Source organism: Providencia sp. M-27, assembly GCF_011077905.1.
In the GTDB taxonomy this organism is placed as follows: Bacteria; Pseudomonadota; Gammaproteobacteria; order Enterobacterales; family Enterobacteriaceae; genus Providencia; species Providencia huaxiensis.
In genome coordinates, this window is record NZ_JAALBT010000001.1 from 1 (window position 1) to 115343 (window position 115343).

Sequence of the window (115343 nt, forward strand, 5' to 3'; positions counted from 1 at the left end):
TCCCACCTGACCCCATGCCGAACTCAGCAGTGAAACGCCGTAGCGCCGATGGTAGTGTGGGGTCTCCCCATGTGAGAGTAGGGAACTGCCAGACATTAATTAAAGGTTTATTGCTCAATTAGCAGTAAACAGCCGAGAGGCAAAAAGAATAAGTGGAGCGGTAGTTCAGTTGGTTAGAATACCTGCCTGTCACGCAGGGGGTCGCGGGTTCGAGTCCCGTCCGTTCCGCCACTTAATTTAGGGGCGTAGTTCAATTGGTAGAGCACCGGTCTCCAAAACCGGGTGTTGGGAGTTCGAGTCTCTCCGCCCCTGCCAGTTACCAATTAAGTAATAATAAAAGAAGTATCTATTGATAACCCGATTAGCTTAATCGGGTTTTTCTTTATCCGTACAATTGTAAATATAGAGTTATTTTCTTAACCCCCTTCAGTTAATCTTTAATTCACTTTTTTCCCCCACATACTATATTAACTTTCACTAATTTCAAAAAATCACTTTGCTAAAGAAGTAATATATTGTTGTATTATTGTTTTATAAAAATAAATGCCGATGAGTTTTTCGTGATTGATATACTTATTGAGATATAAAAGAAAATATTAGTTAAGACTATTTAATAGCGGCATATAATTTACTTATTCATTTTTTTTATTATATTAAGTTGCGTTAGCGTCATTAAACATGAGGTTATTAAATTCTATTTATAAATCAGACTATTAATTCAATAATAGGACCTTCATGTCAGAGGTTGATGCTTAGGTTAATATTCGTAAGCTAAGTATGAAAAGATGTTTATAGGAATTAAAGAATAAAGCTCAGAGCATACAAAGTGGCTATGTAAATATTATCTCGCCTTTTGCTAAAATTCAGACAAAAATTAGCTTTTAATAATATTCGTTCAATTATAGGTGAGGGTTATGAGACTTTCACAAGTATAAAGATATGCCAAACCACCCGTTATGAGGGTGGCTATGATTATTCACTTAAAGGCGCATTTTTTATTGGCGTCTTAATCAATTGATTGATAAGAGCTTGTTGATCATTTTTTTGGAGCCAGACAGCATACAAGGGTTTGCTTATTGAGGTTTCTGAGAGCGTTTTTAAGCCTGGGTATTGATATGCCCAATGTGCAGGCAAAAATGCCGCTGAAAGCGATACAGGAAGTAATTGACGGGTAATATGGGCTGAGGTAGTGATCATTACGGGTGTATCATCTTGAGTTAGTGCTGGTTCATTTTTTGGATGAAAATCAGCCCCCCATTCAAGCTTTATAAAATTATATTTTGTGAGTGCAATATTTTTTTGGGAAGCCATAAGTTGTAAGTCAATAGTACCGATGATTGTGCTTTCAAACTCATCCATTTTGGGTGGCTCAGTTGCAATTAATAAATCTAATTCTCTAGAATGTAATTGCTTAACGAGGGACTGACGCGTTGAAACTCTAGCTTCGAGTCGTAGTTCATCATGTTGATTATAAAGTTCTTCTGCCCAGTCAGTTAGATAGCCTTCCCAAAGTGAAGCGGTTGCACCAATAGAAAGTTCTGTGTGTTGTGAGGCATGAGATATCTCTTTTTTAGCTTGCAACCAGGTATTCATTAGTGATTCAGCATATGGAACAAGCCTTTCACCGGCAGCGGTTAACCGGATATTATTTCTATGTCTCGTAAATAGGCTTGTACCTAGTTGTGTTTCTAATTGCCTAATACGGAAGCTAACCGCTGATTGCGTTAAATAGAGTGATTCTGCGGCTCTACCAAAGTGCCTAGTTTTACTAACCTCTAAAAAAGTTCTCAATAACTCGCTGTCCACGCGCATCTCCAATTATTTTTGTCGTGATGATTTAAATGTTTTGTTTTACAGATTGTCAATGCTGTCTAATACTCCGCGCCATATAGAGTTTGACTGTAATAAGTTAGGAGTGTGTCAGATGGCAGATAGCTTCATCACGACTAATCGTTTTTTTGATAATAAACATTACCCACGTGGCTTTTCTCGTCATGGTGATTTCACCATCAAAGAAGCTCAGTTGCTAGAACGTCTCGGCCAAGCTTTTAATGAGCTTGATGCAGGTAAACGAGCACCGCAGACAGAAGAAGAAAAACTTTTCGTCGCTGTATGCCGTGGTGAACGTGAACCAGCTACCCCAGAAGAAAAAGTTTGGGTAAAATATTCTAGCCGTATTAACCGCCCTAAACGCTTCCATACTTTATCTGGCGGTAAACCGCAGATAGACCCATCGGAAGACTACACTGATACAGATGATTAATATCGTCATCGTATGATAAGAGGGACTCCGGTCCCTTTATTTTTACGAGATAATAAGTACTTGTCTGTCCACCCTTCTCAGCTTACTTGTTTTTGCAAATGAAGCAATAACTTATCCATCGCTCGATACCCCAGCGCTTCTAATAAATCGGAACGCTCAATAGTTTCTGCGGCATTAAGGTCGGCTATTGTTCTAGCAACCCTTAAAATTCTATGCCAGGCTCGGATGGAAAGACCTAACTTATTTAATGCATGTTCTAAGAATAACGCATCTTTTGTTGTTAGTAGGCAAAATTGTGTGGTTTCTCTTGGCGTTAGTAAACTATTAATTTTTCCAGCTCGCCTAAGTTGTCTATTTCTAGCTTCGATGACTCTTTGTCTAACGTGTTCACTTGTTTCACCTTGATTTGTTTGATTACTCAATGAGCCGAGAGGCAACAATGGAATTTCTATTGAGAGGTCAAATCGATCAATAAAAGGCCCTGATATGCGTGAAAGGTAACGTAGGATACGAGAAGGGACTGAACGGCTCATTTCTCCTTGGTAGTGCCCTGTTGGACTAGGATTTAAGGCTGCGATCAGCTGGAAGCTTGCAGGATAGCAAACTTTTGCTTTTGCTCGAGAAATGCTAATTTTTCTAGATTCTAATGGTTCTCGTAAAGAATCAAGTACTGAACGGCTAAATTCTGGTAATTCATCTAAAAATAACACACCATGATGTGCAAGTGAAATTTCGCCAGGTTTGGGAAGCGAGCCTCCCCCAATTAAAGCCGCAATTGATGCGCTATGATGAGGCGCTCTAAAAGGCCTTATTGGCCAGTTCATATCTTCTTTTGTGTTTTCACTCAAACTATGCAATGAAGCCACTTCTAATGCTTCCTGAGGGGTTAAAGGGGGAAGTAAAGTCATTAGCCGGCTTGCTAACATCGTTTTTCCTGTTCCCGGAGGACCCAGTAAGAGTAAATTATGCCCACCAGCAGCACAAATTTCTAATGCCCGTTTCCCATGTTCTTGGCCGATAATATCGTTAATATCACTCTCTTGCTTGATTGAGATAGGCGGTTGATGAATTTGTTGATTACAAAGTAATGTATGTTTGTTATGTAAAAAATGACAAAGCTCTAATAAGGATGTCGCGAAATAAACGCTATTATTTGGGAGCAAACCTAATTGGTGTTGATTCTCCATGGATAGTATCAAAGAACGCTGTTGTTTTAATGCTGATTGAGCTGCAGGAATAGCGCTATTGACATAACGAACATCGCCAGACAAAGCGAGTTCGCCTAAAAATTCATACTGTCTTAATGGCTCGTGGGGGAGTTGGCCTGATGATGCGAGTATGGCTATCGCAATTGCGAGGTCATACCGACCGCTTTCTTTTGGTAAATCGGCTGGCGCTAAATTAACCGTCATTTTTTTAGCTGGATATTCAAATCCACTGTTTAGTAGAGCGCTTCGAACTCTATCTCTTGCTTCTTTTACTGCTGTTTCTGGTAGCCCAACAAGTGTTAAACCTGGAAGCCCATTACTAATATGTGCTTCAACAGTAACAAGAGGTGCTTCTAACCCAATTGATGCTCTAGTGTAAACAATCGCTAATGTCATAAGCCCTCCAATATCATTTACAGAGTAATATTCTGCTGAAAGTAAGTTTACTTATCTTGGGTAGATAATATGTTTGCGAAGCTGCTCGACAATTTAATTACTTAGTTACTGGACTGTTTCAATTTACTGCGAGCAGCTTCGAAGTCTTGTTATAATTGGGGTTGTGAGGATGTTATAAAGCATGGAGACTATTCTGAGCTTGGAAATCAGTAAGAAAAAATAATTAATTTCTCTGTGTGAGTTTTAATGGCGCTAGATGATTGTTATGGATGATATAGCTGATCATGCTGGGTATTTTGTTGAATATTACTGATGAATGGGTGTTTAAGTAGTTTATAATGCTAATTATCTCATAGGTATGTGATTTTGAAGTGATTTAATGTTTTGAAAATAAATAAATTAAATAAAAGTTGTCAAAACAATTTTAAAATGATAACTCTAAATAATAGATAATTAAGAATATTGAAAAAGTAAAATACATGAACGCATTTATCCAAGCAGTTAGCCTAATTATTATTAGCGTGGTGGTGATTATTATCCCACCGTGCGGGGCTGCACTTGGACGACGAAGGCTAAAATAACAGCCAGATCTTACGAGAACCCCGCACCGAAAGGCGCGGGGTTTTTTTTGACATAAATGTTGATTAATGCAAACACACAAAATAAAACATAACAAATACAAATAGATAAAGTAGATGGACAGGAGATAAAGCATGAACGGAGCACAATGGTTAGTTCAAGCATTGCGAGCACAGGGGGTTGATACCGTATTTGGTTATCCTGGTGGCGCAATAATGCCAGTTTATGATGCATTGTATGATGGTGGAGTTGAGCATTTGTTGTGTCGACATGAGCAAGGTGCTGTAATCGCTGCGATTGGCTATGCACGTTCAACAGGAAAAACAGGGGTATGTATCGCAACATCTGGCCCTGGTGCAACAAATGTTATCACGGGATTAGCTGACGCATTATTAGACTCCGTCCCTGTTGTCGCGATTACCGGGCAAGTCGCCTCTGAGTTTATCGGAACCGATGCCTTTCAGGAAATCGATGTCTTAGGGTTGTCTTTAGCTTGTACTAAACATAGCTTTTTAGTTGAAGATATCGAAGATTTACCTCGCATTCTTGCTGAGGCTTTCGCAATCGCAAATAGTGGGCGTCCTGGCCCTGTACTGATTGATATTCCGAAAGATATTCAGCTACAACAAGCTGAGCTGTCTCCGTTTTTAATGCCAGTAGAGCAGGAAGTTACCTCGCCTTTATCTGAAATTCAACAAGCTAGAATGTTATTAGAACAATCAGAAAAGCCTATGTTGTATGTTGGCGGTGGTGTTGGAATGTCTGGTGCGGTTACAGAATTGCGTGAATTTATTGAGTTTACAGGCATTCCTTCAGTTGCAACATTAAAAGGTCTTGGTGCTGTGAGTCCTTTAGATGAAAACTATTTAGGTATGTTAGGGATGCATGGCACTAAGGCAGCCAATATCTCAGTACAACGTTGTGACCTACTCATCGCTGTTGGTGCTCGTTTTGATGATAGGGTAACAGGTAAGTTAAATACTTTTGCACCGAACGCCAAAGTGATTCATATCGATATAGATCACGTAGAACTGGATAAATTGCGTCAAACTCATGTTGCGCTGCATGGTGATGCAAAGGTATTACTGCCTGAATTAATGCTTAAAAAATCAATTGCGCTTTGGCAGCAGGAAGTTCAGCAACTTAAAAAAGAATTCGGTTGGCGTTATGACCATCCTGGTGAGCCTATTTATGCGCCATTATTACTGAAACAGCTGTCGGATAAAATGAAGCCAAATACGGTTGTTACCACTGATGTAGGGCAACACCAAATGTGGTCAGCGCAACATATCACCGTTGATGCGCCTGAAAACTTCTTAACTTCAAGCGGGCTTGGAACCATGGGGTTTGGTATCCCTGCGGCAATTGGTGCACAGGTTGCTAGGCCTGAAGATACCGTTGTCTGTGTCTCTGGGGATGGCTCATTTATGATGAATGTCCAAGAGCTGGGAACCATCAAACGTAAGCAACTTCCTGTAAAAATCCTTTTGATCGATAACCAACGATTAGGCATGGTCCGTCAGTGGCAAGAACTGTTTTTTGAACAGCGCTATAGCGAAACAATTTTAACAGATAACCCTGATTTTGTGGCATTAGCCAGTGCGTTTGGTATCAAAGGCCAACGGATCACAGACAAGTCGGAAGTTAACGCTGCATTAGATGAATTACTTAATAGTGAAGGTGCCTATTTATTACAGGTATCAATTAATGAATTAGAAAATGTCTGGCCGTTGGTTCCACCTGGGGCTAGTAATGAAAAAATGATGGAGAAACCATTATGATGCAACATCAAATCTCGATATTGGCCCGTTTCCGTCCTGAGGTTTTAGAGCGTATATTAAGGGTCACTCGCCATCGTGGATTTCGTATTAATGCCATGAATATGGGGCAATCGACAGACGGCGACAATGTTAATATTGAACTTACTGTAAGTAGTCAAAGGCCATTAACCCAGCTTTGTGCACAGTTAACCAAGCTTTCAGACATTACAGAAGTTGAAGTACGACAACAAGAATCACGACTATTACGCACACAAAGTGCAATGTAAGGAATATACAAATGACTAAGAAAGCTGACTTTATTTGGTTTAACGGTGAAATGACGCCATGGGCTGATGCAAAGGTTCATGTTATGTCTCATGCTCTGCACTATGGTACATCAGTGTTTGAAGGCGTCCGTTGTTATGACTCACACAAAGGTCCCGTGGTCTTCCGCCATCGTGAGCATATGCAACGTTTGCATGATTCAGCGAAAATTTACCGTATGCCTGTCAGCTATAGTGTGGAAGAGTTAATGGAAGCATGTCGTGCAACTCTGCGTAAAAATAACTTAGTCAGTGCATATATTCGCCCATTGGTATTTATTGGTGATGTTGGTATGGGTGTTAACCCACCAGACGGTTATAACACCGATGTGATTTTAGCTGCGTTCCCATGGGGTGCTTATTTAGGTGAAGAAGCGTTAGACCAAGGCATTGATGCGATGGTGTCTTCTTGGAATCGTGTTGCACCAAACACCATTCCTACAGGGGCAAAAGCAGGTGGTAACTACCTGTCTTCATTACTGGTTGGTAGTGAAGCGCGTCGCCATGGTTACCAAGAAGGGATTGCACTAGATGTTCATGGGTATCTTTCAGAAGGCGCAGGGGAAAATATTTTTGAGGTGAAAGATGGCATCCTGTATACGCCTCCTTTCACATCATCTGCATTACCGGGTATTACACGCGATGCAATTTTAACCTTAGCAAAAGATATGGGTATTGAAGTTCGTGAGCAAACACTATCACGCGAATCTCTCTATCTTGCTGATGAAGTCTTTATGACAGGCACAGCTGCCGAAATTACGCCAGTACATAGCGTTGATGGTATCCAAGTCGGCATTGGTCGTTGTGGCCCAGTAACCAAGCAAATTCAGCAAGCATTCTTTGGCTTATTTGATGGCACAACAGAAGATAAATGGGGCTGGTTAGATCCAGTAAACCCTTAATAATTAAATTGAAATAGATGTTACAGGCGGACGTTCCCCGCCTGTTTTAAACACGGGAGTTAAAGATATGCCTAAGTACCGTTCAGCAACAACAACTCATGGTCGTAATATGGCTGGGGCTCGTGCATTATGGCGTGCAACAGGCATGACCGATGCTGATTTTGGAAAGCCCATTATTGCTGTTGTTAACTCATTCACACAGTTTGTTCCTGGTCACGTACATCTACGTGATTTAGGCAAATTAGTTGCAGAGCAAATTGAAAATGCAGGTGGTGTTGCGAAAGAGTTTAATACAATCGCAGTTGACGATGGGATTGCCATGGGACATGGCGGAATGCTGTATTCCTTACCTTCTCGTGAATTAATTGCAGACTCGGTTGAATATATGGTGAATGCACACTGTGCGGATGCCATGGTATGTATTTCAAACTGCGATAAGATCACCCCAGGCATGTTGATGGCGTCATTGCGCCTCAATATTCCAGTTATTTTTGTTTCGGGTGGCCCGATGGAAGCGGGTAAAACCAAGCTTTCAGACCAAATTATCAAGCTCGATTTGGTTGATGCCATGATCCAAGGAGCGAACCCAAATGTGAGCGATGCAGATAGCGAGCAAATAGAACGTTCAGCATGCCCAACGTGTGGTTCTTGCTCAGGAATGTTTACTGCAAACTCAATGAACTGTTTAACTGAGGCGCTTGGGTTATCTCAGCCAGGAAATGGCTCATTGTTGGCGACTCACGCAGATCGCGAAACGTTATTTATCAATGCAGGTAAGCGCATTGTTGAATTAACCAAACGCTATTACGAACAAGATGATGAAAGTGCGTTACCACGCAATATCGCCAATAAATCTGCATTTGAAAATGCGATGACGTTGGATATTGCCATGGGTGGTTCAACTAACACCGTCCTGCACTTACTGGCAGCCGCTCAGGAAGCAGAGATCGATTTCACCATGGATGATATCGACCGCTTATCACGTAAAGTTCCACACCTCTGTAAGGTTGCACCGAGTACGCAAAAATACCATATGGAAGATGTTCACCGTGCTGGTGGTGTTATCGGTATTTTAGGTGAGCTGAGCCGTGCAGGTTTGCTGCAAGAAAATGTGACTAATATTTTAGGCCTTAGCTTCCAAGAAACACTAGCGCAATATGATGTGATGTTAACAAAGGACGAGTCTGTCAAATCGATGTTTTCCGCAGGCCCTGCCGGGATCCGCACGACAAAAGCTTTTTCACAGAATTGCCGTTGGCCGTCATTGGATACTGACCGTGAAAATGGGTGTATCCGTAGTATTGAGCATGCGTATAGTTTGGATGGGGGCCTTGCTGTCCTGTCTGGAAATATTGCAGAGGATGGCTGTATTGTTAAAACAGCAGGGGTTGATGAAGGTAGCTTAACATTCCGTGGCCCAGCCAAAGTGTTTGAAAGCCAAGATGATGCCGTTGAGTCGATCCTCGGTGGAAAAGTTGTTGAAGGTGATGTGGTTGTTATTCGTTATGAAGGGCCTAAAGGTGGCCCTGGCATGCAAGAAATGCTGTATCCAACCTCATATCTGAAATCAATGGGGTTAGGCAAAAGCTGTGCATTGATAACGGATGGCCGCTTTTCAGGTGGTAGCTCTGGGCTTTCTATCGGCCATATTTCGCCAGAAGCCGCGAGTGGTGGCTTATTAGCATTAGTTCAAGATGGCGATATTATTGATATTGATATTCCAAAAAGAACGATTGTGCTGGATGTTAGTGAAAGCGAATTGAATCAACGTCGTGAAGCTGAATTGGCTCGAGGTGATAAAGCTTATACTCCGCGTAATCGTCAGCGTGAGGTTTCTTTTGCTCTGCGTGCTTACGCTTCTTTGGCGACGAGCGCAGACAAAGGTGCTGTTCGTGACAAGTCGAAATTAGGGGGCTAATTGTGGCGGCAGCAAAACCATTACCGGTTGCCCCAACCGGAGCAGATTACTTAAAAGCGGCGCTGAGTGCGCCGGTTTATGAAGCTGCACAGGTTACACCTCTTCAACAGATGGATAAAATATCTTCACGCTTGGGCAATACCATTTTAGTCAAGCGCGAAGATAGGCAGCCAGTACATAGCTTTAAGCTCCGTGGTGCTTACGCCATGATTGCGAGTTTAACTGAAGAGCAAAAAAGCAAAGGTGTGGTGACCGCTTCTGCAGGGAATCACGCTCAAGGCGTTGCGTTATCGGCAAATCGTGTGGGTGTGAAAGCAAAAATCGTTATGCCAGTTGCGACAGCGGATATCAAAGTGGATGCCGTACGTAGTTTCGGTGGCGAAGCTATTTTACATGGTGCCAATTTTGATGAAGCGAAAGCGAAAGCCATTGCAATGGCAGAAGAGGATGGTTACACCTTCGTTCCACCTTTTGATCACCCTTCAGTCATTGCAGGGCAAGCCACGATAGCACTTGAACTATTGCAACAAGATGTTCATTTAGACCGAATTTTTATCCCAGTAGGTGGCGGTGGGTTAATTGCGGGCGTCGCTGTGATTATCAAGCAATTAATGCCTGAAATTAAAATCATTGGTGTAGAGTCGGAAGATGCTGCTTGTTTAAAAGCGGCATTAGAGGCGGGACACCCTGTTGATTTACCCCGTGTTGGCTTATTTGCAGAAGGTGTAGCAGTAAAACGCATCGGAGACGAAACCTTCAGGTTGTGCCAGCAATATGTTGATGATGTTATTACTGTTGATAGCGATTCCATTTGTGCAGCACTGAAAGATATTTTTGAAGATGTTCGTGCGATAGCTGAACCTTCAGGCGCTTTGGCATTGGCCGGATTGAAAAAATATGTACAGCAGCACAACATCAAAGGCGAACGTTTAGCACATATTTTGTCCGGTGCGAATATGAATTTCCACGGGCTGCGTTATGTTTCTGAGCGCTGTGAAATTGGTGAACAACGAGAAGCTTTGCTGGCAGTGACCATTCCTGAGCAAAAAGGGAGTTTTTTACGCTTTTGCCAGTTATTAGGTCATCGAGCAATTACGGAGTTTAACTATCGATATACGGATGCCGATCCTGACCGTGCTTGTATTTTTGTTGGGGTGCGTTTAAGTGGCCGTGATGGCGAGCGCTCGGAGATTATTCAAGAGCTCAAAAGTAACGGCTATGAAGTCGATGATTTATCTGATGATGAAATGGCCAAACTCCATGTGCGTTACATGATTGGTGGCCGCCCATCAAAGCCATTAGATGAAAGATTGTATAGCTTTGAATTTCCAGAGTCTCCAGGTGCATTACTGAGATTCTTAGAGACTCTTGGGACTCATTGGAATATTACGTTATTTCATTATCGCAGCCATGGTACGGATTATGGACGAGTGCTGGCGGCATTTGAACTGGCCGGGCCAGAAGTACGTTTTGATAGGCATCTTGATGCGCTAGGTTATGAATATCATGATGAAACAGGAAACCCGTCTTTCCGTTTTTTCTTAGCGCCACAAGATAACCAAAGAACCTTAGACTGAGTTGTCCGGGAGTAACTCCCAGAACGCTTTAATTAATGGTTCACTCAGGCGTTTGCTTAATAGGCAAACGCCGAGTTCAAAAGGTTCAACCATTGAAATATTATCGAGCTGTGAAATACGGCTACGTACGGGCTCTGGGCTGTTATCAACGACCACGCTGGGGATCAAGGCAATGCCACATCCCAAAGCCACCATTGACACAATAGCCTCATGGCCCGATACCGTCGCATAAATGACGGGGTTATTGATATTATGGCGACGGAACCAAAGTTCGATACGTTTACGTGATGGGCCATGCTCAGGCAGGATGAAGGGGACGGTAGACCAATCAGGTTCAGCCTCTGTTACCATACTTCGTACTGCACAGGGTAGTGATGGAGCAATCAAAACGAGAGGGATTTCGCCGATTTTTGCAAAACGGACGTTATCAGGTAAGCGCTCGGGTTTGCCTGCGATACCAAGGTCAGCCTCATGAGTTTCCACTTTTTCAACGGCATCAGCTGCGTCCCCTGTCGTGAGCTTAATTTCAACTAATGGGTGCAGCGCACGGAATTTATCTAACACTTCGGGTAAATGACTATAGGCTGCCGTAACAGAACAGAAAAGGTGCAGTTCTCCACTGAGCGATGGGCTTTGCTGGTTGAGAGCATGTTGCAGTTGTTGATATTGCAATAATGTTTGTTGGGCAAATTGCTTAAGATGCTCCCCTGCTTGGGTCAATTTGACTGAGCGGTTATCGCGCACAAATAGTGGGTGACCCAGCTGTTCTTCGAGGCGTTGTATTTGTCTAGACAATGTGGAAGGGCTGACATGCATCGCTTTAGATGTGCGCCCGAAGTGGCAACTTTGTGCTAAATGCAAAAAAAGCTTGAGATCGCGAATGTCCATTTTGCCCTCTAATAACATAATTAATGACGTTGCAGATATTGCAACATTGTATTGTTAATATATCAATTTAAGCAATGCGAAACATCGCATATAGTAAATCCATAAACGCTCAAAAATGAGCGACAGGCAGACTGCCGGACATAACGAACACAACAGAACAATGGAGTATGACAATGGCGAATTATTTTAACACATTGAATTTACGTGAGCAGTTAGCTCAATTAGGTAAGTGCCGTTTTATGCAGCGCGAAGAATTTGCGGATGAAGCGGGCTTTCTGAAAGGTAAAAAAATCGTCATCGTCGGTTGTGGAGCACAAGGTCTGAACCAAGGCCTGAATATGCGTGACTCAGGTTTAGATATTGCTTATGCATTACGTGATGAAGCAATTGCAGAGAAACGTGCTTCATGGCGCAAAGCGACAGAAAATGGTTTCAAAGTTGGGACTTATAAAGAATTGATCCCTACTGCTGATTTGGTTGTTAACTTAACGCCAGACAAACAGCATTCAGCCGTTGTTCGTGCTGTTCAGCCTATGATGAAACAAGGCGCAGCACTGGGTTATTCACATGGCTTCAACATTGTTGAAGTTGGCGAAGAAATCCGTAAAGACATTACTGTTGTGATGGTTGCTCCAAAATGTCCAGGTACTGAAGTACGTGAAGAATACAAGCGTGGTTTTGGTGTTCCAACGCTGATTGCAGTACACCCAGAAAATGACCCGAAAGGTGAGGGTATGGCGATTGCTAAAGCGTGGGCGGCAGCGACTGGCGGTCACCGTGCAGGTGTTCTGGAATCCTCATTTGTTGCAGAAGTTAAGTCTGACCTGATGGGTGAGCAAACGATTCTGTGTGGTATGTTGCAAGCGGGTGCATTACTGAGCTACGACAAAATGGTCGCAGACGGTGTTGAGCCAGGCTACGCAGGTAAATTAATTCAGTTTGGTTGGGAAACTATCACTGAAGCGCTGAAACAAGGCGGTATCACGCTGATGATGGATCGCTTATCTAACCCTGCGAAAGTGCGTGCTTATGCGTTATCTGAGCAACTGAAAACTATCATGGCGCCATTGTTCCACAAACATATGGATGACATCATTTCAGGCGAGTTTTCTGCAACAATGATGGCAGACTGGGCAAATGATGATAAAAACTTGCTGACATGGCGTGAAGAGACAGGCAAAACAGCATTCGAAAATTACCCTGAATATAACGGGAAAATTGCGGAACAAGAGTACTTCGACCACGGTGTTCTGTTAGTTGCAATGGTTAAAGCAGGCGTTGAGTTAGCGTTCGATACGATGTTAGAAGCGGGTATCTTAGAAGAATCGGCTTACTATGAGTCACTGCATGAGTTACCACTGATTGCGAACACTATTGCTCGTAAACGTTTATATGAAATGAACGTGGTTATCTCTGATACTGCAGAATATGGTAACTATCTGTTTTCATTCGCAGTTGTACCAATGCTGAAGGATTTCATGACGAAATTACAAGCAGGGGATTTAGCGAAATCAGTTGCAGATAATGGTACTGATAACGCGCAGTTACGTGATATCAACGAAGCTATCCGTAATCATCCGATTGAGAAGATCGGTAAGACTTTACGGGGTTATATGACGGATATGAAGAAGATTGCGGTCGGCTAATTTTTCGTCACTCTTCGCGTGATAGGTGCGTTGGCTACACTCTGTTACCTTCCTCTAACGCGAATAGTTTAGAAAAATGCATTAATGATATAAAAGAAAAAGAACAAAACCACATTATTCGGATGAATGATGTGGTTTTTTGTTTTTTATAAATAGAGAAGATCGTTGCTCAAGAGTTGGCTCGGTTTCTGCTACAATCTGTAGCGAATTCCTTTTTGAATAACTGAGTGATGTAGAGAAGCCATGCGATTAAACCCAAGCCAACAGCAGGCAGTTGAATTTGTCGATGGCCCGTGCCTTGTATTGGCGGGAGCGGGGTCAGGCAAAACACGTGTTATTACCAATAAAATTGCGCATTTAATTCGCCAATGTGGTTATCAGCCTAGGCAAATTGCAGCGGTGACTTTCACCAATAAAGCAGCGCGGGAAATGAAAGAACGCGTGGCACAAACCTTGGGTAAGAAAGAAGCGCGTGGTTTGATCATATCCACCTTCCATACATTAGGGTTGGAAATTATTAAGCGTGAATATAAAGCGCTGGGTATTAAAGCCAACTTTTCGCTATTTGACGACCAAGACCAGATGGCATTGTTGAAAGAGCTCACTTTTGACTTGCTAGAAGAGGATAAAGACTTACTCAAGGAATTGATCTCAGCGATCTCAAATTGGAAAAATGATCTTATCTCGCCACAACAGGTTATAGGCCAAGCACGGAGTGAAAAAGAGCATCACTTTGCTGAGTGTTATCGTCGCTATGAACTTCATCTGAAAAGTTGCAATGTGCTGGATTTTGATGACTTAATCAGCAAACCTACCATGTTGTTATATCAGAATGAAGAAGTTCGCGAGCGCTGGCAGCAAAAAATTCGTTACTTGCTGGTGGATGAGTACCAAGATACCAATACGAGTCAGTATCAGTTGGTTAAATTGCTTGTGGGGCAGCGGGCAAGGTTTACGGTTGTGGGTGATGACGACCAGTCAATCTATTCATGGCGTGGAGCAAGGCCGCAAAATTTAGTTTTATTGAATCAGGACTTCCCTAAGTTAAATGTTATTAAGCTTGAGCAAAATTACCGTTCATCCGAACGAATTTTAAAGGCTGCGAATATTTTAATTGCCAATAACCCTCATGTATTTGAAAAAAAACTATTTTCAGAGCTGGGATATGGTGCGCCACTTCGGGTTCTTACCGCAAATAATGAAGATCACGAAGCCGAAAGAGTGATTGGGGAACTTATTGCACACCACTTTATTAATAAGACGGAATATAAAGATTACGCCATTTTGTATCGCGGTAACCATCAATCGCGTATTTTTGAAAAAATGTTGATGCAAAACCGCATTCCGTATCGTATTTCGGGGGGGACTTCGTTTTTCTCTCGCCCTGAAATCAAAGACTTATTAGCTTATTTGCGAGTATTGACGAACCCTGAAGATGACAGTGCTTTTTTACGTATCGTAAATACTCCACGTCGAGAGATTGGCCCCAAAACTATCCAAAAATTGGGGGAATGGGCAAACCAGCGGGGCAAAAGCTTGTATCAAGCCAGTTTTGATCTAGGGCTTGAACAAAGCTTAAAAGGCAAAGGATTAGAAGCATTACAGCGTTTCACTCATTGGATGGACAGTATTGTTCGAACGTCGGAACGTGAACCTTTAATTGCGGTGCGTGATTTGCTGCGCGAAATGGATTATGAAAGCTGGTTATATGAAACGTCGACCAGTACTAAAGCGGCTGAAATGCGAATGAAAAACGTCAACCAATTGTTCACATGGATGAGTGAAATGGTGGAAGGTGATGAGCTCAATGACCCAATGACATTGAGCCAAGTGGTTACCCGCTTTACGCTGCGCGATATGATGGAGCGTGGTGAGGATGATGAAGAATCAGACCAAGTTCAACTCATGACGTTGCATGCCTCTAAAGGTCTTGAATTCCCTTATGTTTTTTTGGTTGGTATGGAAGAGGGGCTATTGCCACACCAAAGTAGTATTGATGAAAACAATATTGATGAAGAACGCCGTTTAGCCTATGTGGGAATTACGCGGGCACAAAGAGAGCTGTTTTTTTCTCATTGCCGTGAGCGCCGCCAATATGGTGAATTAATCCGCCCTGAATTAAGCCGTTTTCTTCTTGAATTACCTCAAGATGATTTGCAATGGGAGCAGGAGCGTAAAGTGGTTAGTGCGCAGGAGCGTATGCAGAAAGGGCAATCAGCATTAGCTGATATTAAAGCCCGTTTAGGGTTAAATAAAAAAAGCGAGTAACGGTAACTAATTGAATTTCCACACTAGAGTCGGCCTAGTGTGGAAAATATTATCAATTTGAACTATTACGTTCTTCCAACTCTAAAACCCAATTTACATAGCCCTGCCATTGGACTTCTTGCTGTAAATTTTCAGCTCGTAGAGGGTGAGAAGATAACCAACGATAGGGTAATGTAATGGTTAATATTTGTGCATTCACATTAAGCCTAAGAGCAGGCAAGGTATCATCCCGTCTACGGCTCGCAAAAATAATGGCGAGACGAAGTAAACGACATAAATCATATGCATGCTGCATGGGTAACGCATTTTGTTGGCTTAATGGCGTTAAATCAACAGGGCCTTGCTGGTTTATCAATAATGCAGCAAGTAACCGTTTTTGAGCCGGAGTGAAGCCAGGTAAATCAAGGTGTGTTATGAGGTAGCTAGCGTGCTCGGGGCCTTTACGGAAATCAACACTCAAGCCGATTTCATGTAAGGCGCATGCACTTGATAGTAAATCACGACAGCGAGTATCTAAGCCCCAATCTTTCGCGACTTGCAAGTAAAAATATTCTGCAAGTTGACGAACTCGGCCAGCTTGTTCGATATCGACTTGGAAGCGCCGTTGAATATTGCGAACGGTACGAGCGCGAATATCCTGCTCAATAGGAAGCTGTAGCATACCATAGACAAGACCTTCACGAAGTGCGCCGCCAGCCAGTGTCATGTTATCAATGTTTAATGCTTCAAAGATAGCAATCAAAATAGACAAGCCGCTTGGAAAAACCAGAGCGCGTTCGAAGGTTAAGCCGTCAATTTCAAGCTCTTCAAGTTTTTGGCATTGAATGGCTTTGCGCTTAAGCTGTTGTAATTTAGAAAGAGTGATCAGTTCATCCATGCCTTGGGCAATCATGATTTCCTGAATGGCTTGTACAGTACCGGATGCACCAACACATATCTTCCACCCATGTGTCTTTAGTGCATCAGCAATAGGGGCGATGACATTATGGGCAGCGGCTTGAGCCGCTGCGAAGTTTTCTTCGGTTAAACTTCTATCGCCAAAGTAGCGCTCAAGCCAAGTTACACACCCCATTTCAAGGCTGTAGAGTTGCTCTGCTTTTGCGCCTGTACCCGTAACTAGCTCAGTGCTTCCCCCTCCAATATCAACCACTAAGCGTTGATCTGGCCCGCCAGTTGTATGTGCAACACCTTGATAAATCAAACGAGCTTCTTCTTCCCCTTGAATGACTTTAACAGGGTTTCCTAAAATTTGGCTGGCTTTTTCGATGAAAATATCGGCATTTTTAGCTAGACGCAAAGTCGCTGTTGCGACAACACGAATTTGTGTATTCGGAATATCTTGTAAGTGTTCCGAAAACAGGCGCAAGCATTGCCAGCCTCGCTCCATTGCTTGCTCAGAAAGCAGGTTGTTGTTATCTAACCCTGCTGCAAGACGAACTTTGCGTTTAACCCTAGAGATGACCTGAATGCTGCCAGCAGTCTCACGTACAACGAGCATATGAAAACTGTTTGAGCCTAAATCGATGGCGGCATAAAGAGAAGAAGATTTCAGCATATCGTTTTTACTCAGCCTGGACGTTTATGGTTGTTACGTGGGCCATTGTGGCGACGCTGCGAATTCGAATTACGGCGAGGGCCTCCAGGACGTGGGCGATGACGGCGTTTTGGCGCAGGTAAATCGCTCAATAATGCATCACTGTTATATTTACTCACAGGGATTGAGTGTTGGATATATTCTTCAATAGCTGGCAGGTTAAGTGCATATTCTTCACAGGCTAAGCTAATTGAGTTTCCGCTTTCGCCAGCACGGCCAGTACGGCCAATACGGTGTACATAATCTTCACAGTCATCAGGTAAGTCGTAGTTAAAGACATGAGTTACTGATGGAATATGTAAACCACGTGCAGCAACATCAGTTGCCACTAAAATATCTAAATGGCCTTGTGTGAATTGCTCTAATATACGCAGTCGTTTTTTCTGTGCGACATCGCCAGTTAGCAAGCCTACACGATGACCATCAGCAGCTAAATGTGCCCAAATATCATCACAACGGTGTTTGGTATTGGCGAAAATAATACAACGCTCTGGCCACTCTTCTTCAAGTAGCGTTTGGAGCAAGCGCATTTTCTCTTCATTAGAAGGGTAAAATAACTCTTCTTTAATACGATGACCTGTTTTTTGTAAAGGTTCGACCTCAACATATTCAGGGTTATTCATTTGTTCGAAAGCTAATTCTCTTACTCGGTAAGATAAAGTTGCAGAAAACAGCAAGTTAAGCCTGTCTGCCGCACCTGGCATGCGACGGAAAATCCAGCGGATATCTTTAATGAAACCAAGGTCATACATACGGTCGGCTTCATCGAGGACCACAACTTGAATCGCACTTAAGTCGACATGGCCTTGTTTTGCGTAGTCGATTAAACGGCCAGTTGTACCAATAAGGATATCAACACCGTTTTGTAAAACCTTCAGTTGCTCATCATAGCCGTCACCACCGTATGCTAAGCCCATTTTCAGGCCAGTGTACTCAGCGAGCTCTTTAGCATCTGAATAGATTTGTACAGCGAGTTCGCGTGTCGGCGCCATAATGAGAGCACGAGGCTGATTCGCTTTTTTACCCTCAATCGCAGGGTGAGTTAATAAATAATGGAATGTAGACGTTAAAAAAGCTAACGTTTTCCCTGTACCGGTTTGCGCTTGACCCGCCACGTCTTTGCCTTCGACAGTAAAAGGCAAGGTGGACGCCTGGATAGGCGTGCAAAAATTGAAGCCTTTTTTATTTAGAGCTTCAATGACTTTAGGGTGCAATGCGAAGTCGGAAAACTTCTTTTCTGTCAAGTGTGCTTTACTCATAGTATGTTAGAATATCAGTTAACGGTTGGTTTACGAAAGTGTATCTTTTGAAATAAAGCATACTGCTGCCAATAATGTTACACTAAGTCTGCAAAAGATGACCCCTTGGAGTACAACATGAGCGATAAAATTATACATATAACTGATGCAAGTTTTGCAACTGAAGTTTTGAACGCAAGTTCACCTGTTCTCGTCGATTTTTGGGCAGCATGGTGTGGTCCTTGTAAAATGATCGCGCCTATTCTTGATGAAGTTGCTGAAGAATATACAGGCAAACTGACTATCACAAAACTGAATATTGATGAAAACCCAGGTACTGCTCCAAAATATGGAATTCGTGGTATCCCGACCTTGCTTTTATTCAAAAATGGTGAAGTCGCAGCAACGAAAGTCGGTGCATTATCAAAAACGCAACTGAAAGAATTTTTAGACGAAAATCTGTAAGTTATCGTTATATGTAAGCTAAAACGTTTAGCGGTATATCTATTTTATCTAGAGAGCCGCTAGACGTCTTCACTTAAGCATGATAAGTTATCTTTATTCCTCGTATAGCACCCATATGAATTACCTTGTATTCCATTGCTCTTATCTTACATATCTAGCTTGTTAGTTCAGTATTGTGATGTCTTTTTTGATCAAAAAACTGATGACATAATGATTTTAAATATGAAATTGAAAGTTTAGACGTTGAGTTATAGCCGTATTCAATATCTTCTGTTTCAATGTATCCTTCATATGAATTAAAGATAGTGCATAAACGAACATAGTGAAATTCAATATTTTTATATCTTTTGGATATAAAAATGAAGTGGGAGAAGGTTGGCATTGAGCTGTTATGTGTTTTTTAATGCTAATCTGACATTAAATTTGCGATATTGGGATGGATGTTGTCCTAAATGTACAAAAAACTATTGCTAATATTGTCCGTGTTTCTAATAATATGCCACACATCATCAAGATGGGTTGCAGTCAAATGTTAGAGTAATCTTAGTAATGGCTAGCACAAGATTTTTTTGCATTGCTGTTTGCTTTTGGTAAAAATTAGCGATCAGCAGGGCAGTATAAAGTTAAACTGGCACTTAATAATAAGCTGCCGTCAATTTACGTTCATAGTTCGAGAATTACCCCGAGTTAAAGAACCCACCATTATGAATCTTACCGAATTAAAAAATACGCCAGTATCAGAATTGATTACGTTAGGCGAAAACATGGGGCTAGAGAACTTAGCCCGTATGAGAAAGCAGGATATTATTTTCTCTATTTTGAAGCAGCATGCGAAAAGTGGCGAAGATATTTTCGGCGATGGCGTACTGGAAATATTGCAGGATGGATTTGGTTTCCTCCGTTCAGCAGACAGTTCTTACCTCGCAGGTCCTGATGATATCTACGTTTCTCCTAGCCAAATCCGCCGTTTTAACTTACGTACAGGTGACACAATTTCAGGAAAAATTCGTCCTCCTAAAGAAGGTGAACGTTATTTTGCCCTCCTAAAAGTCAACGAAGTTAACTACGACAAACCTGAAAATGCCCGCAGTAAAATTCTTTTCGAAAACCTAACTCCATTGCATGCAAACCGTCGTCTGCGTATGGAACGTGGTAACGGTTCAACTGAAGATTTAACTGCACGTGTACTGGATCTTGCGGCGCCAATCGGTCGTGGCCAACGTGGTCTGATTGTTGCTCCACCGAAAGCGGGTAAAACAATGTTGCTGCAAAACATTGCAGCAAATATTGCACACAATTATCCTGATTGCGTTCTGATGGTTCTGTTGATCGATGAACGTCCTGAGGAAGTGACAGAAATGCAGCGTTTAGTTAAAGGTGAAGTAATCGCTTCAACTTTCGATGAGCCTGCAGCACGTCACGTTCAAGTCGCTGAGATGGTGATTGAGAAAGCGAAACGTCTAGTTGAACATAAAAAAGACGTTATCATTTTACTCGACTCTATTACGCGTCTGGCCCGTGCATACAACACCGTTGTACCTTCCTCTGGGAAAGTATTAACCGGTGGTGTGGATGCTAACGCATTACACCGTCCAAAACGTTTCTTCGGTGCTGCTCGTAATGTTGAAGAAGGTGGAAGCCTGACAATCATTGCAACTGCACTGGTTGATACCGGTTCTAAGATGGATGAAGTTATTTACGAAGAGTTTAAAGGTACAGGTAACATGGAACTGCACCTGTCTCGTAAGATTGCAGAAAAACGTGTTTTCCCTGCAATAGACTACAACCGTTCTGGTACGCGTAAAGAAGAGTTACTGACATCGCAAGATGAGTTACAAAAAATGTGGATCCTGCGTAAGATCATTCACCCAATGGGCGAAATCGATGCAATGGAGTTCCTCATCAGTAAATTAGCGATGACGAAAACTAACGAAGAGTTCTTTGACTTTATGAAAAGAGCCTAGTCGTTAAGTTCATTTAATTATCGATGCTTTTAAGGCCACTTCTTAATTGAAGTGGCCTTTTTTTATAACCTATACTAAAAAAGGATACTTCAATTTTCTTTTTAGAATGCCTTGTGATACAGATTATAGATGATGAGGATATTTTATTGGCATGAATATTGCTTGGATATTGGTATGTGATAGTAGTAGGGCTCAAGTCTAGAACAGTACGGTAGTTAACGTGTTTTCTGATAGAAGCCATTCATCATCTGTATTGCTTGTTTTTAAGTAACACTCAGAAGCATTGATGTGTAATTTAAATAGAATAATGAGAGAGTGAACCAGTGGATAGAGCACATTTTTTTACTAATCTTCTTTACGTATTTTTATTTACGTTTTGTATGATTTTTATTGCTCGACTAATAACTGCCAAAATTGGCTTAGTAGATAAGCCTAATTATAGAAAAAAACATGAAGGACTAGTACCACTTGTCGGTGGAATATCAATTTATATTGGAATATGTTTTGCTTTTTCTATTACGAATGAATACATCCCGCATAAATGGTTATATTTGCTATGTGCAGGTACTCTGGTATTAGTTGGTGCTCTTGATGACCGATTTGACATTAGTGTAAAGCTAAGGGCGTTTGTACAGGCTTTTGTTGCAGTGTTAATGATGACAGTGGCTGGGCTTAAGTTAAATTCTTTAGGGTATGCGTTTGGGCCATGGGAATTAGTGTTAGGGCCTTTTTCCTATATAGTGACGCTATTTGCAGTATGGACGGCGATCAATTCTTTCAATATGATTGATGGCATTGATGGTTTACTCGGTGGAGTTGCTTGTGTTGCGTTTGGTGCATTAGGACTTTTATTATACTTGAATGGTAATATGGCTTTATCATTTTGGTGCTTTGCTTTTATTGTAGCGATTATTCCTTACTTAATTTTAAATCTTGAGTTACTAGGTCGCCGTTTTAAAGTTTTCATGGGAGATGCGGGAAGTACACTGATTGGGTTCACTATTATTTGGATCCTTGTGGCTTCGACCCAAGAAGAAGTACATCCGATTAACCCAGTTACCGCTTTATGGATTATTGCGATCCCTCTAATGGATATGGTTGCCATTATGTATCGACGTATTCGTAAAGGCATGAGCCCATTTTCACCAGATCGCCAACACATTCACCATTTAATTATGCGTTCTGGCTTTACACCAAAAGGGGCATTTGTGCTGATTACATTATCAGCAGCCGCTTTAGCGTGTGTTGGTATTATTGGTGAACACTTAACATTTGTACCTGAATGGGTAATGTTGGCATTATTTTTGCTTGTATTTATGATGTATGGTTACTGCATCAAACGAGCTTGGAAAGTCGCCCGTTTTATTAAGCGAGTAAGACGTAGAGCACGTAGAGGAGCAGTACGGTAACGACAAAACGAAAATAGAGGTTCTGTGCAGTGAATAACTCAGAAACACAACCGAGTCAGCATCAATCGCCAATAGAGCCGGAATTGGATATCCGTGGTTTATGTCGCTCACTGTGGCAAGGTAAAATTTGGATCGTTGCATTTGCCGTTATTTTTGCTGCAATTGCCTTGGGAGCGTCCTATTTTATGCAGCCAAAGTGGAGTGCGACAGCAATTACGGATTTACCAACCGTCAATAATCTGGGAAGTTACTATTCTCAGCAACAATTTCTGCGCAACCTCGATTCCCGTATTAATAATACGGGGGTAGAAGGGCAATTACCGACAATCGCAAAAGAAGCTTATCAAGAATTCACCAAGCAGCTCGGCTCTTATGATACGCGTCGTCAGTTTTGGCTAAATACAGATTACTATAAGCAGCGTTTAGAGAATGACCCTAAAGCAGATGCCGCATTATTGGATGAGCTCATCAACGATATTGAGTTTACGCCAGCAGATGAAGTCAAAAATTTAACAGATAGCATTAAGTTAGTGGCGGAAACTTCTGCTGATGCGAACCAGTTGCTGCGTCAATATACTCAGTTCGCTAACCAACGTGCGACAACGAATCTCAATGATGAAATTAAAGGCACTTGGGCTACGAAAATGCAATCTATGAAGGCATTGGTTAAACGCGAAGACATGGTGGCAAAGGCTGCTTATGAACGTCGTTTGAATGCTTTAGAACAAGCACTAAAAGTTGCTGAAAAACAAGGTATTGTGCGTAATCAAAGTGCAACGCCTGTGGATGAAATTCCAGATTCTAAAATGTTTATGTTAGGTGCCCCTTTATTAGAAGCACAGATTGAAACATTGAAAGCAACTGGGCCCGATCACGATAGTGATTACGATCAAAATATTGCCATGTTATCAACATTGAGCGTAGGGCCTACCCTCCAAGATAATTTTCAAGCATATCGCTATTTACGAACGCCTGAAGAGCCCGTTAAACGCGATAGTCCTCGTCGAGCCTTTATGATGGTTCTATGGGGAGCCATAGGGATGTTAGTAGGTGCCGGTGTGGTACTTGCTCGCCGCCGCCCATCTTGATTTTGGGATAAGCCACTGGTGAATTTACCAGTGGCATATAAAGTTATTAAGATTACAAAAGCAGCTCACTGCGAAAGATAAATATAAGAGAGTCACTGTGAAAGTATTGACTGTATTCGGCACACGACCTGAAGCCATTAAAATGGCACCACTGGTTCATGCATTAGCTGAAGATGCAGACTTTGAAGCCAAAGTTTGTGTTACAGCACAGCATCGTGAAATGCTAGATCAAGTACTGAAACTGTTTGAGATCATTCCAGATTACGATCTCAATATTATGAAACCAGGGCAAGATTTAACTGATATCACATGTCGTATTCTTGAAGGGTTGAAAAGCGTTTTTGCTGATTTTCAACCGGATGTTGTTCTTGTTCATGGCGACACCGCAACGACGATGGCAACTAGCCTTGCGGCATTTTACCATCGTATACCTGTAGGGCACGTTGAAGCTGGGTTACGTACAGGAGACCTGTATTCCCCATGGCCTGAGGAAGCAAACCGTAAGATTGCTGGGCATTTAGCAATGTATCACTTCGCCCCAACTGAAAATTCACGCCAAAATCTGTTAAAAGAGTCTATTCCTGACAGCCATATTTTTGTCACCGGAAATAGTGTTATTGATGCGCTATTGTGGGTACGTGATAAAGTCATGAGCGACCAGTACATGATGGAAAAACTGGCCGCAAACTATCCGTTTATCGACCCAAATAAAAAAATGATTTTAGTCACAGGCCACCGTCGTGAAAGTTTTGGTGGTGGTTTTGAGCGGATTTGTCATGCGCTGGCAGAAATTGCACAAGCACATCCAGATGTGCAAGTTGTCTACCCAGTTCACTTAAATCCAAATGTGAGTGAGCCTGTTAAACGTATACTGCATGATATTGATAATATTATTTTAATTAGCCCTCAAGACTACCTGCCATTTGTTTATTTAATGAATCATGCTTATTTAATTTTAACAGATTCAGGCGGTATTCAAGAGGAAGCGCCTTCTCTCGGTAAGCCTGTTTTGGTAATGAGAGATACCACAGAACGACCAGAAGCAGTTGATGCAGGAACGGTTCGTCTTGTGGGAACAGACACACAAAAAATTGTGAAAGAAGTTAATCGGTTACTGACAGATGACGCGGAGTATCACGAAATGAGCCGCGCACATAACCCTTATGGGGATGGTCATGCTTGTCAGCGTATTCTTGCAGCATTGAAAAGTAATCAGGTGAAATTATGAGTTTTGAAACTATTTCTGTTATTGGCCTTGGTTATATTGGTTTACCAACAGCAGCAGCCTTTGCATCACGTAAAAAACAAGTGGTTGGTGTCGATGTTAACCAACATGCCGTTGATACTATTAATCAAGGTAAAATCCACATCGTGGAGCCAGAACTGGATATCGTGGTCAAAAAGGCAGTTGAAGAAGGCCACCTGAAAGCCTTTACTAAGCCGCAACCTGCGGATGCTTATCTGATTGCTGTGCCTACGCCATTTAAAGGCGAACACGAACCTGACCTCGCGTATGTACGTGCTGCCGCTGAGTCAGTTGCTCCAGTATTGAAGAAAGGCGATTTAGTCATCCTTGAGTCTACATCGCCAGTAGGAACAACAGAGCAAATGGCAGAGTGGATGGCAGCTGCTCGCCCTGATTTAACTTTCCCCCACCAAGCAGGTGAAGAAGCCGATATCGATGTCGCATACTGCCCTGAGCGCGTGTTACCAGGCCAAGTGATGGTCGAATTAATTAAAAATGACCGCGTTGTTGGTGGAATGACACCAAAATCCTCCCTGCGTGCTAGTGAGTTATACAATATTTTCCTTGAAGGTGAGTGTGTAATTACTAACTCAAGAACCGCGGAAATGTGTAAGTTAACGGAAAATAGCTTCCGCGATGTGAATATTGCTTTTGCGAATGAATTGTCATTAATTTGTGCTGAACAAGACATCAATGTGTGGGAGTTAATCAGCCTCGCGAATCGTCATCCACGCGTTAATATTTTGCAGCCAGGCCCGGGTGTTGGTGGGCACTGCATCGCGGTTGACCCATGGTTTATTGTTGCGCAAAATCCAAAACAATCACGTCTTATTCATACCGCTCGTTTAGTCAATGATGGCAAACCAATTTGGGTTGTTGACCAAGTGAAAGCGGCAGTGGCTGATTGCTTAGTGGAAACGGGTAAAAAAGCCAGTGAAGTGACAATTGCCTGTTTCGGCCTGTCATTTAAACCGAATATTGATGATTTACGTGAAAGCCCAGCAATGCACATCACCAAAATGGTGGCGAACTGGAACCCAGGTAAAACGTATGCGGTTGAGCCACACATCCATGAATTACCGACCTCTTTAAAAGGTATTTCTGAGCTGGTTTCGATTGAACAAGCCGTTAATGAAGCCGATGTGATCTTAATGTTAGTTGACCACAATATGTTCAAAGGCATCCAAGGTTCTGCGATCCCACAAAAATGGGTCGTGGATACAAAAGGAGTATGGCGTTGAAACGCATTTTAATCACTGGAGGCGCCGGGTTTATCGGCTCTGCTGTTGTTCGTCATATTATTGAAAATACTGACGACAGCGCAGTGGTTCTGGATTGTTTAACCTATGCAGGTAACTTAGAGTCTCTTGCAACGGTTGCGAATAACCCGCGCTATGCTTTTGAGCAGGTGAATATTTGTGATAGAGCTGCATTAGATGCTGTTTTTGAAAAATATCAACCCGATGCTGTGATGCATTTAGCGGCAGAAAGCCATGTTGACCGTTCAATTGATGGCCCTGCGGCATTTATCGAAACTAACATTGTGGGGACTTACACACTGTTAGAGGCGGCTCGTCATTACTGGTCTGCACTGAATGATGAGAAAAAAGCGGCTTTCCGTTTTCACCATATCTCAACAGATGAAGTTTATGGTGACCTCGAGGGGCCTGATGGTTTCTTCACAGAAACCACGCCTTATGCACCAAGTAGCCCTTATTCCGCATCGAAAGCATCGAGTGACCATTTAGTTCGTGCATGGCAAAGAACCTATGGCCTGCCAACGATGATCACTAATTGTTCAAATAACTACGGGCCGTATCATTTTCCTGAGAAATTGATCCCTTTAATTATTTTGAACGCCTTAGCAGGCAAACCTCTGCCAGTTTATGGTAAAGGTGAGCAAATTCGTGACTGGCTGTTTGTTGAAGACCATGCACGCGCACTGCATTTAGTTGCGACAACCGCGCAACCTGGCACCACCTATAATATTGGTGGCCATAATGAGCGCCGTAATATTGATGTTGTAGAAACGATTTGTGAGCTGCTTGAAGAGCTGCACCCGCAAAAACCACAAGGTGTGGCGCACTACCGTGACTTAATCACATATGTGAAAGACCGGCCGGGGCACGATATGCGTTATGCCATTGATGCCGCGAAAATTGAGCGTGAATTGGGGTGGACGCCACAAGAAACCTTCGAATCAGGTATCCGCAAAACAGTGCAGTGGTATTTGAACAATGAAACGTGGTGGCGCCGCGTACAAGACGGTTCTTATGCGGGCGAGCGTTTAGGTCTAGGAAATTAGGTGACAGTATGAAAGGTATTATATTAGCGGGAGGGTCGGGGACGCGTTTGCATCCTATCACTCGCGGTATTTCTAAACAGTTATTGCCTATCTACGATAAGCCGATGATTTACTACCCGCTTTCAGTTCTGATGTTAGCGGGAGTCCGTGAGATTTTAATCATCTCTACCCCTGACGACTTGCCGATGTTTAAGCGTTTATTAGGGGATGGCCACGAGTTTGGGATTGAGCTGAGCTATGCGGAGCAGCCATCACCAGACGGCCTTGCGCAAGCGTTTATCATCGGTGAAGAGTTCATCAATGGTGACTCGTGCTGTTTAGTATTGGGCGACAATATCTTTTTCGGCCATTCATTTAGCCCAAAATTGAAATCTGTTGCTGAACGAGTAAAAGGCGCAACGGTTTTTGGTTACCAAGTGATGGATCCTGAGCGTTTTGGCGTCGTGGAATTTGACGATAATTTTAAAGCACTGTCGATTGAAGAAAAACCCGTTAAGCCTAAATCGAATTGGGCGGTGACAGGGCTGTATTTCTATGATTCACAAGTGGTTGAATTTGCTAAACAAGTCAAACCTTCTGAACGTGGCGAGTTAGAAATTACGTCGATTAACCAAATGTACTTAGAACGTGGCGAACTAAACGTTGAATTGCTCGGTCGCGGCTTTGCTTGGTTAGATACAGGCACCCACGATAGCCTCATTGAGGCGGGAACCTTTGTGCAAACCGTTGAAAAACGTCAAGGTTTCAAAGTTGCTTGTTTGGAAGAAATCGCGTGGCGTAACGGCTGGCTGACAGATGAACAAGTCGCTTTTTCAGCACAACAGCTGAAAAAAACAGGTTATGGGCAATATTTAGAGGATTTATTACGTGTCCGTCCGCGCCAGTATTGAGAGCTTGCCATGGGAGAGCGAATTTTTTCATCGCTCAACGGCAAAGTTGAATTTTACGGGGGATAATCTCGAAACCCTCCTTGCTTATCAAATAAATGAATACGATATCGTGCAAGCAAAAGTCGCTGCGTCTGAAACGCAGCTGATTGACGATTTAGCCGGTATGGGTTTTTCATTTGTTGAAGGTGAAATCGATTTCGCGCTGACTATTGGCACAGAAAATGCTTATTTAAAGGCAGGTTTAACAGCGGAAGATCGCATTGTTGTCGCACAAGTGGATGATATTCCTACGTTGCGACAAGCCGCTGAGTCTGTCTTTAGCAAAAGCCGCTTTAGAGCACCTTGGTATCGTGATGGTGATAGCGGTCAGTTTTATGCGTTGTGGATAGAAAAATCAGTACTTGGCACGTTTGACCACACTTGTTTACTGATTAAAGATGCGTCTGGTGCGATATTGGGCTTTGTGAGTTTACGGCATCTGGATGCTGAAACTGCGCGGGTTGGCCTACTAGCGAAAATGCCAGAAGCGAAAGGGCAAGGTGTGGGGCGTAAGTTGATGTCAGCAGCATTTAATTGGTGTGTGGAACACCAAAAAAGACAGTTAAATGTGGCCACGCAAATCAGTAATGTTGCGGCATTAAATCTTTATTCACGTAGCGGTGCAGCAATTGTCAGTACCGCCTATTGGTTATACAGGGGACAACATGATTCCATTTAATAAACCACCCGTTGTAGGTACTGAATTAGAGTATATGAGACAAGCCATGGAAAGTGGCAAACTGTGTGGTGACGGTGGCTTCACGAAACGTTGTGAAGAATGGATGGAAAAACGGTTTAATTGCCCGAAAGTGCAGTTAACGCCATCTTGCACGGCCTCATTAGAAATGGCGGCGATCCTGATTGATACTAAGCCGGGTGATGAAATTATCATGCCAAGCTTTACTTTTGTATCAACCTCTAATGCATTCGTGTTACGTGGCGCGAAAATCGTATTTGTTGATATCCGCCCAGATACCATGAATATCGATGAAACTAAAATTGAAGCTGCAATCACTGAGCGTACACGTGCCATCGTTCCTGTCCACTATGCAGGTGTTGCTTGTGAGATGGACACCATTATGGCCATTGCGAAAAAACACAATTTATTCGTGATTGAAGATGCCGCGCAAGGTGTGATGTCGACCTATAAAGGCAAAGCGCTGGGGACCATCGGCCACATTGGTTGCTATAGCTTCCATGAAACGAAAAACTACTCTTCAGGCGGTGAAGGTGGGGCAACGCTGATTAATGATAAAGACTTGATTAGCCGTGCTGAAGTGATCCGTGAAAAAGGGACGAATCGTAGCCAATTTTTCCGCGGCCAAGTGGATAAATACACATGGCGTGACATCGGCTCAAGCTACTTGTTGTCTGATTTGCAAGCGGCTTACCTATGGGCACAGTTAGAAGAAGCGGACAAAATTAACGACCGCCGTTTACTACTATGGAAACGTTATGATGAAGCGTTGCAGCCATTGGTTGATGCAGGACGCTTAGTCTTAGCAACTGTGCCAGAAGGCTTAAAACACAATGCCCATATGTTCTATATCAAACTTAAAGATATCGACGAGCGTACCGAGTTCAATGATTATATGAAATCCCATGGTATTTTGACGGTATTCCACTATGTTGCATTGCATACTAGCCCTGCGGGTATCGAGTTTGGTCGTTTCCATGGTGAAGATAAATATACAACATCAGAAAGTGACCGCTTAGTGCGTTTACCGATGTTCTACAACATGACTGATGATGAACAGCAGACAGTCATTGAGCGAATCAAAGCGTTCTTTGCCTAATGTCTCTTGCTAAAGCATCGGTTTGGACTGCTGGCTCTACCCTGATTAAAATCGGGGTAGGCTTGTTAATCGTTAAGTTGTTTGCAGTCTCATTTGGGCCCAGCGGTGTAGGGCTAGCGGGTAACTTCCGCCAATTGATTACTGTACTAGGGGTGTTATCTGGTGCAGGGATTTTCAATGGTGTCACAAAATATGTTGCAGAGCACCACCAAGACCCACAAAAATTACGTGCGGTTCTGGGAACGTCATCGACGATTATTCTAGGGTTTTCAGCGCTACTTGCGCTTATCTTTTTACTTTGCAGTGCGCCAATCAGCGTAGCGTTGTTTGATAGTGAAAAATACAGCTCGGTTATTCAAATAGTCGCTTTAATTCAAATGGGTATCGCGTATGCGAACTATTTCCTGGCTATTTTGAAGGGCTACCGAGACGCATCGGCAAACGCATTAGCCATTATTTTGGGTAGCATAATCGGAGTTGTTGCCTATTATTTATGCTATCTGGTTGGTGGGTATGAAGGCGCTCTCGCAGGGTTAGCATTAGTGCCTGCACTCGTGGTACTGCCTGCGGCTGGGATGGTAATTAAACGTAAGCAATTTGCGTTATCGTCATTGAAGCCCGCATGGGACAAAGCGATTGCGACTAATTTAGGCAAATTTACGGTCATGGCGATGTTAACAGCAGTCACGTTGCCAGTCGCTTATATCATGATGCGAAACCTACTCGCCCAAACCTATAGTTGGGATGAAGTGGGGTTATGGACCGGTGTGACCACCATTTCAGACGCCTATTTGCAGTTTATTACCGCGACATTTTCAGTGTATTTGTTGCCGACTTTATCGCGTTTGCAACATAAAAATGAAATTTCAGCCGAAATTGTTAAAGCATTGAAATTTGTTTTACCTGCCGTTGCGGTTGTCAGTTTTACGGTTTGGTTACTACGTGATTTTGCGATTTGGTTGCTGTTCTCAAAAGAATTTACAGGTATGCGAGACCTGTTTGCATGGCAGCTGGTCGGCGATGTATTGAAAGTGGGGGCTTACGTATTTGGCTATTTGGTTATTGCCAAAGCCGCATTGCGTTTTTATGTCCTTACTGAAGTGAGTCAATTTATATTATTAACGGGTTTTGCGCATTGGCTAATCCCTGAACATGGCGCAGTAGGTGCAACTCAGGCTTATATGGCCACTTATATTGTCTATTTTACCTTATGTTGTTGCGTATTTTTGATTTACCGTAGGCGAGCATGACAACCTTAATACATGTACTGGGATCGAACCTCCCACACCACAATCAGACGGTATTGACGTTTTTTAATGACGTCATTTGCCAAGCAGAAATCGCTCCGTCATCAACACCGCATTTTATGGTCGTAAGCGACGATGCGCAGCTTGCTGACGCTTATCCTCAGCTAAAAATAGATGTTTTTGCGAATAAACAGGCTATTGCCAATAGTGTTATACAGCGTGCCAAGGCAAATCGCCGTACTCGCTTTTTCTTTCATGGGCAATTCAATGCGCCTATTTGGCTAGCGCTGTTATTTGGCCAAATTAAATCCCATCAGTTTTGGTGGCATATATGGGGAGCTGACCTCTATGAAGAGTCTAGCTCATTAAAATTTAAGTTATTCTATATCTTACGTCGTCTAGCGCAGAAAAAAGTAGGGCACGTGTGTGCTACGCGCGGGGATTTGTGTTATTTCCACCAGTCGAACCCGAAAGTACCTGCGACAGTGTTGTATTTTCCAACACGAATGGACCCTGCATTAACAATAAGCGAGCCTAAGGTGCGTGAAGGCGCTCAACTGACTATTTTGTTGGGTAACTCAGGTGACCGTTCGAATCGCCATGTAGAGGCACTGAGTGCGATTAAACAGCAATTTGGTGATGAGGTTAAGGTGATTGTCCCAATGGGCTATCCTGCCAATAACCAAGGCTATATTGAACAAGTCGAACAGGCTGCAAATAGTGAGTTTACTTCAGGACAAGTCGAAATCCTGAAAGAGCGCATGGAATTTAGCGAGTACCTGAATTTGCTCAAATCCTGTGATCTTGGCTATTTTATTTTTAATCGCCAACAAGGGGTGGGAACGGTTTGTTTGCTGATCCAATTTGGCATTCCGTTTGTAATCAGCCGTCAAAATACGTTCTGGCAGGATTTAACTGCTCAAAATGTCCCTGTGTTTTTCTATGGTGACAACCTGACGATACCGCTGGTGGACGAAGCTCAGCGCCAAATGAGTTTATTAGATAAACACCATATTGAATTTTTTGCTCCCAACTTTACTGAGGGCTGGAAAGCCGTTCTCAGAGCCGTGGAGGAGCGAGCATGACGCTGACGGAATTAGGCGGCTTAGCACTGGTCTACCTGATATCAATTATTTTTATTGGTACTTTGCTATACAAAGAGTTTTTACGTGCTCGGTTTAACTTCAATATTTTCTTCTCAATGCTGTATTTATTGACGTTTTACTTTGGTTTTCCATTAACCTGTGCGTTAGTGTTTCAATTTGATGTTGCGGTTGTTAAGGCGGATTACTTACTTTACGCCCAACTAGCGGCAACCAGTTTTTATGCGATTTATTATGTCGCTTATAAAACACGGCTTTCTAGGCAACCGGATGCACCACGGCGTGCGTTGTTTAGCATGAACAAAGTGGAAACGAATTTAACCTGTCTGTTATTGATTCTGATTGCTGTCGTGACAGTAGGTATCTTTTTCATGCAGAACGGTTTTTTGCTGTTTAAGTTAAAATCCTATAGCCAAATTTTCTCCAGCCAAGTTTCTGGCGTGGCATTAAAACGCTTTTTCTATTTCTTCATTCCTGCAATGTTGATTGTTTATTTCTTGCGGCCAACACAGAAACGCTGGATTTTCTTTCTTGTTAGTACCGTTGCATTTGGTTTCTTAACCTATGTTATCGTCGGGGGAACAAGAGCGAACATCATTATTGCCTTCGCGCTGTTCTTATTCATTGGGATTGTCAGAGGTTGGATTACGCTGTGGATGCTAGCCGCGGCTGGGGTCGCCAGTATTGTAGGGATGTTCTGGTTAGCCTTAAAACGCTATGGCCTAGATGTCAGTGGTGCTGAAGCGTATTACACTTTCTTGTACTTAACGCGGGACACATTCTCCCCGTGGGAAAACTTAGCATTGCTGCTGAGTCATTACGATGAGATGGATTTTCAAGGCCTAGCGCCGATTATCCGTGACTTTTATGTTTTTATTCCTTCTTGGGTTTGGCCAGAACGTCCAGATACGGTATTGAATTCTGCCAACTATTTTACGTGGGAAGTGCTCAACAACCATTCTGGGCTGGCAATTTCGCCAACACTGATTGGTTCATTAGTGGTGATGGGCGGGGTGATTTTTATACCACTCGGAGCCATCGTTGTGGGGCTTATCATCAAATGGTTTGATTGGATCTATGGCATGAGCCTGAAAGAACCGAATCGCTATAAGGCCGCCATTATGCAGGCATTTTGTTTTGGCGCCATTTTTAACATTATTGTTTTAGCGCGTGAAGGCGTGGATTCTTTCGTCTCACGGGTGGTTTTCTTTTGCTTAATATTCGGACTGTGTCTGGTGTTAGCAAAATTACTGTATTGGTTATTTGAAAGTGCAGGGCTTATTCGCACAAAAACAGCTTCTTTTTTAAGAAGCCAACAGCGTGAAAGCCGCTAAAGGAGTATCATGGAATCGTCATCAACTCAGTCTTCATCAGTTACACAGTCATCTATTCCACAATCATCTATTCCACAATATAGTATTCGTGGTCATAATATTTGGGGCTTTAAAGATATGGCCCACTTTTTAGACTACTTATTTGCTGATGGGGAAACGAAAACGGGAACACTCGTTGCGATTAATGCAGAAAAAGTGATGATCGCTGAACAAGATACGGCTTTAAATACATTACTAGGCCAAGCCGAATATTTGTATGCTGATGGAATTAGTATTGTCCGTGCTATTCGCCGTAAATATCCCCAAGCTGAAGTTTCCCGCGTGGCTGGTGCTGACTTATGGGAAGGCTTAATGGAAAGAGCCGGTAAAGAAGGTACGCCGGTTTTCTTAGTGGGTGGCAAACCAGAAATCCTAGAACAAACCGAAAGCAAGCTGCGCTCGCAGTGGAATGTGAACATTGTTGGCTCGCAAAACGGTTATTTTACTGCTGAAGACCGAAGTGCATTGTTCGAACGTATTCGTGCAAGTGGTGCCAAAATTGTTACTGTTGCGATGGGTTCCCCGAAACAAGAACTGTTTATGCGTGATTGCCGAACAGTCCACCCTGATGCGTTATATATGGGTGTTGGGGGGACTTATGATGTGTTTACAGGGCATGTTAAACGCGCCCCGAAAGTTTGGCAAAACTTAGGTCTGGAATGGTTGTATCGCTTATTATCTCAACCTTCTCGTATTACTCGTCAGTTTAAATTACTGAAATTTTTAGGCTACTATTACGGTGGCAAGCTGTAATTTTTGTAATTATTTGATTTTTATCGTTATTATCGATGTATTTTACTGACCGCAAGTAGGCTTAAACTTTTGCTTGCGGTCTGAATTCTCCGAATTACTGGTCTCTTCCTTCAAATATTTCTATAATCCCTCAAAAATAATCATATTCGCACCAGTTTGTGCTTAATCTTGCGGCTATGGCATTTTTTTAATCGCCTAATTAATGCTTTTCAAATAATTGCAGTGATTATTACTAACTGAGTTTCAATTAAAACTGCATTTTAAATATCTAACTTTGACAGGGGTATGTATGGGAAATCCACAGCAGGGGCTTCAACGTGGGTTAGAAGCACGCCATATCGAGCTGATTGCGCTCGGTGGAACTATTGGCGTTGGGTTATTTATGGGATCCGCCAGTACACTAAAATGGGCGGGACCTTCTGTTTTACTGGCTTATATCATCGCAGGAATTTTTGTTTTCTTCATTATGCGCTCAATGGGGGAAATGCTATTTCTTGAGCCTGTAACGGGTTCTTTTGCTTCGTTTGGTTATAAATATTTAAGTCCATTTTGGGGATGTCTCACCGCATGGGGCTACTGGTTTATGTGGGTGGCTGTCGGTATTTCTGAGATCACGGCCATTGGCGTATATGCCGAATATTGGTTCCCTGATGTGCCGCAATGGATTTTTGCCATTATTGCAGTGGTATTAGTGGCATTAGCTAACTTAGCCGCTGTACGGCTGTATGGAGAGCTTGAGTTCTGGTTTGCCATGATCAAAGTGACCACGATTGTGGTGATGATTTTAATTGGTTTAGGACTGATTTTTTTTGGTCTGGGTAATAACTTTGAGCCGATTGGGCTTGCGAACCTTACCGAACATGGTGGTTTCTTTGCCGGGGGCTGGAAAGGCTTCTTATTTGCTTTGTGTATCGTTGTGGCCTCTTATCAAGGGGTTGAGCTGGTTGGGATCACTGCGGGTGAAGCGAAAAATCCTCAAGTCACGTTAAGAAAGGCGATCAATAATATTTTATGGCGCATATTAATTTTTTATGTGGGCGCTATCTTTATTGTTGTAACGCTGTTTCCGTGGACTGAAGTGGGTTCTCAAGGTAGTCCATTTGTTCTCACCTTTGCGAAAGTCGGTATTGTATCTGCCGCAGCGGTGATTAACTTTGTGGTGTTAACCGCAGCGTTATCTGGCTGTAATAGCGGGATGTATAGTGGTGGACGGATGCTGTATGCCTTAGCGCAAAATAAACAGTTGCCTCGCTCATTATTGAAATTAACAAAGAACGGTGTGCCGGCACGTTGTGTAGGTTTTACTATCCTTTGCTTAGTGGCCGGATCAAGCCTGAATTACATCATACCGAATCCAGAGAAAGTCTTTGTGTATGTCTATAGTGCGAGTGTGTTACCCGGAATGGTGCCTTGGCTAGTGCTATTGACCAGCCAAATCCGTTTTCGACAACAAAACAAAGAAAAACTTATCGGACACCCTTTCAAATCGATTCTTTTTCCATGGGTTAACTATGCAACCTTACTATTTTTAGCCTGCGTTTTGGTTGGAATGGCGATTAACCCAGATACTCGCTTATCTTTAATCGTGGGAGCTATCTTTTTAGGGGGCGTTTCCCTGCTTTATTTCATCATTCGTCTGTTCAATAACCGTAATGCAAAAGTTTAATCGCCGTATTTTGGTTGATTTTTATTAGCGGTACAGTGAAAAGAGGGTAAATATGCTCTCTTTCTCGACGAAATGGATAAAAGGCAAGCAATCGATATTTTTATTTCAAAAAGGACTAGACAGAAGGAGGATAAATCCGTACTATCCTCTCCCGCAACGGCGTTAAGCGCCCGTAGCTCAGCTGGATAGAGCGCTGCCCTCCGGAGGCAGAGGTCTCAGGTTCGAATCCTGTCGGGCGCACCAGTTTTAGCGCTTCGCTACGGTTGGCAAAATGACGTTGTATGTAGTAATATAGCAACGCTTTGAAAAAAGTGAAGTTATGGTGGCTATAGCTCAGTTGGTAGAGCCCTGGATTGTGATTCCAGTTGTCGTGGGTTCGAGTCCCATTAGCCACCCCATTTTTTTGTGATATTGCGAGGGTGGCGGAATTGGTAGACGCGCTAGCTTCAGGTGTTAGTGTCCTATGGACGTGGGGGTTCAAGTCCCCCCTTTCGCACCACGAAGAAATGTAATGAGTACTAAAAAATTCGGCGAGTAGCGCAGCTTGGTAGCGCAACTGGTTTGGGACCAGTGGGTCGGAGGTTCGAATCCTCTCTCGCCGACCAATTTAAAGAAACCCGTCTTAATCGACGGGTTTTTTGCTTTCTATTCTTATACTTTTATACTCTCTTCATACTTCATACTTCATACTTCATACTTCATACTTCATACTTCATACTTCAAACCGTGTGTTGTTGGCTATGTTCAGCTACCCAGGTTACATACATACTTATGTATGTTCATCGGGATATCTTCATTTGCGGTTTAGCCATAACTAGAATTATCTAGAGTATATTCAGGGTGTTTTTCAATTAGTGACTGGATATAGTTAATTGCTTGTTTTTATTTGTAATTTAACAGGCTATCTCGCTAGTGTCGTAGAATAGATACAATCCATTATATTGATGTCGCCAAAAGGCGACATATTACCTGTTGATTTATAAGAAAATATAAATAACTCATTTATGGTGTCTCTAAACTGCGACAAAGTAGTACAGCAAGATATGGGCAACAGATGCGTACATTCTTTAATGTTAGAGAGGTTGACTTCCAAGAAGAAAAATTATGTGTAAAACCGGAGGGATGAGAGAGAAGTTAAAAGAGCGAGCTTAAAAAATATCATTTAAAAAAAGTTGGCATGCATTGTGCATTATTCTATATGTAGATGCTCATCTCACTTCTTATGACAGCGAAGCTTCATAAACCCAGAGATGACGCAAAGCCGATTATCGGTGCCTATTGTCCAACTTAGATGATCAAGAGCTCATCCTCTTACCATCAACGAACGGGCGAAACGTTGAGTGAGGCACCATCCGTCTGTAGACCTGATTGTATTTTACACCTGCCTTGTGCAGGTGTTTTTTTTGTCTATACAAAATACTTAGCCCCTTAGAAAATAACTAAGAGGCTGAAAATAAAACAGGTATTAGCTTCTACCTTTACTAAACCACTTACTGAACCAGCGAGTAATATAGGTATAGCAGAGGATAATGAATGTAATAATGAAAATGTCTTTACTAAGATCTTCGGTGTTAAACCCAATAACCATAATAAAAACAAAAGGTGATAATACTAGCAGCAGAAGATCAAAGAATATTTGTAAACGGTTTGGGGTTGCAATAATCCAGCGCCAAATAGTTTTAATTACATTCATATCGATATCCCTAATTCATTCAAAACAAAGATGTATATAAAGCTTTATACACTATGTGTTTATTTTATAACATAGCCAAGTGTGTTTTGCTGATCCTTAAATAACGATTATTGATTAAACATTGAGTTATTGATCTGAAATGTTGCCAATCATAAACCTCATATTCTCCTTTTATGATGATTTAATGCGATTAAAGCAATGCATTTAAATTGTTTTCTGTGTTTTTATTTGGGAAGGTAAATGTAGTTGCAGTTAAGCTTATGGATAAAAAAACTCCACTAAAATAAGTGGAGTTTTTAGAAGAGGCTAAACAAGAGTATTAGTTTCGTTCTTGTTTTAATGAGTGGTTTAATGCGTCTTGGCGAATTTTTGCCGCATCGCTAGGTTTATGTTGCTTGTCAAACGCATCGGCCAGCCATGATGCATCCTGCACATCAAAACGTTGAGCCAACGCAGCTTTAAAGTAGGTTTCTGCTTTGTCCCATTGGGCGTGTTGTAGCGACAAAACGCCCAATGTACTGTTGAGTAATGGGGTGGCACCGTTTTGTTTTTGCAGATGTAAAAGGGTTTTTTCGATAACTTCAGGGCGTTCACTGTTAAGTTTCGGTACTAACAGAAGCAAGCGTTCATCATATTGCTGTTTTAAGCCATCAATAATTATTTTTTCTGCACTTGCAGTATCACCACATTCAATTAAATGTTCAGCTAAGAAAGCTTGCAATGCGGTTTCATGACGAACTCGGCGAGGCTGTGCTTTCCACCAAGCTTTTAGCCCATCACTACCCCCTTCAGCCATATATTGGTTCATCAGCCCTTTGTAAGCCTTTAATTTCAGTGCATCGAGCTCATCTTCATTGTGTAACTGTACTTTGGCCATGACCGGAAGTAATTCAATCAGCGACTGGTAAGCGCCTGAACGTAAGTAAGCTTGTTCCGCGAGGCGCAGTACTTCGGGGTGCCTTGGAGCTTTGTCGAGAAGTTTATCAATGCCATTACGAGCAGCATGGACTTCCCCTTCCGCTAATTGGATACGGACACGGCTGATATCAACGGGAAGTTGGTCACTTCCCGCGGCTTCTGCGGCTCTATCTAAGTACTGGTGAGTGCGATATTCATCACCACGTTGTTGAGCGGCTTCAGCTGCCATTAGGTAGTTAATCACGGGTTGTTGAGAGAAATCAGCATGTTTGCTCATTAACTTTTCAACCTGTTCGAAATCACCTTCTGCTAATTTCAATAGCGCTTTTTGTGTTTGAGTATGTGCTTTGTGGTATTTACGACCACTTACCCAACCTCTGGTACGTGATGTTGTACTGATAAAGCGACGATAGCACCAACCGAGGAACAACAACACAAATTGGAGCAGGATAAAGCCTAAAACGAGGCTGGTTACACTGGTTGTAATGTCATAATTGTCAGTACGAATAAAAACATAACCTTGGTGACCTGCTAATAATGGGCCTAAGATCACCCCGGCAATAAGTACTATAAATAGGATCAGGACTTTTATCATAATTACCCCCTATTGCCAGCAGGCTCTGCTGATTCAAAAGGGTGAGGATTATCAGCTGATTCTGCTTTTTGTGTATCCGTGGCAGGAACTGCGGCATCGGCCGCCGCCTCTGTTGACACTTCAGGTGCATCCGCTGCGGCATCAACAGCACCATCGTTAACTTTTGTGTTGTCTGACGACTGAGAGAGTAAGCTGCGAACCCGAGTTTGCATGACTTTGTCTAGCTTCTCTTGGCTTTCTAAGGTGTCAGGCATTTCAATGTCAATCGGCTGATTGATTAAGTCATCAATGGTTGATAAGAACGCTTTAGTTTCAGGCGCTTCAGTATCAAAATAGGCTCTTACCCATGTCGAAGCTTGCTCTAATGACTGTTTGTAAGTGGCTTCTTGATAACGGGGTACAGCTTGCGCTGCGATTAATAATTGAGAACGAATGTTTTCACGTAGGTAAATATCTTGGTTTGGGGCTAGAAGCGGGGCTTCTGAGCCATCACGAGCTCGTACTGTGACAAAGTCATTTGCAAAACTTTTCCAGCTACGCGCCAAATTTTGTTTCCAATCTGAGATATCATCGCTAACGTCAGCGTTATCTTCACTTTTCGCGTCGCCACTGTTTAAATCCGCTAATCGTAAATTATCGACTTCATTACTTAGCTGGTTTAAACGTAAAATAATACCGTCATAGTCAACTTGGTTGATCGCAGCTAATTTAGCCATATCACTGTTAATTGACTTACGAATGTCGAGTAGGCTCGGGTCATTCATTTCTGCCAGACTTGAGTCTGCACTTTTTAACAGAACGGCTGCGGTCACTGGGTCGCGGTCATTCCACAGCTTTCTTCCTGCCATTTTGACCATAAAGTCAGCTTGGGCCAGTAGCCAACTCTTCACATCAGCGCTGGACAATGCCGTGACGTGTGCTTGCAACTCTTGCATGCGACGGTTGAGGTTCTCTTCATATTCACGAGAATGGCTTTTTATTTCAGAATTAGCCGCAATTAGTGCGTCTAACCGTTGCCTGTCTGAGTTTTGTTGTTCGACTAAGTCACTTAGCTTTTGCTTTAATTCATTGTTTTCATTAGCTAAATTAATATTGCTTTGTTGGGTGAAATAGTACAACCCACCGCCAATAGCGATGATAATAGCGATAGCAATTACACCGCCTATCAGACCAGAACGTTTTTGTTCCGAAGAAGGTTTAGTTTTTGGGCGCTGTTGTTCTGCGCCAGCTTCTGGGGTAACCGTCTCGGTTGTTTTATCGTGTTCCGTCATAAATTAGCATCCCATATCGATTGAAATTAATGCTTCTAATAAAGCATTATTATCTGCGCTATTAGCTACACAGACCTTTTGCCATCCACTTTTGCGGGCTTGGTCTGCAATCCGTTCACTGACGACAAGTAGGCGGCGGGAAAACCACCAAGTTTGGTATTCTTCAGTGATTAATTCTTCTAACAAGGCTAACATTTGACCACTAGTGATCACAACATCGGTAATACCGGTTTGAAACCATTGGTCATTGAACTGGGTTTTATCATAATGAACAGGGTGCCTTGCATAACATTCACAATAATCGACTTGTGCGCCACGAGACCTTAATGTCGATGCAAGCAGTTCTCTTCCGCCATTTCCACGCAATAACAGGGCTTTTTTCCCTTCAAGAAACTGCAAATCCGAATGGGTTAGGAGTACTTCACTAGTTTCCCCTTGCTCTGCCCAACGTACATTTTTACCGGTTATCCGTTGAAAAAACTGCCCTGTAGAACGACCAATTGCATAGTAAGATAACTTATCTGACCAGCTACGGGCCATTTGTTCAAGCGTTAAATTTGCGTATTCGACTGCATTTTTAGATAAAAGAAAGACTAAATCATTCGCAGTAAGGCTATCAAGTTGAGAAATAAGGGTATTTAATTCAGCGCCGGGGCCAATGTGAATTAAAGGGGAGGAGAAGGCTTCTCCCCCTTTGGCAGTGATTGCCGTGATCAGCTCTGAACCTGCAGGCTCAGGGCGAGTGACAAGCACTTTCATGCAGGCGGGTTTCCTTGATAGACATCCGCCAAAATTTCCCTTGCACCACGCTCAAGTAATTCTTCAGCCAATGATACCCCTGCTTGGTTAGCTTCGCTTGGAGAAACGAGCCGTTCCCCACGAATAATCACGCTGCCGTCTGGGGCTCCCACCAAGGCACGCAGCCATATTTTGTCATCTTGCCAAATAGCATAACTGCCAATGGGGACTTGGCAACCGCCTTCAAGGCGCATATTCATCGCACGCTCAGCAAGGACACAGGTTGAGGTTGCGTTATTATTTAGCTTCGCAAGTAACTCACGGGTTTTACTGTCATTTAAACGGCATTCGATACCGACCGCTCCTTGGCCTACCGCAGGTAAGCACTGTTCTGGAGCGAGGGCGGTTTTAATTCGCGTTTCTAACCCCAAACGTTTTAACCCTGCAACGGCCAAAATAATAGCGTCATATTCACCGTTATCTAATTTTGATAGGCGTGTTCCTACATTGCCGCGTAAGTCGCGAATGACTAAATCAGGGCGGAGTTCCCTTAATTGGCATTGACGGCGTAAACTCGATGTCCCGACGATACTGCCCTCTGGCAATGCATCAAGACTATCGTAGTGGTTTGAAACAAAGGCATCTCGAGGATCTTCACGTTCACAAATCGTGACTAACCCTAAGCCTTCAGGAAATTCAACAGGGACATCTTTCATCGAGTGAACGGCAATGTCAGCGCGCCCTTCCAATAAAGCAAGTTCTAGCTCTTTGACGAACAGCCCTTTTCCGCCAACTTTCGCGAGAGGTGTATCAAGGATGATGTCGCCTTTTGTCACCATAGGAACTAATTCAACCTGTAAGCCCGGGTGAAGCTGCTCTAATTTGTCTTTGACAAAGTGTGCTTGCCATAGGGCTAGAGGACTTTTGCGCGTTGCAATACGCACGATATTTGTTGATGTCATTTTTACTGTTTTCTCTGGCGAAGAATGCCGCAGATTAACCATACAATTGGCATTAGTTTTAACATGTTAAGGATATTTTTTCCAGTTAGGTGAAAAAACCCTCTTTGAATCGTTTATCACCGATTCACTTTTTCTACCATGATGCAAGAAAGAGATTCAAAATGAGATGACCTAGAACTGCTATTAAGTGATTTCTTTAGCTTATCGTGCTATTTTTTGCGTGGAACATTCTGTGTTTTCTGTTAATTCGTGTTGAAGCGTGTAAGCACAGACGCTGTGCGTATTGTACTTAATATCATTCTATTTTGCTTTTTTACTAAACAACTGGGTAAAAAGAAATTATTCCATTGAAAAACAAGGGATATTTTACAGATTAAAAAATAAAAAGCCTTTTTATACAATATGTTGAAAAGCATTTTGTATCAAAAATAAGCGCGTAAAATTATGTGATCTACTTTACCCTTTTGATGCAAGGTGTTAAATTGATCACGTTTCCGACAATCCATTTGAAAATTATTTTAAATCTATCTCTATCTGTTGGGTGCTGGGAAATTCTCCGGTTTGTATTACTTTCATTCAATCAGGCGTAACCTTTGTATCTCTATATTGAAACCTTAAAACAAAGACTGGATGCGATAAACCAATTACGGTTGGAACGTGCAACAGCTTCTATGAGTGAAGCCTTCTCGAAGGTTTATAGCTTGCTGCCTGTTTTGTTTCATTATCATCATCCAATGATACCTGGTTTTATTGAGGGTAATGTGCCTCATGGTGTCTGTTTTTTCTCTCCTGATACAGAGCAAAAAAAATGGTTGGAGCCTTTTGCGCGTTTTCTGCCCACGATTGAAACCGAAACGAATGGTGAATTACCGATTACGGGTATTTACTCGATGGGGAGTACTTCATCTGTTGGGCAAAGTCAGTGTTCAGATATCGACGTTTGGGTTTGTCATCCTTCTTGGTTAGACCACGAAGAAAAACGTTTTTTGCAAAAGAAGTGCACCTTAATTGAACAGTGGGCAGCGTCTTTAGGCATTGATGTCACTGTTTTTCTAATCGATGAAAATCGTTTTCGTCATCATGCCAGTGGGCATATAGGTGGGGAGAACTGTGGTTCAACGCAACACATTCTATTATTAGATGAATTTTATCGAACTGCTGTGCGTATGGCGGGTAAACGTTTGCTGTGGACCATGGTACCGGTTGAAGAAGAGCAGCATTACGATGAATATGTTATGGGGTTATATGCACAAGGCGTGCTAACGCCTAATGAATGGCTTGATTTAGGCGGGTTAAGCGAACTTTCTGCTGCGGAATATTTCGGTGCAAGCCTATGGCAGTTGTACAAAAGTGTCGATTCCCCCTATAAAGCCGTGTTGAAGAGTATTTTGCTGGAGTCCTATTCATGGGACTATCCCAATGGCAAACTATTAGCGATGGAGTTTAAGCGTCATTTACATGCTGGCGAAATCGTGTGTTACGGCTTGGATTCATACTGTTTAATGTTAGAGCGAGTGACACGTTACCTGACTGAAATTAATGATTTAACTCGCCTTGACCTTATCCGTCGCTGTTTCTACTTGAAAGTGTGTGAAAAATTGTCTGAAGAAGACGCTAACACGTGCTCAGGCTGGCGCCGTGATGTGTTGTCTCAGTTGGTTGAATCATGGGGGTGGGGATCAGCGCGTTTGTCGATACTCGATACGCGTAATCAGTGGAAAATTGAGCGTGTCCGTGAGGCGCATAACGAGTTACTTGACACGATGATGCAAAGTTATCGTAATCTTATTCGTTTTGCGCGTAGAAATAATTTAAGTGTTAGTGCAAGCCCACAAGATATTGGGGTATTAACCCGTAAATTATATGCGGCTTTTGAGGCCCTTCCTGGTAAGGTGACATTAGTTAACCCCCAAATTTCACCTGATTTAAGCGAAGCGCATCTCACCTTTATTTATGTACCAGAAGGGCGCGCGAACCGGAGTGGTTGGTATCTGTATAACCAAGCACCAAATATTGATGCTATTATTGGGCATCAACCTCTTGAATATAACCGCTATTTAAATAAATTAGTGGCGTGGGCGTATTTTAATGGTCTGCTGACTGAGACAACCCAAGTTTATATGCATAATGGGAAATCCCAGTGTGATGAACGAAAACTGCTTGAGCTAATGCACGATGTTTCAAGTCATTTTCCTATTAGGTTGCCCGCCCCAACGCCAAAAGCGCTTTATAGCCCGTGTGAAATTCGCCATCTTGCAATCATTGTTAATTTAGAAAAAGACCCAACACAGGTATATTCAGAGCAAGTCGTTCATGTTGATTTTAGAAAACTGGATATTTTCAGTTTTGGCGAATCACAACAATGCCTGATCGGTAGCATTGATTTGTTATATCGCAATTCGTGGAATGAGGTAAGAACGCTACATTTCAGCGGAGAACAGTGCATGTTAGAAGCACTTAAGACCATTTTAGGGAAAATGCATCAAGATGCATCGCCTCCTGAAGCGGTCGAGGTGTTTTGTTATAGTGAGCACTTACGTGGGTTGATTCGTACCCGTGTACAACAGCTAATATCTGAGTGTGTTGAATTACGTTTATCGAGCAACCGAAATGACCCTGGGCGTTTTAAAGCATTACGTATCGCGGGGCAAACGTGGGGTTTATTCTTTGAGCGCCTGAATGTATCCGTACAAAAACTTGAGAATGCGGTTGAGTTCTATGGGGCTATCTCCCATAACAAGCTGCATGGCTGGCCAGTTAAACTTCAGGCGAAGAGTGACAACCATTTGCCTGCCGTTGTTGATGGCTATGCGAGTGAAGGGATTGTACAGTTTTTCTTTGAAAATACCGCAGACAATACCGGTTTTAATATTTATGTTTTAGATGAAGCGAATCGGGTTGAAATTTATTCCCACTGTGAAGGGTCGAAAGAAGATCTTGTCCGTGATGTGAGTAAATTCTATTCTTCTTCCCACGACCGGTTTACCTATGGTGCAAATTTTATCAACTTCAATTTACCGCAATTTTACCAAATCATTAATCAAGATGGTAAAAACCAAGTTGTTGCATTTTCTGGCGGGACATGGCCATTTACGGCAGAAGATGATGACATGGGGTATGAAATGCATTCGAGCCAACCGCAGCACCCACAAGCGCACTATTATTGATGGTAGGCAGTATAACGCTGCCCACCATCTAAACTCGTAACGCTTAGAATGAAAAGGGCTCTTGGCTTTGAAAAGCAATTGCCTCGGCTAGTTTAGTCTTAAATTCATGCCCTGAGCGGTCACAAACCCAATGACCTTGTTTATAATCATAATGGTACCCACCCTGTTTAGTTGCTAACCATATTTGGTGGAATGCCTCTTGTTTGTTGATAATAATTTTACTGCCATCTTCAAAGCTAAGGGTCATCACACCACCATTGATTTCACAATCAATATCGGCATCACCCTCATAGTTATCTAAATGCTCTTCGATGCTGCTTAGTAGCGTTTCGGCTAGCTGATGAAATTCGCTGTCATTCACGATTAATTTCCTGTTTGCTCACAATGGTTTAATTGAAATTATTATTGTTAATTGAAATTATAGGAGGGAACCTACATTGGGGTCAATCTAAGCATACCCACTAAAAATTTCAGACTAAATTTAGCCTAAAGTATATAATATCAGCATGCTGGATAAACAGGCGTGATTTGCGAGGCCACTCCTGTTATTGTGTAAAATATCAGATGTCAAAAGTAAGTATTACGGGCGAAAAAGAATGAAAAAAAGTTTAATTGGGCTTAGTGCACTAGTTGTTTTATTTACCCTTTCTGGCTGTGGCTTAAAAGGCCCGTTGTATTTTCCGCCGGAAGAAACTGCAGCTCCGGCTAAGGCATCTGATGTGCAACCTACCGCACAAGACAGTACTGCCAAAGAGCCGGCTCAAACCACAAATAATCAGTAAGTCGCCTCAATGGAGCGTGAAATGCAATTTTCTAAAATGCATGGCTTAGGCAATGACTTCATGGTTGTCGATGGTGTTACACAAAATGTGTATTTTTCGCCTGAATTGATTTGTCGGTTAGCAGATAGGCACACAGGCGTTGGGTTCGATCAACTACTATTAGTTGAAGCTCCTTATGACCCTGACCTTGATTTTCATTATCGTATTTTTAATGCGGATGGCAGTGAAGTTGCACAATGTGGCAATGGAGCCCGTTGTTTTGCTCGTTTTGTTAGGCTCAAAGGCTTAACGAATAAGCAAAAAATTAAAGTCAGTACTCAGTCCGGCCGTATGACATTAACCATAAATGAGAATGATGATGTCAGCGTTAATATGGGCGAACCTGATTTTGAACCGCAGAGAGTACCATTTCGCGCCGTCAAAGAAGAAAAGACCTATATTATTCGAGCACAAGAACGTACAGTGTTGTGTGGGGTTGTCTCAATGGGTAACCCGCATTGTGTGATTCAAGTTGAAAGTATTCATACGGCAGAAGTCGAAGTTTTAGGTCCCGCTTTAGAAAATCATGAGCGTTTTCCAGAACGTGCCAATATTGGTTTTATGGAAATTATCAGCGCTGACCACATTCGCTTGCGTGTTTATGAACGCGGGGCTGGGGAAACTCAAGCTTGTGGTAGCGGAGCATGCGCGGCTGTCGCAGTTGGAATTACTCAAGGGCTACTGGCGAAGCGGGTCAAAGTCGATTTGCCGGGGGGCTCATTAGATATCGCGTGGGAAGGCCCAGGGTCGCCACTTTATATGACAGGCCCTGCAACGCATGTTTATGACGGAGTCATTCAACTCTAATTTTGAATAGCTGAAGAGGGAAAAATGGATAAAACCAAAAAAGCACAGGAGTTGGTTCATCAGATTGATGAGCTTGATGTCGTGCGCTACTTAACGGAAAACCCCTATTTTTTTCTTCGTAATGCACAACTGTTGGAGCAACTAAAAGTCCCACATGTCGTGCGGGAAGCGATTTCATTGCCTGAGTTAGTGATGAGCCGTCAACGGTTGAAAATCAAAGAGCTCGAACAAGATATTCGTTTTATGGTTGAACAAGCCCATGAAAATGTGGAGCTTTTTGAAGAGTTGTTAGTGTTGGTGATTGAAATGTCATCAGCAGAAAGTTTACAGCAAATGCTGTTAGCACTAAATCGTTGGGCAAAAAGGCTGGGTTTATCTGGTGCTCAGGTACGCTTGTTTAGTGATAGCTGGCATTTGTCCGCACCTATGGATGCACATCAATTAGTTATTTCGCGTCGTGTCTTTGAACCCGTAAGAATTCAACGGTTTGGCAATAACCGTAACTACCTCGGTCGGCTAAATGGCCCTGAAATCCAACTACTTTTACCTGATGCATTAAATGTCGGCTCAGTCGCTATTTCACTGTTTGGTCATCACGGTGAATCAGGTATGGTCATTTTTACTAGCCGGGATCGTGAACACTATCAACATGATATGGGAACAGTCATGTTGGAAAAAGTCGCTCAAATTCTACCGAGGTTATTATGCCAATGGATAGAACGCCTGTAAAAAATCAGCCAGAAGGGCTGATGAGCCAAATTGAAGCTTTTCTGCATTATTTGCGAGTTGAACGCCGGCTAAGCCCTGTCACTATCACTAATTATCGCCGCCAACTCAGCGTTATCGTGGAAATGTTAGCCTCCTTAAATATCCACGAATGGCAAAAAGTGGATGCGACTATTGTGCGCAATGTTGCCGCTAAAAGTCGTAAATCGGGCTTGCAAGCGGCAAGTATGGCGTTGCGGTTATCATCGCTACGTAGTTTTTTTGATTGGATGGTTCATCAAGGGGAACTACCAGCAAACCCGGCAAAAGCAATCCATGCCCCTAAATCTAAAAAGCGTCTCCCTAAAAATATGGATGTGGATGAAGTTTCCCAACTGTTGAATATGGATAGTGGCGACCCCCTTGTTGTACGTGACCGAACAATGCTTGAAGTGATGTACGGTGCGGGGTTACGGTTATCTGAGCTTGTTGGGCTGGACGTTCGTCATCTTGATTTAAATACGGGTGAAGTGTGGGTGATGGGAAAAGGGAGCAAAGAGCGCAGAGTGCCAATGGGTAAAACAGCGGTGAGCTGGCTGCAGCGTTGGCTTGAGATGCGAGAACTCTATGACCCAGAAGATGACGCTGTTTTTATCTCAACCCAAAGTGGCAAACGTATTTCGAATAGGAACGTACAGAAACGTTTTGAGCAATGGGGAATAAAACAAGGGGTTAATAGCCACATTAATCCCCATAAATTACGCCACTCTTTTGCGACACATATCCTTGAATCAAGTGGGAATTTACGTGGAGTGCAAGAACTTCTTGGGCATGCAAATTTATCGACGACACAAATCTATACGCACCTTGATTTTCAGCACTTAGCAAACGTTTATGATGTGGCTCATCCGAGAGCAAAGAGGGAGAAACCTTAATGCATTTTTACCGTCCGTTATCACCCATTTTGGCGATCACGTTTGATTTGGATGACACGCTTTACGATAACCATCCCGTTATTGATAAAACGGAAGAAGAAGTTTTACGTTTTGTTCGTGAATATGATCCGCGCTTTAATCATTTTAATAATGAAGATCTTTATGCTTTTCGGCGTCTTGTTGAAGAACAAGAGCCTGATATTTATCATGATATATCACGCTGGCGTTGGCTTTCTTCCAAAATGATGCTTTGCCATTATGGTTACTCGAAAGACGCCGCACAAAAAGGGGCGGATGATATCATGGCGCACTTCACATATTGGCGAAATAGAATCGATATCCCGCAATCCACCCATGAAACACTGCGTCAGCTCGCAGAGAAAGTTCCGCTGGTGGCGATTACTAATGGAAATGCAGAACCTGAAGCATGTGGGTTAGGCCAATATTTTCAATTTGTATTGAAAGCAGGGCCCGACGGCCGCTCAAAGCCATTTTGTGATATGTACCGTTTAGCTGCGAAGCGGCTTGAGATGGAGCCACAGTTTATTCTTCATGTTGGGGATAACTTGCTGACGGATGTTGAAGGTGCAATTAACAGCGGCATGCAAGCCTGCTGGATCAACACAAATCAAAAAACACTGATGGAAGAGAAAGAGGTGCGTTTATTACCGCATGTGGAAATTTCGCGGTTGGATTCTCTCTTATCATTGGTATAATCATTTACTGTATAAAAAAACAGTGGCAATCGCCATTGTCAATAACCTCACAGTGGTGTTAGCCACTGTTTTGCTTTGATGGTAACTATGGACGTCTCTTATCTGCTTGAAGGTCTTAATGACAAACAGCGCGAAGCGGTTGCCGCACCGCGTACCAATTTACTTGTCCTTGCGGGGGCGGGTAGTGGTAAAACTCGGGTGCTAGTGCATCGAATCGCATGGCTAATGTCTGTGGAAAATGCTTCTCCATTTTCAATTATGGCAGTGACGTTCACGAACAAAGCAGCGGCAGAGATGCGGCACAGAATCAATCAATTGATTGGAACCAGTGAAGGCGGAATGTGGATAGGAACATTCCACGGCTTAGCGCATCGTTTATTGCGCCAACACTATATGGATGCCAATTTACCCCAAGATTTCCAAATTCTCGATAGCGATGACCAATACCGTTTAATTCGTCGTTTACTTAAAGCGATGAATTTAGATGAAAAACAATGGCCACCACGTCAGGGGATGTGGTACATCAATGGTAAAAAAGATGAGGGTCTGCGTCCTCAGCACATTGAAGCTTACGGAAACCCAGTCGAAGCCACATGGCTAAAAGTATACCAAGCTTACCAAGAAGCCTGTGATAGAGCCGGGCTCGTGGATTTTGCTGAGCTATTATTACGTGCCCATGAACTGTGGTTAAACAAGCCTCATGTATTGCAGCATTATCGTGAGCGTTTTACCAATATTCTTGTCGATGAATTCCAAGATACCAATAATATTCAATATGCATGGATCCGTGTACTCGCGGGGGATACAGGCAAAGTCATGATTGTTGGTGATGATGACCAGTCAATCTATGGTTGGCGTGGCGCTCAAGTCGAAAATATCCAGCGCTTTCTTAATGATTTTCCTGGTGCAGAAACTATCCGTCTTGAGCAAAACTATCGCTCAACGAATAATATATTAAAAGCAGCGAATACATTGATCGCGAATAATAGTGACCGCTTAGGAAAAAATTTATGGACGGAAGGTGGAGATGGCGAGCCAATTTCCCTCTATTGTGCTTTTAATGAGTTAGATGAAGCCCGCTATGTGGTTGGGCGTATTAAGCAATGGCATGAAAATGGGGGAGCTTTACAAGATTGCGCGATGCTGTACCGTAGTAATGCCCAGTCTCGTGTATTGGAAGAAGCGCTCATCCAAAGTGCTATGCCATATCGTATCTATGGTGGGCAACGTTTCTTTGAACGCCAAGAAATCAAAGATGCGCTTTCTTATTTAAGGCTGATCGCAAACCGCAATGATGATGCCTCCTTTGAACGGGTGGTCAATACACCAACACGCGGGATCGGAGATAGAACACTAGATACTGTTCGCCAAACTGCACGGGATCAACAACTGACATTATGGGAAAGTTGTGAGTACTTACTTCGCGAGCAGGTTTTGGGAGGGCGGGCAGCCGCTGCAATTGAGCGTTTCTTAGAATTAGTCGATGCATTAGCTAAAGAAACCCAAGACATGCCATTACACGTTCAAGCTGATAGAGTGATTAATGACTCAGGCTTACGAGCGATGTATGAGCAAGAAAAAGGTGAAAAAGCACAGGCACGTATTGAAAACTTGGAAGAGCTAGTCAACGCGACTCGTGACTTTAGTTATCAAGATGAAGACCAAGACTTAATGCCACTGCAGGCTTTTCTTTCTCATGCGGCATTGGAAGCGGGGGACGGGCAAGCGGATGTCAGTCAAGATGCGGTTCAATTGATGACTTTGCATTCAGCTAAAGGTCTAGAGTTTCCAGTTGTATTCATTGTGGGAATGGAAGAAGGTATGTTCCCAAGCCAGATGTCGATGGATGAAAGCGGTCGCCTTGAAGAAGAGCGTCGCCTTGCCTATGTCGGTATTACCCGAGCAATGGAAAAACTCACGATCACCTACGCAGAAAGCCGTCGGTTATATGGTAAAGAAGTTTATCACCGTCCTTCACGTTTTATCGGTGAGCTACCAACCGAGTGTGTTGAGGAAGTTCGTTTGCGAGCGCAGGTTTCAAGACCAGTTAGCCATCAACGCCTTGGAACCCCGATTAGCCAAAATGATTCGGGTTATTCATTAGGGCAACGAGTGATGCACCCAAAATTTGGTGAAGGCACGATTATTAATTTAGAAGGTAGTGGCGAGCACTGTCGTCTACAAATCGCTTTTCAAGGGCAAGGGATTAAATGGCTGGTGGCTTCTTATGCACGGCTAGAAATGCTGTAGATCTCAATTCAATATAGTACCGCGAAGAATTGCGGTACTAATCTACAAATAAATATAATAGAAATTATATAACACTGAATAATGTATCCTTTATTTTATAAATTAATGATATATTTAAACTGTTTGTTTTTTATTTTAACTTGCGATAATCTTTATTCTCATTTTTGATTAAATTAATTAATGGAGATTATTCATATGGAAAATGAAATTTTTGAAAATATAAATAAAAATCTAGATTTACTTAGGTTGAAAATAGAAAGAGTTAATAAGTTATTAATTAGTGTAAATAATAGTGCTGATGAATCAATAGAGAGAATGGATTCTGTTCGTGAGGGTTTGTTAGTATCTAAAAGGCGTGATTCGGATAAAATTAAAAATACCATGAATACGGTTGAAGTTAAAATAATGGAAAATTTATCTGAGCAGTATAATAAAGTAAAACAAATTTCTGATATGTTATTAAAGCAAGAATCCATGCTTACCGATTTGAAAGAAGAAAATTGGCATTATAGTCAATATGAAATTGATATATATATCAAGGAAGTCAATCAAGATTTGCAAAATAATGAGATTTGGAATCAGCCAGAAAATAATTTCAAGAAAATAGATTTTATTAATCATGGCGGATTACGGGGCATGATTTTCACACCTATTTCTAGTTTCAATAGGAAAAGTAATGAGTTAGCTAAAGAGATTTATGAAGTTGAAATGTTAATGAAAGAAATGAATCGAGAGCGTTTAAATATTGAATTACATTTCTTTAAAGATATCAATATACCTACATCATCGCCTACTCAACTCCAACAGCCAGATACACTCGCTGAGCAAATTGTAGGATTCAAACCAGCTTATGAGAGTAATGCTTCATCAAGTATTGATTCACTAATATTGGATCAAAAACCCATCATTCAAATTAAAGGTTGTGTCGGAAGAACGGCAATGTGTGGAATAACACACTAAAGATATCATCTTGCTAATTGGTTGGGGGGCTCACTGGTTACCGCGAGGCCCCTTAATTAATATCCTATCGAGGGGGAAATTCATTTAGTATCAATATAGTAGATTTCACTCGAAAGCCTGCATTTAGAACGCCTACTTTTAGGATTAATTATCGATATAGTTGTTGAATCATCAAGATTCACGTTTTTTATTTTAATTTTTTCCGACAATAAAGTATAAAATCTTACCTAATAACCATTCTTATATTCATCATGTCTATCAATAAACTCATTGATTCACTTTCCTCACAAGGTTGGTATGTGTGGAACGATTTTCTGACCTTGTCAGATATTAAAACGATAAAACAATGCATACCAAACACATTGCAAGATGTACGTATTGGGCATAGAGATTCATTACAAGGTAATAAAGCTGTTCGCGCTGATCAAACTATTTGGTTAGAGCCTGAAATGGGGGCGCCTATCACCCATTATCTCGATAAAATGGAACAGATAAGGCAAGAGTTGAACTGCCAGCTTTATCTAGGGCTACGTGATTTTGAAACGCATTTCTGCCGTTATCCTAATGGTGGATTTTATAAAAAGCATCTTGATAACCCAAGAGGACAAGGGCGTCGTAAGGTGACTACTGTTTTATATATGAATGAAACATGGCAAACAGGAGATGGCGGTGAACTTGTTGTCTACGACAAAGAAAACAATCAACTGTTTGAATTAGAACCTCGGGCTGGCCGAATGATTTTTTTCATGTCTGAAGAATTTCCACATGAAGTGTTACCGACTCAACAAAAACGAGAAAGTATTGCTGGTTGGTTTTTAACAGAAAAAATACTCTAATCCGTTCAGGCTATTACCACCTCTGACTGAGGTGGCTGATAGAAGTATTCTCATTATTTATACATACAACAAATTTTATAACAGCGGTTTCAATATATTAATTTGATTTTTTGTTTTTCTTGATATTAAAGTTATTCGAGTCTTAGTGTTTTAATATTCAATTATTCACTGTATTTTCTATTCTATTAATCAATTATATAAAAGGAGTTTATAAATGAACGATACTGATAAATTTGGTTATGGTTCTAAACAATCCCAACAAGGTGTTAGCGTTATAGAGTATGAGCGCCAATTAGAAAAAGCATTGAAGGAATTAAGTGAGAAAAATATAGGCGATACTGTGATAGTTAATTCTAATAATGATATGTCATCATTAATTCAAAATGTAAATCATTTCCCAGCGCAAAAAGACTATTTATCAGTGATTGAAGTAGGAGGTTATTCATCTAAATTGAATAGTTCGATTTTTTATGATGTTAAATAGGTTTATTTTAGAATTCGAATAATTAAATATTCTCTAATATTGCATTAAATTATGTGCCACCCTAATAAGAGGTGGCACTAATTTTACATCAATCGCTTGAATTCATTTCCTAAAAAAGTAATTACTGCGTTTCCTCTTTCTATTTGATAATGAGAATGATGGCGTTGTTTATCCAGATCATTAATTTGTTGTGACTGGTGCTCATTCAGTTTCCATTGTATTAATTGTTTTGCGAGCTTTTTGTTAGCGTGTTGGCTACGCTCAGATTGCACTTTGACAGTGATCCCCGTGGCTACATGCTTCGCTCTAACCGCAGAGGACGTTTTATTAACATGCTGCCCCCCAGCCCCTTGCGCTTTGGTAAACTCAAATTCAATTTCACTTTCTTCGATAGGTTGAACAGGGGAAAATTGAGTTACGCTTAAGAACCAGTTTTTTCGTTTATGCCGTGGCCGAATAGGGCTTTGGCATTGCCACTGGATCGTACCACACCAATTGCTTGCTAAAGGTTCAGCACCTGCACCCTCTAAGCAAACTAGGGCAGACCTCAGCCCTTTTTTAGATGGAAAAGACTCTAAGACATCATAAGTGACATGATATTTTTTAGCCTCTTGCAGAAAGCAGGCAAGAGCCTTTTCGACAGCAATACAGCACTCTTCCGGCCCTTGAGCTGAGGAGAATTGTAATAAGATCATTAACATTCTCCACTGGTTTTGTATGTGATGATGGGTCTAAGGCGTGCAACCACTTGAATGACACCAATATTCACCATACTTTCAATGACAGTATCAATAGATTTATAAGATTGTGGGGCTTCTTCGTAAATCAATTGTTTGTTTGCACAGATAACACGACTACCTAGTGCCGTTCTTGATAATTGAATCGGTGTATATTTATGAGATAAACGTCCTTTACACTCAGTTCGCATCCATTTACGCCCAGCGCCGTGAGCAAGAGAATTCAGACAAACTTCATTCGGTTGTGGGGAAACCAGATAACTGTAATCACCTCGAGAGCCAGGGATAACGACAAGCCCGCGATCTGATGGTGTGGCGCCTTTTCGGTGTATCCATCCATCAATACCATTAATTTTGCAGGCTTCAACTAAGTTATGATTGAGGTCGAGTATGCGTTTACCCTTTGATTTAACTTGCTGCAGCATACGTAAACCGATCATCTGACGATTTAGCTGGGCAAAATTCAAGGCATTCTGATGTGCTTCCAGATAATCTTTTCCATCTTGAGTACTGTCTATAAGCCCATTATGGCTATGACTTTCTACATGCTGGCGAAGGATTGATTGGCCTAAACCACGAGAGCCACTGTGAACTAATAACAGTAATTGTTGTTTATCTAAGCCACTCATACTGAATAATTCTGTATTTAATATTTCGTCAACAGATTGAAATTCAGCAAAATGATTTCCACCGCCAATAGAACTTAATGATGACATAAAATCATGTGATTGCATGTTATTTGGAACATGCTCTTCAAGCCATGATAAAGGCGCATGATCTGGCATCTCAGAAAGTTGTTTTTCGAGCTTATCGAGGTTAACTTTCGATTTTTTAAGATCAGTTTGGAACAGCGCCATTCCGCAGCCGATGTCATTGCCAACTAACGCGGGATAAAAGCGCTTGGTAGAGAAAAATGCCGCGCCAATCGGGTATCCTCGACCTGGATGAAGATCAGGCATGCCGACAACAGATACCATATCAGGTAAGCTTGCAGTTGTTTGTAATTGTTGGATTGCTTTACTTTCAATCCATGTAGATCCTGTGGCGATATAGCTAACTTGCTGATCCACAGTATGTAAGGTATTGCCCATAAGCTATTAACTCATTTTTAATTGAAAAATAAGGTGAATTAGCAGGCAAAATTAAGAAAATAGATTAACTAACGAGAGTGGCTATTTCTGAGTGTGCCCGCAAAGAGTTTGATTAGTTGTTGTCATGGTAAACCTCCTTGCAGTTAGTAGATGAATAGAAAACGTTGCGGATACTAACGGTAACTTTTTTCTTTTGCAAGCGCAATTTTTAAAATTGCGGATTTTTAGTCTTTTTCTGAAGTTAATATATAAAAACAATATAGAAACAAATAATTTAAATCTATTAATGATATTTTATTTAATAATTTTCAAATAAATAATTAGATGATTAGATTTATATTTTTATTTATTTTAATGGAATTAAGCGTGAGTGAAATATAAAAGTTTGTTATTATTTTTGCGGGTGCTTGAGCCTTTCTGGTTCAAGCATATTAAGTTGGATAAAATATTTGGATTAGAAATGGAAAAGCCCCGTTAGTTATTATTAACCAACGAGGCCCAAACCTAACCCGACAGTTAGGATTGTGCCTCTTAACCATTAAGAGGTCAAGGGAAATGAGCAAGTTCGCAGTGATTGCGTTTGTTTCAGCGTGTATTACCGTGTTTAGTATTTCAGTACTAATGCGAGACAGACTTTGTCTAATTGTCATTAGTCATGGAAATACAGTTGTTCAAACAACGTTTTCTTACGAAGAGTAATGTTGCTTTACGAGGGAATTTATTCCCTCGTAATTTCCCGATTTAATTGTGAGTATTAAGGTTTGGAATTAAGTGCCCAATTAAAAACACCCCAAGATATTATTTAATCTTTGGGGTGTTTATTTAATTAATTATTTGAATAATTAAATTATTAAGCAATATGTACAGTTTTTCCGCCAATAATTGTGCGTAATACTTTTACATTCTCAATATCATCAGCTGGGATCTCAAATACATTACGATCCAGCACGATCATATCTGCAAATTTTCCAGCTTCTAATGAGCCAAGTACATCTTCACGGTGTTGTGCATAAGCGGAGTCTATCGTAGCAGAGCGCAAAACTTCAATTACCGTTAAGTCTCGGTCATTATCCAGCCTCGGTGCTTTTTGGCCATTAATATCACGGCCACGGCGTGTTGCTGCCACTTTTAAGTCATACCACTCGTCGAAATCATCGATTGGCCAGTCACTACCAAATGCAACAACCGCGCCCGCGTCAACAAATTTAGCGATGGGTTCAAGTTGCTCAAAACGTTCATCACCGAGCATTTTTTTCTCAAAAGCGGCGAGTTCTGGCGTTGGAGCGGCCCACTGGAAAGATAAGCAAGCGATGGTTTTCAAACGCGCAAAACGTGCATAGTCATCGGCATGGACTAATTCATTGTGAGCGAGTCCTGGGCGAATATCTTTTTCTGGGTGTGCAGCTCGCATTTTTTCTATCGCATCTAAAACGATGGAAACGGCGCCTTCACCTACAGTATGCAAGTGAGGGTCATAGCCCGCTGCGGCAATTTTTTCCATTAATTCATCAAGAATCTCAGCCGTGAAATACAAATCACCGTAGTTATCGGTTTCTACCCAATTTGGCGCGTCATCCGTGCCCTGATTGATGCGGTATGGCTGCAATAACGACGCTGTCATCGTTGGAAATTGCATGACACCATCAACAAACATTTTAATATTATTTAAGCCAATACCTGGGGTTGGTATCCAATCGGCTTGGTGCCATTTTTTGGCAAATGCAACGGCTTTATCCACAGCTGCTGCTACTGAGGCAACATCAGGTGTTTCATCTGGGGTAATTTCACGAGCTGCTTGGAAGCGGATCGTCAAGTCGCCACGTTGCTGTAATTGAGAAAAGGCTTCAAGCTGTTGTTCTGAAACGCGGGCATCCATCACCATAGTCACACCTTGCTGATTAAGTACTTTCTGTACTAATTCAGCAACTTCAATAGCTTGGTCGTCACGAATTGAAGGAATGCTATCGGCAGCACGCATAGCTGGCGCGTCTTCAAGGATACCGTTCAACTCGCCATTCTCGTATTTACCAATCTTACCATCGGGTGGCTCAGGCGTATCTTTGGTGATACCAAATAATTCGAGTGCACGGCTATTTGCGAGCAATGTATGGCAGTCATTTGAAAATAATACGACAGGGCGTTTTGTATTGAGCTTGTCCATATCTTCACGGTACATATCAACACCCGCAGGGATCATACCTTGACGTAGCCATGCTGTGACTTTGAGCCAATCATTTTCCCCTGTACGAGGGTCTTTATCGAGGTGATCTTGTACACGCGCTAAAATTTGGTCGATAGTTAACGATTCATAATTTAAATGACAACCGAAGAGTTGAATACCGCCCCAAAAAGGGTGCATATGACCATCAATGATGCCAGGCATCATCATTTTGCCTTCGAGATCGATACTCTCTGTTTCAGGGCCAACATATTGATGAAGTTCATCAGAGGTGCCTGTGGCAAGAATGTAACCATCACGAACAGCAACCGCATCGACAACGCGATTTTTATCATCTGCGGTATATATATAACCGTTAAAATAAATAACGTCAGCTAATTGATTATTCATTGTAAACCGTCTGTATCAGTGGTGCTTTGGTGGCACCAGCGCTAAAAAAACAACGGGGAAGGCAAGTGCTCCCCCGTAATCATTTATAAGACTTGAAATGCTTAGTTAATAATCATTTCAGTTTCATCGTCAGAGATTGCAGGTGGACGACGAGTAAAACCATGGGTCAGAAGTGCTAAGTAAATTGCACCTGCGGCTAGCCACCATAAACCCACTTTAAAGGCTTCGCTATCAAGGCTTGTCCATAACCATAATGTTAGGATAACACCAATAGAAGGCATAATCAGGCAAGTGATAATTTTTGTATTATCCAGCGGTGCTTTACGGTCAATATAAAAATGTTTAATGACCGATAAATTCACAAAAGTAAACGCAATTAAGGCACCGAAACTGATCATTGAGGCGACCATACTGAGTGAAAGCACCAATGAAAGTAATGACGCTAGCGCAACAAAAATAATCGAGTAAATCGGTGTGTTGAGTTTTGGATGCAAATAGGCAAACAGCGAACGTGGTAACACGCCTTCACGGCCCATCGCATAGAAAATACGCACAATACTGGCTTGTGAGGTCATTGCTGAGGCAAATACACCAATAACATAAGCGGTGATAAAGCTAGATGCCATCATCGCACCACCCACTTGTTTCATTACCGCAAGGCTAGCAATATCGGTATTAGGAATAAAATCCTGCCACATTGGGTAAACCAGATGCGCACCATAGGAGATGACGACAAACAGGGTACCTGCGATAAACACGGTGTATAAGATAGCTTTGGGTAACGCACTACGCGCATCTTTGGTTTCTTCTGCCATGGTGGAGATCGCATCAAATCCAAGGAAGGCTAAACAGAGTACCGCAGCACCTGCAAATAACCCAGATACTTGTTCTGACATGACCGTAATCGGTGCTAATAAAGCATCAGTATCCAATACAAATGAAGTTTTGAAACTCAAGTATAGGAACACGGCAATAAAGATAAATTGCATTAAAATGATTAGCATATTCATTGAGGAAACTAATTTAATTCCCAAAATATTCATAATGCTAACAATTGTAATTGTGCTGCAAATAATCACATACATTGGGATATCAGGGAACGCTTCGTGAACAAAGATCCCAATCGCAATGTAGTTAATAATAGGTAGAAAGAGGTAATCTAGCAGTTGTGCCCAACCCACTAAAAAACCGAGTGTGCCGCCAAAGGTTTTTTGCACATATGAATAAGCAGATCCTGAAAGCGGAAGTGCGCTTGTCATGCGGCAATAGCTCATGGCAGTGAAAAAGACAGCAGCTAATGTAATTAAATAAGCGATAGGCAGATGGCCTTCACTTAATACAGTCACTTGTCCATAGGTGGTGAAAATTCCGAGTGGCACCATATAAGCCAGCCCGAAAAAAACTAACGCAGGCACGGTCAGTACGCGTTTCATTTGAACGGTATTCTGTTGCATTTTTAAGCCCTTCCCAAAAGCCTTTAACAACGTCAACTCTGTCTGAATGTTCAGGCCGAGTGAACCTAAAATGCAGCCGTACTCGTCATACTTCGAATCACAACGTTGTTGGCTTCACTCGTTCGCACTAGTCACATACTTTTGTATGCTCCTAGCGACTCTCTTGCTTGCCGCCTAGTTGTGTTTTCGAACTATTTAGAGTCGAACTCGTCATACTTCGAATTACAATGTTGTTGACTTCACTCGTTCGCACTAGTCACATACTTTTGTATGCTCCTAGCGACTCTCTTGCTCGCCGCCTAGTTATGTTTTCGAATTATTTAGAGTCTTAACGCTACATGATTGTATAAAATTAAATTTTAGAACCGTCTGCATTCAATTTCAGAAAACCTCGCACCAGGACATTTTTAAAATGAAATGTCATCGTGCGCACTTTAATGAAACGTCAGTGATGAATCGGACCATCACCATCCGCTGGGGTGAATACAAGCGGCGTACAATATAATTACCAAGTTCCTATTAAGCAATCATTAATTGAAAAAAATAAACAACTACTTTTATTTCAAAGGGTTGTTTGATGGATATGTTTATTAATTGAAGTGGATTTAAGATAAGTTAAATGATAGCCATTATGTATAGAAAATCAAGATGAAATTTTGTTGTTTAACTTGTTGATTATTTTGGCTAAATTTATTTTTCTTCAATGACATATATAGATAAGAACAAAGAGATTTAATTTAAGCTTAATTTAGTACAAGGTAGATGAGGAATTGGGTATTTAATTAAATAGCCTGTTTGCATTAATTAATTTAACTATTTAAGTTCCATATAATGAAACACCGACTTCGTTTAAAATATAAAACGAGAGTCGGTATTTAATATTAGCGCTATTTATCGGCTATCTGAATTTCTGAAAACCATTATCCGTTATTTTCTTCTCAGTTTTTGCTGAGTATATAAAGCATCTAATGTAAATAAAATTAATGCAACCCAGATAAACCCAAAAGTGACTAACAATTCAGATGTCATGACTTCACCGTACACAAAGACGGCAAGTAAGAACATAATACTTGGCCCCATATATTGGAAAAAGCCTAGAGTTGAAAGTCTTAAATGGTTAGCGGCTTCTGTAAAGAGTAACAGTGGCACCGTAGTAATTACCCCTGCGGCAATTAGCAGGGCATTCAAATGCCAATCATTCATTGCCATATCGCTAGTTGGACTATCTGCAAAAAATAATAAGAAGATTATACCGACAGGAAGAAGCCAAAGTGTTTCGAATGTCATTCCTGTTTGTGCATCGACACCTAATTTTTTGCGTAATAAGCCGTAGGTGGCAAATGTAACAGCCAAACTTAGCCCTATCACAGGTACTGAGCCAAATTGCCATAGCTGGATCAAGACACCCGTTAATGCAAGACCAACAGCAATCCACTGCATACGACGAAAACGTTCTTGTAAAAATAACATTCCAAACAGTACGTTAACTAGTGGGTTAATAAAGTAGCCTAAGCTAGCTTGTAGCATATAACCATTATTAACTGACCAAATATAAATTAACCAGTTACAAGCAATCGTCGTTGCAGTCACACCAAGAACTAATATTTTCTTTGGTTGCTTCAGTACTTGGCGGACATAGCTCCAATGCCTTGAAACGGTTAATAATAAAATCATAAAGAAAAATGACCAAATAATACGATGAGTCAGAATTTCTTCTGCGGGCACTTCTTGGATGCTTTTAAAATAAATAGGTGCGACACCCCAAATAAAATAGGCGCCTAAGGCACATAACACGCCTTTGGTAGTATTTTGCTGGCTCATTGTTGGCTCTGAAATTGAATTAAAGACTAAAAGAAACTTATACAGAGAGACCGAGCCGACTTAAGCGGCTCGATTTTTGATACCACTAATGTGACATTGCTCAGGTTTTTTTACAAGTTATTAGTTTAGCAGGTGACTAATTATTTATATTCTATTTCTACCCAACTAGATAAGTTGCCGTTGCTGTCGCAATATGTTGATTATTTTCATTATGAAGCTCACAGCGGGTAACGGCTATTTTATTACCGTCTCTTAATAAGCTGGCACTGGCGGTAAAAAGTTGGCCTCGACCGGGGCGTAAATAATCAACTCGTAGGTCAATTGTCCCCATACGGGACATTTTGTCGACAATCTCAGTATGGGTTAATGGGTTAATTCGCTGCAAAATACGGTTAATGCACACCATGCCCCCTGCAACATCTAAAATCGAAGCGATCACACCGCCATGTAGGATGTTTTGAGTGAAATTACCAATTAATTGCTGACGATTCTCAATGCTAAGCTGAACAAAATCATCATTTAGACTCATTAATTTAATACCAAGTAGCTGGTTAAATGGCATTTTATAAATAAAAGCATGGCTCATTAACTCACTGGCTTCTTCTAAAGTATAAGTACGGTCATTCATCGTTTTCATCCTTTAAAAATATGTAAATAATAAGTTAACATTATGTGTAAATGATGTCTCTAACAAACGAATGAATAATCTTTCAACAGTTATTTAGTTTTGTGTGTAAAATAGGACAAACTTTTTTTTGGACGATGTTGAAAATAGGAATGACTAATGCGCGCTTTACCGATTTTGTTAAGTGCAGTGCTCAGCTTTTGGTCTGCTTCACTGTTTGCAGCCGAAAATACAGATATTCAGCCTGTTGACGATGTAAAAAATACCCTACCAATTCGTGGTAGCATCATTTCAGGGTTACTACAGCACCACGATAACCCATTTGTATTGTACCCGTATGAATCGAATTACATCATTTATACCTATACTTCATCGATGAATAAAAATGCGATTTCTAGCTACAATTGGGGTGATGATGCGTTAAAGGATGAAGTTAAATTTCAATTAAGTTTAGCTTTTCCTTTATGGGCGGGTATTGCTGGTGATGACTCTATTTTAGCCGTTTCTTATACTCAACGTTCTTGGTGGCAGTTAAGTAATAAAAAAGAGTCTTCACCATTTAGAGAAACCAACTATGAGCCTCAAGTGTTTGTTGGCTGGCTAACCGATTACCAATTTGCGGGTTGGACGTTACGTGAGTTTGAAACGGGCTTTAACCACGAGTCAAATGGGCGTTCAGAACCAACCTCTCGCAGCTGGAACCGAGTATATGCGAGAGCGATGGCGCAAAATGGTAACTGGCAAGTTGACCTTAAACCTTGGTACCGCATTCATGAAAGTGAAGGGCGAGATGATAATTCCGATATTACCAAATATATGGGCTACTATCGCTTAAAAGTAGGGTATGCATTGGGAGACAGCGTATTTACTACAACTGGGCGTTATAACTGGAATACGGGTTATGGTGGCGCCGAGTTGGGGTGGAGCTATCCAATTAGTAAACATGTGCGTTTTTATACCCAGTTGTTTAGCGGATATGGCGAGTCGATGATAGACTACAATTATCGCCAAACACGTTTTGGTATCGGTGTTATGCTAAACGATATGTTGTAATGGAAGAAAAACTCAGTTCTCTATTCAGTTCTGAGTTGTATACCAAGTCATAAATCAACAAATTCGCTGCTCAATTGGGCAGCGACTTGTTTTATCTATTGAGGAAGTTTGTGTCCACTGCTTGCGTCATTAACCAACTTTCATTGGCTGAAAATGTGCTCAATAGTACATTTGGTTATCAGTCATTTCGCCCTGGGCAAGATGCCGTCATTGGGGCTATCCTGGATAACCGTGATTGCTTAGTGTTAATGCCAACTGGGGGCGGGAAATCCCTTTGCTATCAAGTTCCTGCTTTAGTTAAAGAGGGCGTCACACTGGTCGTTTCGCCATTAATATCATTAATGAAAGACCAAGTTGACCAATTGCGGTTACATGGGGTTAATGCTGCGTGTTTAAATTCATCGCAAACGTCACAAGAGCAGCGCCAAATCATGGAAATGTGCAGCCAAGGGGAAATAAAACTACTGTATGTTGCCCCTGAAAGGTTGTTAACTGACTATTTTCTAAGCCAATTAGCAGGATGGAATATCACCTTGCTAGCGGTGGATGAAGCCCACTGTATTTCCCAATGGGGACATGATTTTCGCCCTGAATATCGCGCACTAGGCCAATTACGGCAATCATTGCCCAATGTACCCGTGATGGCGCTAACCGCGACTGCGGATGAAACCACTCGTGCAGATATTATTCGTTTATTAGAGCTACATGAGCCACTCGTCCATGTGAGTAGCTTTGATAGGCCAAATATTCGTTATACCTTAGTCGAAAAATATAAGCCGTTAGACCAACTTTGGTTTTTTATTAAAGGCCAAAAAGGTAAAGCGGGTATTGTTTATTGTAATAGTCGCAATAAGGTTGAAGAAACGACAGAGCGCTTACAAAAACGCGGCTTAAGTGTCGCAGCTTACCATGCAGGGTTAGACGCTGCACAACGTGAATGGGTACAAGACGCATTTCTAAAAGATAACTTACAAGTTGTTGTGGCGACAGTCGCTTTTGGAATGGGAATTAACAAATCAAACGTTCGCTTTGTCGCTCATTTCGATATTCCGCGTAATATCGAAGCGTATTATCAAGAAACAGGGCGAGCAGGGCGCGACGGTGTTGAAGCCGAAGCCATTTTATTTTATGACCCAGCAGATATGGCATGGTTGCGTCGTTGTCTTGAAGAAAAGCCAGCGGGTATGCAGCAAGATATTGAACGACATAAGCTGAATGCTATCGCGGCTTTTGCAGAAGCGCAAACCTGCCGTCGTTTGGTGCTACTTAATTATTTTGGTGAAAATCGCCAGCAACCTTGTGGTAACTGTGATATTTGCTTAGATCCACCAAAACAGTACGATGGGTTAGTGGATGCGCAAAAAGCGCTGTCTTGCATTTATCGTGTTGGTCAGCGCTTTGGTATCGGCTATATTGTAGAGGTATTGCGTGGTGCGAATAATCAGCGTATCCGCGAATTAGGTCATGATAAATTGCCTGTTTACGGTATTGGCAAAGAGCAAACGAATGAACACTGGGTCAGCGTGATCCGTCAACTGATCCATTTGGGAATGATCACCCAGAATATTACGCATTTTTCAGCGCTTCAATTAACTGAGGCTGCAAGGCCTATATTACGGGGTGAGGCGACACTGAAACTCGCCGTTCCGCGTGTTTTAGTGGTAAAAAGCCGTAATCAACAAAACAAAATCTATCATGGCAATTATGATAAAAAGCTCTTTGCGAAACTGCGTAAACTGCGTAAATCCATTGCAGATGAAGAAAATATTCCGCCATTTGTGGTGTTTAATGATGCAACATTGATTGAAATGGCTGAGCATACTCCGACTTCACCAGCTGAATTATTGTTAATTAATGGTGTTGGCGAACGCAAACTCGAACGTTTTGGGGTGGCATTTATGGCACTTATCCAAGACCATCTTGAAGGTTATGAATGAATAAATAAGGAAGCTGTTGGATGACGCCTGAATACCTAAAAGAGAGTTGGCTGAATCGAGAAACTCAATTTTCTGCTTTTACAAATGGCCCACTTTTAGATTTCTGGCAACACCGTGAAGAATCTCAATTTATAGGTGTTGATGATATTCCCATTCACTATGTCCGTTTTATTCATCCCAAGCATCACAAAGCAATTGTCATTTCACCAGGGCGCAGTGAAAGCTATGTAAAGTACCCGGAAGTGGCTTATGATTTTTATCATTTAGGCTATGATGTTTTTATTATTGATCATCGTGGCCAAGGCCGATCAGGGCGAATGTTAGCGGATCCTCAAAAAGGCCATGTTGAAAAGTTCACTGATTACATTGATGATTTTGAAAAGTTCATTGAGCTTGAAGTTAAATATCGGCATTATCCAAAATGTTACGCGTTAGCTCACTCAATGGGGAGCGCTATCTTAGCAGGGTATTTATTACGAGATAGCGTCACATTTGATGCAGCAACCTTATGTGCACCGATGATTGGAATTAATCTACCGATGCCTCGTTGGATGGCGAGCTTTATTGTTGATAGAGCCGAATCTCGCGAAAGTGTCCGTAATGACTATGCGGCTTCTACGGGGAAATGGCAGCCGTTACCTTATTTAATCAACGTATTAACACACAGCCCGGAGCGTTATCGGCGTTACTTACGCTATTATGCCGATTATCCCGAATTGCGCTTAGGTGGGCCAACTTACCATTGGTTACGTGAAAGTTTTGTGATTGGCGATGAGCTAATTGCGAAAGCGGGAGAAATTGATGTACCACTGATGGTGCTGGAAGCCAGTGAAGAAAAAGTGGTCAGCAATAAAGAGCTACAAGCTTTTTGTCAAAGCAGGCAAAAAGCGCAAATAGGACGAGAAGAAAAATTACCTCTCATTATTGAAGGGGCACACCATGAAATCCTATTTGAAGTGGATGCATTAAGAGCGATGGCGCTCAATGCTATCTGTGATTTTTTTGAGCAGTATTAGTTAGGGTTTGAATATGAAATATCCTGTAGTTGCTTCCGATTTAGATGGGACACTGTTATCTCCCAATCATGACTTAACGTCTTATACAAAAGACACCTTGAAACAGCTAGTGACTTCGCAAGATGTGCATTTTGTGTTTGCAACAGGCCGTCACCATGTGGATGTTGCTCAAATCCGTGATGGTTTAGGCATCGACGCGTATATGATCACATCTAACGGCGCACGGATCCACAATACTCGCGGTGACTTAATTTTTGAGCACAATGTTGATCCTCAAATTGCTCACGAGTTGTGTTTGATGGAATTTGATAACCCTGAACTTATCACTAACTACTACCATGGTGATGATTGGTTTATCAACCGTGAAAGCCCTGAACAAAAAGAATTTTTTAAAGAATCGGTATTTAACTATCAGTTATTTGATCGCCATGATTTTGCCACTTCTGAGGTCTGCAAGGTTTACTATACTAGTGAAGACCATGACTTGCTGGTGGATTTACAGCAGCGCATTCAAGCACGTTGGCAAGATAAAGTGAATGTCACGTTTTCACTGCGTAGCTGCTTAGAAGTTATGGCTGGTGCTGTTTCTAAAGGTGAGGCTCTGAAGCAAGTTGCGGCACTACATGGCTATACCCCGAGTGATAGTATTGCTTTTGGCGATGGCATGAATGACAAAGAAATGCTGACGATGGCTGGAAAAGGCTGCATCATGCAAAATGCTCATCAATTGCTAAAAGATGCGTTACCGCACATGGAAGTCATTGGTTCGAATAGTGATGATGCTGTTGCTCGTTATCTGAGAAATAAATACCTTAATAACGCATAATTTATTTTGTTATTTGAAATAGAGAAACCAGATAGGCAATATGTTTATCTGGTTTTTTATTATCTCAATTAGATGAAAAACGTAAGTTCCCATAGCGAAAATGCAGCGAAACGTGCTTTTTGTGAAATTTAGGCCATTTTTCCTATTTTTTCTGACAAAAAGTAAATTTAAACTAGGGGGATGAGTGTTTAGGTCGATATTAATGGATAGCACTGTTTTCACAGTTTGCATATTGCACTGTTGAGGGTTCCTTAGGATGAAAAGAATTGCGTTAGTATTGTTGTTGGGCTCGATTTGTTATAGTTCCGTTTTAACCGCTAAACCTACCCCTGTGCCAGCACCGGCAACAGCAGCACAAGAACCCTCGATTGAACAAATTACGCAGTTAGCACAAAAAGGTGATCCTAAAGCCCAATTCCAGCTAGGTGAACGTTATTTTAAAGGGTTAGGTGTTTCTCAAGACTCTAAAGCAGCGGCTGAGTGGTTTATCAAGGCAGGAAACCAAGGGAATTCAGATGCGCAATTCCGTCTTGGCACTATGTTTGTAAATGGTTTTGGTGTACGTCGTGATTATGACAAAGCGATGCTATGGTATGAGCAAGCTGCAGAACAAGGTGATACCCGAGCTGAAACCAATATGGCGATGATGTATGCGCAAGGCCTAGGTGTCACTCAAAATTTAGAAAAAGCGGCATTTTGGTTTAGAAAAGCAGCGCAAGGCGGAAATATACTTGCTCAATTCCAAATAGGCCAAATGTACTCGATTGGCAGTGGCGTTGATTTAGATGATGAAAAGGCGGTGTTTTGGTTTAGAAAAGCCGCAAAACAAAAAGATGCGAAGTCTCAAGACCGCTTAGGCGTCATGTACTCTGAAGGACGTGGCGTGAAGAAAAACTTGCAGCAAGCCTACGCATGGCTTGCAACTGCAGTGTTCAGTGGCAACGCAGAAAGTCATCGTCTACAAAATAAGATAGCGGCTCAGTTAAGTCCTGAAGAATTACAGCAAGCACAAAAGTTAGCAGAAGATTATATTAAATCGTACGGTTTTAAAGCCAGCTAATGATTAAGCGGATGTGTGGGATACGATTTTGTATCCCACTAGTATGACAACAGACAGTACAAGATAGCACCAAGAAAGCCGATAAAAACGGTTGTTTCCCCAGCCTCGACGAATAGCTAGCTGTTGCTGTTGCGATGATAGCTTGCCACAAAGTACACGAAACCCAACGATATAAACTGCACAATATACTTGCCAGAGGTACAGTGTATTAAATGCAAAAGCTTTCCCAACAATTAATAAGATAATTAATGGAATTAAAAAGAATAAAATCGACCCAACACGTTCAAGTTGGGTGATCTTTAACATCACTAACTCATCTTTATCATCTGATTTTAATGGCATAATACGGCTTACAGTTCCCCTGATTTACGACTTGGATTACGTCCTGAAAGATTGTTTGTCGCACTTTGTAGCGAATTATCACGGACATCCACCCTTGCTTGGAATGGTGGGAATGGCAAGGTAATCCCTTGTTCAGCAAAGGAAACTAAGATGTTTTGGTGAATTTCATGGCGCGCAGGTAACCGGTGGCCCATCTCAGCAGCATAGACCCGTAATTCGAAAATTTGAATACCTTGTTGTAAATCAACTAGATAAACCTCTGGTGCAGGGTTATCTAAGATCATGGTAGAGCGTTTAGCTGCCCGTAAAATGGTATCTGTTACCAGTTCACTATTGGCGTCAGAAGGGGCAGGAATGGTCATTACAATACGAGTGATCGTGTCAGAAAGTGACCAGTTAATAAACTGTTCAGTAATAAACGCCTTATTTGGCACAATAATTTCTTTTCTGTCCCAGTCTGTCAGCGTCGTGGCACGGGTGTTGATCTTGGTAATACTCCCCGTTAAGTTACGGATAGTTACGGTATCTCCAATTCGGATCGGTTTTTCAAATAAGATCATCAACCCTGAGATAATATTGGCGAAAATTTCTTGTAAACCGAAACCAAGCCCGACCCCCATTGCCGCAACAAGCCATTGTAGTTTTGACCACTCAATCCCTAACATAGAGAAGCCAACAATGGTTCCGATAATAGTAATCGTATATTTTGTTAATGTACTGATGGCGTAGCCGGTACCGGGTGTTAAATCCAAATGTTGGAGTACGGCCAGCTCAAGTAAAGCGGGTAAGTTACGAACTAATTGGGCGGTAACGATAATAGTCAAAATGGCAATGAAAATAGAGCCCATGGTGATAGCTTGTACGGTATCAACGCCATTAACCGTTGATGTTACATCCCATAAGCGAATATTTTCAAGGAAAGAGAATGCGGTATGTAGCTCGGACCACAGCCAAATCAATGAAACCAAGGCAATCATAGTTAAAATCGAACGAACTAACCCAACAGATTGGGTACTGATGGCATCTAAGTCGATAACCTGCTCTTCGATATCAATATTCCCTTCACTACTAGCGTTTGCTTGCTGGTTATCGTCCTCACCTTTAGCACGTTGCGCTAATATCTCAGCACGACGCTGTTTTGCCCGCTCAAAGGCTAATTTACGGCGCTGCATCGACATCCAACGGCGAATTGTATGATAAACGATAAGAATGACAAACCAAATGGCGACAGAGGTTTCTAAGCGCGCTAGTAAGGCTTGTGAGGTTGAAAAATAACCTAAAATGGAGAAAAACCCAGCAACAATAGGTGCGAGTAATATCATCCACCACAATGCTTTATTAACAATATTTTCACCGGACCCATGTCTATCTAAATAGAGAGGGATCTGTGAGCGACGTAAGTTATTGGTAATTAAGCTAAGTGCGACACATAAAAAGATAAAACAGAAACGGCCAATACTGGCTGCAAATTCTCTGTCGCTATAATGTTCAAAAGTAATAATTGCCATGACTAATGGGACGATGACAAAAATAGCCATTCGGTAATAGCGCATCGCACGTTTAACTGAGTCTCTATCCCAACCGAAGTGAGAAATAAACAACCCTGTAGGGCGAGAGAACGTTTCGCTGATCATAAATAGCCACAGCAACGGTGTCGTGGCGCTAACGCCATAGCCGATGGCAGCGGCCATCGGGAACTGCCAGGCACTTTGTAAGCCATAACCGATGGCGGACCACATCATAGGGAGAGGAAGTGCGACAATAATTGACCAGAAAATAGTACGAATAGTTAAGTAAAACCGGTCTTGTGTCACCTTACCAATACGTAAACTGGAACGGTCAAGAAATGCTTGGTAGTGCTTGCGAGTACTGATACTGAAAATGACTAAGGCTATTGAACCGAGAAGATACAAAAAGGTATCTTGGGTCGTTACCATAATACGCAGTGCGCCAGCCAGTTGAGATAAAGTATCCAGCGAGAGTAATTGAGTAATATCAGTTACTAACATGACCGGGTAGCTGATGCTGATTGGTGGAACATCTGCAACCCAGAAAAGATAACGGTTTGAAGCGTCTTTGACCTCTTTCAATGCATCGGTCAATTGCCCTGTAGCGACATTGAGTTTCGTCAGCTCTAACATTTCGGCATCGAGACCCGAAATTAAAGAGGTTAGCAGCTCACGACGAGTTTTAATCAATGACTGATAAACTTGCACTTGAGCCGTATTGAGCTCATTAGCCGTTTCTTGCTCGGTTGTATCTATTTTACTTAGTCTATCGAGGCTATCTTCATAATTTAAGCGTTGAACACGTAAATCAGCCATTTCACGATCAAGTTGCTGGCTTTTTGGAATATCCGGTAAACGAGAAAGCTGTGTTCGGAGTGCTTCCCCTAATGTACTTGAGCTGCTTATCCACTGAGCTTGCTCGCGAATAGTTGTGAGTGCTTGGCGAGCATCACGGATACTCGTTGATATTTCGGCTTGGCTATTGGTAATTGCGCTCATACGCTGTGCTTGAGCGGTTAATTCCTGAGACATTTTGCGATTAATATCAAGCTGCTCAGTTAAAAATGGGGTCAGCTCACCTTGCGCAGCCAACATTTCTGTATGTTCTAACGCTAAAATTGCTTTTTGTTGGCGTTGGGTATTTTGGAAATCACGCAGGTTTTGCAACTCAAGTTCCATACGTTGATAGCGTTTTTTGTATAATTCCAACGTAAGGCGTGAGATTTCTTGGCGGTTATTCGCCGAAAGCTGCGCCATCTCTAGTTCATTAACTGTTGATTTGCGAGCGCTTACTTCGGCTTGAGCCAACGTATATTGGGCATCGGCTAATGGCGTTGATGGTGTACTCAGAGACTGAAAACGCGAGGAAGCATCAGTGAGTAAACGTCTGGCTTCAGAAAGTTGTTGTGGCAGAATACTGAGTGATTCACTGATTTCGCGGCCTTTATCTTGCTCTTGTTGAGTTAAGCGGCTTTGATCAAGTAATTGGCTGCTAAGCTGAATAATGCGTTGTTCAAGTTCACCTAAGCTGATACCAACCGGTATAGGGGCGGGCTCATCACTTTCATTGAGAATTTTTTGTCTTATTTCTTTGATAATTCTAGGAAAGTTATCAATTGCTTCTTGATAAGACTTGGCTTTTGCATCGGAATCGCGTGTCTCACTCATCCAATTTAGCGCACCTTGCAATGCTTGCGCTATCTCTGCATCTTTAGGATTGGTGCTTGACTCGAGTTGTTTGAGCTCCTGCTTAATCTGTGCTTCGTCCTGCGCTGCAGTCGGCGCTGCAACGGAAGAGAAAACGATTAACAGGCTAAGAAAAAAACTGATAATCACACGCACAGTGAGGAGCTCCTTCAAGGGATAATAATTTAATTAAGCGTCAACGGACTCTTCTGCCACTGTACTTGTAACAGTTTCAGCGAGTAATTCACCCATCCGAGTTGCATAACCAGGGATCAGTGATGAATTAAAGGTTACTTTATTCGGTTCAAATAAATTAATCACCGTTGAGCCCAGTTTAAACAGCCCCATTTCCTCACCTTTTTTCAAGAAAACAGCACCTTCAGAATCCAGCTCAGGGTAAACCCAACGCTTGATGACACCTTCACGCGTGGCGTTAACGCAACCGCTCCAAACTGTCTCGATACTACCAACGATGGTTGCACCTACAAGGATTTGTACCATTAGGCCAACAGGGGTGTCAAAGACACAAATCAAACGTTCATTTCGTGCAAACAGGTTGGGAACATTTTGTGCCGTTAATGGATTTACAGAGAATAAATCACCTGGCACATAAATCATCTCTTTGAGTAAGCCATCACATGGCATGTGTACACGGTGATAGTCACTAGGGGAGAGGTAAGTGGTAATAAAGTCACCACCACGAAAACGTTCTGCTAATTGGTATTGGCCAGCAAGTAATGCTTCAACGGTGTAATTATGGCCTTTAGCTTGGAAGATAAGGTCATCATTAATCGGGCCTAATTGGCTCACGGCACCGTCAGCAGGTTGAGCAAGTTGATGCTCTTTTTCGACAATCGGGCGAGCGCCTTCTTTTAGCAGGCGGATAAAGAAATCATTAAAAGTGGCATAAGCCGTAAGCTCGCTTTTTTGTGCTTCGTTCATGTTCACTTTATAGACTTTTGCGAACAGTTTAATTGCCCATTGCGTCATGAAACCCGCATTGCGACTTGCGAACCAGCCTGCAAATTCAGTAAGACATTGTTTTGGAAGCATATATTGCAAGCGAATTTTAATTTTATCTAGCACGTTAACCTCTGATTTTTAAAGGTATGTTAGCAAAAGGGCGGCTATTGTACACAGTTTACTCGTCATATTTCAAACGGCCGCGTAACTGACTAACCGTGATTAAATTATTTAGAGCTGGTTTAACGTTAGTGAGTTATTTTGTAAGTACTCACTAACATTATTTCTCTTTTGCCGTAAAATTGCTGCGAGGTTTGATTTGTTCCATGCTTTCTAAAATGCGATGGTAGTTTTCAAAACGTGATTCAGCAATTTTATTTGCTTCTACGGCTTCACGTAACAGGCAACCTGGGTCATCCAAATGTTTACAGTCACGGAATTTACAGCCACCAAGGTAATCTTTAAATTCGACAAATCCTTTGGTCACTTGTTCCGTGGTTAAATGCCACAAACCAAACTCACGCACACCAGGGGAGTCAATCACATCTCCACCCAATGGGAAATGGTATAAGCGGGCTGTTGTTGTTGTGTGTTGCCCCAGCCCTGAGTTGTCTGAAACGTCATTGACTAAAATGGCTTCTTCATTGTGTGGAAGCAATGCGTTTAATAAACTGGATTTACCCACACCAGACTGCCCAACAAACACTGACACTTTACCTGCTAGCGCGTTAGTAAGTGCTTCCATGCCTTCATTGGTATGGCTTGAAACTTCGAGAACTTGATAACCAATATCACTATAAATCGTCATCAAATCGCTTACCCACTCGCGGTTTTCGTCGTCGAGTAAGTCGACTTTATTAAGAACGATAACAGGCTTAATCCCCGTGGTTTCACAGGCAACCAAATAACGGTCAATAATATTCAGCGAAAGCTCAGGTAAAATAGCGGAAACCACGACAATTTGGTCAATATTAGCGGCAATCGGTTTCAAGCCATCATAATAATCGGGACGAGTCAGAACAGAGTGGCGTTCATGAACCGCTTCAACAATGCCATTTACTTTGATATCGCTTTGTGTGTTCAGGGCAGGCCGCCACACCACGTTATCCCCTGTAACGAGGGAAGAAATGGTTCTGCGTAAGTTACAGCGCTGGATAGTCCCGTCACTTGCTTGAATATCAGCATGTTGCCCAAAACGGCTGATGACTAAGCCTTCTTGTGCTTCACCTAATTGGCTATCATCAATCTCAACTGTTTTTTGTTTTTTGAGCCTTTTTTGATGATTTTCTTGAACTCGGCGCTGTTGGCCTTTCGATAGTTTCTGTTTAGCCACCTGTCCTCTCTTTACTATGGGCGGTATTTTAGGGTTACTCACGCCTGTCACTGATGGCATGAAGAGTGCTATCATACCTTAACTTCATAGAATGCGGTTAGGGTATATCATGCAAAAGAATGAGAATAATTTAATTTGGATCGATTTAGAAATGACGGGGCTCGATCCTGTTCGTGATCGTATTATTGAAATAGCGACCATTGTAACAGATAGTCATCTTAATATTTTAGCAGAAGGCCCTGTAATTGCAGTACATCAAACGGATGAACAACTCGCTTTAATGGATGAGTGGAATGTAAACACTCATACCAACAGCGGCTTAGTTGAGCGTGTACGCAAAAGTACCGTAAGTGAGCGTGAAGCTGAGTTAGCCACTATTGAATTTTTAGAGCAATGGGTTCCACAGGGGGCATCACCCATTTGTGGGAATAGTGTTGGGCAAGATAGGCGTTTTCTATTCAATTATATGCCTGAATTAGAAAACTATTTTCATTATCGCTATCTTGATGTTAGCACACTAAAAGAGCTCGCTCGTCGCTGGAAACCTGAAATTTTAGCGGGTTTTTCGAAGAAAAATACCCACCAAGCTCTTGATGACATTCGTGAATCAGTGGCTGAATTAGCTTATTACCGAGAAACATTTATTAAAGAATAAATGATTCGTTATGAAAGTCGCCATTGGCGACTTTCATTCGCGGTTTTTTCTCAATAAGTTAACAATGTTAACGTATTGAAATCAGCTTATTACAATGGCTGTCGATAAAATCACCATTGTGATTGTTTTGTCGGCAAACGGATAAAAAAATAAAAATTTTGAGCGCAAGGGCTTGCTAGTATCTGAATTTTTCGTATAATGCGCTCCCCGTACCGATGAAGTTTTTGTGATTGAGTCGGCACGTGAAACATCCAGAAATGTGATGCGGGAATAGCTCAGTTGGTAGAGCACGACCTTGCCAAGGTCGGGGTCGCGAGTTCGAGTCTCGTTTCCCGCTCCAAACTTTCTTAGTGTTTTAGTTAAATGCCTTAGTATTCTGACTAGGCAGTAGTACCCACCAAATGCGGGAATAGCTCAGTTGGTAGAGCACGACCTTGCCAAGGTCGGGGTCGCGAGTTCGAGTCTCGTTTCCCGCTCCAATATTTTTAGTTTCTCTTAATCTTCCTTTTTTACTAAATCTCATATAGCAGCTTTTAATTTTATTTTATTAAGTGAATTCACTTAGTGAATATAAATTGTACTTGTTTACTATTTTCATCTTTTTTTACCTTGAATGCTAGGATCAGTGCGGGCTTCGCGATCTTTTTTGGATCATATCCAGATTTGTGCTTGCATTCATTTTCAGGGCACCATAGAATAGCCACCCCTTAGCAATAGGGTGTTTTACTTCCATCTCTAAGATGAAAATACGAAGTTTAAATAATAAACAAAAATATGATTTTTATTTACTTCGATTAGTTTTTCATTTTAACCTTGCATTTTGGTCACTTTTATATTGCGAGTTAATATAAAATCAGTACCTTTCTTGTTAATATGCTATTAGAAAGTTATCCACAGCTGGCTTAATCAGCCTCGGTTTTCATCGCGATTTGAAATAACTTATTACACAGAGTTATCCACAGGGTAATTAACAAATTTCTGTTGTGCTAATTAATTCTAGCGTTTAAGTTGCATTATTGTAACTTGTTGATTTTTTTAGTTTGTGGGTTATTTTGTCAAAATGAGGCTAGCACAGCTTGCAAATTCTTTACCTATTGTCAGCTAAGCATTTTTTATTTTATTCACATTGATTTGACAATTCTTGATTTCAGATATATGGCAGGCTTTTTTCTAGGCGTCTCTCGGTAAACCTTTGTTAATAACTCGTACAAGGCGTTTTTGTTGCGAAGTTTGAATTGTAACTTGGTTTGTATTGCGTTGGTTAAGCTGTTGTTGTATAGACCATTGGAAGTGTTCATCCAACATAGCGTTAATTCCAAGCCGGTTTTGTAATGCGACAACAATGCTATCTTGGTAAGGTGCGTTGCCTAGCGCCACACTGATATTTCGCAACCACTTGATATAGCCAATGCGGCGGATCGCAGAGCCTTCGGTAACTTTCAAAAAGGTTTTTTCGTCCCATGAGAACAAGTCAAGCAGCTCTGGTGTATGCAACTCCTTTCTTGGGCTGAAATCGTCTTCATCAGTGAGCTGGGAAAAACGGTTCCACGGGCAAATGAGCTGGCAGTCATCACAACCGTAAATCCGATTTCCCATTAGCGGGCGAAATTCTTCAGGGATAGCGCTATCCAGCTCGATGGTGAGATAAGAAATACAGCGCCTTGCATCGACAGTGTAAGGTTCGACAATTGCACCTGTTGGGCAAGTTGTCATACAGGCAACACAGCGGCCACAATCTTCTTCGATAGGTTTATCGACAGGAACGGGTAAATTAATCAATAATTCCCCAAGGAAAAACCAAGATCCTGCTTCACGATTTAAGACCAATGAATGTTTTCCTGTCCATCCTAAACCTGCTTTTACCGCAAGAGGACGCTCTAAGATTGGAGCGGAATCGACAAAAGGTCGAAAATTGAGGTCATCGATGGTGGTACCATCGGGCAGTATCATCCCATTAAATTCACGACAATAGTCTAAAATACGATCTGAAAGTTGTTTTAGGCGTTTTTTTAACAGCTTGTGATAGTCTCGTCCTAGCGCATAACGGCTGATATAACCTAATTCAGGGTTATTTAGTGTGCTGGCAAATGCGGCTTTGGCTGGCAAGTAATTCATGCGCACGCTAATGACACGCAACGTGCCCGGGTGCAGTTCGTGTGGTCTGGCTCGCATCATCCCATGGCGACTCATCCATTCCATCTCGCCATGAAATTGTTTATCTAGCCACGCTTGTAATTTCGGCTCTTCCGCGGAAAGGTCAGTATCGCAGATCCCGACTTGCTGGAAACCTGCGTCAACGCCCCATTGTTTAATATTTTGAGCGAGAAGATCGAGATCGAGGTATCTTGCCATCAGATCCTATATTGATAAAGGGTAAAACGGCAGGCACTTTATCATGGCCAGCGTTGTTCATCAAAACGGATGAAAAATGCCTTCAGTATTGAGAGCAATTATAGGATATTTCTGAACTCATCATTCAAGTAATGTTAATTAAGAAAAAAGCCCCATCTTAGGTTAAGATAAACGGCAATATTGATGTTTGTTGATATCTCTTTATGCATTTTGAACAGCGATATAAACTATGCATTTAAAGGATAAACAGGCGACACTGCCTATTAATGACATAATAAAAGAACAATATGAAAGAACGTACAATACAACTTGCCAACGAAGCGCAAACTGTTGCGTTAGGTAATGCTATCGCTAAGGCTTGCCATCAAGGCACAATTATTCACTTATATGGTGATCTCGGAGCAGGGAAAACCACCTTTAGCCGAGGTTTCTTACAAGCGCTGGGCCATCAAGGTCACGTAAAAAGTCCAACTTACACCTTGGTTGAACCCTATGAATTAGCAGATCGTCAAGTTTTTCACTTTGATCTCTATCGGTTAGCCGATCCTGAAGAACTTGAATTTATGGGAATTCGTGACTATTTTTCTGGAAATTCGATCTGTTTGGTCGAATGGCCGCAACAAGGTAAAGGTTTTTTACCTGAAGCGGATCTTGAGCTCCATCTGACCTATCAAGGCGAAGGGCGTCAGGCTCACTTTGTTGCTTTTTCTGCCAATGGGGAGTCGTTGTTAGAAGCATTACCCCTACTCTAAGGAAGCTATTGCTCATGTTGAATGCATCAATGCACAGAATAACAAAAAAGGGTTTTTTTACTGTTTTCGTCTTGTTTATGGTATCAGTCATGTGGCTGTTTGCTGCAAAAGCACAAGCGGCAACATTATCGAATATTCAAGTTAATAATAGCCCATCACAAGCAGAAGTGGTGCTAAGCTTTATTGATGGAAAGCCCGATTACGCCTATTTTCCATTGCATTCACCTGAGCGCCTTGTTGTTGATATCAAACAGCGAGGTGAGATTATGGGGTTACCCCTTAAAGTTCCTGCAGGGGACCTTGTGAAATTAGTACGAACAAGCCAACCTTCTGATAACCAACACAAGCGCTTAGTTTTAGAGCTATCTCGAGCGGCGAAAACGAAAGCGGTGCTTAAACAGGTTTCAGGTGAATATCAGTTGGTGTTAACAATATCGACTGGAAATTCATCCGGTTCTACCTCTTTTAATCGAACTAATAATACGGTTAAACCAGCAGCAAATAGCACTCAAGATAAACCGTTGAAGATGAGTGAGCCTGCGCCTGTTGCTACACCAACACCGACTAAATATAAGAGTATGCCAAAAGGTAGTAAGCAGGTCGTGATTGCCATTGATGCGGGTCACGGTGGTAAAGACCCTGGTGCGATAGGTAAGAATGGCTATAAAGAAAAAGATGTGACTCTCAGTGTCGCACGTAAGTTATACCAACGCCTTGAAGCCGATCCGATGTTTAAGCCCGCGATGACACGTGACGGAGACTACTTTATTTCCGTTAGTGGTCGTTCTGATGTGGCACGTAAGAAAGGGGCTAATATGTTGGTGTCTATTCACGCTGACTCGGCCCCGAATAGCAGCGCACGGGGTGCATCAGTGTGGGTATTGTCTAATCGACGTGCAAATAGTGAGCTGGGTAGTTGGCTTGAACAACGTGAAAAACAATCAGAATTATTAGGCGGGGCGGGTGATGTTCTCAGTGGTGCGGACCCTTATTTGAGCCAAGCCGTTTTAGATTTGCAATTCGGTCACTCTCAACGTGTTGGGTATGATGTTGCGGTTAAAGTGATCGAACAGCTGCGAAAAGTCGGTAATATTCACAAAAAAACACCTGAGCATGCAAGCTTAGGTGTATTGCGTTCCCCTGATATCCCATCGATTTTAGTGGAAACTGGGTTTATTAGTAATACCGCAGAAGAGCAGTTGCTAAAATCGAATGAATTCCAAGATAAAGTCGCAGAAGCAATTCATTTAGGATTACGTCAATATTTCTTGGCAAATCCAATACAAGCAGCGCCACAATAAGGGGGGGATATGGCAATTCATATTCTCTCCCCACAACTAGCCAACCAAATCGCGGCAGGTGAAGTGGTCGAAAGGCCTGCGTCAGTGGTTAAAGAGCTCGTAGAGAACAGTCTTGATGCCGGGGCAACTCGTATTGATATCGACATTGAACGTGGTGGAGAAAAACTGATCCGTATTCGGGATAATGGCTGTGGCATCGGTAAAGATGAACTTGTTCTGGCTTTAGCTCGCCATGCGACCAGTAAAATTGCCACATTGGATGACCTTGAAGCCATCATGAGTATGGGGTTTCGCGGTGAAGCACTCGCGAGTATTAGCTCCGTTTCACGTTTAACGTTGACATCAAAACCAGCAGAGCAAAGCGAAGCGTGGCAGTCATACGCAGAAGGGCGCGAGATGGAGGTGATGGTTAAACCAGCCGCTCATCCTAATGGCACAACGGTTGAAGTATTAGATTTATTCTATAATACGCCAGCTCGCCGTAAATTTATGCGCACAGAAAAAACCGAATTCGGCCACATTGATGAAATTGTTCGTCGAATTGCGCTGTCTCGCCCTGATGTCGCTATCAATCTGACTCATAATGGCAAATTGGTGAAACAATACCGTGCTGCTCATGATGAGGCACAGCAAGAGAGACGACTCGGTACGATTTGTGGGACAGGCTTCATGCAAGGCGCTTTAGCGTTGTCTTGGGAACATAGCGATCTTGCAATCAAAGGGTGGGTCGTTTCTCCATCAATGACTTCGGGCAGCGAAACACAATATTGCTATGTTAATGGCCGCATGATGCGTGACCGCCTGATTAATCATGCGATCCGTCAAGCTTATGAAGGGCATTTAGACGAAAACCAGCAGCCAGCTTATGTCTTGTATCTGACCATTGACCCAAAACAAGTTGATGTTAACGTACACCCCGCAAAACATGAGGTTCGTTTTCACCAAGCACGTCTGGTACATGATTTTATTTATCAAGCGGTACGAACGGTATTATTAGAAGCGGCATCTATCGATGAGCTCCCGGGTATCGAGCCGGTGAATACAGAACTGGAAAATCGGTCTTCTGCGGGGGAAAACTATTTTTCTTCTCCTCCTAGCGTGGCCCCTAAGCAATTTAAGACAGAAAACCATACGCGAATCGAAAATACCGTTCAAGAGTCTAAAACACCTGATAGACAGGCTAGCCACTTAAAGGATAGTTACTTAAAGGATAGTGCGGTAAATCACGCCTTTTCTTCACCGAAATCAACGTCAGGTTTTTCAGAAAATGCGCAAGCAAAAACATTTGGTTCAACTTATGACAAAAAAGCCGGTGAACTGTATCAGAGCCTAATGTCTATTCCTGTTGCGCCTGAAGATAAAAAACCGCTTTTTCCTGAACGTAAACCGATAAACTCACCGCAAATATCGTCACAACCTGTAGCAAAAAATGCGGATAACTACCTTTTTGGCAAAGTATTGACAATTTACGCAAAAAACTTTGCATTAATTGAGTCTTCGTTAGGGCTAATCCTGTTATCCTTAACGGAAGCTAACTATTTATTGAAATTGTCACAATTGTCACCGGATGGTGGAGCATTGAAGCCCCAACCATTATTAATACCTCTAAAAGTGTCACTTAAAAATGAGGAAATAGAGGTTTTACAGCGGTACAAGGAACAATTGACAATATTTGGTATCGAAGCCACGATATTACATGGAAAAGTAACAATTCATACGGTATCGTTACCATTAAGAACACAAAATTTATCACAACTTTTTTCTGAGCTACTCGATTTTTTATCGGGAAAAGAAAGCGTCACTGACGAAGAGATTGCACAATGGCTTGCTAAAGCAGTTTCACAGGTTAAAACAGAAGAAAGTTGGAGTTTAGCACAGGCTATTCAGTTGTTGGCAGATGTTGAGCGGGTATGCCCGCAGTGGGTGAAAAACCCTCCACCAACATTATTACAATTAATTAATTTACAATCCGTGGTAGCTACACTAACAAATGAGTGATTTAGCAACTCAGAAAAAACCTGACGCAATATTCCTAATGGGTCCAACTGCCTCAGGTAAAACCGCTTTGGCGATAGAACTTCGCAAGCATTTGCCTGTGGAAATTATTAGTGTCGATTCGGCATTAATTTACCGAGAGATGAATATCGGCACAGCAAAACCAACAGCAGAAGAACTCAGCCAAGCTCCCCATCGTCTGATTGATATTCTCGATCCGTCTCTACCATACAGTGCTGCCGATTTTCGCCGTGACGCATTAAAAGCCATGGCCGAAATTACCTCACAAGGTAAAATTCCATTATTAGTTGGCGGCACAATGTTGTATTTTAAAGCCTTGTTAGAAGGACTTTCACCACTTCCTTCAGCTGACCCAACAGTGCGTGCTGAAATTGAACACATTGCTAAAGAACAAGGGTGGGGGGAAATTCATCGCCGTCTTACTGAGGTTGACCCAGTTGCTGCGGCAAGGATCCACCCTAATGATCCACAAAGATTATCCCGTGCTTTAGAGGTATATCTCATTTCGGGACAAACTTTGACTGAAATGACACAAACAGCTGGGGAAGAATTGCCTTATAATGTGTTTCAGTTTGCTATTGCGCCACAAGATCGTAAAATTTTACATGAGCGCATAGAACAACGTTTTCATCTGATGATAGAGGCGGGCTTTGAAGAAGAAGTTCGCAAATTGCATCAACGAAATGATTTACATGTCGATCTCCCTTCAATTCGTTGTGTGGGGTATCGGCAAATGTGGTCATATTTAGATGGTGAAATTAGCCATGATGATATGATTTATCGGGGAATTTGTGCAACTCGCCAATTGGCAAAACGTCAAATTACCTGGTTAAGAAGCTGGGAAAATGTTCATTGGTTAGATAGTGAACAACCTCAGCAAGCGCTTAGCACCGTTATGCAGGTTATGCGTGCATAGGACTGATGTTTGTGTACAATTAGAACGTTAAGCGCAATTTTTGAGTAGTTACTTTTTGGAATCTAAAAGATTCTCTTTTAAAAACAACAAAATAAGGAAAACATAGAATGGCTAAGGGGCAATCTTTGCAAGATCCGTTCCTGAACGCATTACGTCGTGAAAGGGTTCCGGTCTCTATTTATCTCGTTAATGGCATCAAATTGCAGGGGCAAATTGAGTCTTTTGACCAATTTGTTATTTTATTAAAAAACACAGTTAGCCAGATGGTTTATAAGCATGCTATCTCGACTGTTGTCCCTGCTCGCCCTGTTTCTCATCATAGCGGTACTACTGGTAGCACAGGTAATGGTAATTACCAGTCAGGTAACCCAGCAGCGCAAGATGGCGAAGTAACTGAGTAAGTTTGTACGCTAAAAGACAAGGAAAGCATGGGTAGGGAGACTGTACCTGTGTTTTTCCTTTGCAATTATTGTTTAGCCTAAGAGGTTACACCTTGTTTGATAGGTATGAAGGCGGTGAACTAGCTGTATTGGTCCATGTCTTTTTTTCTCAAGAGAAAGACGTTGATAATCTAGCGGAATTTGAGTCACTTGTGACATCTGCTGGCGTGAAACCAGTACAAATAGTCACGGGCAGTCGTAAAGCTCCTCATCCAAAGTTTTTTGTTGGGGAAGGTAAAGCAGAAGAAATTGCCCAAGCTGTTGAGGAAAGTGGTGCAGATGTGGTGTTGTTTAATCATACTCTAAGCCCTGCTCAAGAACGTAATCTCGAAAGGATTTGCCAATGTAAGGTGGTTGACCGTACAGGGGTGATTTTAGATATTTTTGCTCAACGCGCACGTACACACGAAGGTAAGCTCCAAGTTGAATTAGCTCAGTTAAGGCATTTATCGACTCGCTTAGTGAGGGGATGGACGCACCTAGAGCGACAAAAAGGCGGGATTGGCTTACGAGGTCCCGGTGAAACTCAACTTGAAACCGACCGCCGGCTATTAAGAGATAAAATTAAACAAATCTTATCTCGTCTTAGTCGGGTGGAAAAACAGCGTGAACAAGGGCGTCAAGCGAGAAGTAAGGCCGATATCCCGACTATTTCGCTTGTCGGTTATACCAATGCTGGTAAGTCAAGCTTGTTTAACCGCATGACGGCCGCTGATGTTTATGCTGCTGACCAGTTATTTGCAACGCTTGACCCAACACTTCGTCGTATTGATGTCGAAGATGTGGGTGTTGTAGTGCTTGCAGATACTGTGGGTTTTATCCGCCATTTACCTCATGATTTGGTTGCCGCTTTTAAAGCAACCCTGCAAGAAACACGCGAAGCAACGTTGTTGCTACACGTTATCGATGCAGCTGATAATCGCTTGGATGAGAATATTCATGCAGTTGAAAGCGTGTTAGAAGAGATCGAAGCGGATGAAATACCAACACTTTTAGTGATGAACAAAGTCGATATGCTGGAGGATTTTGTCCCGCGTATTGACAGAGATGAGGATAACAAGCCGGTTCGTGTCTGGGTTTCAGCGCAAACGGGTGATGGTATCCCATTGTTGCTACAGGCATTGACGGAACGTCTTTCAGGTGAAATCGCACATGTTGAATTGCGTTTACCACCGAATGAAGGCCGTTTACGTAGCCGTTTCTATCAACTTCAGTCAATCGAACGTGAATGGCAGGAAGAAGACGGCTCAATTGGCCTTGAGGTGCGTATGCCAATGGTGGATTGGCGGCGTCTGTGCAAACAAGAGCAGCAATTACCTGACTACGTTATTTAGTTGCTTTGGTCGTTAATAATATAGTTAGGCAATGGAATTGATATTAAGAGCCCTATCGCTCTTAGCCCTGAAAATCAATCATAAAGAATGGAGCTAAAACATGGCGTGGAATCAGCCCGGTAATGACGGACAAGACCGCGATCCGTGGGGAAGCGGCAATAAAGGCGGCAACTCTGGCGGGAACAAAGGTGGTCGAAAACGTGGGGCTTATGATCTCGACGATCTCTTTCGTAAACTAGGCAGCAAGCTTGGTGGAAATAAAGGCGGCGGCGGTGATGGCGATAATAAACAGCCATCACAAATCAGCGGTCGTTTAGGTATGTTAGCTCTTGCTGCTATCGTTGTTGTATGGGCAGGTTCAGGCTTCTACACCATCAAAGAAAGTGACCGTGGCGTAGTATTACGTTTTGGTGAATACAGTGGTGTTGTTGGGCCTGGTTTGAACTGGAAACCAACCTTCATTGATAGGGTTGTTCCTGTCAACGTGGAAACTGTTCGTGAGCAAGCAACAAATGGCATGATGTTAACGTCCGATGAAAACGTGATCCGCGTTGAAATGAACGTTCAGTATCGTGTTACTGACCCTGCACAATATTTATTTAGTGTCACAAACCCAGACAATAGTCTGCGTCAGGCGCTAGATAGCGCTGTGCGTGGTGTAATTGGTCAATCTGCTATGGAGCAAGTATTGACTACGAATCGTGCTTTTATCCGTGATGTTACACAGAAAGAGCTCGAAGCAACAATTGCACCATACAAAATGGGGATCACACTGCTTGACGTCAACTTCCAAGCAGCGCGTCCACCTGAAGATGTTAAAGCAGCGTTTGATGACGTAATCTCAGCAAGGGAAGAAGAACAAAAAACTATTCGTGAAGCGCACGCTTATCGAAATGAAGTTCTTCCACTGGCAAAAGGTAACGCACAACGCTTGATTGAAGAAGCCGAAGCCTATAAAGCGAGTGTGGTCTTCAAAGCAGAGGGTGAGGTCGCAAGCTTTGCGAAAATGTTACCTGAATATCGTGCTGCACCAGAGATCACCCGTGAGCGTCTGTATATCGACACGATGGAACGTGTGTTAAGTAATACACGTAAAGTGATTGCGAATGATAAGAGCAACAGCATGTTAGTGCTGCCGCTTGACCAAATCATGCGCGGTACAAATTCAGATGCAGCTTCAACGTCAAAAGCTAATCCGTCAGCAAGAATGGCGACGCCAAGCAACAATTCGTCATCATCTGCTGCAACACCAGCGCAGCCAAACAACGCTGTTCGTGGTGATGCTGTTAGAGTAGGGAGACAATAATCATGCGTAAATCGCTAATTGTTATCGTTATTGCCATCTTGGCAGTTGCATACGCATCTATCTTTATTGTTCCTCAAACTGACCGCGGTATCGTATTGCGTTTCGGTAAGGTTCTACGTGATTCTGAAAATAAACCGATCATTTATGAGCCAGGCCTGCATTTCAAAGTTCCATTTATTGAAACTGTGAAAATGTTAGATGCACGTATTCAGACTCTTGAAATTCAAGCTGACCGTTATCTGACAAGCGAAAACAAAGACTTAATGGTGGACTCCTACCTGAAATGGCGCGTTACTGATTTCAGTCGCTACTATGTAGCAACTGGCGGTGGTAACCCATTCCAAGCGGAAACCCTGTTAAAACGTAAATTTAGTGACCGTTTACGTTCTGAGTTTGGTCGTTTAAGCGTTAAGGACATCATCACCGACTCACGTGGCCGTTTAACTGTTGATGTGCGTGATGCCTTGAACAAAGGTACTGCAATTGACGACGCAACTAAAGAAGCGGATGCAGCGATTGCGGATGCGGCAAAACGTGTTGAAGAAGAAACGAACCTGAAGCCACTGGTTGTGAATGCAAACAGTATGGCAGCGTTAGGTATCGAGGTTGTCGACGTACGTATTAAACGTATCGAACTGCCAAACGAAGTTTCTGAAGCTATCTATGCGCGTATGCGTGCAGAGCGTGAAGCAGTCGCGCGTCAGCATCGTTCGCAAGGCCAAGAAGAAGCAACTAAGATCCGTGCTGTGGCTGATAAAACAGTAACAGAAACGTTGGCTGAAGCAGAGCGTACCGCACTGACTTACCGAGGTGAAGGTGATGCGATGGCAACGAAACTGTTTGCTGATGCATTCAACCAAGATCCCGAGTTCTATGCGTTTATTCGTAGCTTGCGTGCCTATGAGCAAAGCTTCAAGAGTGGTGAAGACGTGATGGTATTAAGCCCAGACACTGATTTCTTCCGCTTTATGAAGGCACCAACTAAGCTTCGCGCGACAGATTAATAACAAGCTAAGTTGCGTGCAACCTAGCAAAATAACTGTTAATCTATTAAAGAAAAGCCCGCTTCGGTGGGCTTTTTTTCGCCTGTCGTTTTAAGTATAGGATTTTTCAGGGAAAATTTGAACTGCTCAACTGATGGCATTCATTTTGAGTTTACGGCAGAAATAAAAAATACCATTTTACTTGCTTTCCAGAAAAAAATTTTTGTATTGCCAAAATATCACTGGAACAGTTCATTTTTGATGGTAGAATTCATTTTTAAGCAACCGAGTGTATTTCAAAATGGGTAAGAACGTTGTCGTACTGGGCACCCAATGGGGTGACGAAGGGAAGGGCAAGATCGTTGACTTGCTGACAGAGCGTGCTAAATACGTAGTTCGCTATCAGGGCGGCCATAATGCTGGCCATACTCTTGTTGTAAACGGTGAAAAAACCGTTCTCCACTTAATTCCATCCGGTATTCTTCGTGAAAATGTCATCAGTATTATTGCTAATGGCGTCGTTTTATCGCCTGACGCATTAATGAAAGAGATGAAAGAATTGGAAGACCGCGGTGTTCCTGTTCGGGAACGTTTACGTCTTTCTGAAGCATGCCCACTGATCCTGCCTTATCATATCGCATTAGATAATGCGCGTGAAAAAGCACGTGGTTCCAAAGCGATTGGAACAACAGGTCGTGGTATTGGTCCTGCTTATGAAGATAAAGTTGCTCGTCGTGGTTTGCGTGTTGGTGATTTATTCGATAAAGCAACGTTCGCAGAAAAATTAAAAGAAATCGTTGAATACCATAATTTCCAACTTGTTCATTACTATAAAGAACCTGCTGTAGATTACCAAAAAACGTTAGATGATATCATGGCTGTGGCTGATATCCTGACTGGCATGGTAATTGATGTTTCTGATCTGCTCTATAAAGCAAATCAGAAGAATGAATTCGTGATGTTTGAAGGCGCACAAGGGACATTATTAGATATCGACCACGGTACGTATCCTTATGTAACCTCTTCAAATACGACAGCTGGCGGCGTGGCAACTGGTTCTGGCTTAGGTCCTCGCTATGTTAACTACGTATTGGGTATCATTAAAGCTTACTCAACTCGTGTTGGTGCGGGCCCATTCCCTACTGAGCTGTTTGACGAAGTGGGTGAATTCCTGCGTGAAAAAGGCCAAGAATTTGGTGCAACTACGGGTCGTAAACGCCGTACTGGTTGGTTAGACATCGTTGCGATTAATCGCGCAGTGCAAATCAACTCACTGTCGGGCTTCTGTATGACTAAACTGGATGTTTTAGACGGTTTAGAAGAAGTTAAAATTTGCGTAGGCTACCGTCGTCCAGATGGCAAAGTGCTTGAAACAACACCTTTAGCTGCAGATGAGTGGGATGGTTTAGAGCCAGTTTATGAATCAATGCCAGGTTGGAAAGAAACGACTTTTGGTGTGAAACAAAGAGAATTACTGCCACAGGCAGCTCTGGATTACATCAAACGCGTTGAAGAACTAACGGGTATTCCAGTTGATATTATTTCAACGGGCCCAGATCGTTCAGAAACTATGGTTCTACGTGACCCGTTTGACGCATAGTCTAATGGCTGATTAGGTACTGGCTTGCTCATAGCATGTATTAGCAAGTACTTTTAATTAGATGAAAAAAACACCGACTTGTTCGGTGTTTTTTGTTATCTACTACTGATATTTTAAATTAGCGAGATCACTCCCAGCTGGGTGTTGATAAATACGTAGCTTAAAGTAGTTAGCAGATGCATTAACATACTCAAAAATTTCGGATTGAACCTCTTCATAATCAACCCAAGTGGTTGAGCGTGTAAAACAATAGATTTCAACAGGCAAACCATTTGGTGTTGGCGGCATTGTTCGTATGACCAAATACATATCTGTTCTGACATCGCCGCGCAGCTTTATCCAATTTAGAATGTATTTTCTAAATAGCTGTAGGTTAGTGACGCCATTATTTATCATCCATTCATTTACATCCCCAATTTCACCTCGTGCTTCTAACATACTTTCTATGCTTTGGCGCAAGGGAGGGGTGTTTTTTAATTCGTTGAAGAGATCTTCTGTTGCAAAGGAAATTGACGATTGATCAATATAAAAGCTACGTTTGATGCGACGGCCTCCAGAGGAAAACATGGGCTGCCAGTTGGTATATTTTTCAGTTAAAAAATCTTTGGTAGGAATGCGTGAAATGGTGTTATCCCAGTTTCGAACGGTAATAGTATGTAGCGCGATATCGATAACTTCGCCACTGATATTACTGCTTGGTAGCTCAATCCAATCATACAGTTTTAACACCTTTCCGTTTGATACTAATATATTGGCCACAAACGATAATAGTGTGTGCTGAAATACAAACATTAATACCGCAGCGATAGCACCGAAGCTGGAAATAATAATAATCGGGGACTGTTCGGTCATCAACGCAATGATCAAGATAAAGGAAATTATCCAAACAATAATTTTCGCTATTTCGATATAGCCTTTTATCGAATTATTACGATGTAATATTTTTTTTGACTGACGGATAATAAACACATCTAAGCCATCGTTAACTAATGCGGCAACATTAATAATAATCAGCGCCCAGCAGATAGTTTTAAATGTAATGTTTACTTCATCAGAAAGGGAAGGCAGCATCTGGTTAATATAAAGTACAAGCGTTACCGCGACGATCGATGCAATTTTCCGAGCGATACCATCAATTAACTCATCGTCACTTAAATTAGTGAATAATGGTAATAACCTTCTCGCAACCCGTAAAAAAATGACTTTTCCGACAAACCATGTTAATAGCAATATGACGACTAAAAAAGAGGCCATTAAGAAAGTATTTTCTGATATATCATTATATATTTCAATGATTTGTTCCATGTTCTCCTAAGTCACCTCTTTATGATACTGGCTCTTTATTGTATAGCGAATCAAATAAAAAAATTTGATGTTAAAAGTGATAAGTCAGTGGTGATTTCTCTGTAAACCCTTTTAAACAGTATAGATAAAGTGGAGTAAGCTCAAGAAACACGAGTCGCCAAAAAATATGTGCTATTATGTGTTCGATTGTTCTTTGATGTTATTTGTTGTAAATGTATAGCAGAAAGATTGAGCAATAAATACCTTATAAAGGTAACAGGTCATCCAGTTATTCCATGATAAAACTGTTTTTTCTTTGTAGAGTAGATAAGCTAAACGCTAATAAAATGCTATCTTGCGATGTCAAACGGAGGCGAAATTAGTCTCAGTAAATTTCATTATCTTGTACCTAAATATTGGCCTAAGACAAAAAGATAGAAAGTAATTTGTCTATAATTTGAGATTAATAAGACATACATGACGAGATAGCTATTGGCTTAGCCAAAAAATTTTGAGGTGATTGTGCAGCTAACAAGTTTTACAGACTATGGATTACGTGCGTTGATCTATTTGGCATCTCTCCCTGAAGGGAAAATGACCAGTATCACAGAAGTCACTGAAGTTTATGGTGTCTCTCGTAACCATATGGTTAAAATTATTAATCAGCTCAGTCACTTAGGTTATATTAAAGCCACTCGAGGCAAAAATGGCGGGATCACACTTGGCCAACCAGCAGAATCTATTCGTATAGGGGATGTCGTTAGATCACTAGAACCCCTGACCCTTGTTAATTGTAGTGGTGAATTTTGCCACATTACACCTGCGTGTCGTTTAAAAGGTGTGCTACACCAAGCAATACAGCAGTTTTTACAAGAACTTGATCAATACACGCTGGCGGACATGGTGAAAGACAACAGCCCGCTCTATCAACTACTGCTTGATTAGCATTCGCGGTAGTTATGAATTCTGATGACAACGGAGGTAACGATGTCACAAGATCCTTTTCAGGAAAGAGAAGCAGAAAAATACGAGTCCCCAATTCCAAGTCGAGAATATATTCTTGACCTTATCTCGAAGCGTACTGCACCAGCCAATCGCGAAGAAATCGCACAATTATTGAATTTATCGACAGAAGATGAATTAGAGGCGTTGCGTCGTCGGTTAAGAGCCATGGAACGTGATGGTCAATTGGTTTTCACTCGTCGTAAGTGCTATGCATTACCGGAGCGTTTAGACTTATTAAAAGGAAAAGTCATTGGTCACCGTGATGGTTACGGCTTCCTGCGCGTTGATGGTAAAAAAGAAGATTACTATTTATCTCAAGACGAAATGAAACGCGCCCTGCATGGCGACGTTATTCTTGCGCAACCTTACGGACAAGATCGTAAGGGACGCACAGAGGTTCGGGTTGTTCGTGTGTTAGAACCACGTAATAACCAAATTGTTGGCCGTTATTTTATCGAATCGGGTATGGGCTTTGTCGTACCGGATGATAGCCGTTTAAGTTTTGATATTTTGATACCGAAAGATCGTGTTCTTGGCGCTCGCATGGGTAATGTGGTGGTGGTTGAATTAGTCACTCGTCCACAACGTCGCTCGCAAGCGGTGGGGAATATCATTGAAGTATTAGGCGAAACCATGGGAACAGGTATGGCGGTAGAAATCGCTTTACGTACTCATGAAATTCCACACTCATGGCCACCACAAGTTGAAAAACAAGTCGCTGACCTGAGCGAACACGTCCCTGAGTCTGCGAAAAAAGGGCGCGTGGATTTACGCGACTTACCGTTAGTCACCATTGACGGTGAAGATGCTCGCGACTTTGATGATGCAGTATACTGTGCACCGAAAAAAGGTGGGGGTTGGCGCTTATGGGTGGCAATTGCGGATGTAAGCTATTATGTTCGCCAGCAAACGGCTCTGGATACAGAAGCCCGTAGCCGTGGTAACTCGGTATATTTCCCATCTCAAGTCGTTCCTATGCTACCGGAAGTCCTATCGAACGGCCTGTGCTCACTTAACCCAGGTGTTGACCGCCTGTGTATGGTGTGTGAAATGACGGTGTCAGCATCCGGTAAGCTTTCTTCGTACAAGTTCTATGAAGCGGTTATGAGCTCTCATGCAAGGTTAACCTATACAAAAGTATGGAAAATCTTGGAAGGGGATGAAGAACTGCGAGAGCACTATAAAGCGTTAGTGCCGCATATTGAGCACTTGCATCAACTATATAAAGCACTTGATGCAGCACGTATTGAGCGCGGTGCAATTTCCTTCGAATCTGAAGAAGCGAAATTCATTTTTAACGCAGAACGCCGTATTGAAAGTATCGAACCTGTAGAGCGAAATGATGCACATAAATTGATTGAAGAATGCATGATTTTAGCTAACATTGCAGCCGCTCGGTTTGTTGAGAAAAATGAAGAGCCTGCGTTGTACCGTGTGCATGACCGCCCTAAAGAAGAAAGCGTGATGAATTTACGCTCTGTTTTCAGCGAATTAGGGTTGACTCTGCCGGGCGGAATGAAGTCAGAACCAAAAGATTATGCGCAAGTCATGAATGAAGTGGCTGAACGCCCTGATCATGAATTACTGCAAACCATGATTTTACGTTCAATGAAGCAAGCGATTTATGATCCTGAAAACCGCGGTCACTTTGGTTTAGGTTTGAAATCATATGCCCACTTTACATCGCCAATTCGTCGTTACCCTGACCTGACGTTACACCGTGGAATAAAATATTTGTTGGCTAAAGAGCATAGCCATTCAGATAAGCGCTGGACAGAAACCGGTGGTTGGCATTCAGACATGGACAGCATGTTACAGCTGGGTGAGCACTGTTCAATGACTGAACGCCGTGCTGATGAAGCGACGCGTGATGTGGCGGACTGGCTGAAATGTGATTTTATGCAAGACCAAGTTGGTCAAACCTTCACAGGTTTAATTACCAGTGTGACTGGTTTTGGCTTCTTTGTGCGCCTTAATGATTTATTTATTGATGGTTTAGTGCATATTTCAACGTTAGATAATGACTATTACCGTTACGATGCAGTTGGTCAGCGTTTAATTGGTGAATCATCAGGTACGACTTACCGCCTTGGTGATGAAGTTGAAATTCGCGTTGAAGCGGTGCATATGGATGAGCGCACCATTGATTTCGCATTAATTTCAACCACCCGTAAAGCGAAAAACCCAGGCAAAACCGCTCGGGACAAAATGAAGCAAGAAGTGAAAAATGCGGCACGTCCAGCTCGTCGAAAAGCGGATGCGAGCAAAGATAAAAACTTTGAGCCTGATTCTGCATTTCGTCGTTCCGAGAAAAAAGGAAAAAAAGCCGAGGCTAAACCAGAGGCGAAAGGAAAAGGCAAAAAGCCTTCAGATAAAACGCGAAAAATTACAGCAAAATTAAAAGCTAAACGTGTTGCAAAAAAATCCCAAAAACAAGAGGGATAATGTTTTTGCTGTAGTTATTAACCATAGTTATTAACCATAGTTATTAACCAAAGTGGCGTTAATACGCCACTTTACTATTTATATTAATAAATAAGAAATTTATGAGCGAAATGATTTATGGCATTCACGCAGTGAAAGCCTTACTTGAGCGTTCACCGCAACGCATTAAAGAAGTCTATATTTTGAAAGGTCGTGAAGATCGCCGCTTAATGCCGCTGGTGCACGAAATTGAAGCACTAGGGGTTGTCGTTCAAGTGGCGAACCGCCAATGGATGGATAGCCAGACCGAAGGCGCAGTTCACCAAGGTATTATTGCGAAAGTACTACCTGGTAAACAGTATCAAGAAGGCGACTTGCCTGATTTATTGGAAAGTACACCATCGCCATTTTTATTGGTATTGGACGGTGTGACAGACCCACATAACTTAGGTGCGTGCTTACGTAGTGCTGATGCGGCAGGTGTTCATGCTGTGATTGTTCCTAAAGATAAATCAGCTCAGCTCAATGCAACCGCGAAAAAAGTGGCTTGTGGCGCGGCAGAAAATGTTCCTCTTATTCGTGTGACGAATCTGGCAAGGACATTGCGTTTGCTACAAGAATATAATGTATGGATTGTGGGAACGGCTGGTGAAGCTGACCATAACCTATATCAAAGCAAACTAACGGGCCCGATAGCGCTAGTGATGGGGGCTGAAGGCGAAGGCATGCGCCGTTTAACGCGTGAACACTGTGATGAGTTAATCAGTATTCCTATGGCAGGCTCGGTGTCATCATTGAATGTGTCAGTGGCGACAGGGGTTTGTTTATTTGAAGCGGTGCGTCAACGCTTACCCGTTTCTGCAGAAAAATAATATTTAGTATAAACGACATCCATCTCTTGAGTTTTATCTCAGGGATGGGTATAGTTACGCGTCAATTTTTTAGCCGCACTCAATAAGTTCCTTGCCTCCGCGGGCCGCGGTTAACCCAGACAGGAGGCTAATAATCCGTAAGGAGCAACTACTAATGCGTCATTACGAAATCGTTTTTATGGTCCATCCTGACCAAAGCGAACAGGTTCCGGGCATGATCGAGCGTTACAGTGCTGTTATCACTAACGCACAAGGTCAGATTCACCGTCTGGAAGACTGGGGCCGCCGTCAACTGGCTTACCCAATCAATAAACTGCACAAAGCACACTATGTTCTTCTGAACGTAGAAGCACCGCAGGAAGCGATTGATGAGCTGGAAACTAACTTCCGCTTCAACGATGCCGTTATCCGCAGCATGGTTATGCGCTTAAAACACGCAGTAACAGAAGCTTCTCCAATGGTCAAAGCTAAAGACGAACGTCGTGGCCGTGACATGTCTGATGAATATCAGGATGAAGAAGTAGAAGAAACTGGGGATTCTGAAGAGTAATTGCGCAGGTGACCACTAATCGTTTGGTGCTGACAGGCACAGTCTGTAAAGCATTGATTCGAAAAGTGAGTCCGTCAGGCATTCCTCACTGCCAGTTTGTTTTAGAACATCGTTCACAACAACAGGAAGCGGGGTTGTCAAGGCAAGCATGGTGCAGAATGCCCATTATCGCCAGCGGACAAACCTTACAAGCTCATACTCACAGTATAACGGTCGGCAGTTGGATTACAGTAAGCGGTTTCATTAGTACCCATCAAGGGCGCAATGGGATCAGCAAGATAGTCCTCCATGCCGAGCAGATTGATTTGATAGATTCTGGAGACTAGCCATATGGCACGTTATTTCCGTCGTCGCAAGTTCTGCCGTTTCACAGCGGAAGGCGTTCAAGAGATCGACTATAAAGATATCGCAACGCTGAAAAACTACATCACTGAAAGTGGTAAAATTGTACCAAGCCGTATCACTGGTACTCGTGCAAAATATCAGCGTCAGCTCGCTCGTGCTATCAAGCGCGCTCGCTACCTGTCTCTGTTACCATATACTGATCGTCATCAGTAATTGGTACAGTCCATTAACGACTAATAGAGGATAAGGTAATGCAAGTTATTCTGCTTGATAAAGTAGCTAACCTAGGTAGCCTGGGTGATCAGGTTAACGTTAAATCGGGCTATGCTCGTAACTTCTTAGTTCCACAGGGCAAAGCTGTTCCTGCGACTAAGAAAAACATCGAATTCTTCGAAGCACGCCGCGCTGAACTGGAAGCTAAATTAGCTGACGTTCTGGCAGCAGCACAGGCTCGTGCAGCAGCTGTTACTGCTCTGGGTTCTGTAACTTTAGCTTCTAAAGCTGGTGACGAAGGTAAACTGTTCGGTTCAATCGGTACTCGTGACATCGCTGACGCAATCACTGCGGCTGGCGTTCAAGTTGCGAAAAGCGAAGTTCGCCTGCCAAACGGCGTTCTGCGTACTACTGGTGACCACGAAGTTCACTTCCAGTTACACAGCGATGTTTTCGCAGAGCTGAACGTTATCATCGTTGCTGAGTAATCAATAATGATGGTATGCACCACTGAGCGATCCGTGGTGCAATAAAAAACACCGGCTAAGTCCGGTGTTTTTTGCTTTCTGGTATTTAGTTTATTGATTTACCAAGCATTGGTAGTCGAGTAATTCCCCCGCTGAACCTAAATTCAAATCCCATATACTAAAACGGTTTGCGAGCAACACCTTTGAACCGTCTTTCAGCTGCACCATCGCTAGGCCATAATTGCCCATTTCATCATGATGTTTTACAACGTATTCATTGAGTTGATTAAATGCATTATCGAATTTGACAGGGGCTTTTTGGAGTTTTTTGGCTAAATAGTGATGGCCGACAAGTTCAGTTGATAACTTAGCCCAGTCGGTTGTGATCTCCGATGAAACTTGATTAAGTTGTTGACTAACTTCAGGTTTCAAACATGCGATATGAATATGCAGTTGGTCTTGGGAGCGGCCATATTGGGAATTCACTGAAACAGCGAGCAAATCATCAGAAATTGAGATTTTCGCTTGTGACGACACACTTTCTCTTTCTTGCCAGGCGATAGCAAAATAGTCTGGTGTATTTCGCTCAAGTAACCGTGCGGATTCAATACCTGTGATTTTATCGGTAGGAATGACTAAGTTATGCAATGGCCCTTTTTTATCTTTGAACAGCACATACTGTTGATCATTATCGATTTTTAGACAAGATAGGGCAGATTGCTGCAATGGAATACACTGCTCATTTACAATGTTCCAAAGTGCATTTGAATTGAGTTTAATCCATAAAACATAACCAATAATAGCGGCAAGTAATAATAAAACAGTACCTAAAAAAGCGTTAACCCATTTTTTTATTAGCATAATAATTTTCAGTTACCTAGCATTGTAGTGAAAGACAATATTTGTTATTTATTGCTAGGTAAAAATCAATACATATAGCGATGTTCCAGACAAAATTTTAGGGTAGCTCTGACACAAGCTACCCTAAAAGTACTACGGAGTCCGATAGTAACTGCCATCACTTAATCGCGCGAAACTATACGTTTTCCCATCAGATGCAGTTGTTTCTAATAATTGAATTTCACCTTTTTTATTCGCTTTTAGACGAATTTTTTGCCCTTGGCGCAAATTACTCAGTGGTTTTTCGGCACCTTCAACGCGAGCCATAATAAAAGCGTCATTGGCTTGTAAGTTATTATCGCGGAACAGTTGCGCAAGCGTTTTCCCTTTTTGTACTTGGTAGCTTTGCCATTCATTAGCTGAAGGGCGGGGAGTTTTGGGCTCTGGCGTGTTCTCTGGTGAAGTCACCGTTGAAGGCGGCTCATTGGGCTCAGGCTCAATAGGCTCTGGGATAATTTCAGGCTCAGTAGGTAAAAGTGGGGAATTACCTTCAGGTGCCGGTACTGGCTCAGGTATTGGTGGTGTAACCGTAGGTTCAGGCATGACCTCAGGAGCTGTGGGTGGAGGAATGACAATAGGCTGGTTTTGGACAATATCGCTAGGGGACTTATCGCTAGCAGGCCAAAAGAAAGCGACCACAACAATTAGGGCGAGCAGTGCAATGCCATAGCGATGAAATTTTGAAAGTTTAAGCATCACTCCTCCTTGATGAGGCAATGAGTAAATTAGACTGTATTTATACGCATACTAGCACCCTTTTTAGACATTTTTAGCGTTTGACTGAATTTTTCAGAGAACACTGAATATATTTTTGGAGAATCAATCAGTTTTATTCTTTAGATCCATTGTTTGGGTTTACCCATAAGGATGGGGCTGCTATTCTTGGTTTTTCTCAAAATCATATGGGTGTTTTCATGGCAAACCAAAATTTCGATTCGGTAGAAGCTCAAGCGAGTTATGGCATAGGTCTACAAGTTGGGCAGCAATTATTAGAGTCAGGGCTAGAAGGTTTAGTGCCAAATGCAATTTTAGCCGGCCTCGTTGACGCTTTAGAAGGCAATATGCCATCAGTGCCTGTTGAAACATTGCATAAAGCACTGCGTGAAATTCATGAGCGTGCAGATGCCGTTCGTGTTGAGCGTCAGGCAGCATTAGCGGAAGAAGGCCAAAAATTCCTAGATGAAAACCAAAAGCGTGATGGTGTTTCAACGACTGAGTCTGGCTTACAATTTTCAGTCGTTAACCAAGGTGATGGCGCTATCCCATCTCGTTCAGACCGCGTACGCGTTCACTATACAGGCCGTTTAATTGATGGCTCTGTGTTTGATAGCTCAGTACAGCGTGGGCAGCCAGCAGAGTTTCCTGTAAGCGGTGTTATCCCGGGTTGGATTGAAGCATTGACCCTGATGCCTGTTGGTTCTAAATGGGAATTGTATATTCCTCATCAATTAGCTTATGGTGAGCGTGGTGCTGGCGCATCAATCCCGCCATTCAGCACATTAGTATTTGAAGTTGAATTACTTGAAATTTTATAATTTCTGTTAGTTCAGTTCACAGCTAAAAAGCCTCATTGTCTTTGGACTTTGGGGCTTTTTTTATGGCGTTAATTTCACACAATTGCTACTCTTGCTGTAAAGGGTCATCAGAGAGGTGAATAACATGCTACAGCAAATTTGCGAATTAGCTCAAGAAGCGGGTTATGCAGTTATGGAAACGTATAATGCGCAAGAACCTTTACAGGTTGAACACAAAAGTGATAATTCGCCTGTTACCGAGGCTGATATTGCCGCCCACAATGTGATTACCGCGGGTCTTGCTCGTATTGCCCCTGATATCCCCCAATTGTCCGAAGAAGACCCGCCAGAATGGCCAATTAGGCAGAATTGGCAACGTTATTGGTTGATTGACCCATTGGATGGAACGAAAGAATTTATTAATCGTAATGGGGATTTTACGGTTAATATTGCCCTTATCGAGAATGGTGTACCAACAATGGGGGTGGTATATGCCCCGGCCAAAGGGTTGTTGTATTACGCTGAGGGTAATCAGGCATGGAAGGAAGAAGGTGGTCATAAGCAACTTATTCATGTAAATGATGCTAAACCACCGGTTATTGTTATTAGCCGTTCCCATCAAGATAATGAATTAATGGATTATTTAAAACAAATGGGAGAACACACGACAGTAGAAATTGGTTCTTCACTCAAGTTTTGTTTAGTCGCAGAAGGAAAAGCGCAGCTTTATCCACGTTTTGGGCCTACAAATATTTGGGACACTGCGGCTGGACATGCGATTGCGATTGCTGCAGGGGCAAAAGTTGTTGATTGGAATGGAAAAACGCTTGATTACACGCCTAGGGAGTCTTTTTTGAACCCTGGCTTTCGGGTGATTTTATTCTAAACCTCAATAAAGGTTGGGAAGTTATTTCCCAACCTAATTAGTCACTAATTATCTAGTTTTAGAACTTTAGCTGTCGCAGTACGAATATCTAAACAGGCTTTTGCATCTGTTTTTAAATCAATTCCATAGGTTGGAATGATATCTTTTAAGCGTGTTTCCCAGCCATCGGCCTTGAGTTGCTCATCAAAACAGGTTTTTAATACATTTAGTGCAATAAATGCCGCTGTCGATGCTCCCGGAGATGCTCCCATCAATACAGTAAATGATTTATCTGCACTGGTAATCAGTTCTGTACCAAACTCTAAAACCCCTTTTTTATCATGGTCAGGTTTAATAATTTGTACTCGTTGCCCTGCAACCACCTCTTTCCAATCTTCATGCTGTGCTTCTGGGTAGAATTGTTGCAACATGGCGAATTGGTGAGCAGAAGTTTGCAGCACTTGGCCTACTAAGTATTCAGCGAGTGACCAGTTATCTTTCGCCACCGCAAGCATTGGCTCAAGGTTATTCAATTTCACCGATTCAAACAGGTCTAAATAAGAGCCGTGTTTAAGGAATTTACTCGAAAAACCGGCATAAGGCCCGAATAAGAGAGAGCGTTTACCCCCAATAATGCGCGTGTCTAAGTGTGGAACAGACATTGGTGGAGAGCCTTTGTCGGCTTTACCGTAAACTTTTGCATGGTGGCGAGAGGCAATTTCTTCGTTATCGCAACGCAGCCAGATCCCACTGACAGGGAACCCACCATACCCTTTTCCTTCAGGGATCCCCGATTTTTGTAGTAACTCGATCGCTCGACCGCCTGCACCCACGAACACAAACTTCGCAGAAGTGATTGTTTTTTCATGGGTCACAAGGTTTTTAACTTCAATATTCCATCTGCCATCGGTGGTTTTTTTAACATCAATGACTTCATGCTTATAATGGATTGAAAAGCCGGACTGTTCGCTTAATTGCGCGATTAATAAATGCGTTAGTGCACCGTAATCGACATCAGCACCAGTATTAACACGGGTAACCGCAATCGCTTCTTTAGGGTCACGGCCTTCCATGATCAGTGGTGCCCATTCGTTGATCTGTTTTGGATCATCACTGTATTCCATGTTGTGGTAACAGTGGTGAGCAGACATCTGCTGGTAGCGCTGTTTTAAGAATTTTACATTGTCTTCACCCCAAACAAAGCTCATGTGTGGGCATGGGTGAATAAAGTCACGTGGATCTTTAATTTTTCCTTTAGTGACTAGGTAAGACCAGAGCTGACGAGAGAGATCGAATTCCGTATTAACTTCAAGGGCTTTACTGATATCCACCGTACCATCTGGATTTGGTGGCGTGTAGTTCATTTCACAATTAGCAGCATGTCCTGTTCCCGCATTGTTCCACGGGTGGGAACTTTCTTGAGCACAGTCGTTTAGCCTTTCAAAAACGGCGATCGTCAGTGACGGCTCAAGTTCTTTGAGAAATGTACCAAGTGTTGCACTCATGATCCCTGCGCCAATGAGGGCAATATCGACATTCTCAGCAATCGGTTTATTCATGATGGCCTCTATTTTTGTGTTGGAATGAAGCAAAGGTCGGTGCCTTCTTGGTAGACAACATAAGCACGACGCCAAGGCTCATCACCAATAAGCCGCCATTTATGGCCAGTTCCCGTATTATCTTGCGCAAGTAAAATATCACCTGGGTTGATGATAAATTTCGAGCCATCTTTGGTTTCGAATTCTAAAGTGCCTGAAAGGGTAATGACATAACGAGGGACGGGGTCTTGATGCCAATCAAAAGAGCCGCCAGAAACTGTTTCACGAAAGGTAAGCTCATTGACTGCAATGGTAGGGGTTTGGCTATCGCCTCCTGCTATATTATTAAGCTCAAGAGTGCCTTCTTCAAATAGAGAATTTCCATCTTCTCCTGTCCACATACGAACGCAGCGTATCATTTTATTTAGCTCCTTAATCACTGACTGTAATATATAACAATTATTTGATATTCATTGGATGCAAAAATAAGACTCTTAAAATGATGATAAATAAAATTAATATTATTTAAATTTAAGGTTTTTTAGTGAATAGGTCAAAGCGAAATATGTTTTATATTGGAATTATGGTTTTATTTTTTAATTAAAGAACAAAATAATAAAAGTTGATTATCTTTTTACGATTGTTTTTATTTTCATCGTTCGTTTAATGATTGATAAAAAATAGGAAAGCTCATTCTGATTTTATTTTATCATTATGAGCTATAAGAGTTGGATTAGCTTTTTAGAATAGCGTTTAGGGCAAGGTACTGGATCAACATGATGGTTTTGCCATCAACAATTTCTCCCGTTTTTATCGCATCAATGGCTTTAGGGAAAGGCCACTCTAATACTTCAATATCTTCCCCTTCTTCTTTCAGCCCACCGCCTGCATTTTGACGATGATTATCACTGTATTCAGCGATGTAAAAGTGGAGTTTTTCGGTGACTGAGCCAGGGCTCATAAAGGCTTCAAAGACTTTCTGAATTTTATCGACTTTAAAACCCGTTTCTTCTTCTGCTTCAGCAATAATTCGAGCTTCGGGAGAGGCGTTTTCGAGTAAGCCAGCAGCGGCTTCAATCAGAAAATCAGAATAGCCATTCACATAGACTGGCATGCGAAATTGACGAATTAAAATAATGCTATTTTTTATTTTGCTATATAACAAAATAACGGCACCATTGCCTCTATCGTAGACTTCGCGTTCTTGTTGTTGCCAACTACCATCTCGACGTTGTAACTCATAAGTATATTTTTTTAAAATATACCAATTATCTGAAAGTAGTTTCTCTTGAATATTACGTATTTTAGGGCGTTTTACAGTCATTAAGCAGCCTTAGTAAACAAAAATGATTTTGTTAATTTAGCACTGTTAATTTTTGTATGAAATAGGATTTAGATGGGACCTACTTTAAAGTAGGTCCCGTTGTAAACGTTGTGAATTATTTAATAATTTGGATTTGCTTAACTTCGACTTCTCTTGAATTCCAGTCTTTATCAATTTTACCGCGAATTTCAACTTTATCTTTTGGTGTTACATTTACACCGTTCCAACGCTTTTCGCTGATTTCTAAATTAATAGTGCCAGTACCATCGGTGAATTCATAATGTTTATGGTCGAGTTGTTTGACGATATTCCCACGTAAAATAACCCAGCTGTCATCTGACATATCAAGCGCTTTCGCAACTGTCATTTCCCCACTATTTGGGCCGATGAAACCACCCGCTTGAGAGGTTTGAGTTGTTGTATTTGTGACTGCGCCTGGGCCGTCAAAACCACCATTTGCAGCGAAAACAGGTGCACTTGCGAGTGCAGCGACTAAAGCGATTACAGGTAATTTTTTCATCATCAATATCTCCAAATGGACATGAATTTGTTTGTATGGAGGGTATTAAACCAAGTAAATCTTAACAAGATCTTAAGAAACTTAACTAACGAATTATATTTTTAATTTTATTAATAATAGCTAGTCATCTTAAGGCTGATGGGATAAATATAATAATATTCTGATGTGGGGGATATTATGCGAATTCTTTTAATTGAAGATGACAGGCTAATTGGTGATGGTTTAAAAGTAGGTTTAACGCAACTAGGGTTTACGGTGGACTGGTTTATGGATGGTAAACAAGGACAGCTGGCTTTATTTGATGCACCTTATGATGCCGTTGTACTCGATCTTTCGTTACCTAATATTGATGGCATGGATATTTTAAAACATTGGCGCAAAGAAGGACGCGATGAGCCTGTCTTGATTTTGACGGCGCGTGATGCATTAGATCAACGTGTTCAAGGGCTTCAACAAAGGGCTGATGATTATCTGTGTAAACCTTTCGCTTTAATGGAAGTCATGGCGCGTTTGCAAGCGTTGATCCGCCGCCGAAGTGGGCAACTGTCTTCTAAACTTACACATGGTGATGTCGAAATGGATCCGGTTGCAATGACGGTGACTCAGCAAGGTGAGCCTGTACAACTAAAGGGGAAAGAGTTTGCCTTACTCTCTTTATTTATGCATAACCCAAATAAAGTTTTTTCTCGTCCTTTAATTGAAGAAAAATTATATAACTGGGATGAAGAGGTTTCTAGTAACTCGGTTGAGGTACATATCCACCATTTACGACGCAAATTAGGTAATAAATTTATTCGAACTATTCATGGTGTAGGCTATCGATTAGGTGATGATAAATGATGAAGACATTTAGTCTTAGGCTGAAACTCACGTTAATGCTGCTCCTGTTAGCGTTGCTGACATGGGGGATCGCAAGTTCGCTAGCATGGTATCAAAGCTATAAAACGATTAATGAACTGTTTGATACCCAGCAAATGGCGTTTGCTAAACGGTTATCAGTTTTACCATCCGACTTTGAATTGAGCCGGCCTTCACTGACTAAAACCAAAAAATTATTACGAAAGAACCGTGGCCATCAGGATGACGATGCACTGGCATTTGCTATCTTTACACCCGATGGCAAAATGGTTTTAAACGACGGTGATAACGGTAGAGATATTGTCTATCAATTTAAACGAGAAGGTTTTACGGATGGGATGATCCAAGGAAGTGACGACCCTTGGCGTTTTGTATGGCTAAAATCTCAAGATGGTCAATACGTTATCGCGGTAGGGCAGGAGTGGGAATACCGGCAAGAAATGGCAACCGATATTATGGTGGCACAATTTATGCCTTGGTTGATTGCTTTGCCAATCATGTTATTACTATTTTTATGGCTACTGACACGCGCTTTACGCCCATTGAAGGACGTAGCAAAGCAGTTGTATCACCGAAAACCCGATGAACTAACTCCAGTGCAAGTGGCGCGTATTCCCAGTGAAGTCAGACCTATTATTGACTCCATGAATGTGTTGTTTGGTCGTATTAATAAAATGTTTGCCCGTGAACGACAATTTACCTCCGATGCGGCTCATGAACTACGTAGTCCACTTGCAGCATTAAGGGTGCAGGCGGAAGTGGTACAAATTGCGGGGAATAATGCCGATATCCGTAACCATGCAGTAGCGAATTTATCGGAAGGTATTGATAGGGCGACAAGGCTTGTTGACCAGCTACTGATGTTGTCTCGGTTAGAATCATCCACTCAACTTGATGATATTACAGTTGTATCTTGGCCTGCATTAATTGAATCGGCGATAAAAGATGTGGAACCTGAAGCGCAAGAGCAGCAAACAACCCTAATAAACACTCGAGTTGCTAGCCCCCCTGATTTTCAAGGCCAACCATTACTACTCAATGCGTTACTGAGAAATTTACTCAATAATGCTATACGTTATGGGAAAAAAGCTGGGCGAGTGGAGATTATTTTGTATGCTGATCACCTTGAAATTCAAGATGATGGTGATGGTGTGACACCTGAGGTTTTACAGCGGCTAGGTGAGCGTTTTTATCGTCCGCCGGGGCAAGAGAAGACAGGGAGTGGCTTAGGGCTCTCCATTGTTAAGCGAGTTGCGCAATTGCATCATTTGCAGGTGATTTTTACTCATGGCGCTAATGGTGGTTTTTGTGCCAAAGTCTATTGGAATGAAACTAAAACGTGATAATGAGCACATTAGTCATGATTGTTTATTAAAATAATAATCATAATTATGCATATTTAATGTAAGGGCATTTTAGCATAACTCACTATTTTGGGCTCAAGGGCGATAGGCTGAATTGTAGGTGTAGTGTGCGAAATTACGCACACTACATATACGCGCACTACATAGTAGTAAAAGTTTGATAGTAGTAAAAGTTTGCCCTTATTAGTTTAGCGATGACATTAACAAACTAATGACTTTTTGAATTTCTTGGGTATTTAATTCACCATCTTTGAAGAACAACACTTTCCCTTGATTATCCAATACGATGATTGCCGAGCTTTCTGGTTTCAAGCCCCATGCGTTCTTTACTGTCCCCTCACTATCAACAATAAATTGTGAGTAAGGAAACTCTTTTTTGCTATCTTCAACGCTATTTTTAACAAAGACACCAGTACCAAAAATTGCATCATCGGTATTAATGATTGTCGTTGTCTGATAGGTATTATGAGGGAATTTGGCTTGCTTGATAGCTTCAACTAAGGGGGCATTGAGCTCTTTTGCTGAAGAGCGGCCTGCAATGTGCTGGATAGTACGCACCTTTCCAACGAGTTGTTGGCTTTTCCACGGTTGATAATCCAACTTCCCTTCATTATTCATCACAAGCTCACCTTTATCGGTGACGGAAATAGCAGGAACAGATTGGTTTAATTGAATATTTGCTGCAGAAGCTACTGCTGATACCCCAAGCAAGCATATTAAAAGTAAATAATTTCTTATCATAAAAGCTCCTTGATTGATGATTTTGCCATGTGAGCCTAGTGGTTTGTTGGATGACTACTATTTATAGCATATCTCATCGGATGAGTTACAAGGGGTAATTTAACATTTTTTTAAAATTTAGAATAAAAGCAAAGTTTATGGGGTTTTAACAGTTAATTTACAGTGTCATGTTATGTCAGTAAATTGAATAAAACTGCAATTTTAGAACCAAAGTGAAAATTTCTGGTCTATGATTATTGAACGGTATGAGTTATTGAATATCGTAAGAACAAAGGGGAGGCAAAGTTCTAATGAAAATCTTTAACCGTTATAACCCATCGAAGATTGCTCTTTACGTCAAAACGCTATTCCGTGGCAGGCTCTATATTAAGGATTTTGGGGCATTTGAGTTTAATTATGGGAAAATTCTACCACCTAAAATCAGTGATAAGCGCCATTACAATGTGATGAGTGAGGTCAATAAACAGGTTTCATTATTGCAGGCAGAACTGGGGTAGGTTAATCAAGAAGGTTTTGGTTAACAACGCGCCACACGGGGGGCGCATTGAAAGAAACGGCTTCGCTATCAAGCACTAATGTTCAGTACCTTTTGTTTGTTGTTTTGCGTCAGCCGTTTCAATAGTATTTTTTCCGGGCTGTACAACCACTGGTGATGGCACCGTAGTAAGGCGAGTTACGAGTAGTTGGTCTATTTTGTAATTATCGATATCGACGACTTCAAATTTATAGCCCGCATATTTCACATAATCTGTGCGCTTTGGCATTCTTCTTAACCGGTACATCATAAACCCTGCGATGGTTTCATAGTTGCTAAAGTCAGGGAAATCATCAATATCCAAAATGCGCATCACATCTTCGATTGGCGTTCCGCCTTCAACTAACCAAGAATTCTCATCACGGACCACGATTTGCTCTTCTTGCCCTGGGCCAATTAAATCACCCATTAAAGTGATCATTACATCATTGATGGTAATGATACCCATGACCAATGCATATTCGTTGAGAATAACAGCAAAATCGACCGCATTTGCTTTAAAGGCTTCTAAGGTATCTGATAGTGATAGGGTGTCAGGGATCATTAGCGTATTTCTAATGTGAGCGCCTTCTTTTAAGCTTAAACTTTGTCCATTGAGTACACGGTTAAGTAATTCTTTTGAATCAACATAACCGATAACATGGTCAATATCCCCCGCACAGACCAAGAACTTAGAATGTGGCTGAGTTGAAATTTTATGTTTGATGCTTTCTTCTGACTCGTCTTTGTCAAAATAAATGATACTTTCACGCGGAGTCATCGCTGATGGCACAGTACGTGATTCTAGCTCGAAGACATTCTCAATTAATTCATGTTCTTGTTTACGTAACACACCCGCAACCGCCCCTGCTTCAACCACCGCAAAGATATCATCAGAAGTAATGTCTTCATTACGTGACGTAGGTAATTTGAATAATTTAAAAAACAGGTTCGCAAGGCCATTAAAAAACCAGACTAATGGACCCAGTATCACTAAACAGAAGCGCATCGGATTCACGATACGAATAGCAATGGCTTCAGGTTTTACCATACCGATACGTTTTGGTGTTAAATCAGCCACTAAAATAAACAAACTTGTCACAATGGTGAATGACAGGATTGATGAAACTTGTTGAGCCCAGCTAGGGGATAAAAACTGAATAAAGATATCGTACAGAGCCGGGGAGAAAGCCGATTCCCCCACAATACCTGCAAGGATAGCAACGGCATTTAAACCAATTTGAACGACGGTAAAAAACATTCCCGGCATTTCTTGTAATTTAAGCACGCGAGCCGCGTTAATGTTGCCTTCATCGGCCATGAGCTTAAGTTTAATACGGCGGGAAGCTGCCAGAGAAATTTCTGACAAAGAAAAGAATGCGCTGATTGCACATAATAATAGAACAATTAATAAACTGTTGAGCATAAGTTATCCAGCCAATCAAAGGAAGAACCCATAAAATTCAAAAATCTCTGAAGGCATAGTCTCGCGTATTTAAATATATTGAGTATGCAAATATATGTTGCGCAATATGCGCAAATTGTTGATATGTTGCATGAGTATAGCACTGAGGTGATTTATCTGCCTAGATATTCATCGTCATTCAAGCTGCTTTAAGTCATATTGGAAAGCAACTTGAATGGTTGGGAAGATGAACTCACTGTATTAAGTTATTGATTTATTTGTTTAACGAAGGCGGTAAACAGATACCAATCCCTCCTAATCCACAATATCCATTCGGGTTTTTGTATAAGTACTGCTGGTGGTAATCTTCTGCGAAATAAAACGTGTCTAAAGGTGCTATTTCGGTCGAGATTGCACGAGAGTCATGCTGCGCTTTCATTGCATTTTGGTAAGCTTGCAGTGTTTCCATTGCTTGCTGGTCTTGCTCATCTGACACAGTATAAATGGCGGAGCGATATTGGCTTCCCATGTCATTCCCTTGGCGCATGCCTTGTGCAGGGTCATGGTTTTCCCAAAATAATGTCAATAGTTGAGAGTAACTGATAATTTGTGGGTCAAAAACAACACGAACCGCTTCTGCGTGGCCAGTGCGTCCTGAGCAAACCTCTTCGTAGGTTGGGTTAGGGGTCACACCACCACAATACCCAGCAGAAGTTGAATAAACCCCAGCTTGCTGCCAAAATAGTCGTTCAACTCCCCAAAAACAGCCCATGGCAAAATAAGCAATTTCCATATTCTTAGGAATAATCTCAATCGAATGATGGTTAAGCGCATGATATGGTGAGTAAGTCATAGCAGTTGCTCTGCCGGGCAGAGGTTGTGCAATACTTGCAGAGTGAAATTTATTAAAAGGCATAATGATTCCTATATGTATTGACCACACAAATAATCTAAAAATAGGGATAAAAACTTGTGTCTATGGCGAATTTTACTCAAAATAAATTGATATGAAGTATTTAGTCAATCGAACAATCACCTTAGGAGTAGGCGTGTCGAAATACCCTCTAATTTGTTTTCTCTGCCTAACTGCGGCAGTGCCAGTGGTACACGCAGCTAATCTTCGTCTTAATATTGAAGGCCTTGAAGGACAACTTAATCAAAACGTTCGCGTACAGCTGTCTAATATATCGCAAGATGAGGTTGTGCCAAATGGTCGTTTTCGAGCCCGTGTTGAGAAAGCAATTAAAGAAGGTTTAAAGCCTTTAGGTTACTACCAACCCACGGTTGAATTTAGCTATGAAGAAAAAACCCCGCCTGCTCGTTCCGTTTTAACCGCCAAGGTCACTCCTGGAGAACCTATTTTATTAAAAGGGGTGAATGTTGAGTTACAAGGTGGAGCAAAAACGGATCCAGACTATGAAAAGATGCTCAAACAATATACGCCAAAGCTTGATACTATCCAAAATGATGGCGAATACGAAGAATTTAAAGGGCGCTTTAGCAGTTTAGCCGTTCGTAAAGGTTATTTTGATGCGATGATGGAGAAAAGCCAACTGGGTATTTCTCTTGATCACCATGCGGCTTATTGGGATTTTGATTTTAACAGTGGTGAACGCTATCGGTTTGGTGCTATTTCTTATTCAGGTTCACAAATTCGTGAAGATTACCTGAACAACCTTGCTCCTTTCAAAAAAGGGGAATACTACACATCAGAACAACTTGCTGAATTTAATCGTCGGTTAGCAGAAACAGGTTGGTTCACTTCTGCGATTGTGACGCCACGCATCGTGAGTGCTCGAAAAGAAAACTCCTATGAGTTACCGATGGAAGCGGTAATGACCCCTAGAGCCAAAAATTTTATTGAGCTCGGTGGGGGGTATGCAACAGATGTGGGCCCTCGCGTTAAAGCCACATGGAATAAGCCGTGGATCAACTCTCGTGGGCAAAGTGTAACGTCCAGTATTAGTTTGTCACAACCAGAACAATTAATTGATGCGAGCTATAAAATTCCACTAAAAGCTAACCCGCTTGAGCAATATTATGCGGTTCAAGGGGGCTTTAAACGTACAGATTTAAATGATACCCAAGCGAATACAACAACCTTGAATGTGTCTCGTAATTGGGATTATTCATCCGGTTGGCAATATGGCGTGAACATGCGTTGGATGCTGAGTAACTTTACCCAAGCCAACGTGACGAATACGACGATGTTGTTATATCCCGGGGCCTATGTGAGCCGTATTCGCCAACGCGGCGGTGTGATGCCAACATGGGGAGATAGCCAACGTTACTCTATTGATTACTCAAATAAAATTTGGGGTTCAGACATCGATTTTGCGGTGCTGCAAGCCAAAAACGTATGGATCAGAACGCCATGGGAAGGTCATCGCTTTGTTGTTCGTGGAAATATCGGTTGGATTGAAACGAACGACTTCGACAAAGTTCCACCGGACTTGCGTTTCTTTGCAGGGGGTGACGGCAGTGTGCGTGGGTATGGTTACCAAAAGATCTCGCCAGAAAATAGTAAAGGTAAGCTGACAGGGGCATCAAAATTGGCCGTAGGCTCTGTAGAATACCAATATAACTTTACAGGGAATTGGTGGGGAGCAACCTTTATTGATAGTGGTGAAGCCGTTGATAACTTTAAAAATAGTGATTTTAAAACGGGTGCGGGAGTCGGTATCCGCTGGGTCTCACCGGTTGGGCCAATAAAATTAGACTTAGCAAAACCTATCGGTGATCCAGATAACAACAAAATACAGTTTTATATCGGCTTGGGGACTGAGTTATGAGGTGGTTGAAGTGGCTAAAATGGACAAGTCTTTCCATTTTATTAATTCTTGTTTTGATTATTGCTGCACTCAGTTGGGTGATTGGAACACAGTCTGGTCTTCACTTTGCATTAAATACAGCGACACGCTTTGTTCCTGAATTAACCATTGATAAAATTGACGGGGATATTAGTAACTTAACGTTAAGTGGCGTTAAATATCAAATGCCAGGTGTTGATGTTAATGCAGGAAAACTAAATTTAGCCGTACGTCTAGGTTGTTTAACAAGCCGTGAGCTATGTGTCGACAACTTAGGTACGGAAAATGTCACTGTCAATGTTGATACCTCACAGTTTCCCCCTTCAGAAGAAACGCCACCATCTGAACCTTTGACTGAACTCAAGGCACCTTTAACCATTCGTTTGAATCAATTGGCTTTGGTTTCAACGCACGTTAATGTGGATGGCATGGACATCGATTTAGCCAAATTTACCACAGGGGTCACGTGGGAAGGGAAAGCGATCACTATCATTCCAACCGATATCATTGATTTGGCCATTAATTTACCTGAAACCAAATCAGATGCAGCCGTTGAAGAGAAACAACCAGACCCAACGCCGATAAATGACCAAAAATCATTAGCGGATGAATTAAAAACGCTATTTTCTAAGCCGTTACTCGCTGAATTACCAGAGGTTATTTTACCTGTTGATTTAAATGTTGATGGCATTAATGCTTCGAATTTTCAATTAACGGGAGCGACTGAACTTAAAATTAACCAATTACACTTGAGTCTTTCGAATGAAGGGCAACAAGTTTTAGTTAAACAGTTAAAAGTCGATGCACCGCAAGGGAATGTTGCGTTATCTGGCACAGCAACATTGCAAGATAAATGGCCAGTCTCATTGTCGGTCGTGGGTGAAAGCCGTTTAGAGGATTTAGACGGGCAAAAAATAGACCTCTCCTTAAAAGGCGGTTTGGTTGATGAGCTAAAATTGGCATTGAACTTACACGGGCCAATTAATGCGAAATTAGATGCAGAAACAGATTTGTCACAAGCAGACCTGCCTATTTTGCTTACATTAGAAAGTGATAAGCTAACGTGGCCGTTAGTGGGGGAAGCGCAATACCAACTCGATGGAACACGGTTGCGTTTAAATGGCCGGCCATCGGCTTATGACATGTCTGTACGCTCAGCTATCACTGGGCAGGATTTGCCCCCTTCGACCTTGCTATTAGATGCGAAAGGTAATGAAGAGCAAATTAATTTAACTCGTTTACGTTTAGCTGCTTTACAGGGTAATGCGGATATTACAGGTGTTGCGGACTGGAGTAAGGCGATTAGTTGGAATGCGGTATTGACCTTGTCGGGGATTAATACTGCCAAACAGTACCCTGAATGGCCTGCTAAAGTGGATGGCAAGATTGCCACTCGCGGAAGTTTATACGGTGGTAGCTGGCAGTTAGATATCCCTGAAATTATTTTGGATGGTAATGTCAAAAATAATCTCTTGAAAGCACGCGGCAAAGCCAAAGGAAACGCAGCAGGCCAATGGGATATTCCAAACTTCAATTTGGCACTGGGTAAAAATAATGTCGACGTAAAAGGCTCCCTTGCTGATAAATGGAACCTTGATGCCAAAATTAATGCCCCCGCACTCAATGGTTTGCTACCTGGCTTAGGTGGTGTGATTGCCGGTGATGTGAAATTACGGGGTAATTTAGAGACGCCAGAAGCGCTTGTTGGCCTCACCGCACGCGGTGTGAAGTGGCAGGACGACCTTGCTATCGAGAATGTTGTTATCAAAGGAAATGTGGCAACAGGCGAGCAAATTAAAGGGGATCTATCCGTTGTTCTGCGTCAATTAAAACAAGGCGACCTTGTCGTCAGTAACCTAACTTTAGATGCGAAAGGCAGTGAAAAACAGCATACGTTAAAATTGAATATGAAAGGTGAGCCGGTTTCTGGTCAATTAGCATTAGCAGGCAGTTTTGATCGGCAGACTGAAGTGTGGAAAGGGAATTTATCTAACACCTTATTTGATACGGTGGTGGGTGAATGGCGCTTAAACCAAGCAATGTCACTCGATTATGCCAACCAAACCCAAGAAGTGACCATTGGACGGCATTGTTGGGTTAACCCGAACGCCCGTTTGTGTGTACCAAAACCGATTAAAGCGGGTAAAAGTGGTAGCGCAGATATCGTATTAGAACGTTTTGATCTCGCCATGATCAAACCCTTTATGCCACAAGATACTCGAGTCAGTGGCGTATTTACGGGTAAAGCCAATGCCATTTGGCAAGCGGATGGCAGCATGCCACAAGTGAAGCTGGACTTGCGAGGAAATGATGTCAAAGCAGTTCAGTTTGTGGATGGAACCCGTTTACCGATTGCTTTTGATACCTTAACGTTAAGTGCTGGGTTGAAAAATGGTAAGGCAGATCTTAGCTGGTTATTTGGGTTAGCTAATAACGGACAGATGCGCGGTAACATCCAAGTGTCTGATATTGAAAAACGTCGCTTGTTGTCGGGTAATGTTGAAATTAATTCGGTGACATTAGATTTAATCAAGCCGTTACTGGGCCAGAAGGAAGTGGCGAATGGCCGTTTAAGTGGAAATCTACGTTTAGGCGGGTCAGCCAATAACCCATTATTAAATGGGAATTTAGCGCTTTCGAGTTTAGAAGTGAAATCTGCAATGATCCCGTTTGATATCAAAAGTGGTCATTTAGGTGTTAATTTCAACGGCACGAGCTCAGTAATGAATGGCCAGATAAACACGCCAGAGGGCTATCTGAACATTGATGGTGATGCAGACTGGCGCAATATTGATGCATGGCGTGCAAAAATCATGGCGCGAGGTAATAACCTCCGTGTTTCTTTACCGCCGATGATCCAAATTGATGTTCAACCAGATATTGTTTTTGATGCGTCGCCTTCGGTATTAACGTTAAAGGGGGCGGTCAATATCCCGTGGGCACGGATCACGGTCCAAGAACTCCCTGAGTCAGCGGTAAGCCCATCTTCGGATGTGGTGATGTTAGATAGCAATTTACAGCCAATTGAGGAAAAAGCGCCATCCATTCCTATTCAGACCAATTTGGATATTAAAATTGGCAACGATGTGCAATTAGACGCATTTGGCTTAAAAGCACGTCTGACCGGTTTATTGAAAGTAGTTCAGAATATCCATGGCTTGCACATCAATGGTCAGGTGGATATTCCAGCTGGTCGTTTCCGTGCTTATGGGCAAGATTTGATTGTACGTAAGGGGCAAATTCAGTTCTCAGGCCCTGCGGACCAACCATTCTTAAACTTAGAAGCGATACGTAACCCAGACAACACGGCAGATGGCGTGATTGCAGGGGTGAAGGTCACTGGGCTTGCAGATAAACCGAAAGTAGAAATATTCTCTGAACCGGCGAAAACACAACAAGAAGCGCTGTCTTACTTATTAAGAGGAGAGGGCTTAGACAGTGGGGACGCAAATGGTTCACAAATGACATCTATGTTAATAGGCTTAGGTGTAGCACAAAGTGGGCAACTCGTGGGCAAAATTGGTGAGACATTTGGAGTCTCTGATTTAGCCGTCGATACCCAAGGTGTGGGGGATGGTTCCCAAGTCGTTGTAAGTGGTAAGATCACTAATGATTTACAAGTGAAGTATGGAGTTGGTATCTTTGACTCATTGGCGACGCTAACCTTACGTTATCGGTTGATGCCAAAACTGTATTTAGAAGCTGTGTCTGGTGTTAATCAGGCATTGGATCTCCTTTACCAATTTGAGTTTTAGATTATGCGTGTAATTGTTTATGGTAGCTTAAGACAAAAGCAAGGAAATCATCATTGGATGACTTATGCTCAGCTACTCGGTGAGCATAAGCTAGAAGGCTATGAACTGTATGATCTTGGATATTATCCAGCGGTTGTCAAAGGGGATGGGGTGATAGAGTGCGAAGTTTATCGAATCAACCCGTCCATTTTGACTGAATTAGATGAGCTAAAGAAAAATTCCCAAGACTATGTACGAGAGCTTATCCCAACGCCGTATGGCAACGCTTGGATTTATCTGTATAAACATTCGGTTGATGGCCTACGTCAAATAAAAAGTGGCGACTGGTTGAAACGTGATGAAGAAGTATAACGATTTAATAGTCGCTATCGAGTTGTAAAAATATAAAACGCCAGCAATGATAGCTGGCGTTTTTACTTTATGGCCTAATCAACATGTTAGAGCCCATAAAAAAGCGCTGATATTAACCAGCGCTTTCATTATGCCCTTAAAGGGAGATTATTTTTTTGCAGCGCGTTCGAAAGATTCGATGATCTCTGCTTTTGCAGATGCTGCATCTTCCCAACCATCAACTTTAACCCATTTACCTTTTTCTAAATCTTTGTAATGTTCAAAGAAATGAGTAATTTGAGCACGCAGTAATTCTGGCAGGTCGTTCACATCTTTGATGTGATCGTATTCTTTGCTTAATTTTGTGTGCGGAACAGCAACTAATTTTGCATCTTCACCAGACTCGTCAGTCATTTTCAGGACGCCAACAGGGCGGCAACGGATGACTGAGCCTGGTTGTAATGGGTATGGAGTTGGAACTAATACGTCAACTGGGTCGCCATCTAAAGACAGGGTGTTGTTGATGTAACCATAGTTGCATGGATAGAACATCGCTGTTGACATGAAACGGTCTACAAACAGCGCACCAGAGTCTTTATCAACTTCATATTTGATAGGATCTGCGTTCGCTGGGATTTCGATGATAACATAGATATCTTCTGGCAGATCTTTACCTGCCGGTACATTGTTCAGGCCCATTTAAATGTATCCTTTGTGTGAATAATGAATTTACTCATTTTAATTTGTTGCCGCTTTTAGGCAAATCAAATAATAGAGTAGATAGCGTGGGGGACATTATAGCCGTAAAAGGGGGCAAAACTCACTAGTTGGTGAAAAAAAGGAACAAAAAAGGCGGGAAACCCCGCCTTATAATTAATAAATTGGGTTATTCCGAGTCAGGGAATTCACGCATAAATGATTCGGCTTTCTCTACCATCGACTCCGTTCCGACAAAAAACGGTGCACGTTGGTGTAATTCGCTAGGAATAATATCTAAGATACGATTAGCCCCATCGCTAGCTTTACCACCGGCTTGTTCTGCTAAAAATGCAATTGGGTTGCATTCGTACAGAAGGCGCAATTTTCCATTTGGATGGCTTGCTGTACTCGGGTAAATATAAATTCCCCCTTTGAGCAAGTTACGATGGAAATCTGCAACCAAAGAACCGATATAACGAGTGGTATACGGGCGATTTGTTGCTTTATCTTCTTCTTGGCAATATTTAATGTACTTTTTAACGCCCATCGGGAACCTGATATAGTTTCCTTCGTTGATGGAGTACATTTTCCCTTCTGATGGGAACATCACTTTTTCATGAGATAAGCAGAAAACGCCCAATGATGGGTCGTAAGTAAACGCGTGTACACCAACACCCGTGGTGTAAACTAACATCGTTGATGAACCATAAACCACGTAGCCCGCAGCCACTTGGCGGTTACCTGGTTGCAGGAAATCAGCTTCTGTAACCGGTTGGCCAATTGGCGTGATACGATGATAGATTGAGAAAATTGTTCCAACGGAAACGTTTACATCGATGTTCGAAGAACCATCAAGTGGGTCCATTAAAACAACATATTTTGCGTTTTCTGCACGGTCTCCTTCGAAAATGACAATTTCGTCTTCTTCTTCAGAGGCGATACCGGCGACTTCTCCGCGTGCTTTTAAAGCCGCTTTCAGTTTTTCGTTAGCATACAGGTCAAGCTTCATCTGAACTTCACCTTGAATATTCGAAACACCGTTAGTGCCAAGAATATCGACAAGTCCAGCTTTATTAATATCACGATGGATAATTTTAGCGCCCAGTTTGATAGCTGATAATAAAGAAGTCAGCTCACCTGTTGCATGAGGAAAATCTTGTTGCTTTTCGACGATGAATTCGCCTAATGTTTTCATGACGAAGGTCCTGAATAAAATTGACAGAGGTTTTGCGGGGCATTTACCCTCGCGCGGGGAGAGTTTAACTAAATAAAAAAAAGATTAATAGGTTAATGCATTTATAAACCTGTTTTTGATGGGTAGAATAGTGACCAACCTCATGCTAATTGGATGAAAAAGAATGCACATACATATTTTAGGTATATGCGGTACCTTTATGGGAAGCTTAGCAATATTGGCTCGTTCTTTAGGGCATAAAGTGACGGGTTCGGATGACAATGTGTATCCACCGATGAGCACATTACTTGAAAATCAAGGGATTGAACTCATTCAGGGGTTTGATCCGGCTCAGCTTGACCCAATACCGGATATGGTAGTGATCGGTAATGCAATGACGCGCGGTAACCCTTGTGTCGAAGCTGTGTTAGAAA

At 42.0% G+C, this 115343-nt stretch carries 99 protein-coding genes, 8 tRNA genes and 1 rRNA gene (1 of these 108 running past the window's edge); 74 read left to right on the top strand and 34 right to left on the bottom strand.

The genetic code is table 11. The features are described 5' to 3' along the window. The 3 genes from rrf to G6Q48_RS00015 all read left to right on the top strand — a co-directional run. Window positions 1-94, top strand: a 5S ribosomal RNA gene (gene rrf / locus G6Q48_RS00005); the annotation flags it as partial. Between the two features lie 60 nt (window positions 95-154). Next, window positions 155-231, top strand: a tRNA-Asp gene (locus G6Q48_RS00010). Window positions 232-239: 8 nt separating this feature from the next. Further along, a tRNA-Trp gene (locus G6Q48_RS00015) sits at window positions 240-315 on the top strand. A 657-nt stretch (window positions 316-972) separates the two neighbouring features. On the opposite strand, the gene hdfR is transcribed toward G6Q48_RS00015, so the two are convergent. After that, complete coding sequence (gene hdfR, locus G6Q48_RS00020; RefSeq protein ID WP_166263917.1) at window positions 973-1812, bottom strand: HTH-type transcriptional regulator HdfR; 840 nt, start codon at window positions 1810-1812, stop codon at window positions 973-975. Between the two features lie 112 nt (window positions 1813-1924). On the opposite strand from hdfR, the gene G6Q48_RS00025 reads away from it, so the two are divergent. After that, window positions 1925-2263, top strand: coding sequence for a DUF413 domain-containing protein (locus G6Q48_RS00025; protein WP_102139853.1), 339 nt, complete (start codon window positions 1925-1927; stop codon window positions 2261-2263). Between the two features lie 77 nt (window positions 2264-2340). Here G6Q48_RS00025 and G6Q48_RS00030 read toward each other — a convergent pair whose 3' ends face one another. Next, on the bottom strand, window positions 2341-3867 hold the full coding sequence (locus G6Q48_RS00030; protein ID WP_102139854.1) for a YifB family Mg chelatase-like AAA ATPase: 1527 nt from the start codon (window positions 3865-3867) through the stop codon (window positions 2341-2343). A 479-nt stretch (window positions 3868-4346) separates the two neighbouring features. Between G6Q48_RS00030 and ilvL the strand changes: the two genes are divergently transcribed. The 6 genes from ilvL (at window position 4347) to ilvA (ending at window position 10926) form a co-directional block, all read left to right on the top strand. Next, complete coding sequence (gene ilvL / locus G6Q48_RS00035) at window positions 4347-4448, top strand: ilv operon leader peptide (RefSeq protein ID WP_071524553.1); 102 nt, start codon at window positions 4347-4349, stop codon at window positions 4446-4448. Between the two features lie 132 nt (window positions 4449-4580). Beyond that, window positions 4581-6227, top strand: coding sequence for an acetolactate synthase 2 catalytic subunit (gene ilvG / locus G6Q48_RS00040; protein WP_166263919.1), 1647 nt, complete (start codon window positions 4581-4583; stop codon window positions 6225-6227). After that, window positions 6224-6493, top strand: a complete 270-nt coding sequence (gene ilvM, locus G6Q48_RS00045; protein WP_102139856.1) for an acetolactate synthase 2 small subunit — start codon at window positions 6224-6226, stop codon at window positions 6491-6493. The genes ilvG and ilvM overlap by 4 nt, the downstream gene beginning before the upstream one ends. Window positions 6494-6504: 11 nt before the next feature. Then, window positions 6505-7431 (top strand): branched-chain amino acid transaminase, encoded by a 927-nt coding sequence (locus G6Q48_RS00050; RefSeq protein WP_166263921.1) that lies wholly within the window; start codon window positions 6505-6507, stop codon window positions 7429-7431. A 67-nt stretch (window positions 7432-7498) separates the two neighbouring features. Further along, window positions 7499-9349, top strand: coding sequence for a dihydroxy-acid dehydratase (gene ilvD / locus G6Q48_RS00055; protein WP_166263923.1), 1851 nt, complete (start codon window positions 7499-7501; stop codon window positions 9347-9349). Window positions 9350-9351: 2 nt separating this feature from the next. After that, window positions 9352-10926 carry a threonine ammonia-lyase, biosynthetic gene (gene ilvA, locus G6Q48_RS00060; RefSeq protein ID WP_102139859.1) on the top strand — a complete coding sequence of 525 codons (1575 nt, stop codon included), beginning with the start codon at window positions 9352-9354 and terminating at the stop codon, window positions 10924-10926. Here ilvA and ilvY read toward each other — a convergent pair. Beyond that, window positions 10918-11814 (bottom strand): HTH-type transcriptional activator IlvY, encoded by an 897-nt coding sequence (ilvY, locus tag G6Q48_RS00065; protein ID WP_102139860.1) that lies wholly within the window; start codon window positions 11812-11814, stop codon window positions 10918-10920. The two genes, ilvA and ilvY, sit on opposite strands and share 9 nt — an antisense overlap. A gap of 173 nt (window positions 11815-11987) precedes the next feature. On the opposite strand from ilvY, the gene ilvC reads away from it, so the two are divergent. Beyond that, window positions 11988-13460: a ketol-acid reductoisomerase gene (gene ilvC, locus G6Q48_RS00070; RefSeq protein WP_166263925.1), complete on the top strand. Its 1473-nt coding sequence runs from the start codon at window positions 11988-11990 to the stop codon at window positions 13458-13460. A gap of 243 nt (window positions 13461-13703) precedes the next feature. Continuing rightward, entirely contained in the window at window positions 13704-15728 is a 2025-nt protein-coding gene (gene rep / locus G6Q48_RS00075; protein ID WP_166263927.1) for a DNA helicase Rep, read from the top strand. A 52-nt stretch (window positions 15729-15780) separates the two neighbouring features. Here the strand turns inward: rep and gppA are convergent, their stop codons facing one another. Both gppA and rhlB read right to left on the bottom strand, forming a co-directional pair. Continuing rightward, the gene (gene gppA, locus G6Q48_RS00080; protein WP_166263929.1) at window positions 15781-17283 is read right to left on the bottom strand and encodes a guanosine-5'-triphosphate,3'-diphosphate diphosphatase; all 1503 of its coding nucleotides are present in this window, start codon (window positions 17281-17283) and stop codon (window positions 15781-15783) included. A gap of 11 nt (window positions 17284-17294) precedes the next feature. Continuing rightward, a complete protein-coding gene (gene rhlB / locus G6Q48_RS00085; protein ID WP_166263931.1) occupies window positions 17295-18581 on the bottom strand; it encodes an ATP-dependent RNA helicase RhlB in 1287 nt (428 codons plus the stop codon). Window positions 18582-18698: 117 nt separating this feature from the next. On the opposite strand from rhlB, the gene trxA reads away from it, so the two are divergent. From trxA to G6Q48_RS00180, 19 genes are all read left to right on the top strand, one after another. Then, the gene (gene trxA, locus G6Q48_RS00090) at window positions 18699-19025 is read left to right on the top strand and encodes a thioredoxin TrxA (protein WP_102139865.1); all 327 of its coding nucleotides are present in this window, start codon (window positions 18699-18701) and stop codon (window positions 19023-19025) included. Between the two features lie 704 nt (window positions 19026-19729). Beyond that, window positions 19730-20989 carry a transcription termination factor Rho gene (gene rho, locus G6Q48_RS00095; protein WP_004906109.1) on the top strand — a complete coding sequence of 420 codons (1260 nt, stop codon included), beginning with the start codon at window positions 19730-19732 and terminating at the stop codon, window positions 20987-20989. A 323-nt stretch (window positions 20990-21312) separates the two neighbouring features. Beyond that, the gene (wecA, locus tag G6Q48_RS00100; protein ID WP_166263933.1) at window positions 21313-22398 is read left to right on the top strand and encodes a UDP-N-acetylglucosamine--undecaprenyl-phosphate N-acetylglucosaminephosphotransferase; all 1086 of its coding nucleotides are present in this window, start codon (window positions 21313-21315) and stop codon (window positions 22396-22398) included. Window positions 22399-22427: 29 nt separating this feature from the next. Continuing rightward, window positions 22428-23486, top strand: a complete 1059-nt coding sequence (gene wzzE / locus G6Q48_RS00105) for an ECA polysaccharide chain length modulation protein (RefSeq protein ID WP_166263935.1) — start codon at window positions 22428-22430, stop codon at window positions 23484-23486. Between the two features lie 97 nt (window positions 23487-23583). Beyond that, window positions 23584-24714 carry a non-hydrolyzing UDP-N-acetylglucosamine 2-epimerase gene (gene wecB / locus G6Q48_RS00110; RefSeq protein ID WP_102139868.1) on the top strand — a complete coding sequence of 377 codons (1131 nt, stop codon included), beginning with the start codon at window positions 23584-23586 and terminating at the stop codon, window positions 24712-24714. Next, entirely contained in the window at window positions 24711-25973 is a 1263-nt protein-coding gene (wecC, locus tag G6Q48_RS00115; protein WP_102139869.1) for a UDP-N-acetyl-D-mannosamine dehydrogenase, read from the top strand. Before wecB ends, wecC begins: the two co-directional genes overlap by 4 nt. Continuing rightward, the gene (rffG, locus tag G6Q48_RS00120) at window positions 25964-27037 is read left to right on the top strand and encodes a dTDP-glucose 4,6-dehydratase (RefSeq protein ID WP_181489940.1); all 1074 of its coding nucleotides are present in this window, start codon (window positions 25964-25966) and stop codon (window positions 27035-27037) included. Before wecC ends, rffG begins: the two co-directional genes overlap by 10 nt. A gap of 8 nt (window positions 27038-27045) precedes the next feature. After that, window positions 27046-27927 carry a glucose-1-phosphate thymidylyltransferase RfbA gene (gene rfbA, locus G6Q48_RS00125; protein ID WP_102139870.1) on the top strand — a complete coding sequence of 294 codons (882 nt, stop codon included), beginning with the start codon at window positions 27046-27048 and terminating at the stop codon, window positions 27925-27927. Further along, complete coding sequence (gene rffC, locus G6Q48_RS00130; protein ID WP_102139871.1) at window positions 27905-28645, top strand: dTDP-4-amino-4,6-dideoxy-D-galactose acyltransferase; 741 nt, start codon at window positions 27905-27907, stop codon at window positions 28643-28645. The genes rfbA and rffC overlap by 23 nt, the downstream gene beginning before the upstream one ends. Then, window positions 28632-29762: a dTDP-4-amino-4,6-dideoxygalactose transaminase gene (gene rffA, locus G6Q48_RS00135; RefSeq protein ID WP_102139872.1), complete on the top strand. Its 1131-nt coding sequence runs from the start codon at window positions 28632-28634 to the stop codon at window positions 29760-29762. The genes rffC and rffA overlap by 14 nt, the downstream gene beginning before the upstream one ends. Beyond that, the gene (wzxE, locus tag G6Q48_RS00140; protein ID WP_102139873.1) at window positions 29762-31012 is read left to right on the top strand and encodes a lipid III flippase WzxE; all 1251 of its coding nucleotides are present in this window, start codon (window positions 29762-29764) and stop codon (window positions 31010-31012) included. Before rffA ends, wzxE begins: the two co-directional genes overlap by 1 nt. Further along, window positions 31009-32094 carry a TDP-N-acetylfucosamine:lipid II N-acetylfucosaminyltransferase gene (locus G6Q48_RS00145; protein WP_102139874.1) on the top strand — a complete coding sequence of 362 codons (1086 nt, stop codon included), beginning with the start codon at window positions 31009-31011 and terminating at the stop codon, window positions 32092-32094. Before wzxE ends, G6Q48_RS00145 begins: the two co-directional genes overlap by 4 nt. Next, the gene (wzyE, locus tag G6Q48_RS00150) at window positions 32091-33446 is read left to right on the top strand and encodes an ECA oligosaccharide polymerase (RefSeq protein WP_094962456.1); all 1356 of its coding nucleotides are present in this window, start codon (window positions 32091-32093) and stop codon (window positions 33444-33446) included. Before G6Q48_RS00145 ends, wzyE begins: the two co-directional genes overlap by 4 nt. A gap of 54 nt (window positions 33447-33500) precedes the next feature. Then, complete coding sequence (gene wecG, locus G6Q48_RS00155) at window positions 33501-34238, top strand: lipopolysaccharide N-acetylmannosaminouronosyltransferase (RefSeq protein ID WP_166264485.1); 738 nt, start codon at window positions 33501-33503, stop codon at window positions 34236-34238. 289 nt (window positions 34239-34527) lie between these two features. Next, window positions 34528-35904 carry a bifunctional threonine/serine APC transporter ThrP gene (gene thrP, locus G6Q48_RS00160; RefSeq protein WP_166263937.1) on the top strand — a complete coding sequence of 459 codons (1377 nt, stop codon included), beginning with the start codon at window positions 34528-34530 and terminating at the stop codon, window positions 35902-35904. A gap of 166 nt (window positions 35905-36070) precedes the next feature. After that, window positions 36071-36147 (top strand) — tRNA-Arg (locus G6Q48_RS00165). A gap of 79 nt (window positions 36148-36226) precedes the next feature. Then, window positions 36227-36302, top strand: a tRNA-His gene (locus G6Q48_RS00170). A 15-nt stretch (window positions 36303-36317) separates the two neighbouring features. After that, window positions 36318-36403, top strand: a tRNA-Leu gene (locus tag G6Q48_RS00175). Between the two features lie 29 nt (window positions 36404-36432). Further along, window positions 36433-36509 (top strand) — tRNA-Pro (locus G6Q48_RS00180). 860 nt (window positions 36510-37369) lie between these two features. Here G6Q48_RS00180 and G6Q48_RS00185 read toward each other — a convergent pair. From G6Q48_RS00185 to hemC, 5 genes are all read right to left on the bottom strand, one after another. Continuing rightward, window positions 37370-37597: a hypothetical protein gene (locus G6Q48_RS00185; protein ID WP_102139876.1), complete on the bottom strand. Its 228-nt coding sequence runs from the start codon at window positions 37595-37597 to the stop codon at window positions 37370-37372. Window positions 37598-37916: 319 nt separating this feature from the next. After that, window positions 37917-39110, bottom strand: a complete 1194-nt coding sequence (hemY, locus tag G6Q48_RS00190) for a protoheme IX biogenesis protein HemY (protein ID WP_102139877.1) — start codon at window positions 39108-39110, stop codon at window positions 37917-37919. Between the two features lie 2 nt (window positions 39111-39112). Then, entirely contained in the window at window positions 39113-40381 is a 1269-nt protein-coding gene (gene hemX, locus G6Q48_RS00195) for a uroporphyrinogen-III C-methyltransferase (RefSeq protein WP_166263939.1), read from the bottom strand. A 3-nt stretch (window positions 40382-40384) separates the two neighbouring features. Continuing rightward, entirely contained in the window at window positions 40385-41140 is a 756-nt protein-coding gene (locus G6Q48_RS00200) for a uroporphyrinogen-III synthase (protein ID WP_166263941.1), read from the bottom strand. Beyond that, window positions 41137-42081, bottom strand: a complete 945-nt coding sequence (gene hemC / locus G6Q48_RS00205) for a hydroxymethylbilane synthase (protein ID WP_166263943.1) — start codon at window positions 42079-42081, stop codon at window positions 41137-41139. Before hemC ends, G6Q48_RS00200 begins: the two co-directional genes overlap by 4 nt. A 593-nt stretch (window positions 42082-42674) precedes the next feature. Between hemC and G6Q48_RS00210 the strand changes: the two genes are divergently transcribed. After that, window positions 42675-45248, top strand: a complete 2574-nt coding sequence (locus G6Q48_RS00210; RefSeq protein ID WP_166263945.1) for a class I adenylate cyclase — start codon at window positions 42675-42677, stop codon at window positions 45246-45248. 43 nt (window positions 45249-45291) lie between these two features. Here the strand turns inward: G6Q48_RS00210 and cyaY are convergent, their stop codons facing one another. Further along, window positions 45292-45609 carry an iron donor protein CyaY gene (gene cyaY / locus G6Q48_RS00215; RefSeq protein ID WP_166263947.1) on the bottom strand — a complete coding sequence of 106 codons (318 nt, stop codon included), beginning with the start codon at window positions 45607-45609 and terminating at the stop codon, window positions 45292-45294. 235 nt (window positions 45610-45844) lie between these two features. On the opposite strand from cyaY, the gene lptM reads away from it, so the two are divergent. The 9 genes from lptM to G6Q48_RS00260 all read left to right on the top strand — a co-directional run bounded on the left by lptM (window position 45845) and on the right by G6Q48_RS00260 (window position 53762). Then, window positions 45845-46030: an LPS translocon maturation chaperone LptM gene (gene lptM / locus G6Q48_RS00220; protein ID WP_004906065.1), complete on the top strand. Its 186-nt coding sequence runs from the start codon at window positions 45845-45847 to the stop codon at window positions 46028-46030. 21 nt (window positions 46031-46051) lie between these two features. Next, complete coding sequence (dapF, locus tag G6Q48_RS00225; RefSeq protein ID WP_102139884.1) at window positions 46052-46876, top strand: diaminopimelate epimerase; 825 nt, start codon at window positions 46052-46054, stop codon at window positions 46874-46876. A gap of 24 nt (window positions 46877-46900) precedes the next feature. Then, a complete protein-coding gene (locus G6Q48_RS00230) occupies window positions 46901-47605 on the top strand; it encodes a DUF484 family protein (protein WP_166263949.1) in 705 nt (234 codons plus the stop codon). Further along, window positions 47587-48516, top strand: a complete 930-nt coding sequence (gene xerC / locus G6Q48_RS00235; RefSeq protein WP_102139885.1) for a tyrosine recombinase XerC — start codon at window positions 47587-47589, stop codon at window positions 48514-48516. Before G6Q48_RS00230 ends, xerC begins: the two co-directional genes overlap by 19 nt. Then, window positions 48516-49232, top strand: a complete 717-nt coding sequence (gene yigB / locus G6Q48_RS00240; RefSeq protein ID WP_102139886.1) for a 5-amino-6-(5-phospho-D-ribitylamino)uracil phosphatase YigB — start codon at window positions 48516-48518, stop codon at window positions 49230-49232. Before xerC ends, yigB begins: the two co-directional genes overlap by 1 nt. A gap of 87 nt (window positions 49233-49319) precedes the next feature. Continuing rightward, on the top strand, window positions 49320-51482 hold the full coding sequence (uvrD, locus tag G6Q48_RS00245; protein WP_166263951.1) for a DNA helicase II: 2163 nt from the start codon (window positions 49320-49322) through the stop codon (window positions 51480-51482). Window positions 51483-51677: 195 nt separating this feature from the next. Beyond that, window positions 51678-52442, top strand: a complete 765-nt coding sequence (locus tag G6Q48_RS00250) for a hypothetical protein (RefSeq protein WP_166263953.1) — start codon at window positions 51678-51680, stop codon at window positions 52440-52442. A 251-nt stretch (window positions 52443-52693) separates the two neighbouring features. Next, window positions 52694-53278 carry a 2OG-Fe(II) oxygenase gene (locus G6Q48_RS00255; RefSeq protein ID WP_166263955.1) on the top strand — a complete coding sequence of 195 codons (585 nt, stop codon included), beginning with the start codon at window positions 52694-52696 and terminating at the stop codon, window positions 53276-53278. Between the two features lie 214 nt (window positions 53279-53492). Next, on the top strand, window positions 53493-53762 hold the full coding sequence (locus tag G6Q48_RS00260; protein WP_166263957.1) for a hypothetical protein: 270 nt from the start codon (window positions 53493-53495) through the stop codon (window positions 53760-53762). Between the two features lie 83 nt (window positions 53763-53845). On the opposite strand, the gene prfH is transcribed toward G6Q48_RS00260, so the two are convergent. The 6 genes from prfH to G6Q48_RS00295 form a co-directional block, all read right to left on the bottom strand. Then, window positions 53846-54457 carry a peptide chain release factor H gene (prfH, locus tag G6Q48_RS00265; protein WP_166263959.1) on the bottom strand — a complete coding sequence of 204 codons (612 nt, stop codon included), beginning with the start codon at window positions 54455-54457 and terminating at the stop codon, window positions 53846-53848. Next, window positions 54457-55590, bottom strand: coding sequence for an RNA ligase RtcB family protein (locus G6Q48_RS00270; protein ID WP_166263961.1), 1134 nt, complete (start codon window positions 55588-55590; stop codon window positions 54457-54459). The genes prfH and G6Q48_RS00270 overlap by 1 nt, the downstream gene beginning before the upstream one ends. Window positions 55591-56440: 850 nt before the next feature. Further along, the gene (locus G6Q48_RS00280; protein WP_102139893.1) at window positions 56441-58159 is read right to left on the bottom strand and encodes an amidohydrolase; all 1719 of its coding nucleotides are present in this window, start codon (window positions 58157-58159) and stop codon (window positions 56441-56443) included. A gap of 101 nt (window positions 58160-58260) precedes the next feature. After that, a complete protein-coding gene (locus G6Q48_RS00285; protein WP_102139894.1) occupies window positions 58261-59613 on the bottom strand; it encodes an APC family permease in 1353 nt (450 codons plus the stop codon). A 927-nt stretch (window positions 59614-60540) separates the two neighbouring features. Further along, window positions 60541-61434: an EamA family transporter RarD gene (gene rarD / locus G6Q48_RS00290; RefSeq protein ID WP_102139895.1), complete on the bottom strand. Its 894-nt coding sequence runs from the start codon at window positions 61432-61434 to the stop codon at window positions 60541-60543. Between the two features lie 157 nt (window positions 61435-61591). Further along, window positions 61592-62062: a thioesterase family protein gene (locus G6Q48_RS00295; protein ID WP_102139896.1), complete on the bottom strand. Its 471-nt coding sequence runs from the start codon at window positions 62060-62062 to the stop codon at window positions 61592-61594. 156 nt (window positions 62063-62218) lie between these two features. Between G6Q48_RS00295 and pldA the strand changes: the two genes are divergently transcribed. The 5 genes from pldA to G6Q48_RS00320 all read left to right on the top strand — a co-directional run bounded on the left by pldA (window position 62219) and on the right by G6Q48_RS00320 (window position 67951). Further along, on the top strand, window positions 62219-63112 hold the full coding sequence (gene pldA / locus G6Q48_RS00300; RefSeq protein WP_166263963.1) for a phospholipase A: 894 nt from the start codon (window positions 62219-62221) through the stop codon (window positions 63110-63112). A 110-nt stretch (window positions 63113-63222) separates the two neighbouring features. After that, window positions 63223-65049: an ATP-dependent DNA helicase RecQ gene (gene recQ, locus G6Q48_RS00305; protein WP_102139898.1), complete on the top strand. Its 1827-nt coding sequence runs from the start codon at window positions 63223-63225 to the stop codon at window positions 65047-65049. Window positions 65050-65069: 20 nt separating this feature from the next. After that, window positions 65070-66065 (top strand): lysophospholipase L2, encoded by a 996-nt coding sequence (gene pldB / locus G6Q48_RS00310; protein WP_102139899.1) that lies wholly within the window; start codon window positions 65070-65072, stop codon window positions 66063-66065. A 13-nt stretch (window positions 66066-66078) separates the two neighbouring features. Next, window positions 66079-66891, top strand: coding sequence for a sugar/pyridoxal phosphate phosphatase YigL (gene yigL / locus G6Q48_RS00315; RefSeq protein WP_166263965.1), 813 nt, complete (start codon window positions 66079-66081; stop codon window positions 66889-66891). A 256-nt stretch (window positions 66892-67147) separates the two neighbouring features. After that, window positions 67148-67951, top strand: a complete 804-nt coding sequence (locus tag G6Q48_RS00320) for an SEL1-like repeat protein (RefSeq protein WP_102139902.1) — start codon at window positions 67148-67150, stop codon at window positions 67949-67951. A 3-nt stretch (window positions 67952-67954) separates the two neighbouring features. Here the strand turns inward: G6Q48_RS00320 and G6Q48_RS00325 are convergent, their stop codons facing one another. The 4 genes from G6Q48_RS00325 to rsgA all read right to left on the bottom strand — a co-directional run bounded on the left by G6Q48_RS00325 (window position 67955) and on the right by rsgA (window position 73783). After that, complete coding sequence (locus G6Q48_RS00325; protein ID WP_102139903.1) at window positions 67955-68293, bottom strand: hypothetical protein; 339 nt, start codon at window positions 68291-68293, stop codon at window positions 67955-67957. Between the two features lie 8 nt (window positions 68294-68301). After that, window positions 68302-71643, bottom strand: a complete 3342-nt coding sequence (mscM, locus tag G6Q48_RS00330; protein ID WP_102139904.1) for a miniconductance mechanosensitive channel MscM — start codon at window positions 71641-71643, stop codon at window positions 68302-68304. Window positions 71644-71676: 33 nt separating this feature from the next. Continuing rightward, window positions 71677-72573 carry an archaetidylserine decarboxylase gene (asd, locus tag G6Q48_RS00335; RefSeq protein ID WP_102139905.1) on the bottom strand — a complete coding sequence of 299 codons (897 nt, stop codon included), beginning with the start codon at window positions 72571-72573 and terminating at the stop codon, window positions 71677-71679. 157 nt (window positions 72574-72730) lie between these two features. Beyond that, window positions 72731-73783, bottom strand: a complete 1053-nt coding sequence (gene rsgA / locus G6Q48_RS00340; RefSeq protein WP_166263967.1) for a small ribosomal subunit biogenesis GTPase RsgA — start codon at window positions 73781-73783, stop codon at window positions 72731-72733. A gap of 109 nt (window positions 73784-73892) precedes the next feature. Between rsgA and orn the strand changes: the two genes are divergently transcribed. The 3 genes from orn to G6Q48_RS00355 all read left to right on the top strand — a co-directional run bounded on the left by orn (window position 73893) and on the right by G6Q48_RS00355 (window position 74917). Further along, a complete protein-coding gene (orn, locus tag G6Q48_RS00345; protein ID WP_102139907.1) occupies window positions 73893-74438 on the top strand; it encodes an oligoribonuclease in 546 nt (181 codons plus the stop codon). Window positions 74439-74702: 264 nt separating this feature from the next. After that, window positions 74703-74778 (top strand) — tRNA-Gly (locus G6Q48_RS00350). Window positions 74779-74841: 63 nt separating this feature from the next. Continuing rightward, window positions 74842-74917 (top strand) — tRNA-Gly (locus G6Q48_RS00355). Between the two features lie 691 nt (window positions 74918-75608). Here G6Q48_RS00355 and queG read toward each other — a convergent pair. Next, on the bottom strand, window positions 75609-76790 hold the full coding sequence (gene queG, locus G6Q48_RS00360; protein WP_166263970.1) for a tRNA epoxyqueuosine(34) reductase QueG: 1182 nt from the start codon (window positions 76788-76790) through the stop codon (window positions 75609-75611). A 287-nt stretch (window positions 76791-77077) separates the two neighbouring features. Here queG and tsaE point away from each other — a divergent pair, with 287 nt between their 5' ends. The 9 genes from tsaE to G6Q48_RS00405 all read left to right on the top strand — a co-directional run bounded on the left by tsaE (window position 77078) and on the right by G6Q48_RS00405 (window position 87438). After that, on the top strand, window positions 77078-77542 hold the full coding sequence (gene tsaE / locus G6Q48_RS00365; protein ID WP_004906013.1) for a tRNA (adenosine(37)-N6)-threonylcarbamoyltransferase complex ATPase subunit type 1 TsaE: 465 nt from the start codon (window positions 77078-77080) through the stop codon (window positions 77540-77542). Window positions 77543-77556: 14 nt separating this feature from the next. After that, window positions 77557-78843, top strand: coding sequence for an N-acetylmuramoyl-L-alanine amidase AmiB (amiB, locus tag G6Q48_RS00370; RefSeq protein WP_102138250.1), 1287 nt, complete (start codon window positions 77557-77559; stop codon window positions 78841-78843). 9 nt (window positions 78844-78852) lie between these two features. Beyond that, complete coding sequence (mutL, locus tag G6Q48_RS00375; protein ID WP_166263972.1) at window positions 78853-80841, top strand: DNA mismatch repair endonuclease MutL; 1989 nt, start codon at window positions 78853-78855, stop codon at window positions 80839-80841. Beyond that, entirely contained in the window at window positions 80834-81775 is a 942-nt protein-coding gene (gene miaA, locus G6Q48_RS00380; protein ID WP_102138248.1) for a tRNA (adenosine(37)-N6)-dimethylallyltransferase MiaA, read from the top strand. The genes mutL and miaA overlap by 8 nt, the downstream gene beginning before the upstream one ends. 107 nt (window positions 81776-81882) lie before the next feature. Then, window positions 81883-82176 carry an RNA chaperone Hfq gene (hfq, locus tag G6Q48_RS00385; RefSeq protein WP_102138247.1) on the top strand — a complete coding sequence of 98 codons (294 nt, stop codon included), beginning with the start codon at window positions 81883-81885 and terminating at the stop codon, window positions 82174-82176. A 92-nt stretch (window positions 82177-82268) separates the two neighbouring features. After that, on the top strand, window positions 82269-83549 hold the full coding sequence (hflX, locus tag G6Q48_RS00390) for a ribosome rescue GTPase HflX (protein ID WP_004906004.1): 1281 nt from the start codon (window positions 82269-82271) through the stop codon (window positions 83547-83549). A 100-nt stretch (window positions 83550-83649) separates the two neighbouring features. Further along, entirely contained in the window at window positions 83650-84855 is a 1206-nt protein-coding gene (gene hflK / locus G6Q48_RS00395; protein ID WP_102138246.1) for an FtsH protease activity modulator HflK, read from the top strand. 2 nt (window positions 84856-84857) lie between these two features. Then, complete coding sequence (hflC, locus tag G6Q48_RS00400) at window positions 84858-85859, top strand: protease modulator HflC (protein WP_102138245.1); 1002 nt, start codon at window positions 84858-84860, stop codon at window positions 85857-85859. 280 nt (window positions 85860-86139) lie between these two features. Beyond that, window positions 86140-87438, top strand: coding sequence for an adenylosuccinate synthase (locus G6Q48_RS00405; protein ID WP_102138244.1), 1299 nt, complete (start codon window positions 86140-86142; stop codon window positions 87436-87438). Between the two features lie 102 nt (window positions 87439-87540). Here the strand turns inward: G6Q48_RS00405 and G6Q48_RS00410 are convergent, their stop codons facing one another. Then, a complete protein-coding gene (locus G6Q48_RS00410) occupies window positions 87541-88743 on the bottom strand; it encodes a mechanosensitive ion channel family protein (protein WP_102138243.1) in 1203 nt (400 codons plus the stop codon). Window positions 88744-89244: 501 nt separating this feature from the next. Between G6Q48_RS00410 and nsrR the strand changes: the two genes are divergently transcribed. From nsrR to rplI, 7 genes are all read left to right on the top strand, one after another. Continuing rightward, complete coding sequence (gene nsrR, locus G6Q48_RS00415) at window positions 89245-89667, top strand: nitric oxide-sensing transcriptional repressor NsrR (RefSeq protein ID WP_125890703.1); 423 nt, start codon at window positions 89245-89247, stop codon at window positions 89665-89667. Window positions 89668-89709: 42 nt separating this feature from the next. After that, window positions 89710-92172: a ribonuclease R gene (gene rnr, locus G6Q48_RS00420; protein WP_166263974.1), complete on the top strand. Its 2463-nt coding sequence runs from the start codon at window positions 89710-89712 to the stop codon at window positions 92170-92172. Between the two features lie 101 nt (window positions 92173-92273). Further along, the gene (gene rlmB, locus G6Q48_RS00425) at window positions 92274-93023 is read left to right on the top strand and encodes a 23S rRNA (guanosine(2251)-2'-O)-methyltransferase RlmB (protein ID WP_102138240.1); all 750 of its coding nucleotides are present in this window, start codon (window positions 92274-92276) and stop codon (window positions 93021-93023) included. 154 nt (window positions 93024-93177) lie between these two features. Then, window positions 93178-93573 (top strand): 30S ribosomal protein S6, encoded by a 396-nt coding sequence (gene rpsF / locus G6Q48_RS00430; RefSeq protein WP_004905988.1) that lies wholly within the window; start codon window positions 93178-93180, stop codon window positions 93571-93573. 8 nt (window positions 93574-93581) lie between these two features. Beyond that, entirely contained in the window at window positions 93582-93899 is a 318-nt protein-coding gene (gene priB, locus G6Q48_RS00435) for a primosomal replication protein N (RefSeq protein WP_102138239.1), read from the top strand. 4 nt (window positions 93900-93903) lie between these two features. Next, complete coding sequence (rpsR, locus tag G6Q48_RS00440) at window positions 93904-94131, top strand: 30S ribosomal protein S18 (protein WP_000135199.1); 228 nt, start codon at window positions 93904-93906, stop codon at window positions 94129-94131. Window positions 94132-94169: 38 nt separating this feature from the next. After that, window positions 94170-94619, top strand: coding sequence for a 50S ribosomal protein L9 (gene rplI, locus G6Q48_RS00445; protein WP_102138238.1), 450 nt, complete (start codon window positions 94170-94172; stop codon window positions 94617-94619). A 90-nt stretch (window positions 94620-94709) separates the two neighbouring features. Here the strand turns inward: rplI and G6Q48_RS00450 are convergent, their stop codons facing one another. Both G6Q48_RS00450 and G6Q48_RS00455 read right to left on the bottom strand, forming a co-directional pair. Then, window positions 94710-95459, bottom strand: a complete 750-nt coding sequence (locus tag G6Q48_RS00450) for a CDP-diacylglycerol diphosphatase (protein ID WP_166263976.1) — start codon at window positions 95457-95459, stop codon at window positions 94710-94712. Window positions 95460-95591: 132 nt separating this feature from the next. Further along, window positions 95592-96194 (bottom strand): LysM-like peptidoglycan-binding domain-containing protein, encoded by a 603-nt coding sequence (locus G6Q48_RS00455; protein WP_166263978.1) that lies wholly within the window; start codon window positions 96192-96194, stop codon window positions 95592-95594. A 218-nt stretch (window positions 96195-96412) separates the two neighbouring features. Between G6Q48_RS00455 and G6Q48_RS00460 the strand changes: the two genes are divergently transcribed. Next, complete coding sequence (locus tag G6Q48_RS00460) at window positions 96413-97033, top strand: peptidylprolyl isomerase (RefSeq protein ID WP_102138269.1); 621 nt, start codon at window positions 96413-96415, stop codon at window positions 97031-97033. Between the two features lie 124 nt (window positions 97034-97157). Continuing rightward, window positions 97158-97898, top strand: a complete 741-nt coding sequence (cysQ, locus tag G6Q48_RS00465; protein WP_102138235.1) for a 3'(2'),5'-bisphosphate nucleotidase CysQ — start codon at window positions 97158-97160, stop codon at window positions 97896-97898. Between the two features lie 44 nt (window positions 97899-97942). Here the strand turns inward: cysQ and mqo are convergent, their stop codons facing one another. From mqo to G6Q48_RS00485, 4 genes are all read right to left on the bottom strand, one after another. After that, on the bottom strand, window positions 97943-99436 hold the full coding sequence (gene mqo / locus G6Q48_RS00470) for a malate dehydrogenase (quinone) (protein WP_102138234.1): 1494 nt from the start codon (window positions 99434-99436) through the stop codon (window positions 97943-97945). 8 nt (window positions 99437-99444) lie between these two features. Continuing rightward, on the bottom strand, window positions 99445-99834 hold the full coding sequence (locus G6Q48_RS00475) for a cupin domain-containing protein (protein WP_166263980.1): 390 nt from the start codon (window positions 99832-99834) through the stop codon (window positions 99445-99447). A 314-nt stretch (window positions 99835-100148) separates the two neighbouring features. Next, a complete protein-coding gene (gene nudK / locus G6Q48_RS00480) occupies window positions 100149-100739 on the bottom strand; it encodes a GDP-mannose pyrophosphatase NudK (protein WP_166263982.1) in 591 nt (196 codons plus the stop codon). 115 nt (window positions 100740-100854) lie between these two features. After that, complete coding sequence (locus G6Q48_RS00485; protein ID WP_102138268.1) at window positions 100855-101259, bottom strand: YgiW/YdeI family stress tolerance OB fold protein; 405 nt, start codon at window positions 101257-101259, stop codon at window positions 100855-100857. Between the two features lie 177 nt (window positions 101260-101436). Between G6Q48_RS00485 and qseB the strand changes: the two genes are divergently transcribed. After that, window positions 101437-102099: a quorum sensing response regulator transcription factor QseB gene (gene qseB, locus G6Q48_RS00490; RefSeq protein WP_166263984.1), complete on the top strand. Its 663-nt coding sequence runs from the start codon at window positions 101437-101439 to the stop codon at window positions 102097-102099. After that, on the top strand, window positions 102099-103460 hold the full coding sequence (gene qseC, locus G6Q48_RS00495) for a quorum sensing histidine kinase QseC (protein ID WP_166264487.1): 1362 nt from the start codon (window positions 102099-102101) through the stop codon (window positions 103458-103460). The genes qseB and qseC overlap by 1 nt, the downstream gene beginning before the upstream one ends. A 204-nt stretch (window positions 103461-103664) precedes the next feature. Here the strand turns inward: qseC and G6Q48_RS00500 are convergent, their stop codons facing one another. Then, a complete protein-coding gene (locus tag G6Q48_RS00500; protein WP_166263986.1) occupies window positions 103665-104222 on the bottom strand; it encodes a YtfJ family protein in 558 nt (185 codons plus the stop codon). Window positions 104223-104512: 290 nt separating this feature from the next. On the opposite strand from G6Q48_RS00500, the gene G6Q48_RS00505 reads away from it, so the two are divergent. Then, window positions 104513-104719 (top strand): DUF1107 domain-containing protein, encoded by a 207-nt coding sequence (locus G6Q48_RS00505; protein WP_004905964.1) that lies wholly within the window; start codon window positions 104513-104515, stop codon window positions 104717-104719. 75 nt (window positions 104720-104794) lie between these two features. Here the strand turns inward: G6Q48_RS00505 and G6Q48_RS00510 are convergent, their stop codons facing one another. Both G6Q48_RS00510 and msrA read right to left on the bottom strand, forming a co-directional pair. Continuing rightward, the gene (locus G6Q48_RS00510) at window positions 104795-106162 is read right to left on the bottom strand and encodes a hemolysin family protein (protein WP_166263988.1); all 1368 of its coding nucleotides are present in this window, start codon (window positions 106160-106162) and stop codon (window positions 104795-104797) included. 253 nt (window positions 106163-106415) lie between these two features. Further along, on the bottom strand, window positions 106416-107057 hold the full coding sequence (msrA, locus tag G6Q48_RS00515; RefSeq protein ID WP_166263990.1) for a peptide-methionine (S)-S-oxide reductase MsrA: 642 nt from the start codon (window positions 107055-107057) through the stop codon (window positions 106416-106418). Window positions 107058-107190: 133 nt separating this feature from the next. Between msrA and tamA the strand changes: the two genes are divergently transcribed. Genes tamA through G6Q48_RS00530 form a run of 3 tightly spaced genes read left to right on the top strand, consistent with a single transcriptional unit; the run spans window position 107191 to window position 113057 of the window. Beyond that, complete coding sequence (gene tamA, locus G6Q48_RS00520; protein ID WP_166263992.1) at window positions 107191-108933, top strand: autotransporter assembly complex protein TamA; 1743 nt, start codon at window positions 107191-107193, stop codon at window positions 108931-108933. Then, window positions 108930-112706, top strand: coding sequence for an autotransporter assembly complex protein TamB (gene tamB / locus G6Q48_RS00525; RefSeq protein ID WP_166263994.1), 3777 nt, complete (start codon window positions 108930-108932; stop codon window positions 112704-112706). Before tamA ends, tamB begins: the two co-directional genes overlap by 4 nt. 3 nt (window positions 112707-112709) lie before the next feature. Beyond that, window positions 112710-113057, top strand: coding sequence for a gamma-glutamylcyclotransferase family protein (locus G6Q48_RS00530; protein WP_102138225.1), 348 nt, complete (start codon window positions 112710-112712; stop codon window positions 113055-113057). 147 nt (window positions 113058-113204) lie between these two features. On the opposite strand, the gene ppa is transcribed toward G6Q48_RS00530, so the two are convergent. Together ppa and fbp are read right to left on the bottom strand one after the other, a co-directional pair. Beyond that, a complete protein-coding gene (ppa, locus tag G6Q48_RS00535) occupies window positions 113205-113735 on the bottom strand; it encodes an inorganic diphosphatase (RefSeq protein ID WP_102138224.1) in 531 nt (176 codons plus the stop codon). Window positions 113736-113922: 187 nt separating this feature from the next. Beyond that, window positions 113923-114930 (bottom strand): class 1 fructose-bisphosphatase, encoded by a 1008-nt coding sequence (fbp, locus tag G6Q48_RS00540; RefSeq protein ID WP_102138223.1) that lies wholly within the window; start codon window positions 114928-114930, stop codon window positions 113923-113925. 163 nt (window positions 114931-115093) lie between these two features. On the opposite strand from fbp, the gene mpl reads away from it, so the two are divergent. Further along, window positions 115094-115343, top strand: partial view of a UDP-N-acetylmuramate:L-alanyl-gamma-D-glutamyl-meso-diaminopimelate ligase gene (gene mpl / locus G6Q48_RS00545; RefSeq protein ID WP_166263996.1) — the 5' portion only. It continues 1133 nt past the right edge of the window; 250 of the gene's 1383 nt are visible here — the first part of the coding sequence; its start codon is at window positions 115094-115096; the stop codon falls past the right edge of the window.

Coding starts and splice junctions, on each gene's coding strand:
- hdfR (WP_166263917.1), bottom strand. CDS start 1,812: ATGCGCGTGGACAGCGAGTTATTGAGAACTTTTTTAGAGGTTAGTAAA.
- G6Q48_RS00025 (WP_102139853.1), top strand. CDS start 1,925: ATGGCAGATAGCTTCATCACGACTAATCGTTTTTTTGATAATAAACAT.
- G6Q48_RS00030 (WP_102139854.1), bottom strand. CDS start 3,867: ATGACATTAGCGATTGTTTACACTAGAGCATCAATTGGGTTAGAAGCA.
- ilvL (WP_071524553.1), top strand. CDS start 4,347: ATGAACGCATTTATCCAAGCAGTTAGCCTAATTATTATTAGCGTGGTG.
- ilvG (WP_166263919.1), top strand. CDS start 4,581: ATGAACGGAGCACAATGGTTAGTTCAAGCATTGCGAGCACAGGGGGTT.
- ilvM (WP_102139856.1), top strand. CDS start 6,224: ATGATGCAACATCAAATCTCGATATTGGCCCGTTTCCGTCCTGAGGTT.
- G6Q48_RS00050 (WP_166263921.1), top strand. CDS start 6,505: ATGACTAAGAAAGCTGACTTTATTTGGTTTAACGGTGAAATGACGCCA.
- ilvD (WP_166263923.1), top strand. CDS start 7,499: ATGCCTAAGTACCGTTCAGCAACAACAACTCATGGTCGTAATATGGCT.
- ilvY (WP_102139860.1), bottom strand. CDS start 11,814: ATGGACATTCGCGATCTCAAGCTTTTTTTGCATTTAGCACAAAGTTGC.
- ilvC (WP_166263925.1), top strand. CDS start 11,988: ATGGCGAATTATTTTAACACATTGAATTTACGTGAGCAGTTAGCTCAA.
- rep (WP_166263927.1), top strand. CDS start 13,704: ATGCGATTAAACCCAAGCCAACAGCAGGCAGTTGAATTTGTCGATGGC.
- gppA (WP_166263929.1), bottom strand. CDS start 17,283: ATGCTGAAATCTTCTTCTCTTTATGCCGCCATCGATTTAGGCTCAAAC.
- rhlB (WP_166263931.1), bottom strand. CDS start 18,581: ATGAGTAAAGCACACTTGACAGAAAAGAAGTTTTCCGACTTCGCATTG.
- trxA (WP_102139865.1), top strand. CDS start 18,699: ATGAGCGATAAAATTATACATATAACTGATGCAAGTTTTGCAACTGAA.
- rho (WP_004906109.1), top strand. CDS start 19,730: ATGAATCTTACCGAATTAAAAAATACGCCAGTATCAGAATTGATTACG.
- wecC (WP_102139869.1), top strand. CDS start 24,711: ATGAGTTTTGAAACTATTTCTGTTATTGGCCTTGGTTATATTGGTTTA.
- rffG (WP_181489940.1), top strand. CDS start 25,964: ATGGCGTTGAAACGCATTTTAATCACTGGAGGCGCCGGGTTTATCGGC.
- rfbA (WP_102139870.1), top strand. CDS start 27,046: ATGAAAGGTATTATATTAGCGGGAGGGTCGGGGACGCGTTTGCATCCT.
- rffA (WP_102139872.1), top strand. CDS start 28,632: ATGATTCCATTTAATAAACCACCCGTTGTAGGTACTGAATTAGAGTAT.
- wzxE (WP_102139873.1), top strand. CDS start 29,762: ATGTCTCTTGCTAAAGCATCGGTTTGGACTGCTGGCTCTACCCTGATT.
- G6Q48_RS00145 (WP_102139874.1), top strand. CDS start 31,009: ATGACAACCTTAATACATGTACTGGGATCGAACCTCCCACACCACAAT.
- wzyE (WP_094962456.1), top strand. CDS start 32,091: ATGACGCTGACGGAATTAGGCGGCTTAGCACTGGTCTACCTGATATCA.
- thrP (WP_166263937.1), top strand. CDS start 34,528: ATGGGAAATCCACAGCAGGGGCTTCAACGTGGGTTAGAAGCACGCCAT.
- G6Q48_RS00185 (WP_102139876.1), bottom strand. CDS start 37,597: ATGAATGTAATTAAAACTATTTGGCGCTGGATTATTGCAACCCCAAAC.
- hemY (WP_102139877.1), bottom strand. CDS start 39,110: ATGATAAAAGTCCTGATCCTATTTATAGTACTTATTGCCGGGGTGATC.
- hemX (WP_166263939.1), bottom strand. CDS start 40,381: ATGACGGAACACGATAAAACAACCGAGACGGTTACCCCAGAAGCTGGC.
- G6Q48_RS00200 (WP_166263941.1), bottom strand. CDS start 41,140: ATGAAAGTGCTTGTCACTCGCCCTGAGCCTGCAGGTTCAGAGCTGATC.
- hemC (WP_166263943.1), bottom strand. CDS start 42,081: ATGACATCAACAAATATCGTGCGTATTGCAACGCGCAAAAGTCCTCTA.
- lptM (WP_004906065.1), top strand. CDS start 45,845: ATGAAAAAAAGTTTAATTGGGCTTAGTGCACTAGTTGTTTTATTTACC.
- dapF (WP_102139884.1), top strand. CDS start 46,052: ATGCAATTTTCTAAAATGCATGGCTTAGGCAATGACTTCATGGTTGTC.
- G6Q48_RS00230 (WP_166263949.1), top strand. CDS start 46,901: ATGGATAAAACCAAAAAAGCACAGGAGTTGGTTCATCAGATTGATGAG.
- xerC (WP_102139885.1), top strand. CDS start 47,587: ATGGATAGAACGCCTGTAAAAAATCAGCCAGAAGGGCTGATGAGCCAA.
- yigB (WP_102139886.1), top strand. CDS start 48,516: ATGCATTTTTACCGTCCGTTATCACCCATTTTGGCGATCACGTTTGAT.
- uvrD (WP_166263951.1), top strand. CDS start 49,320: ATGGACGTCTCTTATCTGCTTGAAGGTCTTAATGACAAACAGCGCGAA.
- G6Q48_RS00250 (WP_166263953.1), top strand. CDS start 51,678: ATGGAAAATGAAATTTTTGAAAATATAAATAAAAATCTAGATTTACTT.
- G6Q48_RS00255 (WP_166263955.1), top strand. CDS start 52,694: ATGTCTATCAATAAACTCATTGATTCACTTTCCTCACAAGGTTGGTAT.
- G6Q48_RS00260 (WP_166263957.1), top strand. CDS start 53,493: ATGAACGATACTGATAAATTTGGTTATGGTTCTAAACAATCCCAACAA.
- prfH (WP_166263959.1), bottom strand. CDS start 54,457: ATGATCTTATTACAATTCTCCTCAGCTCAAGGGCCGGAAGAGTGCTGT.
- G6Q48_RS00270 (WP_166263961.1), bottom strand. CDS start 55,590: ATGGGCAATACCTTACATACTGTGGATCAGCAAGTTAGCTATATCGCC.
- G6Q48_RS00280 (WP_102139893.1), bottom strand. CDS start 58,159: ATGAATAATCAATTAGCTGACGTTATTTATTTTAACGGTTATATATAT.
- G6Q48_RS00285 (WP_102139894.1), bottom strand. CDS start 59,613: ATGCAACAGAATACCGTTCAAATGAAACGCGTACTGACCGTGCCTGCG.
- rarD (WP_102139895.1), bottom strand. CDS start 61,434: ATGAGCCAGCAAAATACTACCAAAGGCGTGTTATGTGCCTTAGGCGCC.
- G6Q48_RS00295 (WP_102139896.1), bottom strand. CDS start 62,062: ATGAATGACCGTACTTATACTTTAGAAGAAGCCAGTGAGTTAATGAGC.
- pldA (WP_166263963.1), top strand. CDS start 62,219: ATGCGCGCTTTACCGATTTTGTTAAGTGCAGTGCTCAGCTTTTGGTCT.
- pldB (WP_102139899.1), top strand. CDS start 65,070: ATGACGCCTGAATACCTAAAAGAGAGTTGGCTGAATCGAGAAACTCAA.
- yigL (WP_166263965.1), top strand. CDS start 66,079: ATGAAATATCCTGTAGTTGCTTCCGATTTAGATGGGACACTGTTATCT.
- G6Q48_RS00320 (WP_102139902.1), top strand. CDS start 67,148: ATGAAAAGAATTGCGTTAGTATTGTTGTTGGGCTCGATTTGTTATAGT.
- G6Q48_RS00325 (WP_102139903.1), bottom strand. CDS start 68,293: ATGCCATTAAAATCAGATGATAAAGATGAGTTAGTGATGTTAAAGATC.
- orn (WP_102139907.1), top strand. CDS start 73,893: ATGCAAAAGAATGAGAATAATTTAATTTGGATCGATTTAGAAATGACG.
- queG (WP_166263970.1), bottom strand. CDS start 76,790: ATGGCAAGATACCTCGATCTCGATCTTCTCGCTCAAAATATTAAACAA.
- tsaE (WP_004906013.1), top strand. CDS start 77,078: ATGAAAGAACGTACAATACAACTTGCCAACGAAGCGCAAACTGTTGCG.
- amiB (WP_102138250.1), top strand. CDS start 77,557: ATGTTGAATGCATCAATGCACAGAATAACAAAAAAGGGTTTTTTTACT.
- mutL (WP_166263972.1), top strand. CDS start 78,853: ATGGCAATTCATATTCTCTCCCCACAACTAGCCAACCAAATCGCGGCA.
- miaA (WP_102138248.1), top strand. CDS start 80,834: ATGAGTGATTTAGCAACTCAGAAAAAACCTGACGCAATATTCCTAATG.
- hfq (WP_102138247.1), top strand. CDS start 81,883: ATGGCTAAGGGGCAATCTTTGCAAGATCCGTTCCTGAACGCATTACGT.
- hflK (WP_102138246.1), top strand. CDS start 83,650: ATGGCGTGGAATCAGCCCGGTAATGACGGACAAGACCGCGATCCGTGG.
- hflC (WP_102138245.1), top strand. CDS start 84,858: ATGCGTAAATCGCTAATTGTTATCGTTATTGCCATCTTGGCAGTTGCA.
- G6Q48_RS00405 (WP_102138244.1), top strand. CDS start 86,140: ATGGGTAAGAACGTTGTCGTACTGGGCACCCAATGGGGTGACGAAGGG.
- G6Q48_RS00410 (WP_102138243.1), bottom strand. CDS start 88,743: ATGGAACAAATCATTGAAATATATAATGATATATCAGAAAATACTTTC.
- rnr (WP_166263974.1), top strand. CDS start 89,710: ATGTCACAAGATCCTTTTCAGGAAAGAGAAGCAGAAAAATACGAGTCC.
- rlmB (WP_102138240.1), top strand. CDS start 92,274: ATGAGCGAAATGATTTATGGCATTCACGCAGTGAAAGCCTTACTTGAG.
- rpsF (WP_004905988.1), top strand. CDS start 93,178: ATGCGTCATTACGAAATCGTTTTTATGGTCCATCCTGACCAAAGCGAA.
- rpsR (WP_000135199.1), top strand. CDS start 93,904: ATGGCACGTTATTTCCGTCGTCGCAAGTTCTGCCGTTTCACAGCGGAA.
- rplI (WP_102138238.1), top strand. CDS start 94,170: ATGCAAGTTATTCTGCTTGATAAAGTAGCTAACCTAGGTAGCCTGGGT.
- G6Q48_RS00450 (WP_166263976.1), bottom strand. CDS start 95,459: ATGCTAATAAAAAAATGGGTTAACGCTTTTTTAGGTACTGTTTTATTA.
- G6Q48_RS00455 (WP_166263978.1), bottom strand. CDS start 96,194: ATGCTTAAACTTTCAAAATTTCATCGCTATGGCATTGCACTGCTCGCC.
- G6Q48_RS00460 (WP_102138269.1), top strand. CDS start 96,413: ATGGCAAACCAAAATTTCGATTCGGTAGAAGCTCAAGCGAGTTATGGC.
- cysQ (WP_102138235.1), top strand. CDS start 97,158: ATGCTACAGCAAATTTGCGAATTAGCTCAAGAAGCGGGTTATGCAGTT.
- mqo (WP_102138234.1), bottom strand. CDS start 99,436: ATGAATAAACCGATTGCTGAGAATGTCGATATTGCCCTCATTGGCGCA.
- G6Q48_RS00475 (WP_166263980.1), bottom strand. CDS start 99,834: ATGATACGCTGCGTTCGTATGTGGACAGGAGAAGATGGAAATTCTCTA.
- nudK (WP_166263982.1), bottom strand. CDS start 100,739: ATGACTGTAAAACGCCCTAAAATACGTAATATTCAAGAGAAACTACTT.
- G6Q48_RS00485 (WP_102138268.1), bottom strand. CDS start 101,259: ATGAAAAAATTACCTGTAATCGCTTTAGTCGCTGCACTCGCAAGTGCA.
- qseB (WP_166263984.1), top strand. CDS start 101,437: ATGCGAATTCTTTTAATTGAAGATGACAGGCTAATTGGTGATGGTTTA.
- qseC (WP_166264487.1), top strand. CDS start 102,099: ATGAAGACATTTAGTCTTAGGCTGAAACTCACGTTAATGCTGCTCCTG.
- G6Q48_RS00500 (WP_166263986.1), bottom strand. CDS start 104,222: ATGATAAGAAATTATTTACTTTTAATATGCTTGCTTGGGGTATCAGCA.
- G6Q48_RS00505 (WP_004905964.1), top strand. CDS start 104,513: ATGAAAATCTTTAACCGTTATAACCCATCGAAGATTGCTCTTTACGTC.
- G6Q48_RS00510 (WP_166263988.1), bottom strand. CDS start 106,162: ATGCTCAACAGTTTATTAATTGTTCTATTATTATGTGCAATCAGCGCA.
- msrA (WP_166263990.1), bottom strand. CDS start 107,057: ATGCCTTTTAATAAATTTCACTCTGCAAGTATTGCACAACCTCTGCCC.
- tamB (WP_166263994.1), top strand. CDS start 108,930: ATGAGGTGGTTGAAGTGGCTAAAATGGACAAGTCTTTCCATTTTATTA.
- G6Q48_RS00530 (WP_102138225.1), top strand. CDS start 112,710: ATGCGTGTAATTGTTTATGGTAGCTTAAGACAAAAGCAAGGAAATCAT.
- ppa (WP_102138224.1), bottom strand. CDS start 113,735: ATGGGCCTGAACAATGTACCGGCAGGTAAAGATCTGCCAGAAGATATC.
- fbp (WP_102138223.1), bottom strand. CDS start 114,930: ATGAAAACATTAGGCGAATTCATCGTCGAAAAGCAACAAGATTTTCCT.